General features: G+C 72.9%; 107 protein-coding genes, 4 tRNA genes and 1 riboswitch (2 of these 112 cut by a window edge). Of the genes, 43 read left to right on the top strand and 68 right to left on the bottom strand.

The window, feature by feature from the left end:
• Positions 1 to 2,335, top strand: the 3' portion of a protein-coding gene (gene adhE / locus ACFV4P_RS26100; protein ID WP_380475038.1) for a bifunctional acetaldehyde-CoA/alcohol dehydrogenase. The gene continues 224 nt to the left of window position 1, outside the view; only the last 2,335 of its 2,559 coding nucleotides appear in the window; its start codon lies beyond the left edge, outside the window; the stop codon is at positions 2,333 to 2,335.
• Positions 2,336 to 2,446: 111 nt separating this feature from the next.
• Here the strand turns inward: adhE and ACFV4P_RS26105 are convergent, their stop codons facing one another.
• From ACFV4P_RS26105 to ACFV4P_RS26115, 3 genes are all read right to left on the bottom strand, one after another.
• Complete coding sequence (locus tag ACFV4P_RS26105; protein WP_380475040.1) at positions 2,447 to 4,498, bottom strand: phosphocholine-specific phospholipase C; 2,052 nt, start codon at positions 4,496 to 4,498, stop codon at positions 2,447 to 2,449.
• Between the two features lie 166 nt (positions 4,499 to 4,664).
• A complete protein-coding gene (locus ACFV4P_RS26110; protein WP_380475042.1) occupies positions 4,665 to 5,300 on the bottom strand; it encodes a pentapeptide repeat-containing protein in 636 nt (211 codons plus the stop codon).
• An 8-nt stretch (positions 5,301 to 5,308) separates the two neighbouring features.
• On the bottom strand, positions 5,309 to 6,484 hold the full coding sequence (locus ACFV4P_RS26115; RefSeq protein ID WP_380475044.1) for a low temperature requirement protein A: 1,176 nt from the start codon (positions 6,482 to 6,484) through the stop codon (positions 5,309 to 5,311).
• Positions 6,485 to 6,982: 498 nt separating this feature from the next.
• Between ACFV4P_RS26115 and ACFV4P_RS26120 the strand changes: the two genes are divergently transcribed.
• From ACFV4P_RS26120 to ACFV4P_RS26140, 5 genes are all read left to right on the top strand, one after another.
• A complete protein-coding gene (locus ACFV4P_RS26120) occupies positions 6,983 to 7,741 on the top strand; it encodes a hypothetical protein (protein WP_380475046.1) in 759 nt (252 codons plus the stop codon).
• A gap of 79 nt (positions 7,742 to 7,820) precedes the next feature.
• Positions 7,821 to 7,894: transfer RNA gene (locus ACFV4P_RS26125), tRNA-Lys, on the top strand.
• Positions 7,895 to 8,016: 122 nt separating this feature from the next.
• Positions 8,017 to 8,090 (top strand) — tRNA-Lys (locus tag ACFV4P_RS26130).
• A 355-nt stretch (positions 8,091 to 8,445) separates the two neighbouring features.
• The gene (locus ACFV4P_RS26135) at positions 8,446 to 10,617 is read left to right on the top strand and encodes a transglycosylase domain-containing protein (protein WP_380475048.1); all 2,172 of its coding nucleotides are present in this window, start codon (positions 8,446 to 8,448) and stop codon (positions 10,615 to 10,617) included.
• Between the two features lie 67 nt (positions 10,618 to 10,684).
• Positions 10,685 to 11,650 (top strand): DMT family transporter, encoded by a 966-nt coding sequence (locus tag ACFV4P_RS26140; RefSeq protein WP_380475280.1) that lies wholly within the window; start codon positions 10,685 to 10,687, stop codon positions 11,648 to 11,650.
• 32 nt (positions 11,651 to 11,682) lie between these two features.
• Here the strand turns inward: ACFV4P_RS26140 and ACFV4P_RS26145 are convergent, their stop codons facing one another.
• Genes ACFV4P_RS26145 through ACFV4P_RS26155 form a run of 3 tightly spaced genes read right to left on the bottom strand, consistent with a single transcriptional unit; the run spans position 11,683 to position 13,902 of the window.
• Complete coding sequence (locus ACFV4P_RS26145) at positions 11,683 to 11,982, bottom strand: YciI family protein (RefSeq protein ID WP_380475050.1); 300 nt, start codon at positions 11,980 to 11,982, stop codon at positions 11,683 to 11,685.
• Between the two features lie 4 nt (positions 11,983 to 11,986).
• Complete coding sequence (locus tag ACFV4P_RS26150; RefSeq protein WP_380475052.1) at positions 11,987 to 12,667, bottom strand: response regulator; 681 nt, start codon at positions 12,665 to 12,667, stop codon at positions 11,987 to 11,989.
• Positions 12,664 to 13,902, bottom strand: coding sequence for a sensor histidine kinase (locus tag ACFV4P_RS26155; RefSeq protein WP_380475054.1), 1,239 nt, complete (start codon positions 13,900 to 13,902; stop codon positions 12,664 to 12,666). The genes ACFV4P_RS26150 and ACFV4P_RS26155 overlap by 4 nt, the downstream gene beginning before the upstream one ends.
• A gap of 266 nt (positions 13,903 to 14,168) precedes the next feature.
• Here ACFV4P_RS26155 and ACFV4P_RS26160 point away from each other — a divergent pair, with 266 nt between their 5' ends.
• Both ACFV4P_RS26160 and ACFV4P_RS26165 read left to right on the top strand, forming a co-directional pair.
• A complete protein-coding gene (locus ACFV4P_RS26160; RefSeq protein ID WP_380475056.1) occupies positions 14,169 to 14,864 on the top strand; it encodes an ABC transporter ATP-binding protein in 696 nt (231 codons plus the stop codon).
• A complete protein-coding gene (locus ACFV4P_RS26165; RefSeq protein ID WP_380475058.1) occupies positions 14,861 to 15,916 on the top strand; it encodes a hypothetical protein in 1,056 nt (351 codons plus the stop codon). The genes ACFV4P_RS26160 and ACFV4P_RS26165 overlap by 4 nt, the downstream gene beginning before the upstream one ends.
• 7 nt (positions 15,917 to 15,923) lie before the next feature.
• On the opposite strand, the gene lepB is transcribed toward ACFV4P_RS26165, so the two are convergent.
• Together lepB and ACFV4P_RS26175 are read right to left on the bottom strand one after the other, a co-directional pair.
• Complete coding sequence (lepB, locus tag ACFV4P_RS26170; protein ID WP_380475060.1) at positions 15,924 to 16,610, bottom strand: signal peptidase I; 687 nt, start codon at positions 16,608 to 16,610, stop codon at positions 15,924 to 15,926.
• Between the two features lie 133 nt (positions 16,611 to 16,743).
• Positions 16,744 to 17,085, bottom strand: coding sequence for a chorismate mutase (locus tag ACFV4P_RS26175; protein ID WP_380475062.1), 342 nt, complete (start codon positions 17,083 to 17,085; stop codon positions 16,744 to 16,746).
• A 348-nt stretch (positions 17,086 to 17,433) separates the two neighbouring features.
• Here ACFV4P_RS26175 and ACFV4P_RS26180 point away from each other — a divergent pair, with 348 nt between their 5' ends.
• Together ACFV4P_RS26180 and ACFV4P_RS26185 are read left to right on the top strand one after the other, a co-directional pair.
• Positions 17,434 to 17,859 carry an OsmC family protein gene (locus ACFV4P_RS26180; RefSeq protein ID WP_380475064.1) on the top strand — a complete coding sequence of 142 codons (426 nt, stop codon included), beginning with the start codon at positions 17,434 to 17,436 and terminating at the stop codon, positions 17,857 to 17,859.
• Positions 17,860 to 18,147: 288 nt separating this feature from the next.
• The gene (locus ACFV4P_RS26185; protein WP_380475282.1) at positions 18,148 to 20,085 is read left to right on the top strand and encodes a putative bifunctional diguanylate cyclase/phosphodiesterase; all 1,938 of its coding nucleotides are present in this window, start codon (positions 18,148 to 18,150) and stop codon (positions 20,083 to 20,085) included.
• 31 nt (positions 20,086 to 20,116) lie between these two features.
• Here the strand turns inward: ACFV4P_RS26185 and ACFV4P_RS26190 are convergent, their stop codons facing one another.
• Complete coding sequence (locus tag ACFV4P_RS26190; protein WP_380475066.1) at positions 20,117 to 21,196, bottom strand: LLM class flavin-dependent oxidoreductase; 1,080 nt, start codon at positions 21,194 to 21,196, stop codon at positions 20,117 to 20,119.
• Positions 21,197 to 21,609: 413 nt separating this feature from the next.
• Here ACFV4P_RS26190 and ACFV4P_RS26195 point away from each other — a divergent pair, with 413 nt between their 5' ends.
• The 5 genes from ACFV4P_RS26195 (at position 21,610) to ACFV4P_RS26215 (ending at position 24,504) form a co-directional block, all read left to right on the top strand.
• Positions 21,610 to 22,227 carry a DedA family protein gene (locus tag ACFV4P_RS26195; protein WP_380475067.1) on the top strand — a complete coding sequence of 206 codons (618 nt, stop codon included), beginning with the start codon at positions 21,610 to 21,612 and terminating at the stop codon, positions 22,225 to 22,227.
• Positions 22,228 to 22,473: 246 nt separating this feature from the next.
• Positions 22,474 to 23,733 (top strand): hypothetical protein, encoded by a 1,260-nt coding sequence (locus ACFV4P_RS26200; RefSeq protein ID WP_380475069.1) that lies wholly within the window; start codon positions 22,474 to 22,476, stop codon positions 23,731 to 23,733.
• Positions 23,734 to 23,768: 35 nt separating this feature from the next.
• Positions 23,769 to 23,918, top strand: a complete 150-nt coding sequence (locus ACFV4P_RS26205) for a hypothetical protein (protein ID WP_380475071.1) — start codon at positions 23,769 to 23,771, stop codon at positions 23,916 to 23,918.
• Positions 23,919 to 23,985: 67 nt separating this feature from the next.
• The gene (locus tag ACFV4P_RS26210; RefSeq protein WP_380475073.1) at positions 23,986 to 24,147 is read left to right on the top strand and encodes a hypothetical protein; all 162 of its coding nucleotides are present in this window, start codon (positions 23,986 to 23,988) and stop codon (positions 24,145 to 24,147) included.
• Between the two features lie 57 nt (positions 24,148 to 24,204).
• Positions 24,205 to 24,504, top strand: a complete 300-nt coding sequence (locus ACFV4P_RS26215) for a choice-of-anchor P family protein (RefSeq protein ID WP_380475075.1) — start codon at positions 24,205 to 24,207, stop codon at positions 24,502 to 24,504.
• A gap of 73 nt (positions 24,505 to 24,577) precedes the next feature.
• Here ACFV4P_RS26215 and ACFV4P_RS26220 read toward each other — a convergent pair whose 3' ends face one another.
• From ACFV4P_RS26220 to ACFV4P_RS26245, 6 genes are read right to left on the bottom strand one after another with little or no spacing between them, the layout of a single operon-like run.
• The gene (locus ACFV4P_RS26220) at positions 24,578 to 25,426 is read right to left on the bottom strand and encodes an alpha/beta fold hydrolase (RefSeq protein WP_380475076.1); all 849 of its coding nucleotides are present in this window, start codon (positions 25,424 to 25,426) and stop codon (positions 24,578 to 24,580) included.
• Positions 25,423 to 26,496, bottom strand: coding sequence for a branched-chain amino acid ABC transporter permease (locus ACFV4P_RS26225; protein ID WP_380475078.1), 1,074 nt, complete (start codon positions 26,494 to 26,496; stop codon positions 25,423 to 25,425). The genes ACFV4P_RS26220 and ACFV4P_RS26225 overlap by 4 nt, the downstream gene beginning before the upstream one ends.
• On the bottom strand, positions 26,493 to 27,359 hold the full coding sequence (locus ACFV4P_RS26230) for a branched-chain amino acid ABC transporter permease (RefSeq protein WP_380475080.1): 867 nt from the start codon (positions 27,357 to 27,359) through the stop codon (positions 26,493 to 26,495). Before ACFV4P_RS26230 ends, ACFV4P_RS26225 begins: the two co-directional genes overlap by 4 nt.
• Positions 27,356 to 28,093, bottom strand: coding sequence for an ABC transporter ATP-binding protein (locus tag ACFV4P_RS26235; RefSeq protein WP_380475082.1), 738 nt, complete (start codon positions 28,091 to 28,093; stop codon positions 27,356 to 27,358). Before ACFV4P_RS26235 ends, ACFV4P_RS26230 begins: the two co-directional genes overlap by 4 nt.
• The gene (locus tag ACFV4P_RS26240) at positions 28,090 to 28,848 is read right to left on the bottom strand and encodes an ABC transporter ATP-binding protein (RefSeq protein WP_380475084.1); all 759 of its coding nucleotides are present in this window, start codon (positions 28,846 to 28,848) and stop codon (positions 28,090 to 28,092) included. The genes ACFV4P_RS26235 and ACFV4P_RS26240 overlap by 4 nt, the downstream gene beginning before the upstream one ends.
• Before the next feature lie 5 nt (positions 28,849 to 28,853).
• Positions 28,854 to 30,092, bottom strand: coding sequence for a substrate-binding domain-containing protein (locus ACFV4P_RS26245; RefSeq protein ID WP_380475086.1), 1,239 nt, complete (start codon positions 30,090 to 30,092; stop codon positions 28,854 to 28,856).
• 262 nt (positions 30,093 to 30,354) lie between these two features.
• Between ACFV4P_RS26245 and ACFV4P_RS26250 the strand changes: the two genes are divergently transcribed.
• The gene (locus ACFV4P_RS26250) at positions 30,355 to 31,122 is read left to right on the top strand and encodes a CoA transferase subunit A (protein WP_380475088.1); all 768 of its coding nucleotides are present in this window, start codon (positions 30,355 to 30,357) and stop codon (positions 31,120 to 31,122) included.
• On the top strand, positions 31,122 to 31,763 hold the full coding sequence (locus tag ACFV4P_RS26255) for a 3-oxoacid CoA-transferase subunit B (RefSeq protein ID WP_380475090.1): 642 nt from the start codon (positions 31,122 to 31,124) through the stop codon (positions 31,761 to 31,763). Before ACFV4P_RS26250 ends, ACFV4P_RS26255 begins: the two co-directional genes overlap by 1 nt.
• 59 nt (positions 31,764 to 31,822) lie before the next feature.
• Here the strand turns inward: ACFV4P_RS26255 and ACFV4P_RS26260 are convergent, their stop codons facing one another.
• Both ACFV4P_RS26260 and ACFV4P_RS26265 read right to left on the bottom strand, forming a co-directional pair.
• Positions 31,823 to 32,530 (bottom strand): uracil-DNA glycosylase, encoded by a 708-nt coding sequence (locus tag ACFV4P_RS26260; protein WP_380475092.1) that lies wholly within the window; start codon positions 32,528 to 32,530, stop codon positions 31,823 to 31,825.
• A gap of 77 nt (positions 32,531 to 32,607) precedes the next feature.
• Positions 32,608 to 33,732 carry a low temperature requirement protein A gene (locus ACFV4P_RS26265; RefSeq protein ID WP_380475094.1) on the bottom strand — a complete coding sequence of 375 codons (1,125 nt, stop codon included), beginning with the start codon at positions 33,730 to 33,732 and terminating at the stop codon, positions 32,608 to 32,610.
• A gap of 184 nt (positions 33,733 to 33,916) precedes the next feature.
• Here ACFV4P_RS26265 and ACFV4P_RS26270 point away from each other — a divergent pair, with 184 nt between their 5' ends.
• The 4 genes from ACFV4P_RS26270 (at position 33,917) to ACFV4P_RS26285 (ending at position 38,651) form a co-directional block, all read left to right on the top strand.
• Positions 33,917 to 34,456 carry a hypothetical protein gene (locus ACFV4P_RS26270; protein ID WP_380475096.1) on the top strand — a complete coding sequence of 180 codons (540 nt, stop codon included), beginning with the start codon at positions 33,917 to 33,919 and terminating at the stop codon, positions 34,454 to 34,456.
• Between the two features lie 38 nt (positions 34,457 to 34,494).
• Positions 34,495 to 36,129 (top strand): WXG100 family type VII secretion target, encoded by a 1,635-nt coding sequence (locus tag ACFV4P_RS26275; protein WP_380475098.1) that lies wholly within the window; start codon positions 34,495 to 34,497, stop codon positions 36,127 to 36,129.
• A gap of 112 nt (positions 36,130 to 36,241) precedes the next feature.
• Positions 36,242 to 37,717 carry a type VII secretion-associated serine protease mycosin gene (gene mycP, locus ACFV4P_RS26280; protein ID WP_380475100.1) on the top strand — a complete coding sequence of 492 codons (1,476 nt, stop codon included), beginning with the start codon at positions 36,242 to 36,244 and terminating at the stop codon, positions 37,715 to 37,717.
• A gap of 154 nt (positions 37,718 to 37,871) precedes the next feature.
• On the top strand, positions 37,872 to 38,651 hold the full coding sequence (locus tag ACFV4P_RS26285) for an HAD-IIA family hydrolase (RefSeq protein WP_043914117.1): 780 nt from the start codon (positions 37,872 to 37,874) through the stop codon (positions 38,649 to 38,651).
• Positions 38,652 to 38,741: 90 nt separating this feature from the next.
• On the opposite strand, the gene ACFV4P_RS26290 is transcribed toward ACFV4P_RS26285, so the two are convergent.
• Complete coding sequence (locus ACFV4P_RS26290) at positions 38,742 to 39,680, bottom strand: LysR family transcriptional regulator (RefSeq protein ID WP_380475102.1); 939 nt, start codon at positions 39,678 to 39,680, stop codon at positions 38,742 to 38,744.
• 141 nt (positions 39,681 to 39,821) lie between these two features.
• On the opposite strand from ACFV4P_RS26290, the gene ACFV4P_RS26295 reads away from it, so the two are divergent.
• The 4 genes from ACFV4P_RS26295 to ACFV4P_RS26310 all read left to right on the top strand — a co-directional run bounded on the left by ACFV4P_RS26295 (position 39,822) and on the right by ACFV4P_RS26310 (position 42,702).
• The gene (locus ACFV4P_RS26295) at positions 39,822 to 40,733 is read left to right on the top strand and encodes a zinc-binding dehydrogenase (protein WP_380475104.1); all 912 of its coding nucleotides are present in this window, start codon (positions 39,822 to 39,824) and stop codon (positions 40,731 to 40,733) included.
• A 29-nt stretch (positions 40,734 to 40,762) separates the two neighbouring features.
• Entirely contained in the window at positions 40,763 to 41,212 is a 450-nt protein-coding gene (locus ACFV4P_RS26300) for a nuclear transport factor 2 family protein (protein WP_380475106.1), read from the top strand.
• Positions 41,213 to 41,361: 149 nt separating this feature from the next.
• Positions 41,362 to 41,622, top strand: a complete 261-nt coding sequence (locus ACFV4P_RS26305) for a hypothetical protein (RefSeq protein ID WP_380475108.1) — start codon at positions 41,362 to 41,364, stop codon at positions 41,620 to 41,622.
• A 9-nt stretch (positions 41,623 to 41,631) separates the two neighbouring features.
• Positions 41,632 to 42,702 (top strand): Gfo/Idh/MocA family oxidoreductase, encoded by a 1,071-nt coding sequence (locus tag ACFV4P_RS26310; RefSeq protein ID WP_380475110.1) that lies wholly within the window; start codon positions 41,632 to 41,634, stop codon positions 42,700 to 42,702.
• A 388-nt stretch (positions 42,703 to 43,090) separates the two neighbouring features.
• Here the strand turns inward: ACFV4P_RS26310 and ACFV4P_RS26315 are convergent, their stop codons facing one another.
• From ACFV4P_RS26315 to ACFV4P_RS26360, 10 genes are all read right to left on the bottom strand, one after another.
• Positions 43,091 to 44,131 (bottom strand): adenosine deaminase, encoded by a 1,041-nt coding sequence (locus ACFV4P_RS26315; RefSeq protein WP_380475112.1) that lies wholly within the window; start codon positions 44,129 to 44,131, stop codon positions 43,091 to 43,093.
• A 71-nt stretch (positions 44,132 to 44,202) separates the two neighbouring features.
• Positions 44,203 to 45,003 carry a hypothetical protein gene (locus ACFV4P_RS26320; RefSeq protein ID WP_380475114.1) on the bottom strand — a complete coding sequence of 267 codons (801 nt, stop codon included), beginning with the start codon at positions 45,001 to 45,003 and terminating at the stop codon, positions 44,203 to 44,205.
• Between the two features lie 78 nt (positions 45,004 to 45,081).
• Complete coding sequence (locus ACFV4P_RS26325; RefSeq protein WP_380475116.1) at positions 45,082 to 46,362, bottom strand: DUF445 domain-containing protein; 1,281 nt, start codon at positions 46,360 to 46,362, stop codon at positions 45,082 to 45,084.
• Between the two features lie 62 nt (positions 46,363 to 46,424).
• Positions 46,425 to 47,723: a nucleotide sugar dehydrogenase gene (locus tag ACFV4P_RS26330; RefSeq protein WP_380475284.1), complete on the bottom strand. Its 1,299-nt coding sequence runs from the start codon at positions 47,721 to 47,723 to the stop codon at positions 46,425 to 46,427.
• Between the two features lie 86 nt (positions 47,724 to 47,809).
• Positions 47,810 to 49,012, bottom strand: coding sequence for a glycosyltransferase family 2 protein (locus tag ACFV4P_RS26335; protein WP_380475118.1), 1,203 nt, complete (start codon positions 49,010 to 49,012; stop codon positions 47,810 to 47,812).
• Between the two features lie 61 nt (positions 49,013 to 49,073).
• Positions 49,074 to 50,042 carry an ATP-binding cassette domain-containing protein gene (locus tag ACFV4P_RS26340; RefSeq protein ID WP_380475120.1) on the bottom strand — a complete coding sequence of 323 codons (969 nt, stop codon included), beginning with the start codon at positions 50,040 to 50,042 and terminating at the stop codon, positions 49,074 to 49,076.
• A gap of 16 nt (positions 50,043 to 50,058) precedes the next feature.
• Entirely contained in the window at positions 50,059 to 50,892 is an 834-nt protein-coding gene (locus ACFV4P_RS26345; RefSeq protein ID WP_380475122.1) for an ABC transporter permease, read from the bottom strand.
• A complete protein-coding gene (locus ACFV4P_RS26350) occupies positions 50,885 to 51,688 on the bottom strand; it encodes an ABC transporter permease (protein WP_380475124.1) in 804 nt (267 codons plus the stop codon). The genes ACFV4P_RS26345 and ACFV4P_RS26350 overlap by 8 nt, the downstream gene beginning before the upstream one ends.
• Before the next feature lie 59 nt (positions 51,689 to 51,747).
• On the bottom strand, positions 51,748 to 52,050 hold the full coding sequence (locus tag ACFV4P_RS26355) for a GroES family chaperonin (protein WP_380475286.1): 303 nt from the start codon (positions 52,048 to 52,050) through the stop codon (positions 51,748 to 51,750).
• Between the two features lie 137 nt (positions 52,051 to 52,187).
• Positions 52,188 to 52,529 carry a DUF3618 domain-containing protein gene (locus tag ACFV4P_RS26360; protein ID WP_380475126.1) on the bottom strand — a complete coding sequence of 114 codons (342 nt, stop codon included), beginning with the start codon at positions 52,527 to 52,529 and terminating at the stop codon, positions 52,188 to 52,190.
• 165 nt (positions 52,530 to 52,694) lie between these two features.
• Between ACFV4P_RS26360 and bcp the strand changes: the two genes are divergently transcribed.
• Positions 52,695 to 53,168, top strand: a complete 474-nt coding sequence (gene bcp / locus ACFV4P_RS26365; protein ID WP_380475128.1) for a thioredoxin-dependent thiol peroxidase — start codon at positions 52,695 to 52,697, stop codon at positions 53,166 to 53,168.
• Positions 53,169 to 53,244: 76 nt separating this feature from the next.
• Here the strand turns inward: bcp and ACFV4P_RS26370 are convergent, their stop codons facing one another.
• Positions 53,245 to 55,647, bottom strand: coding sequence for a chitinase C-terminal domain-containing protein (locus ACFV4P_RS26370; RefSeq protein ID WP_380475288.1), 2,403 nt, complete (start codon positions 55,645 to 55,647; stop codon positions 53,245 to 53,247).
• 245 nt (positions 55,648 to 55,892) lie between these two features.
• Entirely contained in the window at positions 55,893 to 58,178 is a 2,286-nt protein-coding gene (locus tag ACFV4P_RS26375; protein ID WP_380475130.1) for a glycosyl hydrolase family 18 protein, read from the bottom strand.
• 204 nt (positions 58,179 to 58,382) lie between these two features.
• Between ACFV4P_RS26375 and ACFV4P_RS26380 the strand changes: the two genes are divergently transcribed.
• Positions 58,383 to 58,466: transfer RNA gene (locus ACFV4P_RS26380), tRNA-Leu, on the top strand.
• A gap of 62 nt (positions 58,467 to 58,528) precedes the next feature.
• Here the strand turns inward: ACFV4P_RS26380 and rdgB are convergent.
• The 4 genes from rdgB to ACFV4P_RS26400 form a co-directional block, all read right to left on the bottom strand.
• Positions 58,529 to 59,134: an RdgB/HAM1 family non-canonical purine NTP pyrophosphatase gene (gene rdgB / locus ACFV4P_RS26385; protein WP_380475132.1), complete on the bottom strand. Its 606-nt coding sequence runs from the start codon at positions 59,132 to 59,134 to the stop codon at positions 58,529 to 58,531.
• Positions 59,135 to 59,185: 51 nt separating this feature from the next.
• The gene (locus ACFV4P_RS26390) at positions 59,186 to 59,614 is read right to left on the bottom strand and encodes a hypothetical protein (protein WP_380475134.1); all 429 of its coding nucleotides are present in this window, start codon (positions 59,612 to 59,614) and stop codon (positions 59,186 to 59,188) included.
• A 100-nt stretch (positions 59,615 to 59,714) separates the two neighbouring features.
• Positions 59,715 to 60,440: a ribonuclease PH gene (gene rph, locus ACFV4P_RS26395; protein WP_073815306.1), complete on the bottom strand. Its 726-nt coding sequence runs from the start codon at positions 60,438 to 60,440 to the stop codon at positions 59,715 to 59,717.
• Positions 60,441 to 60,574: 134 nt separating this feature from the next.
• Positions 60,575 to 60,808: a glucose PTS transporter subunit EIIB gene (locus ACFV4P_RS26400; protein WP_019886687.1), complete on the bottom strand. Its 234-nt coding sequence runs from the start codon at positions 60,806 to 60,808 to the stop codon at positions 60,575 to 60,577.
• Between the two features lie 361 nt (positions 60,809 to 61,169).
• Between ACFV4P_RS26400 and ACFV4P_RS26405 the strand changes: the two genes are divergently transcribed.
• Together ACFV4P_RS26405 and ACFV4P_RS26410 are read left to right on the top strand one after the other, a co-directional pair.
• The gene (locus ACFV4P_RS26405; RefSeq protein WP_380475136.1) at positions 61,170 to 62,462 is read left to right on the top strand and encodes a PTS transporter subunit EIIC; all 1,293 of its coding nucleotides are present in this window, start codon (positions 61,170 to 61,172) and stop codon (positions 62,460 to 62,462) included.
• Positions 62,463 to 62,644: 182 nt separating this feature from the next.
• Positions 62,645 to 63,892, top strand: coding sequence for a PTS transporter subunit EIIC (locus ACFV4P_RS26410; protein ID WP_380475138.1), 1,248 nt, complete (start codon positions 62,645 to 62,647; stop codon positions 63,890 to 63,892).
• A 28-nt stretch (positions 63,893 to 63,920) separates the two neighbouring features.
• Here the strand turns inward: ACFV4P_RS26410 and ACFV4P_RS26415 are convergent, their stop codons facing one another.
• Positions 63,921 to 64,868 (bottom strand): LuxR C-terminal-related transcriptional regulator, encoded by a 948-nt coding sequence (locus tag ACFV4P_RS26415; protein WP_380475140.1) that lies wholly within the window; start codon positions 64,866 to 64,868, stop codon positions 63,921 to 63,923.
• 160 nt (positions 64,869 to 65,028) lie between these two features.
• Here ACFV4P_RS26415 and ACFV4P_RS26420 point away from each other — a divergent pair, with 160 nt between their 5' ends.
• Complete coding sequence (locus ACFV4P_RS26420) at positions 65,029 to 65,946, top strand: branched-chain amino acid transaminase (RefSeq protein WP_073815314.1); 918 nt, start codon at positions 65,029 to 65,031, stop codon at positions 65,944 to 65,946.
• On the opposite strand, the gene ACFV4P_RS26425 is transcribed toward ACFV4P_RS26420, so the two are convergent.
• The 9 genes from ACFV4P_RS26425 to clpS all read right to left on the bottom strand — a co-directional run bounded on the left by ACFV4P_RS26425 (position 65,934) and on the right by clpS (position 71,877).
• Positions 65,934 to 66,686: an MBL fold metallo-hydrolase gene (locus ACFV4P_RS26425; RefSeq protein ID WP_380475142.1), complete on the bottom strand. Its 753-nt coding sequence runs from the start codon at positions 66,684 to 66,686 to the stop codon at positions 65,934 to 65,936. The genes ACFV4P_RS26420 and ACFV4P_RS26425 overlap by 13 nt on opposite strands.
• Positions 66,687 to 66,844: 158 nt before the next feature.
• Positions 66,845 to 67,033, bottom strand: coding sequence for a MarR family transcriptional regulator (locus tag ACFV4P_RS26430; protein WP_073815317.1), 189 nt, complete (start codon positions 67,031 to 67,033; stop codon positions 66,845 to 66,847).
• A gap of 264 nt (positions 67,034 to 67,297) precedes the next feature.
• Positions 67,298 to 68,266 carry a PLP-dependent cysteine synthase family protein gene (locus ACFV4P_RS26435; protein ID WP_380475146.1) on the bottom strand — a complete coding sequence of 323 codons (969 nt, stop codon included), beginning with the start codon at positions 68,264 to 68,266 and terminating at the stop codon, positions 67,298 to 67,300.
• Positions 68,266 to 68,544, bottom strand: a complete 279-nt coding sequence (locus tag ACFV4P_RS26440; RefSeq protein WP_380475148.1) for a MoaD/ThiS family protein — start codon at positions 68,542 to 68,544, stop codon at positions 68,266 to 68,268. Before ACFV4P_RS26440 ends, ACFV4P_RS26435 begins: the two co-directional genes overlap by 1 nt.
• A gap of 115 nt (positions 68,545 to 68,659) precedes the next feature.
• On the bottom strand, positions 68,660 to 68,773 hold the full coding sequence (locus ACFV4P_RS26445; RefSeq protein ID WP_338015809.1) for a putative leader peptide: 114 nt from the start codon (positions 68,771 to 68,773) through the stop codon (positions 68,660 to 68,662).
• 140 nt (positions 68,774 to 68,913) lie between these two features.
• Positions 68,914 to 69,345, bottom strand: coding sequence for a Mov34/MPN/PAD-1 family protein (locus tag ACFV4P_RS26450; RefSeq protein ID WP_380475150.1), 432 nt, complete (start codon positions 69,343 to 69,345; stop codon positions 68,914 to 68,916).
• A gap of 20 nt (positions 69,346 to 69,365) precedes the next feature.
• Positions 69,366 to 70,805 (bottom strand): amino acid permease, encoded by a 1,440-nt coding sequence (locus ACFV4P_RS26455; protein WP_380475152.1) that lies wholly within the window; start codon positions 70,803 to 70,805, stop codon positions 69,366 to 69,368.
• A 160-nt stretch (positions 70,806 to 70,965) separates the two neighbouring features.
• Complete coding sequence (locus ACFV4P_RS26460) at positions 70,966 to 71,541, bottom strand: DUF2017 domain-containing protein (protein ID WP_380475154.1); 576 nt, start codon at positions 71,539 to 71,541, stop codon at positions 70,966 to 70,968.
• 42 nt (positions 71,542 to 71,583) lie between these two features.
• Entirely contained in the window at positions 71,584 to 71,877 is a 294-nt protein-coding gene (gene clpS / locus ACFV4P_RS26465; protein ID WP_073815331.1) for an ATP-dependent Clp protease adapter ClpS, read from the bottom strand.
• 143 nt (positions 71,878 to 72,020) lie between these two features.
• Here clpS and ACFV4P_RS26470 point away from each other — a divergent pair, with 143 nt between their 5' ends.
• Both ACFV4P_RS26470 and ACFV4P_RS26475 read left to right on the top strand, forming a co-directional pair.
• On the top strand, positions 72,021 to 73,334 hold the full coding sequence (locus tag ACFV4P_RS26470; protein ID WP_380475156.1) for a nicotinate phosphoribosyltransferase: 1,314 nt from the start codon (positions 72,021 to 72,023) through the stop codon (positions 73,332 to 73,334).
• Between the two features lie 121 nt (positions 73,335 to 73,455).
• Positions 73,456 to 74,046, top strand: coding sequence for an isochorismatase family protein (locus ACFV4P_RS26475; RefSeq protein WP_380475158.1), 591 nt, complete (start codon positions 73,456 to 73,458; stop codon positions 74,044 to 74,046).
• 22 nt (positions 74,047 to 74,068) lie between these two features.
• Here the strand turns inward: ACFV4P_RS26475 and ACFV4P_RS26480 are convergent, their stop codons facing one another.
• On the bottom strand, positions 74,069 to 75,094 hold the full coding sequence (locus ACFV4P_RS26480; RefSeq protein ID WP_380475160.1) for a hypothetical protein: 1,026 nt from the start codon (positions 75,092 to 75,094) through the stop codon (positions 74,069 to 74,071).
• Between the two features lie 317 nt (positions 75,095 to 75,411).
• Between ACFV4P_RS26480 and ACFV4P_RS26485 the strand changes: the two genes are divergently transcribed.
• The gene (locus ACFV4P_RS26485; RefSeq protein ID WP_380475162.1) at positions 75,412 to 76,011 is read left to right on the top strand and encodes a hypothetical protein; all 600 of its coding nucleotides are present in this window, start codon (positions 75,412 to 75,414) and stop codon (positions 76,009 to 76,011) included.
• A gap of 126 nt (positions 76,012 to 76,137) precedes the next feature.
• On the opposite strand, the gene ACFV4P_RS26490 is transcribed toward ACFV4P_RS26485, so the two are convergent.
• A complete protein-coding gene (locus tag ACFV4P_RS26490; protein ID WP_380475164.1) occupies positions 76,138 to 77,277 on the bottom strand; it encodes a cation diffusion facilitator family transporter in 1,140 nt (379 codons plus the stop codon).
• Between the two features lie 363 nt (positions 77,278 to 77,640).
• Between ACFV4P_RS26490 and ACFV4P_RS26495 the strand changes: the two genes are divergently transcribed.
• Both ACFV4P_RS26495 and ACFV4P_RS26500 read left to right on the top strand, forming a co-directional pair.
• Positions 77,641 to 78,093: a hypothetical protein gene (locus ACFV4P_RS26495; RefSeq protein ID WP_380475166.1), complete on the top strand. Its 453-nt coding sequence runs from the start codon at positions 77,641 to 77,643 to the stop codon at positions 78,091 to 78,093.
• Positions 78,094 to 78,335: 242 nt separating this feature from the next.
• Entirely contained in the window at positions 78,336 to 79,451 is a 1,116-nt protein-coding gene (locus ACFV4P_RS26500) for a DUF2332 domain-containing protein (protein WP_380475168.1), read from the top strand.
• Here ACFV4P_RS26500 and ACFV4P_RS26505 read toward each other — a convergent pair.
• From ACFV4P_RS26505 to ACFV4P_RS26530, 6 genes are all read right to left on the bottom strand, one after another.
• Positions 79,423 to 79,962, bottom strand: a complete 540-nt coding sequence (locus ACFV4P_RS26505) for a DinB family protein (protein WP_380475170.1) — start codon at positions 79,960 to 79,962, stop codon at positions 79,423 to 79,425. The genes ACFV4P_RS26500 and ACFV4P_RS26505 overlap by 29 nt on opposite strands.
• Before the next feature lie 76 nt (positions 79,963 to 80,038).
• Positions 80,039 to 80,437, bottom strand: a complete 399-nt coding sequence (locus ACFV4P_RS26510; protein WP_380475172.1) for an HIT family protein — start codon at positions 80,435 to 80,437, stop codon at positions 80,039 to 80,041.
• A 140-nt stretch (positions 80,438 to 80,577) separates the two neighbouring features.
• Positions 80,578 to 81,972 carry a S8 family serine peptidase gene (locus ACFV4P_RS26515; protein WP_380475174.1) on the bottom strand — a complete coding sequence of 465 codons (1,395 nt, stop codon included), beginning with the start codon at positions 81,970 to 81,972 and terminating at the stop codon, positions 80,578 to 80,580.
• A gap of 92 nt (positions 81,973 to 82,064) precedes the next feature.
• A complete protein-coding gene (locus ACFV4P_RS26520; RefSeq protein WP_380475176.1) occupies positions 82,065 to 83,516 on the bottom strand; it encodes a WXG100 family type VII secretion target in 1,452 nt (483 codons plus the stop codon).
• A 64-nt stretch (positions 83,517 to 83,580) separates the two neighbouring features.
• Positions 83,581 to 84,039 (bottom strand): hypothetical protein, encoded by a 459-nt coding sequence (locus ACFV4P_RS26525; protein WP_143200367.1) that lies wholly within the window; start codon positions 84,037 to 84,039, stop codon positions 83,581 to 83,583.
• 144 nt (positions 84,040 to 84,183) lie between these two features.
• Entirely contained in the window at positions 84,184 to 84,873 is a 690-nt protein-coding gene (locus tag ACFV4P_RS26530; protein WP_380475178.1) for an endonuclease V, read from the bottom strand.
• A gap of 287 nt (positions 84,874 to 85,160) precedes the next feature.
• Here ACFV4P_RS26530 and ACFV4P_RS26535 point away from each other — a divergent pair, with 287 nt between their 5' ends.
• Positions 85,161 to 85,448: a hypothetical protein gene (locus ACFV4P_RS26535; RefSeq protein WP_380475180.1), complete on the top strand. Its 288-nt coding sequence runs from the start codon at positions 85,161 to 85,163 to the stop codon at positions 85,446 to 85,448.
• 141 nt (positions 85,449 to 85,589) lie between these two features.
• Here the strand turns inward: ACFV4P_RS26535 and ACFV4P_RS26540 are convergent, their stop codons facing one another.
• Positions 85,590 to 86,270, bottom strand: coding sequence for an RDD family protein (locus ACFV4P_RS26540; RefSeq protein ID WP_380475182.1), 681 nt, complete (start codon positions 86,268 to 86,270; stop codon positions 85,590 to 85,592).
• A 152-nt stretch (positions 86,271 to 86,422) separates the two neighbouring features.
• Entirely contained in the window at positions 86,423 to 88,090 is a 1,668-nt protein-coding gene (locus tag ACFV4P_RS26545; RefSeq protein ID WP_380475184.1) for an RDD family protein, read from the bottom strand.
• 382 nt (positions 88,091 to 88,472) lie between these two features.
• On the opposite strand from ACFV4P_RS26545, the gene ACFV4P_RS26550 reads away from it, so the two are divergent.
• The gene (locus ACFV4P_RS26550) at positions 88,473 to 88,892 is read left to right on the top strand and encodes an SsgA family sporulation/cell division regulator (RefSeq protein ID WP_380475186.1); all 420 of its coding nucleotides are present in this window, start codon (positions 88,473 to 88,475) and stop codon (positions 88,890 to 88,892) included.
• A gap of 175 nt (positions 88,893 to 89,067) precedes the next feature.
• Here the strand turns inward: ACFV4P_RS26550 and ACFV4P_RS26555 are convergent, their stop codons facing one another.
• The 3 genes from ACFV4P_RS26555 to ACFV4P_RS26565 form a co-directional block, all read right to left on the bottom strand.
• Entirely contained in the window at positions 89,068 to 90,483 is a 1,416-nt protein-coding gene (locus ACFV4P_RS26555) for a glycosyltransferase 87 family protein (RefSeq protein ID WP_380475188.1), read from the bottom strand.
• A gap of 248 nt (positions 90,484 to 90,731) precedes the next feature.
• Positions 90,732 to 92,114, bottom strand: coding sequence for an ATP-binding protein (locus ACFV4P_RS26560; RefSeq protein ID WP_380475290.1), 1,383 nt, complete (start codon positions 92,112 to 92,114; stop codon positions 90,732 to 90,734).
• 17 nt (positions 92,115 to 92,131) lie between these two features.
• On the bottom strand, positions 92,132 to 92,836 hold the full coding sequence (locus ACFV4P_RS26565) for a response regulator transcription factor (RefSeq protein WP_380475190.1): 705 nt from the start codon (positions 92,834 to 92,836) through the stop codon (positions 92,132 to 92,134).
• Positions 92,837 to 93,004: 168 nt separating this feature from the next.
• Here ACFV4P_RS26565 and ACFV4P_RS26570 point away from each other — a divergent pair, with 168 nt between their 5' ends.
• The 3 genes from ACFV4P_RS26570 (at position 93,005) to ACFV4P_RS26580 (ending at position 95,118) form a co-directional block, all read left to right on the top strand.
• The gene (locus ACFV4P_RS26570; protein ID WP_380475192.1) at positions 93,005 to 93,613 is read left to right on the top strand and encodes a hypothetical protein; all 609 of its coding nucleotides are present in this window, start codon (positions 93,005 to 93,007) and stop codon (positions 93,611 to 93,613) included.
• A gap of 80 nt (positions 93,614 to 93,693) precedes the next feature.
• A complete protein-coding gene (locus tag ACFV4P_RS26575) occupies positions 93,694 to 94,188 on the top strand; it encodes an Lrp/AsnC family transcriptional regulator (RefSeq protein ID WP_380475193.1) in 495 nt (164 codons plus the stop codon).
• Between the two features lie 159 nt (positions 94,189 to 94,347).
• Positions 94,348 to 95,118 carry an IclR family transcriptional regulator gene (locus ACFV4P_RS26580; RefSeq protein ID WP_380475195.1) on the top strand — a complete coding sequence of 257 codons (771 nt, stop codon included), beginning with the start codon at positions 94,348 to 94,350 and terminating at the stop codon, positions 95,116 to 95,118.
• Positions 95,119 to 95,164: 46 nt separating this feature from the next.
• Here ACFV4P_RS26580 and ACFV4P_RS26585 read toward each other — a convergent pair whose 3' ends face one another.
• The 4 genes from ACFV4P_RS26585 to ACFV4P_RS26600 all read right to left on the bottom strand — a co-directional run bounded on the left by ACFV4P_RS26585 (position 95,165) and on the right by ACFV4P_RS26600 (position 100,227).
• Positions 95,165 to 95,998 carry a S16 family serine protease gene (locus ACFV4P_RS26585; protein WP_380475197.1) on the bottom strand — a complete coding sequence of 278 codons (834 nt, stop codon included), beginning with the start codon at positions 95,996 to 95,998 and terminating at the stop codon, positions 95,165 to 95,167.
• A gap of 68 nt (positions 95,999 to 96,066) precedes the next feature.
• Positions 96,067 to 96,717, bottom strand: coding sequence for an IclR family transcriptional regulator (locus ACFV4P_RS26590; protein WP_380475199.1), 651 nt, complete (start codon positions 96,715 to 96,717; stop codon positions 96,067 to 96,069).
• 433 nt (positions 96,718 to 97,150) lie between these two features.
• Entirely contained in the window at positions 97,151 to 98,974 is a 1,824-nt protein-coding gene (locus ACFV4P_RS26595; RefSeq protein WP_380475292.1) for a DEAD/DEAH box helicase, read from the bottom strand.
• A gap of 185 nt (positions 98,975 to 99,159) precedes the next feature.
• Positions 99,160 to 100,227 (bottom strand): sigma-70 family RNA polymerase sigma factor, encoded by a 1,068-nt coding sequence (locus tag ACFV4P_RS26600; RefSeq protein WP_380475201.1) that lies wholly within the window; start codon positions 100,225 to 100,227, stop codon positions 99,160 to 99,162.
• A gap of 256 nt (positions 100,228 to 100,483) precedes the next feature.
• On the opposite strand from ACFV4P_RS26600, the gene ACFV4P_RS26605 reads away from it, so the two are divergent.
• Entirely contained in the window at positions 100,484 to 101,002 is a 519-nt protein-coding gene (locus ACFV4P_RS26605) for an SsgA family sporulation/cell division regulator (protein WP_380475203.1), read from the top strand.
• Positions 101,003 to 101,081: 79 nt separating this feature from the next.
• Here ACFV4P_RS26605 and ACFV4P_RS26610 read toward each other — a convergent pair whose 3' ends face one another.
• Both ACFV4P_RS26610 and ACFV4P_RS26615 read right to left on the bottom strand, forming a co-directional pair.
• Entirely contained in the window at positions 101,082 to 101,699 is a 618-nt protein-coding gene (locus ACFV4P_RS26610; protein WP_073815373.1) for a class F sortase, read from the bottom strand.
• Between the two features lie 90 nt (positions 101,700 to 101,789).
• On the bottom strand, positions 101,790 to 104,324 hold the full coding sequence (locus ACFV4P_RS26615) for a phosphatidylglycerol lysyltransferase domain-containing protein (protein ID WP_380475205.1): 2,535 nt from the start codon (positions 104,322 to 104,324) through the stop codon (positions 101,790 to 101,792).
• 287 nt (positions 104,325 to 104,611) lie between these two features.
• Here ACFV4P_RS26615 and ACFV4P_RS26620 point away from each other — a divergent pair, with 287 nt between their 5' ends.
• Positions 104,612 to 105,922 carry a hypothetical protein gene (locus ACFV4P_RS26620; protein WP_380475207.1) on the top strand — a complete coding sequence of 437 codons (1,311 nt, stop codon included), beginning with the start codon at positions 104,612 to 104,614 and terminating at the stop codon, positions 105,920 to 105,922.
• A gap of 88 nt (positions 105,923 to 106,010) precedes the next feature.
• On the opposite strand, the gene ACFV4P_RS26625 is transcribed toward ACFV4P_RS26620, so the two are convergent.
• Both ACFV4P_RS26625 and ACFV4P_RS26630 read right to left on the bottom strand, forming a co-directional pair.
• A complete protein-coding gene (locus ACFV4P_RS26625) occupies positions 106,011 to 107,441 on the bottom strand; it encodes an MFS transporter (protein WP_380475209.1) in 1,431 nt (476 codons plus the stop codon).
• Positions 107,442 to 107,529: 88 nt separating this feature from the next.
• Positions 107,530 to 107,844 carry a multidrug efflux SMR transporter gene (locus tag ACFV4P_RS26630; protein WP_073815497.1) on the bottom strand — a complete coding sequence of 105 codons (315 nt, stop codon included), beginning with the start codon at positions 107,842 to 107,844 and terminating at the stop codon, positions 107,530 to 107,532.
• Between the two features lie 33 nt (positions 107,845 to 107,877).
• Positions 107,878 to 107,944, bottom strand: a riboswitch (guanidine-III (ykkC-III) riboswitch).
• Between the two features lie 288 nt (positions 107,945 to 108,232).
• Between ACFV4P_RS26630 and ACFV4P_RS26635 the strand changes: the two genes are divergently transcribed.
• A tRNA-Cys gene (locus tag ACFV4P_RS26635) sits at positions 108,233 to 108,304 on the top strand.
• A gap of 153 nt (positions 108,305 to 108,457) precedes the next feature.
• On the opposite strand, the gene ACFV4P_RS26640 is transcribed toward ACFV4P_RS26635, so the two are convergent.
• From ACFV4P_RS26640 to ACFV4P_RS26650, 3 genes are all read right to left on the bottom strand, one after another.
• Complete coding sequence (locus ACFV4P_RS26640) at positions 108,458 to 109,894, bottom strand: WXG100 family type VII secretion target (protein ID WP_380475211.1); 1,437 nt, start codon at positions 109,892 to 109,894, stop codon at positions 108,458 to 108,460.
• 124 nt (positions 109,895 to 110,018) lie between these two features.
• Positions 110,019 to 110,348 (bottom strand): hypothetical protein, encoded by a 330-nt coding sequence (locus ACFV4P_RS26645; RefSeq protein WP_380475213.1) that lies wholly within the window; start codon positions 110,346 to 110,348, stop codon positions 110,019 to 110,021.
• Between the two features lie 130 nt (positions 110,349 to 110,478).
• Positions 110,479 to 111,632: the 3' portion of a S8 family serine peptidase gene (locus ACFV4P_RS26650; RefSeq protein WP_380475215.1), read on the bottom strand. 199 nt of this gene lie beyond the right edge of the window; 1,154 of the gene's 1,353 nt are visible here — the last part of the coding sequence; the start codon falls outside the window, past its right edge; the stop codon is at positions 110,479 to 110,481.

Below are 111,632 nucleotides of genomic sequence, written 5' to 3' on the forward strand. Positions count from 1 at the left end.
CCTCGCCTGCGAGCACGTCACGCACTCGCTGGCGGGGATGCGGACGGTCGGGGTGATCGCCCGGGACGACATCGAGGGGATCGTGGAGATCGCCGAGCCGGTGGGCGTGCTGGCGGCGCTGACCCCGGCGACCGACCCGACCTCGACCACCGTCTTCAAGGCGCTGATCGCGTTGAAGACCCGCAATCCGATCGTGTTCGCGTTCCACCCGTCGGCGCAGCGCTGTTCGGCGGAGGCGGCCCGGGCCGTGCGGGACGCGGCGATCGCGGCGGGCGCCCCGGCGCACTGCGTGCAGTGGATCGACGCCCCGTCGGCGGCGGCGACGGACGCGCTGATGCGGCACGACGGGGTGGCGACGATCCTCGTCACGGGCGCGGACCGGCTGGTGCGGGCGGCGTACTCGTGCGGGAAGCCGGCCCTGGGGGCGGTCGCGGGCACGGTGCCGGCGTACCTGGAGCGGACCGCGGACCTGCGGCGCGCGGTGAACGACATCGTGCTGTCGAAGTCCTTCGACAACGGGATGGTCTGCGCCGCCGAGCAGGCGGTGATCCTGGACGAGGAGGTGTACGAGGCGGCGCTGGCGGAGTTCCGGACCTTGCGGGCGCACCTGGCGGACCCCGCCGAGACGGCCCTGCTGGAGCAGCAACTGTTCGACAGTGAAGGCGACTTGAGGGTGGAGCTGGTCGGCCGGTCGGCGGCGGAGGTGGCGCGGGCGGCGGGCTTCGAGGTACCGGAGGACACCTCGGTGCTCCTGGCGGAGGTCGACGGGGTCGGCCCGCTGACCGGGCCGAAGCCCTGCCCGGTGCTGGCGGTGCTGCGGGTCCGGTCGCGGGCGCAGGGCGTCCGTCTGGCGGCGGAGCTGGTGGAGCTGCGCGGTCCGGGGCAGTCGGCGGTGGTGCACACCGAGGACGCGGCGTTCGCGGAGGAGTTCGGCGCGGGGGTGCGGGCGGGCCGGATCGTCTGGAACGCGCCGGGTTCGCACGGCGGCATCGGCGACGTGTACAACGCCTTCCTGCCCGCGGTGTCGGGGAACGTCTCGGCGCCGCATCTGATCGGCGTGCGGCGGATCGGGCGGCGCAACACCAACATGCAGTGGTTCAAGGTCCCGCCGAAGATCTTCTTCGAGCGCGGCTCGCTCCGGTACCTGGCGGACCTGCACGGCGCCCGCCGGGTGGTGGTGGTCACCGACCGGGCGATGGTGGAGGTCGGCCACCTGGAGCGGGTCCGGGAGGTGCTGCGCCGGCGGGCGGAGCCGGTGGAGGTGCGGGTGGTGGACTCGGTGGAGCCGGAGCCGAGCGTGGCGACGGTGGAGCGGGGCGCGGAGCTGCTGCGCGAGTTCCGGCCGGACACCGTGGTGGCGCTGGGCGGCACCGGGCCGATGGACGCGGCGAAGGTGATGTGGCTGCTGTACGAGCACCCGGGGGTGGAGTTCGCGGACCTGACGGAGAAGTTCTTCGACATCCGCAAGCGCGCCTTCACCTTCCCCGACCTGGGCGAGAAGGCGCGGCTGGTGTGCGTGCCGACCACCTCGGGCTCCGGCAGCGAGGTCACCCCGTTCGCGGTGGTCACCGACCCGGAGACCGGCCGGCGGTACCCGCTGGCGGACTACGCGCTGACCCCGACGGTGGCGATCGTGGACCCGGCGCTGACCGGCGACCTGCCGGCGGCGGTGACGGCGGACTCCGGTTTCGACGCGCTGACGCACTGCGTGGAGACGTACGTGTCGGTGTACGCCAACGACTTCACCGACGGGCTGGCGCTTCAGGGCGTCCGGCTGGTCTTCGAGAACCTGCCCGCGGCGGTGCACGACGGCCCGGCCGACCCGGTGGCGCGGGAGCGGATGCACAACGCGGGGACGATCGCGGGCATGGCGTTCGGCTCGGCGTTCCTGGGCGCGGTGCACGCGATGGCGCACACCCTGGGCGCGACCTTCCACGTGCCGCACGGGCGGGCGAACGCGCTGCTGCTGCCGCACGTGATCCGCTGGAACGGCTCGGCCCCGGCCCGGGTGAGCAGCTGGCCGAAGTACCGCAGCTACGTGGCCCCGGAGCGCTACCGGCAGATCGCCCGCACCCTGGGTCTGCCCGCCGACTCCGCCGAGCAGGGCGTGGAGTCGCTGGCCCTCGCGGTGGAGGAGCTGCGCGAGCGGGTCGGCATCCCCCGCTCGTTCAAGGAGGCGGGGGTGGACGAGGCGGCGTTCCTGGCGGGCCTGGAGCAGCAGGCGATGAACGCGTTCGAGGACCAGTGCGCGCCGGCCAATCCGCGGCTGCCGATGCTGCGGGACCTGCGGCGGCTGATGACGCTGGCCTACTACGGCGACGACCGGGCGGTGTGACGGCCGGGGCCGCGTCGAACCGCCCGGGGCCTGTCCGTCCGCCGGCACCCCGGCGCCGGGCCGTGCGCGACGTCTCCGCCGCACCCGGCCCGCACGCGGGGCGCCGGGCGGTCAGCCGGAGATCGAGGCGGCGCCGGTCTCCAGGTGGCCGGTGAAGCGCTGCGACCAGGCGGCGTCGCCGCTGACCGTCACGGTGAAGTCGTACCAGCCGTTGGTGTAGGCGGCCGCGTTGAACCAGTCGCTGACGCTGCCTCCGGCGGGGACCTGGTAGCTCCAGGGGCCGTCGGTGCGGTAGTTGGTGGAGGTGATGGTGAACGTCACCGGCGCGGTGCCGGTGTTGGCGAGTTGGAACCAGATCGCGAGCCTGCCGGTGTCGGGCGCGGGCGCGTACGTCGCGGTGACGGCGGCGTTCCGGCCGGCGGCGGTGGTGTCGCCGGTGAAGCGGCGCAGGAAGCGGTTGGGGCCGATCACCGTCAGGTCGTACTTGCCGGAGCCGTAGCCGGTGCCGCAGTTGAAGAAGTCGCTGGTCGCCGCGCCCGCGTCCACGGTGTACTGCCAGGGGCCGCCGGAGCGGTAGGCGTTGGCGTAGGCCGCGAAGTGGCTGGTGGCGGTGCCCTGGTTGGACATCGCGATCCAGACCTTGGTCACGCCGCCGGAGCCGAACTCCAGGTGGTCCAGGTTCGCCACCGGCTGGTACGGCAGGGCACGCGCCGGACGGGTGCCGGCCTCCTGCGCGGGCAGCTGGTTGTTGACGGGCGCCGGGTTCGGCAGCGGGCCGCAGGCGGCCAGGCCGATGGTGCCCGAGGTGTCGGGCAGTGCGGGCATCCCGTACACCGGGTTGGCGAAGTCGAACAGTCCGGTCAGGTCGCCGCACACCTTCCGCCGCCATGCCGAGATGTTCACGCAGGTCGCGGGCTTGCCCTGGGCGGCCGTCCACTTCTCCAGGAAGCGCAGCACCGAGGTGTGGTCGAAGGTCTCCGAGGACACCCACCCGCCCCGGCTCCACGGCGAGACGGCGAGCATCGGGACGCGGAAGCCGAGGCCGATGTTGACGCCGCTGTAGAACTCCCCGGCGGTTCCGGCGGGCGCGGCCGGCGGCGGGACGTGGTCGAAGAAGCCGTCGTTCTCGTCGTAGTTGACGAACAGGATCGAGGAGTTGAAGACGTCCGGGTTCGCGTTCAGCGCGTCCATGACGTTGTGCACGAAGTGCGCGCCGTCGGCGGGCGTGGCGTACGGGTGCTCCGAGGACGCCTGGTCCGGCACGATCCACGACACCTGCGGCAGCGTGCCCGCCACCACGTCCGCGCGGATCGCCGCCACGATGTCGTCCGGCGTCCGGTTGGTGGCCTTGGGGACGGAGCCCATGCCCTTCACGGCGAGCGCGCTGCCCGCCGGGGCCGAGGAGAACTGGGTGAAGTACGCCAAGGCGTTGTCGCCGTAGTTGTCGGACGCGTTCTGGTAGACCTTCCAGCTCACCCCCGCGTTCTCCAGCGCCTCCGCGTAGGTCTGCCAGCGCAGGCCCGACTCGTCGCCGCCGTCGTAGGCCGGGCCGCCCGCCGCGCCCGACGGGTCGATCTGGCCGGACCAGTGGTAGGTGCGGTTGGGGCCGGTCGCCGACAGCACCGAGCAGTGGTAGGCGTCGCAGACCGTCCAGTTGTCGGCCAGTGCGAAGTGGAACGGGATGTCCGACCTGGTCAGGTACCCGAGCGTGCGGACGTTGCCCTTGGCCGCCACCCAGGAGTCCAACTTGCCGCTGTTCCACGCCCGGTGCTGGTCCGACCAGGCGTGCGAGAGGTCGCCGTTGCACTGCGCGAGGCGCTCCGGGTCCGCGCCGCCGGCCGGCTTGGTGGCGCTGAACTGCCACGGGTACTGGCGTCCCAGCAGGTTCGGCTGGTTGAACACGCTGTAGCCGCCGGATATCTGGATCGCCGAGCGGTCCGCGAAGCCGCGCACGCCCTTGAGCGTCCCGAAGTAGTGGTCGAAGCTCCGGTTCTCCTGCATCAGGATCACCACGTGCTTCGCGTCCGTGATCGTCCCCGTGGTGCCCGCCGGCGCCGCGACGGCCGGGGCCGCGCCGCCCCCGACCACCGACCCGGCCACCGCCGCACCGGCCGCCGCACTCGCCGACAGCGCCATGAACTTCCTGCGACTCAGCTCTGCCATTTCGACCCGCCCTGCCCTTCGGCTGCTGATGATGTTGTTCAGACACCTGGTGTCCGAACGCCGAGCATCCTCACGCAGCCGAGGGCGACATGGCCATGACCTGAACCGAACGTTGGTCGAACCGTTCACCAGATGAACGGCCGGTACGGCGCTCCGGAGTTCTCGTTCAGTCCTTCACCGAGATCCCCAGGGCCTGTGCGAACTGCGGTGCCAGGTCCAGCAGTTGGCCGGTCGAGATGATCGCGCCGCGCAGCCCCAGGTGCCCGTCCGGCAGGCCGAGCCGCGCGGCCCGGCGCAGGTCGGTGTTCTTGAGCGTCGCGCCCCGCAGCCGCACGTCCTCCAGCGTGGAGCCCGGGAACGACACGTCGGTGAGCTTGGCGTCGGCGAGGTCGACGTCGCGCAGCAGGCAGTCCTCGAACACCACGTCGCGCAGCGTCGCACTGCGCAGGTTGACCGCCTCCAGCTTGCACTGGCGGAAGACCGTGCGGCGGATCGCCGAGCTGTACGCGGAGATGCCGGCCAGCACGGTGGAGTCGATCTCGGCGTCCTGCCACTCGCTCTCGGCGAGGTCGACGCCGACCAGCCGCCCGCCGTGCAGCCACACCTCGTTGAAGCCGGCCCGGCGCAGCTTGGCGCTCTCCGCGCGGACGCCGGTGAACGCGCACTCCAGGAAGCTCGCGCCGCCGAGCTGGCCGGTCAGGTCGAGGTCGTCGAAGTGGACGGTGTCGTAGCGGGCGTCGGCCCGCAGCGGGCCGGTGTGGCGTTGCAGCAGGTGGGCGTAGGGGAGGTCTTCCAGGCGCACGGGGGTCGTCAGCTCCGTTTCGCGGTCTGTGCGGTCATGGCGATGCCGATGGTGACGGCGAGCGCCACCAGGAGGCCGGCGATCAGCACGCCGGCGTCCCCGGCCAGCGTGGCAGCCAGCACCGACAGTGCGGTGACCGGCAGGACCGGCTGGGCGGCGCCGCGCTTGTGGTGGCGCGAGTGCAGGGCCCAGACGGTGAACAGGAACAGCGCGGTGGGGACGGTGACGGCGGCGGTCGCGGCGCGGTCGGAGAGGTGGGTGGCGCCGACGGCGTGCTGGACGGCGACCTCCAGGCCCGCGCCGACGGCGGCGGCCGAGGCGAAGATCAGGAAGTGGCCGTAGCCCCAGGGCAGCGCGCGCCGGACGGAGTCCAGGTAGGGGTGGGCGTCGTCGGCGAAGTAGATCCACCAGGCGCCGAAGCAGATCAGCAGCCCGCCGCCGGCGATCGGCAGCAGTTCGGCGACGGCCTTGTGCTCGTCCAGCGCGGTCTGGATCGCGACGGTGGCGGCGGCGACGGTCTCGCCGAGCACGATGATGGTGAACAGGCCGTACCGTTCGGCGATGTGGTGCCGGTGCCACGGGGTCCGGTTGTGCAGTTCCGCCCAGACGGGGACGGCGAGTTCGGCGACCACGCCCACCGCGAACAGCGGGGCCCGGGCCTCGTGCGGGACGAACACCAGCACCACCCAGAACGCCTGGACCAGCGTGATGCCGACGGCGTAGCGCAGCGCGGCGGTGCGGGCGGGCCCGGTCTCGCCGCGGGCGGCGCGCAGCCACTGGGTGACCATGGCGAGGCGCATCAGCAGGTAGCCGGTCACGCCGAGGTCGAGGTTCTGGTTCTCGAAGAGTCGCGGCACACCGGCGGCGAGCACCAGCACGCCGGTGATCTGGACCAGCGTGGTGAGCCGGTAGGGGACGTCGTCCACGTCGTAGGCGGAGGCGAACCAGGTGAAGTTCATCCACGCCCACCAGATGGCGAAGAAGGTCATCAGGTATCCGGGCAGGGCGAGCGAGAGGTCGCCCTGGGCGAGCGCGTGGGCGAGTTCGCGGCCGGCCTGGGCGATGGCCACCACGAAGCACAGGTCGAAGAACAGCTCCAGGGGGGTGGAGACCCGGTGGGACTCGCCCCGGTCGCGGGCCAGCATCCGGCGGACCGGGCGGTAGCGGTCGTGGGCGGCGGTCATTGGCCTGCTTTCGCGGAATGGCCGCACGGCAGGAGGTGCGCGCGGCCGGGGAGTTGGACTCCGGTGATCCTGACATCCGGTCCGCGGCGGCGCACGCACCGCGTCCGGCCTGCCGATTGGCCCGGCTCCGGCCGATGTGGCCGGTCGTCAGGCTGAGTTGACGCCGCAGTGCGCGATCCGGGTGACAGCGGGGGCCGTCCGGGGCGTGTGGCGGGCAGCTTGTCCCGTCCGCCCGGTTTGGCCCGATAGATTCCTCGGCGGATGGATGGACGGACGGGCGCTTCACGGGCAACGCGGAAGGTCAAGGAGGACGGCGGGGACACTGGGGGCGGACCTTGTCGCTGCACCTCCGTGTCCGTCCCCGCCGGCCGCCTCGCGATCACCGCGCTGTCCGGCGGCGCCTGACGACCGGTCGGCCCATCCCCGTTCGCCGCCCGCGCCCGCGTGGCCCGATGACGGTATGCGTACAGGTGTCCACCGAGGTCAGTGGGGGTCGTCGTGAACTGGGTCGATGGAGCCATCCTGGTCGGCATGCTGGTGGCCACCGCGGCCTGCATGTTCCTGGTGCAGCGGTACGCCTCCGTCCCCGCCCGGGAGAACTGCAACGACGTGGCGGGGTTCATCTTCGCCGCGGTGGGCGCGTTCTACGCGGTGCTGGTGGCCTTCGTGGTGATCGTGGTCTGGGAGAACACCTCGACCGCGCGGGCGACCACCTTCGAGGAGGCGGACGAGCTCGCCGGGGTCTACTGGATGTCCCGGCAGATGCCGCTGCCGGAGGGCGCCAAGCTGGAGGGGCTGACGCTCAGCTACGCGCACGCGGTGGTGAACACCGAGTGGCAGGAGATGGCCGGGCACCGGAGCGACCCGGGGGCGACGGCGCTGATGTACCAGATCCGCGACTCCGCGCTGGCCTTCCAGCCCAGCACCAACCAGGACTCGACGATCTACCAGAACCTGGTGCAGCACGTGGACGGCCTGGCCAGCAAGCGCCGCGCCCGGCTGAACCTGATCGCGGACTGCGTGCCGCCGCTGCTGTGGGCGTCGCTGATCGCGGGCGCGGCGGTCACCATCGCGTTCACCTTCCTGTTCGGCCTCTCCAACACCTGGGTGCACCTGCTGATGGTGGTGTCGCTGGCCGGGCTGATCGGGCTGTCGCTGATCGCGATCAAGGAGATGAACTACCCGTTCGTCGGGCCGAACAAGGTGAAGTCGACCGCCTTCGAGGTGTTCCTGGCCAGGCTCCCGCCCCCGCGCTGAGCGGCGGGCACGCTGCGTGGCGGGCCTGTCACGATTCGGCGGAACGGTGCCGGACGTGTAGTGTTCTCCAGGTCAGCAGGCGCCGCTAGCTCAGTTGGTTAGAGCAGCTGACTCTTAATCAGCGGGTCCGGGGTTCGAGTCCCTGGCGGCGCACAGACAACCGAAGGCCCCTCGCGAAAGCGGGGGGCCTTCGGCGTTCCCGGAGTGCCGGCCGACCCCGGGCGGGCCGGTTTCACCGCAGGTCGGGAACCGTGTAATGTTCCCTCCGTCAGCAAGCGCCGCTAGCTCAGTTGGTTAGAGCAGCTGACTCTTAATCAGCGGGTCCGGGGTTCGAGTCCCTGGCGGCGCACAGACAACCGAAGGCCCCTCGCGAGAGCGAGGGGCCTTCGGCGTTTTCGCGTCTGTGACGTACGCCTCGATCGCGTGATCGGGCGGCCCATGTCCCCTTGCGGGGTCCGCTCGTTGAGGAAGCGGGCGACATCCCGCTAAGAGGTATTTAAAGATCGCCTTAGGAGAAATGGGACATAGGCCCCTAACATCTGACAAGTCTATCGATCAAGCTGGCGAGGTTCGTACCCTCGCCCGAGCGAGCAGCCCGTCCGGGGCCTGCGGGAAGGTCTCCGTTGCCTCGAAAGCCTCGTGAACGTACGAAACGGACCGGGTGGCGCAGGCTGATACCCACCTGGCGGACGGCGCTGATCGGCATGGCGGCCTCGGTGCTGCTGGGCGTCGGCCTGTTCGCGCTGGGGGTCGCCCTGGTCAAGGTGCCGGACGCGCACGCCGCGGCCACCGCGCAGTCCAACACCTGGCTGTACTCGGACGGCACCCTGCTGGCCCGCACCGGGCAGACCAACCGGCAGAACGTCCCGCTGGACAAGGTCTCCAAGGAGGCGCAGCACGCCGCGCTGGCCGCCGAGGACCGCAACTTCTACTCGGAGGGCGCGGTCAACTTCAAGGGCATGGCCCGCGCCGCCTTCAACACCGCTTCCGGGGGCGCCACCCAGGGCGGCTCGACGATCACCCAGCAGTACGTGAAGAACGCGTACCTGAACCAGAAGCAGACCGTCAGCCGCAAGGTGAAGGAAGTCTTCATCGCGTTCAAGGTCGACGCCACCCAGAGCAAGGACGAGATCCTCTCCTCCTACCTGAACACCTCGTACTACGGGCGCGGCGCGTACGGCATCCAGGCCGCCGCGCAGGCCTACTTCGGGGTGGACGCCAGCCAGCTGAACGCCGCCCAGGGCGCGTACCTGGCGACGCTGCTGAACGCGCCCAGCGCGTACGACGTGTCCTCGGCGACCGAGAACGGCAAGCAGAAGGCGACGGCGCGCTGGAACTACGTGCTCGACGGCATGGTCGCGAAGAAGTGGCTGAGCGCCGAGGAGCGGCAGCAGACGACCTTCCCGGAGGTGCAGGCGCCGAAGTCCGCGCCGGGCCTGTCGGGCCAGGCCGGTTACCTGGTGTCGGCCGCCACCTCGTACCTGACCGAGCACCACATCCTCAGCGACGCGCAGCTCGCGCAGGGCGGCAACACCATCACGCTGACCGTCGACTCCAAGAAGCAGCAGCAGCTGCAGGACGCGGTGCAGGCCCAGCTGACCGACAACCTGAAGCCGGACTCCCGCAAGGTCGACGCGGCCGCGCAGGCCGGCGCGGTGTCGGTCGACCCGAAGACCGGGCAGGTGCTGGCGCTGTACGGCGGCGCCGACGCCACCAAGCACTGGATCGACAACGCCACCCGCACCGACTACCAGGCCGGTTCCACCTTCAAGGCGATCGCGCTGGCCGCCGCCCTGGACTCCGGGGCGCGCACCCAGTACGGCGACCGGATCAGCGCCGACACCGTCTACGACGGCACCAACCGGCGGCCGGTGCGCGGCGCCAAGGGCGTGCCCTACGCGCCGCCGAACGAGGGTGAGCGCTCGTACGGTCAGATAAGCCTCCAGCAGGCCACCGACTGGTCCGTGAACTCGGTCTTCGCGCAGCTCGCCCAGGACACCGGTCTGGAGAAGGTCCGCGCCACCGCGGTGGCGCTCGGCCTGCCCGCCGACACCCCGCAGCTGAAGGCCATCCCGTCGATCTCGCTGGGCACCTCCAGCCCGAGCGCGCTGGAACTGGCCGGCGTGTACGCCACGCTGGACAACGACGGCCAGCAGATCACGCCGTGGCTGGTGAAGTCGCTGGAGTCCGGCGGCGAGCAGGTCTCGCTGCCCGAGCACAAGGCCACTCAGGCGATCTCCAAGGACGCCGCCCGCAGCACCACCGCGATCCTCCGCGGCGTCGTCGAGGACCAGGGCGGCACCGGCTACCGGGCCTCCTCGCTGAACCGCCCGACGGCCGGCAAGACCGGCACCACCGACGACTCCAAGTCGGTCTGGTTCGCCGGCTACACGCCCGAACTGGTCACCGTGGTCGGCCTGTTCGGTCAGGATCCGACCACCGGCAAGCAGGTCAGCCTGGACGGCGTCGGCGGCGCGGGCAGCGCGGCGGGCGGCAAGTTCCCGGCGCAGATCTGGACGGCCTACATGAAGTCCGCGCTGGCGGGTCAGCCGGTCAGCTCCTTCCCCGGCGCGAGCCGGACGCCGGCCACCACCGTCCCGTCCGTGCCGTCGGACTCCCCCTCGCCGAGCCAGACCCCGTCCGCGTCGGACGAGGTCTCCGCCACGCCGTCCCCGTCCGCCTCCGACGGCACCGGCAGCCCGAGCTCGCGGCCCACCGGCGGCACCGGGAACGGTGGCGACGGCACCCTGCCGCGGCCCAGCCGCAGCCCGTCGGCCAAGCCCAGCGGGGGCGCCACCTCGCCGGATCCGAGCACCCCGGCCGGGAACGGCGGTGCCGGCGGGCTGCTCGGCACACAGGACCAACCTGCGGGATAGCACCTTACGACGGAGGGGTCCGAGCTGGCACAATGCGGCGATGCACAGCAGCTCGGACCCCTCCGCCATGTCGCTCGACCCCCGGCAGGCACCCCCGGCGGACCGCCCCTCCGAACCCTCTCCCGCCCACCGCGCCGCCAAGCTCGGCCTGGTGCTGGCACTGGTCTCCGCGGTCGCCTTCGGCGGCTCCGGCACAGCGGCCAAGCCGCTGATCGAGGCCGGGCTCTCCCCCACCCACACGGTGTGGCTGCGGGTGGCCGGCGCGGCACTGGTCCTGCTGCCGGTCGCCTGGAAGCACCGCGACGCCGTACGCCGCCGCCCCGGACTGCTGCTCGGCTTCGGCCTGCTCGCCGTCGCCGGCGTGCAGGCCTGCTACTTCGCGGCGATCTCCCGCATCCCGGTCGGCGTCGCCCTGCTGATCGAGTACCTGGGCCCGCCGCTGCTGCTCGGCTACGTCCGGCTCGTGCAGCGCCGCCCCGTCTCCCGCCGCGCGGCGGCCGGCGCGGGCGTCGCGGTGGCGGGCCTGGCCTGCGTCGTCGAGGTCTGGCACGGCCTGTCCTTCGACGCGCTCGGCGTCCTGTTCGCCCTCGGCGCGGCCTGCTGCCAGGTCGGCTACTTCGTCCTCGCCGACGCCGGCCGCGAGGGCGACCGCCCCGTCGACCCGCTGGCGGTCTCCGCGTACGGGCTGCTGATCGGCGCGATCCTGCTCACCGCGTTCACCCGCCCGTGGGACGCCGACTGGTCACTCCTGACCCGTTCCGTCACCATGAACGGCCACCACCTGCCCGCCCTGGTCCCCGCCCTCTGGATGATCCTGGTCGCCACCGTCCTCGCCTACCTCACCGGCGTCGCCTCGGTCCAGCACCTCTCCCCGCCCGTCGCCGGCGTGGTCGCCAACCTCGAAGCCGTCGTCGCCACCGTCCTCGCCTGGATCCTCCTCGGCGAACACCTCGGCACCCCCCAGCTCCTCGGCGGCGCCCTCGTCCTCGCCGGCGCGTTCGCCGCCCAGTCGGCCGCCACCGCCAAACCCTGACCCCACCCGGGCCACGGACGTGCCAACCGCCGTCAGGCCGGCAGGCTCTCGCGGTGCGGGGCCAGTTCCGGGCCGGTGGTGGTGGGGACGAACTCGGTGATGCGGTAGGCGGTCGCGCCGGCCTGGGCGAAGGGGTCGGTGGCGGCGAGGGCCTCGATGGCGTCCCGGCTCTCCGCGACGGCGATGATGACGCCGCCGTCGCGCGGAACCTTGCGGCCGGAGGCGAGGAAGGTGCCGTTCGCGTAGTGCTGTTCCAGCCAGGCGACGTGGGCGGGCAGCAGCGCGTCGATGCGTTCCAGCGGGGCGGTGTAGGTCAGCTCAAGAATGAACACGTGATCATCGTACGACCCGGCTCCCGCCCGCCCGGATCAGCCCCGACTCGTAGGCGGCGATGACCAGTTGGGCCCGGTCCCGGGCGGCCAGCTTCTGCAGCAGCCGACCGATGTGCGTCTTCGCCGTGGACAGGCTGACGTGCAGGTGCGCAGCGATCTCCTCGTTGGACAGGCCGAGCCCGACCAGCGACAGCACCTCCCGCTCGCGTTCGGTGGTCCCGGCGAGCGAGGCGGACACGGGCACGCCCGCGGGCTCGGGCCGACGGGTGTACTCCTCGATCAGCCGGCGCGTCACCCGGGGTGCCAGCAGCGCCTGCCCGGCGGCCACCACCCGTACCGCCTCCAGGAGTTCGGCGGGTCGGGTGTCCTTGAGCAGGAACCCGGCCGCGCCCGCGCGCAGCGCCGCGAACGCGTAGTCGTCCAGGTCGAAGGTGGTCAGCACCAGCACCCGGACGTCGGCCAGCGCGGGGTCGGCGGCGAGTTCACGGGTGGCTTCGATGCCGTCCAGCCGGGGCATCCGGATGTCCATCAGGACCACGTCGGGCCGTTCCCGGCGGGCGAGTTCGAGTGCCTCGATGCCGTCCGCGGCCTCGCCGACCGCCGTCAGGTCGGGCGCGGAGTCGACCAGCAGCCGGAAGCTGCCGCGCACCAGCGCCTGGTCGTCGGCGACCAGGACCCGGATCACCGGGCCACCGCCAGCGGGAAGAGCGCCGCGACCTCGAAGCCGCGGCCCTCGCGCCGGCCGGCCCGGAGCTCGCCGCCGTGCACCGCGACCCGTTCCCGCATCCCGGCCAGCCCGTGCCCGCCACCACTCCCGTGGACGCCACCACTCCCAAGAACTCCGCCGCTCCCGTGCCCGCCACCACGCCCGGGGACGCCGGCGCTCCCGGCGCCGCCGCCCCGCCCCTCGTCGACGACGCTCAGCGCCAGCGCGTCCGCCCGGTACTCGACCCGCACCCGGCAGCGGTCGGTGCCCGCGTGCCGGACCACGTTGGTCACCGCCTCCTGCACCACCCGGTAGCCGGCCAGTTCCAGCCCCGGCGGCAACTCCCGTCGCTCACCGAGCAGTTCGAGCTCGACCCGGACACCCGCGGCCGCCGCCCGGCGGACCACCTCGTCCAGTTCGGACAGTCGCGGCGCGGGCAGCCGTTCGCCGTCCTCGCCGGTGCGCAGCACGCCCAGCAGGGCCCGCATCTCGTCCAGCGCGGTGCGGCTGGTCTCCTCGATCGAGGCCAGCGCGAGCCGCGCCTGTTCGGGCTGCTGGGCCGCGATGTGGTTGGCGACCCCGGCCTGCACCGCGATCACTCCGAGGCTGTGCGCCACCACGTCGTGCAGTTCGCGGGCGATCAGCACGCGTTCCTCGCGCAGCCGGGAGCGTTCGTCCTCGGCCCGGCGACGGCGGCGCTGGTCCGTCGCGTACCCGGCCGTCCAGCCGGTCACCAGGATCAGCACGACCGTCAACGACGCTCCGGGGCCGCCGAGTTCGGGGCGCGCCCAGGGCCAGTGCAGCACGCCCGTCCGGCACAGCGCGGCCACCGCGAGCGCCGCCGCCAGCAGTCCGCCGGCCGTCCGGGCGGGCAGCGCGCGCGGCGCGGGGTACAGCACCGCGGCCACGGCCACCCAGGGCGCGGGCGACGCCGCCGTCCCGGCGCTCAGCGCCGCGAGCACGAGCACGGCCGGTACGACGACGGCAGGGCGACGCCGGGCGAACGGCGCCGCGAGCGCGGCCACCGCGACCATCGCCCAGTCCGCCGGTCGCGGCCCGAGCCCCACCGGCGAGGCGAGCGTGACGTCCACCTGGTGCGGGCCGGACGAGGTCGCGTCCCACGCCGCCGACGCCGCCAGCCCGGCCAGCACGGCCGCCACCACGCCGTCCACCACGGCCCGTGCCCGGACGCCGAGCGGTCGGTGCAGATCCATGCGCGCCACGGTAGCGGTGCCCGCCGCCGGGGCGGATCGGACCGGAGGACGACAGGCGTCGTCGTCCCCGGGACCGACGCACCCCGCCGGGGCCCGTCGGGGCACCTGCAAAACGGCGGGCGCGAGCAGGCCCGCCGGTGCCGGGCCCCGCTCTTCGACCGCGCCGATCGTCCCCCGGTACCGGTCGCAGGTCCGGTCCGGAGCACGACGCGGCGCGCCCCCGCCGACCGGAAGGGTGTGCCGGGTCCGAAACCGGAGGAGGGCTTGTGATCGAGGCACGGGACGTAGGTAGGCGCTATCGCGGCGGTTGGGCGCTGCGGGGCTGTACGTGGGAGGTGCCGGCCGGGCGGATGGCCGGCCTGGTGGGGCCGAACGGCGCGGGCAAGAGCACCCTGTTGCAGTTGGCGGTGGGTCTGCTGCGGCCGACCGAGGGTGAGTTGCGCGTACTGGGCGGCCCACCGGCCGGACCGCGGCTGGCGCGGATCGGCTTCGTCGGCCAGGACGCCCCCGTCCACCGCTCGTTGACGGTCGCCGAGCACCTGAAGCTCGGCTCCCGGCTGAACCGGACCTGGGACCGCGCCTGGGCCCGGCGCCGGATCGACGAGCTGGGCCTCGACCCGCATCGTCGCGCGGCCCGGCTCTCCGGCGGCCAACGGGCCCAGCTCGCCCTGACCCTGGCCCTGGCCAAGCGCCCGGACCTGCTGGTGCTGGACGAGCCGGTGGCGGCGCTGGACCCGCTGGCCCGGCGGGAGTTCCTGGACTCCCTGGCGCAGGCCCGGGCCGACAGCGGGGCGACCATCCTGATGTCCTCCCATCTGGTCTCCGACCTTGCCCGGGACTGCGACCACCTGATCGTGCTCGGCCGCGGCCGGGTCCGGGCCGCCGGTCCTCTGACCGATCTGCTGGCCGGTGGCCGCGACCTGGAGGCGTACGTGCTGGAGCAGTTGGAGGAGGCCCGATGATCTGGTTGACGTGGCGCCAGTACCGCGCACAGGCCTGGACGGCGCTCGCCGCGCTGGCCGCCGCCTGCGCCGTCTACCTCCCGTCCGGCCACCGGCCGGCGGACCTCTACGCCGCCGCCGGCCTCCCGGCCTGCGCCGCCACCGCGACCGGCTGCGCGCAGGCCCAGGCCGCCTTCGCCGCTTCGCTGCGCGCCGACAGCACCGTCACCGCACTGTTCCACCTCGGCACGGCGCTGCTGCTGGTCCTGCCCGCGCTGCTCGGCATGTTCGCGGGTGTGCCGTTGGTGGCACGGGAGTTGGAGTCGGGATCGTTCCGCCTGACGTGGACCCAGGGCGTCACCCGCACCCGCTGGCTGACCGTCCGCCTCGCCCTCGTCGGCGCCTCGACCCTTCTGCTGTCCGGCCTGCTCTCCCTCCTGGTGACCCGATGGGCGGCTCCGCTGGACCGGGCGGCCGCCCTGCCCGGCGGGGACGGCGAGTCGGCCCTGCCGGGCCGCTTCGGTCCGCCGGTGTTCGCCGCGCACGGTCTCGCGCCGGTCGGCTGGGCGCTGTTCGGTCTCGCGGTGGGCGTGGCGGCGGGCCTGCTGCTGCGCCGTCAGGTCGCGGCGATGGCGGTCGTCCTGGCGGTCCTGGCCGCCGTGCAGATCGCGGTCCCGCTGCTGGTGCGCGCCCACGTCGCGGCGCCGGTACGGGCGGACCGCGCGGTGACGCTGGCCCCGGACCGGCCGGGAGTGATCCGGATCGAGGGCCGGCGGCTGTACGTCTCGGTGCCGGTGTCGGCGCCGGGTGCCTGGGTGGTGTCGGTCCGGACGCTGACCGCCGACGGCCGGCCGTTCACCGGGCCCGCCCCGGACGTGTGCGGGCCGGACGTCGGTTCGCTCGCGCAGTGCCGGGAGGCGATCGACGCACTGCACCTGACGCAGCGCGCCGAGTACCAGCCCGCCGACCGCTACTGGCCGTTCCAGTGGGCGGAGACCGCCGCGCTGGCCCTGCTCTCGGCGGCCGTCGCCGCGGCCTGCACCGTCCGCCTGCGGCGTGGCGTGTCGGCCTGACGCGGGCTCAGCGGCCGGTCCAGCCGAACCAGGTGAAGTGGTTGAGCGGCCAGACCACGGCGGTGGTCGGCCCGACCAGGTCGGCGACGGGGACGGCGCCGCCGCCGGGCTGGTCGCGGTGGTAGCGGGAGTCGGCGGAGTCGCTGCGGTGGTCGCCCTCCACCCAGACGTGGTCGGCGGGGACGGTGACGGGGCCGAAGTCCAGTCCGGAGCAGGAGTCGTCGCCGGGGTGCAGGTAGGGCTCGCTGACGGGCTGGCCGTCGACGGTGAGGGTGGTGCCGCGGCAGGCGACGGTCTGGCCGCCGGTGGCGATGACCCGCTTGACCAGGTAGTCGTCGCCGGGCGGCAGCAGGCCGATCGCGCTGAGGCCGGAGTGCAGGGTGCCGGTGAAGGCGTTGCTGTCCTTCGGGGTGGGCGGCAGCCAGCCGCCCGGGTCCTTGAACACCACCGGCTCGCCCGGCTCGGGCTTCCAACCGGTCAGCGGGGCAAGCTTGTTGACGGCGACCCGGTCGCCGACCTGGAGGGTGTTCTCCATCGAGCCGGACGGGATGGAGAACATCTGAAACAGGCAGGACTTGATCACGACCGCGACCGCCAGGCCGACGGCGATCATCACGGGCAGTTCGACGTACCAGGGCCGGCGCTTGCGCCAGCCCTGCTCCTGCGTGGTCCTCTCGGTCACCGCTACCGACACCGAAACCGCCTCCTCCGAAGGACAGCACGCTAACCCGCCCACCGGACGGCGCGAAATCCGCTCCTTACGCGGACCGGACACCCGGGCCGGACGCGCCGGCCGTGGCCCGACGCCGGCCCGGGCCGGACGCCGGTCAGCTCCCGGCGCGGCTGCTGTCCTCGGCGATCGCCTCGTGATGCCGGATCACCTCGGCGATGATGAAGTTCAGGAACTTCTCCGCGAACACCGGGTCCAGGCGGGCGCTGACGGCCAGTTCGCGCAGTCGGGCGATCTGCCGGCGCTCGCGCTCCTGGTCGGCGGGCGGCAGCCGGTGCTCGGCCTTGAGCCGGCCGACCTGCTGGGTGGCCTTGAAGCGCTCGGCGAGCATGTGGACGACGGCGGCGTCGATGTTGTCGATCGACTCGCGCAGGCGGGTCAGCTCGGCCCGCACGGCAGGGTCGATCTCCGTCGGGACGGGGGTGGGCTGGTCCGTCATGGGGGTGGCTCCGATGCGGGTTCGGTGGGCTCCGGACGCGGCGGGGCACGGCGGACCGGCCGCCCCGGGCGCGGGCGAACGGCCAATCTAACAGGGCAAACACCCCCTTCTCGCCCCGTTTGCCGACACGTTCCGGGATGTGGGACGGCCGCTGGACGACCACCGGACGACCACCGGACGACGGCCGGACGACCACCCGGCGACCACCGGACGGCGGCCTGGCGCGGCGGCGCGGCGTTCCCCTGCCGGGCGGGCGGTCAGGCCCTAGGCTGGGCGGGCCGCGGCCGCAAGTGCGGTCGCGGGTGGAGCAGTTCGACCGGCAGTTCCCCCTACAGGAGGTACCTGATCGTGGCAACGACCCGCACCGCGCACACCGAGTGGGAGGGCAACCTGCTCGACGGCAAGGGCCTGGTGACCTTCGACTCCTCCGGCATCGGCGAGTTCCCGGTGTCCTGGCCGTCCCGGGCCGAGGCCGCGAACGGGAAGACCAGCCCGGAGGAGCTGATCGCGGGCGCGCACTCGGCGTGCTTCTCGATGGCGCTGTCGCACGGCCTGACCGGCGCGGGCACCCCGCCCACCAAGCTGGAGACCAAGGCGGACGTGACGTTCCAGCCGGGCACCGGCATCACCGGCATCCACCTGACCGTGGTCGGCACCGTTCCGGGCCTGGACGAGGCGGGCTTCGTGAAGGCCGCCGAGGACGCGAAGGCGAACTGCCCGGTGAGCCAGGCGCTGACCGGCACCACCATCACCCTCTCCGCTTCCCTGGCCTGACCTGCCGCGACCCGGCCCGGAGCGACCCGCCCGCTACGGCGTGTGAGCAAGGGCGTACGCCCTCGGCGTGCACCAAATCCGGTGCGCGCCGGGGGTTTCGTGCGTCACGTCGGAAGACATCTGCGGACAATCCGCCCGAATCACCCCGGCGGCGGTCGCGCACAGTTACACCGGCGGCCTATGATCGGCGGACGTGGCCCGAGGCCGCCGACAGCTCCCCGGTCATCGGCCGGGGCCGGGCGGAACGGGACCGCAGGCCGGTCTCCGCCCGCGTGGGTGTCGGCCGTGATCAGTGGCAGCAGCGGACGGGAGCGTGCCGTGCCGGGCCGGAACGTCGGGGCCGACGCACACCATCGGGGTGGGCGGCCCGAAACGCCGCGCCCGCAGGAGGGTGCGCCGTCCCCCGGAACAGCCACCAGTGCGCCCCAGACCTGCGCCGCCTGCGGCAGTTCGCTGAGCGCCGACGCGGTGCACCTGGCGGACGCGCTGCGGGCCAGCGAGTCGCGTTTCCGGGCCGCGTTCTCGGACGCCGGCATCGGCATGGCGCTGATCGACACCGACGACTTCGTGATCGAGGGCAATCCGGCGTTCGCGGCGATGCTCGGCCGGGAGACCCGCGAACTGCCCGGCATGCACATCCATCAGATCATCGACCCGGAGGACCCGTCCCGGCGCCGCTACCGCGAGCTGGTGCGCGGCGAGCGCGACCGGATGCGCACCGAGAAGCGGCTCAAGCACCCCGGCGGGCGCGAGGTCTGGGGCCGGGTCACCGTCTCGCTGATCCGGGACGGCGCGGGGCACCCGTACTACACGCTGGTGATGGTCGAGGACATCACCGAGCAGCGGCAGCTCGGCGACCGCCTCGCCTACCAGGCGCTGCACGACCCGCTGACCAGGCTGCCGAACCGGACGCTGTTCTTCGAGCGGCTGGAGGCGGCGTTCAAGCCGGCCGGGCAGGCCGGGCCGAAGGAGCCGGAGGGCGAGCCCCGGATCGGGCTGTGCTACGTCGACCTGGACGGCTTCGCGGCCATCAACGAGACGCTCGGCCACCACATCGGCGACCAGCTGCTGGTCGCCGTCGCCGCCCGACTGGAGCACGGATTCGGCAGCGGCGAGGGCCAGTTGGTGGCCCGCCTGGGCGGCGACGAGTTCGCCGTGCTGGTCGCCGACAGCTCCGGTCACCAGCAGCTCACCCACCTCGCGACCGGGCTGATGGACGCCCTGGAGCGACCCTTCGAGGTGGCCGGGCACCGGCTGACGGTGACCGCCTCGATCGGCGTGGTGGAACGCCCGGTGCGCGGCTCCACCCCCACCGACCTGCTCCGCGACGCCGACTCCACCCTGTACTGGTCGAAGGCCGACGGCCGTGCCCGCTGGACGCTGTACGACCGCGACCGCGGCGCCGACCAGCTGACCCGCCACCTGCTGGCGACGGCGCTGCGCCCGGCCGTGGAGCGCGGCGAGTTCGTCGTCGAGTACCAGCCGCTGGTGGGTCTGGCGGACGGCGCGGTGCACGGCGCGGAGTCGCTGGTGCGCTGGCTCCACCCCCGCTACGGGCTGCTGTCGCCGGACCGTTTCATCCCGCTCGCCGAGGAGTCCGGGGCGATCGTCCCGCTCGGCAAGTGGGTGCTGGAGGAGTCCTGCCGGCAGGCCCGGCGCTGGCTGGCGGAGTTCCCGGACGCGGAGACCTTCGTCTCGGTCAACCTGGCCGCCCGTCAGATCTGGGACTCCGACGTGGTCGCGGACGTCGCCGAGGTGCTGGAGCGCACCGGGCTGCCGGCCCGGCTGCTCCAGCTGGAGATCACCGAGAGCGCGATCCTCGGCCCGAGCGGACGCCCGCTGCAGGCGTTGCAGGCGCTCGCCGACATGGGCGTGCGGATCGCCATCGACGACTTCGGCACCGGCTACTCGAACCTCGCGTACCTGTCCCGGCTGCCGGTGCACGCGCTGAAGCTGGACGGCACGTTCATCGAGGCGTTCCGGGAGAGTTCCCCCGGCGACGGCGGGCGGCGGCGCGCCGCCGACGAGCAGATCGTCGGCGCGGTCGTGCAGTTGGCGCACGCCCTCGGCCTGACCGTCACCGCCGAGGGCATCGAGAACGCCGCCCAGGCCGAGCGCCTGCGCCAGACCGGCTGCGACACCGCCCAGGGCTGGTACTTCGCCCGCCCGGGCGCCGCCGACCGGATCGCCGAGATACTGCGGGAGCGCTCCCCCGGCTCCTCGTGAGCCGACTCCTCGTGAGCCGGCTCTTCGCGCGCTAGCTCTTCGTGAGCCCGTACGCCTCGGCGATCAGGCCGTAGGAGGTGAGGCGGTTCCGGTGCCCGTGGATGTGCGAGGTGACCATCAGCTCGTCCGCGCCGGTGCGGCGGCGCAGCGCCTCCAGGCCGTCGGCGACCTCGGCGGGGGTGCCGAGCACCACGTTGGCCAGCCAGGAGTCCATGAAGTCCTCCTCGGCGAGGGTGTAGGGGTGGGCGGCGGCCTCCTCGGGGGTGGGGATCGGCCCGGGGCGGCCCTGGCGCAGCCGGAGCATGCCGAGGCCGGCCGAGCGGGCCAGCCACCGCGCCTGCTCGGTGGTCTCGGCGGCGACGGCGCTGACGCCGATCAGCGCGTACGGCTCGGCGAGCACCTCGGACGGGCGGAAGGTGTCCCGGTAGAGGTCGAGCGCGGGCACCGTGTTGGCGGCGCTGAAGTGGTGCGCGAAGGCGAACGGCAGGCCGAGCCGGGCGGAGAGCTGCGCGGAGAAGCCGGAGGAGCCGAGCAGCCAGATCGGCGGGCGGGCGGCCGAGCGCGGCACGGCTTCGAGCCGGGCGTAGGGGTGGCCGTCGGGGAAGTCGCCGTCCAGGAAGTGGGTGAGTTCGGCGAGTTGGCGGGGGAAGTCCTCGGCGCCGTCGGCCAGGCCGCGGCGCAGGGCGCGGGCGGTGGCCTGGTCGGTGCCGGGGGCGCGGCCGAGGCCGAGGTCGATCCGGCCGGGGTGCAGGGCCTCCAGCAGGCCGAACTGTTCGGCGATGGAGAGCGGGGCGTGGTTGGGGAGCATCACGCCGCCGGAGCCGAGCCGCAGGGTGCTGGTGTGCGCGCCGAGGTGGGCGAGCAGCACGGCGGGCACCGAGGAGGCGACGCCGGGCATGCCGTGGTGTTCGGCGACCCAGAACCGGTGGTAGCCCCAGCGCTCGGCGTTGCGGGCGAGTTCGGTGGTGGCGGCGAGGGCCTCGGCGGCGGTGTGGCCGGTGCCGACGGTGGCGAGGTCCAGGATGGAGAGCGGGGCGGGGGCGGCGCCGGCCGCCCGGCCGCGGATCCGGCCGTCGTCGTCGGGCTGCCGTTCGCTCGGTGCGGTGCTCATGCGGTCCCGTCCTCCTGGTGGCCCCGGCCGGATGCCCGGGCGTTCGTCGGTGCACAACCCGCGCACCGGGCGCGCTGTTCCCGCCCGCCGGGCGGTTCGCCGCGGCTGGCGACTTCCCGCGCTGGCGCGAACTCGCCAGCCGATGTGGTCGAGCGGGGCCCGGGAATGCGGCAGGCTGGTGGTCGTCGCGGTGGCCCCACCGGCCTCGCGCACCGCACGGACCGGCGGGCTCGACCAGCGCCGCCCGGTTCTCCCCGAGCCCCCGCAGCGGCACCCCGCCGGGGGCTCTCAGCATGCCCGGGCCCGTGTGCGACATCCCACACGGGGGTGCTTCAGGTGATGAAAGGTGTTCGCGCTAGCGTTGACCCCTGTTGCAGCTGCCTCTCCCCCGGGCGGTCTGGAGGGAGAGAGCCATGGACGCCAACACGGTGATCACACCGGCGTGGTACTGCGCGCTGGCGCTGGTCGCGGTGCTGGGTGACGCCTTCCTGCCGTTCCTGCCCAGCGGGACGCTGGTGATCCTGGCCGTGCTGAAGACCGGCCAGATGGGCGGCTCGCCGCTGCCGCTGGCGGCGGGCGTGGCAGTGGCGTCCTTCCTCGGCGACCTGCTGCTGCTCAACCTGGCCCGGCGCGGCGCGCCCGCGGTGAACCGCCGTCTGGAGCGCCGGCCGCAGCTGGCGGCCAGCGTGGCCCGGGTGCAGCGGGCGCTGACCGGCCGCACCACCAGCCGGACGGCGGCGACGATCGTGATCGTGGCCCGCTTCGTCCCGGCCGGGCGGACGGTGCTGGACCTGGCGGTCGGCCACTCCCCGAACCGGCCGTGGACGTTCCTGCGCTGGTCCGCGGTGGCGGCGGTGGTGTGGGCGGCGTACATCGTCAGCCTGGGCTGGCTGAACCTGCACTGGTTCGACACCGAGTGGCTGAGCCTGGTGATCTCCTCGGTCGCGGCGACGGTGATCAGCAGCCTGGTGGTCCAACTGGTGCGCCGACGCCGCCGGCTGGCCGTGCTGGTCGAGGGCGAACCAGCCTAGACACGCGGCCCAGCTGGGCTTTTCTGTCCCAGAACGGCAACAGGACGCCATCGGCGGGAGCCGTCGGAACTCGGTCCGCGTGGTGACTGGTTGAGGGTGGGCGGCGTTGGACCGTCCGTCCCGGGCATGCCATCCTTGGGTGGCGAAACCGTCAAATTGTCCGAGTTTGCCAGAAGTTGACCATCCGGAGCCGCGGGCCGGCGTCCGGATCTTCTTCTGGTCGGGCCCACTGCGGCAGGGGAGACCATGAGCACCATCTCGCGCAGGACAGTGCTGTCCGCGACGGCGGCCACCGCGGCCCTGGGGGCCGTCGCCGCCTGTTCGAGCGGGGGTGGTGCGGCCGGCCGGCCGGGTTCCGACGCGGGCACCGGCAGCGGCGGCGCCAAGCCCGCACCAGGCCGGTCCGACGCCAAAGGCACCCCGATCGGCGACGGCTCGAACGCCGACACCGGCCCGCAGCCGAACCAGCCGAAGCCGGAGAAGCTGAAGCCGGGCGAGACCCCGCCGCAGTTCGTGGTGCTCTCCTGGGACGGCGCGGGCGCCACCGACGACGGCCAGTTCGCCCGGTTCCTCAAGCTCGCCGAGGAACACAAGGCCGCCATGACGTTCTTCCTCTCCGGCATCTACACGCTGCCGAAGGAGAAGTCCTCGCTGTACCACCCGCCGAAGCACTCGCAGGGCGCCTCCGACATCCCGTTCCTGTCCGAGGGCGCCGTCCGCAACACGCTGAAGCTGGTCAGCCAGGCGTGGCTGGCCGGCCACGAGATCGGCACCCACTTCAACGGCCACTTCTGCTCGACCCGCTCCGACGGCAACGGCGTCAACAAGTGGACGCCGGAGGACTGGGAGAGCGAGATCGAGCAGGCGGTCGGCTTCGTCACCCAGTGGCGGACCAACACCGGGATCACCGACGTCGACCCGCTGCCCTTCGACTACAAGAAGGAGCTGATCGGCGGCCGCACCCCCTGCCTGGAGGGCCAGAAGGCGCTGCTGCCGACCGCCGCCAAGCTCGGCTGGAAGTACGACGCCTCCTCGCCGGGCGGGCAGCAGATCTGGCCGCAGAAGGTGCAGGACGGCAAGATCTGGGACTTCCCGCTGCAGGGCATCCCGTTCCCCGGGCACGGCTTCCAGGTGCTGTCGATGGACTACAACATCCTGGCCAACCAGTCCGCCGGCTCCACCAAGGGCGACCCGGGCAAGTACGGCCAGTGGCGCGACCAGGCCCGCGATGCCTACCTGGCGGGCTTCAACCGCGCCTACACCACCAACCGGGCGCCGTTCTTCGTCGGCAACCACTTCGAGCAGTGGAACGGCGGCATCTACATGGACGCCGTCGAGCAGACCCTCAAGGAGATCGCCGGCAAGCCGGACGTCCGGCTGGTGTCCTTCAAGCAGCTGGTCGAGTGGCTGGAGGCGCAGGATCAGTCCACGCTGCGCAAGCTGCGCACCCTGAACGTCGGCCAGTCCCCGGCGGGCGGCTGGCAGACCTTCCTCGGCACCGCCTGACGGTCCACCGGCCGGCGGTCGCGGCCGGCGGCGGAGTGCTGGCCTCCACCGGGTCGCCCGGGCTCGGCCTGGCCGCCGCCGCGGCCGCCGGTCTGCTGCTGGTCGGCGTGCTGCTGGTGCGGCGCGGACGACTGGCTGCCTCCGAACCCCGGTCCGACCGCCCGGGCCCGGACCGCCGCCCCTGACCGCCACCGGACCCGGGCGGCCCGTCCGCCGGGTCCGGCCCGTCCGCCCCTTCGCGTGGAGCCGCCCATGCCTGCCACCGCAATCGCCGGACCACCGGTCCGGTCGGCCGTCCGTTCCCGCCCCGGCCTGCTCGGCTCGGTGTGCGGTCCGCTCGCCCTCGCCCTGGCGGGCCTGCTGGTCTGCGGCGAACGCATGTACCGCAACCTGGAGTTGACCGCCGTCGCGTAGGTCGCGACCCACCTGCTGGGGCTGCGCACGCTGCTGCTGCCGAGCCCGGGCGCGCCGGTGCTGTACGCGGGCGGGTCGGATCACTTCGAGCGCACCACCATCACCATCGCCGGCCTCGGCGACCTGACCCTCAACGAGCAGTCCACCGACGCCAACGGCGTGCTCAGCGTCAACGCCCTGCACTTTGTGCTGCTGCCCGCCCTCGGCGGCGCCAATGTGATCGTCGGCCACGTCGAGTGCGGCGGCGCCCCGGCGGCCGCGACCGTTCCGATGGTCGACGCCAAGGTCGGGGTGATCGGCGGCTCGCTGGCCGCGGCGGCCGTCCTCGGCACCGTGTACTACCGGCGCCGCGCCTGACCGGGCCGGGCCCGAACGCCGGGTGCCCTCCCGCTCCGGACGCGGAGGCGGGAGGGCACCGGAACGTCCGCGCTCAGACCAGCAGTTCGGCCAGCCGGTCGGCCCAGATGATCGAGTAGTGGCTGGTGCCGGCGAGCAGCTCGGTCGGGACGGTGACCTTCGCCGCCGTCAGCCGGCCCTCGTCGTACAGCGCCTGGGGCTCGTTCAGCAGCCCGCGCTCGGCGTACAGGAAGCGGGTCGGAACGGCGAGGCGGTGGATCGCGCCGGCCGCCTCCGGGTCGAGCAGCACCTGGGCGCCGTCGGTGGTGATCGCCTCGTGGACGCAGGAGGAGACCAGCTCGGGGGCCTCGCCGACCAGGTCGCGCTGGGTGTACGCGTCCATCTCCTCGTTCCAGTCGGCGAACGCGGGGTGCGCCTGCCAGAACGCCCGGTAGGCGTCGCGGCTCTCGAAGGTCATCGACAGCCGGGCCAGCGCGGGGCCGAGCACCGCGGCCAGCGCGTCCTCCTCGCGGACGCCCTCGGGCAGCGGGAAGGTCACCGCGCCGTCGACCAGGACCAGGTCGGCGAGCAGCTCGGGGTGGCGGGCGGCGGCGACGGCGGAGACCCAGGCGCCCATCGAGTGGCCGACCAGCCGGACCGGGCCGGCGTCCAGGTGACGGATCAGTGCGGCGACGTCCTCCGCGTGCCGGCCCAGGCCCCACGGGCCCGGCAGTTCGCGGCTGGCGGCCCGGCCGCGCAGGTCGGGGGCGTACAGCGCGACCCGGCCGTCGAGCAGCCGGGCCAGCCCGGCCCAGGCCAGCGCGTTGGCGGTGATGCCGTGCACGGCGACCACCACGGGCGCGTCCGGCTCGGCGGCCGGCCAGTGCAGGACGGCGAGGTCGCCGCCCTCGACGGGGACGGTGAGGTGCTGGGGGAGAGTCATGCGGCGCCTTCCGGTACGGCGGTGACGGACACCTTGGCGGCCTTGGCGGCCCGGCCCGAACGCAGCCGGGCGGGCAGCTTGGCCAGGCCGCCGGGCAGCAGGTAGACCACGGCGACGAAGAGCGTACCGAGCAGGAACAGCGGCTGGGAGAGCGGAACCCGCAGCACCGACGGGAGTTCGGCGATGGACGCGGAGTTGGCGAGGTCGCCGAGCCGGTGCGCGGCCCAGGTGTAGAGCACGCCGCCGAGCAGCGGCCCCCACCGGGTGCCGGACCCGCCGAGCACCACCATCACCAGCAGCGCCAGCGTCGCGTCCGAGCTCGCGGCCTGCGGCGTCGCGCCGCCGGTCAGCAGCAGGCAGACCACGCCGCCCGCGCCGGCCAGGCCGCCGGACACGGTGAACGCGACCAGCTTGAAGCCGTACGGGCGCAGGCCCAGCACCTCGACGCGGCGCTCGTTCTCCCGGATGCCGGCCCAGACCCGGCCGGTCGGCGAGGAGACCGTCCAGTGCACCACGGCGAGCGTGACGACCAGGTACAGCACCGCGATCCAGTACAGGTTGGCGGTGTTCTGGATGCCGATCAGCGCGTCGGGCAGGTGCTCGGCGGGCGTCGAGCGGCCCTCCTCGCCGCCGGTCAGGCCGCCGGGGTTGCGCTGCACCAGGATCGCCCCGGCCTGCGCGAACGCCAGCGTCACCATGGAGAAGCCGATGCCGGTGACCTTCAGCGAGACCGAGCCGAGCAGCAGCGCCAGCGCGATCGAGCAGAGGATGCCGAACACCGCGGCCGGGACGAAGCCGAGGCCGAACTCCAGCATCGCCAGGTCGGTGGCGTACAGGCCGGTGGCGAAGTACAGGGCGTGGCCGAAGGAGAGCAGGCCGGTGCGGCCGAGCAGCAGGTCGTAGCCGGTGGCGAGGCCGCCGTAGACCAGGCACAGGGCGATCAGTTGGAGGCTGCCGGGGCTGCCGAGCGGGCCGTCCAGCAGGCCGGGCAGCGGCAGGGTGCTGTACGGCGCGATCACCAGGACGATCAGCAGGGCGAGCGGCCACCAGCGCTTGAGGTGAGTGGTCATGCGAGTCTCCCGGTGAGTCCGCGCGGCTTGACGAGCAGCAGCACGGCGAGCAGGACGACCACGGAGAGGTCTCCGAGGCCTGCCGCGGTGTAGTAGTTGGCGAACTGCTGGACCAGGCCGACGCCGACCGAGGCGACGGCGGCGCCGGTGACCGAGCCCATGCCGCCCATCACGACGACCACGAAGGCGAAGATCAGCAGTCCGGTGCCCTGGCCGGGGTTGAGGGAGCCGAAGTACAGGCCGGCCAGCGCCCCGCCGAGCGAGGCGGCGGCGCCGCCGATGGCGAAGACCAGGGTGAAGGCCTTGCGGACGTCGATGCCGAGCGCGGTGACCATGGCGCGGTCCTCGACGCCGGCCCGGACGATCAGGCCGTACCGGGTCTTCGCCAGGAACAGCCGCAGCAGGACCAGCACGACCAGTGCGGCGGCCATCAGCACGAAGCGGTTGACGGGGACGGTCGCGCCGAGCACGTCGACGGTGCCGGCCAGCGCAGCGGGCTGCGGGAAGGGCCGGGCGTCGGCGCCCCAGATGCCCATGATCAGGGCGGGCAGGGCGAGTCCGACGCCGACGGTGGCGAGGATCTGGTCGCGCGGCCGGGCGTACAGCGGCCGGATCAGGGCGAGTTCGAGCAGCACCGAGGCGGCCGTGCCGACCGCGGTGCCGAACGGCACGGCCAGCCAGAAGCCGAGCCCGCCGTCGGTGGCGGCCCACCAGGCGGCGTACGCGCCGATGGACAGCAGCGCGCCGTGCGCGAAGTTGAGGACGTCCATCAGGCCGAAGATCAGCGAGAGGCCGGAGGCGACCAGGAAGTACAGCGCGCCGAGCCCGAGTCCGGTGCAGGCGAGCAGGACGACGGTGTTCATCGGGGAGACACCTCGGGATCAGGAGCGGTGGGGCGGTGGCTGCCGACGCCGAGCAGGCGGCGGGCGGCGTCCTCGTCGGCGAGCAGTTCGCGGGCGTCGCCCTGGTGGGCGGTGCGGCCGTCGGCGAGGACCGCGCAGTGGCCGGCGACCCGGCGGACCAGGGCCAGGTTCTGTTCGACCAGCAGCACCGGGACGGTCTCGGCGGCCCGGGCGAGCACGTCGGCGACCTCGGTGACGATCTTCGGCGCGAGGCCCTTGGTGGGCTCGTCGGCGATGATCAGCCGGTTGCCGTTGAGCAGCGTGCGGGCGATCGCGACCATCTGCTGCTGGCCGCCCGACAGCGTGCCGGCGGCCTGCTTGTGACGCTGCTTCAGCTCCGGGAAGAGCTCGAAGACCAGGTCGTAGGCGGGAGTTCCGTCGCGTTCGGCCAGCCGAAGGTTCTCGGCGACGGTCAGGCCGGCGAAGATGCCGCGGTCCTCGGGGGCGTAGCCGATGCCCTGCCGGACCACCAGGTGGGTGGGCAGGCGGCCGATGTCGGTGCCGTCGAAGACCAGCGAGCCGGTCCGCGGGACGAGGCCCATGACGGCCTTGACGGTGGTGGTCTTCCCGGCGCCGTTGCGGCCGAGCAGTGCGGTGACGCCGGTGGCGGCGACGTCCAGGTCCACCCCGTGCAGGATGTGCAGGCCGTCGATCACCACCTTCAACTCGCGTACCGCGAGCAGGGTTTCCGTCACAACGCCTCCCCGAGGTAGGCCCCCTGGACGGTTTCGTCGGCCATCACGGCCGCGGGGGTGTCGAGTGCGAGCAGGGTGCCGTGGTGCATCACGGCGAGCCGGTCGGCGAGGCCGAGCAGCACGTCCATGTGGTGTTCGACCATCAGGACGGTGCGGCCCTGCTCCTGGTGGACCGAGCGGATCAGCTCGACCAGGGCGGGCACCTCCTCGGCGCTCACCCCGGCCATCGGCTCGTCGAGCAGGATCAGCCGGGGGTCGCCGACCAGCAGCACGGCGAGCTCCAACTTCCTTTTGCCGCCGTGCGAGAGGGAGCCGGCCAGGTCGTCGGCCTGGTCGGCGAGGCCGGTGCGCTCCAGGGTCTCCTCGACCTGCTGCCGGTAGCGGTCGGCGCGCCGCCAGATCCGGTAGGACGCGGCGGGGCCGGCGGCGGCCTGGGCGGCCAGCCGGACGTGGTCGGCGACGGTCAGGCCGGGCCACAGCGAGGAGGTCTGGAAGGTCCGGCCGAGACCCCGCCGGGCCCGGGCGGGCACCGGCAGGGCGGTGATGTCGGCGCCGTCCAGGTGGAGGGTGCCGTGGCTGGCCGGGTAGATCCCGGAGATCAGGTTGAACAGGGAGGTCTTGCCCGCCCCGTTCGGGCCGATGAAGGCGACGAACTCGCCCTCGGCGACGTCGAGGGTGACGTCCTGGACGATCGGGACGCCGCGGACCGACCAGCCGAGGCCGTTCAGCCGCAGGACCGGGGCGGGGGTGCTCATGTGGGTCAGCCCGCCATCTTGGCGACCGGCGGGGCGACCTGCTCGGCGGACAGCACCTTCTCCGCGGTGGGCTTGGCGTCGGCGCCGGTGCCCGTCAGCTTGACCTGGAACATCGGCTGGAGCAGCGCGTGGTCCTCGGCGCGGACGGTGAGCTTGCCCTTGACGCCGTCGAAGCTCCAGCCCTCCAGCGCCTTCACCAGCGCGTCGGTGTCGGCGTCGGAGCCCTTGTTGGTCTCCAGCGCGTGCACCACCATCTGCGCGGCGGTGAAGCCGTCCGGGGTGAACAGGTCGGACTTGGAGCCGTTCTTGGTGACGAAGTCGTTCATCGCCAGCTCGGCCTCGGTGCCGCCGGCCGCGCCCGAGAAGTAGTGGTTCAGGAAGTCGATCTTCTCGGCGGCGGGGCCGAACAGCGGGTAGGAGGCGGCCACGTCGAGGCCGGTGACGACCTTGGTCGCGGAGAACACGTCCTGCTGGTTGAGCGAGGTCCACAGCGCGGAGGCGGTGTCGCCGGCCCACGCGACGAACAGCAGGTCGGGCTTGGCGGCCTTGGCCTGGGTGGCGAACGGCGTCAGGTCGGTCGCGGACGGCGGGGCGAGCACCGCTTCCACGGTGGCGCCCGCGGAGCCGAGGACGTCCTTGACGGCGGCCACGTTGGCCTGGCCGAAGGCGTTGTCCTGGGCGAGGACGGTGACCTTCTTGCCCTTGGCGTCGCCGATGAACGACGCGGCGGCCTTGGTGTCCTGGTAGGACTGCCGGCCGGAGCGGAAGGTGTACTTGTTCAGGCCGGTGACCTTGTCGGCGGCGGCCGGGCCGCTGATGAACAGCACCTTGTTCTGCGCGGCGATCGGGCCGACCTGCAGGGCCACGCCGGACGCGGTGGAGCCGGCCAGGATCTTGTAGTTCTTGCCGATCAGGTCCTTCGCGGCGGAGACGGCCTTGGCCGGGTCGCCCGCGTCGTCCTGCTCGGCGATCTCCACCGGGTGGCCGTCGACGGCGTTGGTGCCCTTGGTGGCGTACGACAGGCCCGCCTTGAAGCCCTCCAGGTACTGCTTGCCGTAGGCCGCCAGCGGGCCGGTCTTGGAGTACACCAGGCCGACCTTGACCGGGCTCTTGTCGCCGCCGCCCGCCTCGGCCGTGGTGCCCGCCGTGCCCGCCTTGGCGCAAGCGGACGCGAGCAGCACGCAGGCGGCCAGCGCGGCGAGCTTGCGGACGGGTCGTCTGGGGGTGGCGTCCGTGACTGACATGGTGGCGGGCTCCTGACGTGCCTGTGCTGGTGGGATGCGGGAACCGTAGGAGCGTCGCCCCGAAGACGACATGTGACGGGAGCACGCATCGGCCGCCACCACTGTGTGGGCCGACCACATGTTCGGGCGTCGGCCGCCAAGAGGTGTGCGGCACACACATGGGTCGGCCCTGCTCCATGGCGTCGTCCGCCATGGAAAGCGCCGGGGCCTGCGGCGAGTGTGGTGCCGCAGTCAGCCCTCCCCCTTCGAGAAGGTGGCCCCCTTGGACAAGGTCCTGGACTCCCCCGCCCGCGCGGTCGGGGACATTCCCGACGGCGCGGTGCTCGCCGTCGGCGGCTTCGGCCTGTGCGGCATCCCGTCCACCCTGATCGGTGCGCTCGTCGACGCGGGCACCACCGGGTTGCGGGTGGTCTCCAACAACTGCGGGGTGGACGACTGGGGCCTGGGCCTGCTGCTCGGCGCGGGCCGGATCGCCCGGATGACCTCCAGCTACGTCGGCGAGAACAAGGAGTTCGCCCGCCAGTACCTGAACGGCGAACTGGAGGTCGAACTGACCCCGCAGGGCACCCTCGCCGAACGGCTGCGGGCCGGCGGCGCGGGCATCCCCGCGTTCTACACCCCGGCCGGCGCCGGCACCCAGGTCGAGGAGGGCGGCCTGCCCTGGCGCTACGCGCCCGGCGGCGGCGCCGTCGCGGTGGCCTCCCCGCCGAAGGAGGTCCGCGAGTTCGGCGGCCGCCGCCACCTGCTGGAGGAGGCCATCGTCGCGGACTTCGCCCTGGTCCGCGCCGAGGTCGCCGACCGGCACGGCAACTGCGTCTTCCACGCCGCCGCCCGCAACTTCAACCCGCTGTGCGCCACCGCCGGCCGGATCACGATCGTCGAGGCCGACCGGATCGTCGAACCCGGCGAGATCGAACCGGACGCCGTCCACCTGCCCGGCGTCTACGTCGACCGGGTGGTCGCCGCCGACCCCGACGACCGCCGGATCGAGCGCCGCACCGTCAGTCTTTCTGTCGCGAAGGAGTCCTGATGACCACCGCTCTCGACCCGCGCGACCTGCTCGCCGCCCGGGCCGCCCGCGAACTGCGCGACGGCCAGTACGTCAACCTCGGCATCGGCCTGCCCACGCTGATCCCCAACCACCTGCCCGCGGGCGTCCACGTGGTGCTGCACTCCGAGAACGGCATCCTCGGCGTCGGCCCCTACCCGGCGGACGACGCCGTCCACCCCGACCTGATCAACGCCGGCAAGGAGACCGTCACCGTCAACCCCGGTGCGGCGTACTTCGATTCGGCGTTCAGCTTCGGCATGGTGCGCTCCGGCCGGATCGACGTCTCGGTGCTCGGCGCGATGCAGGTCTCCGCCTCCGGCGACCTCGCCAACTGGATGATCCCGGGCAAGATGGTCAAGGGCATGGGCGGCGCGATGGACCTGGTCCACGGGGCCCGCCGCCTGATCGTGGTGATGGAGCACACCGCCAAGGACGGCACCCCGAAGATCGTCGACGAGCTGACCCTCCCCGCCACCGGCCGGGGCGTCGTCCACCGCATCGTCACCGACCTCGCCGTCCTCGACGTCACCCCGGACGGCCTCCGCCTGATCGAACTCGCCGACGGCGTCACCCTGGAGCAGCTCCGCGCGGCGACCGAGCCGGACGTGCTCGTCCCCTGAGCCAGGGACGCCGCAGGGGCGGTGCGCACCCCTCGTGCCCACCGCCCCTGCGCCGCCCGCTACTTCACGTTCGGGATGGTCCAGTCGACCGCCTTCTGCCCGAAGCCCTCCAGCGCGGCGTTGATCTGCGAGAACGGCTTCGTCCCGAGGAAGGTCTTCTGCGACAGCGGCGACGGGTGCCCGCTCTGCACCACCACGTGCTTCTCGGTGTCGATCAGCGAGAGCTTCTTCTTCGCGTACCCGCCCCACAGCACGAAGACGCACGGCTCCTCACGGGCACTGACCGCGCGGATCACCGCGTCGGTGAACTTCTCCCAGCCCTGGTTCTTGTGCGAGTTGGCCTCGTGCGCCCGCACCGTGAGCACCGCGTTGAGCAGCAGCACGCCCTGCTCGGCCCACGGCATCAGGTAGCCGTTGTCCGGCACCGGCAGGCCGAGGTCGGTGTTCAGCTCCTTGTAGATGTTGCGCAGCGACGGCGGGGTCTTCACACCCGGCAGCACGGAGAAGCTCATGCCGTGCGCCTGCCCGTTGTCGTGGTACGGGTCCTGGCCGAGCAGCAGCACCTTGACGTCCTGGTACGCCGTCGCGGCCAGCGCCGAGAACTCCTGCCCGGCGGGCGGGAACACCTCGTGCTCGGCCCGCTCGGCCGCCAGGAACTCCGACAGCTGCGCGAAGTACGGCTTGCCGGTCTCCTCGGCGAGCACCGCACGCCAGGACTCCGGCAGCTCCAGCGCGCCGCCCACGGACGTCTCGGCCAGCTCCGTCACGTTGTACCTCCCACCGGCCGCGCCGCACGGCGACCGCTCGATCGTCCGGGCCCGTGGCGGACCCGCTGCGAAGAACGCTACACAGTCGCGCCGACAGCCTGCGCCGCCCGCCGCACCCGCAGCTCCTCCCAGCAGCTCAGCCCGACCAGCACGGCCGCCAGCAGCCCCAGCACGGCCAGCGCGGGCAGCCGGTGCAGCGGGGTGAGCAGCAGCAGCGCCAGCAGCGCGGCCACCAGCAGGCCGGCCGCGCTGCGGGTCGGCGAGAGCCTCCGGAACATCATCCAGCGGGTGTAGTTGAAGCTCAGCAGGTACAGCGCGCTGCCGCCGTACAGCAGCCCGAGCGCCCCGCCGCCGAGCGCCGCCCCCGGCCGGGCCACCGTCTCGCCGAAGCCCACCGCGACGGTGATCACCCCGGCGATCAGTGCCAGGTGCCCGTACGAGAACACCCGGCGCAGCACGTCGCGGCGCGAGCTCGCGGTCTCCAGGACGTGCCGCATCGCGTCGGCGGCGTACCCGAAGTACTGCCACCACAGCGCGCAGGAGATCACGAACGCCACGGCCACCGAGACCAGTTGGCCCGGATGCAGCGGCGAGCCGGCCACCGGGGCGCCGATGCCGACGATGGACTCGCCGAGCGCGACCAGCAGGAACAGGCCGAAGCGCTCCGGCAGGTGGCCCGGGTGGTACTCGACCTTCGCCAGCCGCCGGCGGAACACCAGCGGCGCGGAGAGGTCCGCCGTCGCGGCCAGCGCCCACAGCACCTCCCGTGCGGGGGACGGCAGCAGGCCGCCGACCACCAGCAGCGGGCCGCTGAAGAACGCGCCCACCCCGTACGGGCCGAGCCAGATCCTCCGGACCCGCCGGGCCAGCAGTCCGACCAGCACCAGCCGGGCCGCCCAGTACGCGCCGCCGAACAGCATGCCGCGATCGCCGAACGCCCCCGGCAGGGCGAGCGCCAGGAACAGCCCGGCCAGACCGACGGCGAAGATCCCGACCCGGTCGCGCGGGTTGTCCACGTCCCGGACGTTGGCCTGCACCGTGGTGCCCACCCAGCACCAGTACACCGGCACGAACGCCACCAGGGCCCGCCCGCAGCCCGCCCAGTCGTGGTGGTGGTGCAGCAGCGCCGATACCTGCGTCACCGCGAACACGAACACCAGGTCGAAGTACAGCTCCGCCCAGGTGACGCGCTTCTCCCCCATCCGAACTCCCCCGTACCACAGGCCACTTGACACCCCCTCCCCGGGGGCGACCGGCACAGGGTACCCGGACCGTGATCCCCCTCCCCCTGACGGACCGTCCGTTCGTACCGCTATCTTGAACGCGGCCAATGCCATCGGCGGGCCACCACGGGGGTGGGTCCGCCAAGGGGGAGGGGGATCGGTGATGAGTGACGTCTCCGGCAACGGATGGTCGGGGTTGGTCTACAACGCGGTGTCGGCCGCGACGGCCGTACAGACGCAGGCCATGGTCGCCGCCTCGCAGGCGCGGGCCATCGTCGGCCAGGTCGGCGGCAGTGCGGTCCAGGTCGAGGTGGAGAACCTGCAGACCTTCAAGAACAAGGTCGACCAGATCCTGCGCGAACTCGACGGCTCCCCCGCGAGCCACGGCGAGGTGTCCCAGCAGCAGTTGACGGCCGGCCAGCTCGGCCAGGACTTCGGGCAGGCCGGCGACCTGATGACCGCGTACAACACCGTGCACGGCAACCTGGAGCAGCTGTCGCAGACCCTCGCCGCCCAGATCGCGGCGATGAGCGCCAGCATCGGCAAGGCCGCCGGCACCTACAGCAGCGCGGACGCCGAGCAGGAGGCCCGGTTCTCGTCGATGTCCGGGGCCCGCTCGCAGCTCCCGGCCGCCGACCCGCGGGCCGCCTACCCGGTCCGCCCGCAGGCCCCGGCCACCGGCACCCAGCAAGGCGCGTACTGACGAGGTCTCCGGCGACGGAGAAACGGGGGAGATGAGACATGACCGAGAGGCGCTTCGTCCGGGCTGTCCGCGACGGCGGTGAGATCGACGGTGCCAGCCACCAGGAACTGCTGAACATGGTCCAGCACACGGACCCGCTCGCCGTCATGCAGGTGAGCCAGCGACTGCTGCAGGCCGCCGACAAGATGGACGAGATCAGCAACGAGCTGCACGCCCACATGAGCGGCCTCGACTGGGAGGGCGGCGCGGCCGAGAGCTTCAAGACCTGGGGCGGCAAGGTCTCCGCGTCCACCATGGACCTGGCCTCGTACTCGCGGAACGCCGGCACGTACATGGCGTCCGCCGGCGAGACGCTCGCCGCCGTCAAGGCGGGCATGCCGGCCGTGCCGCACGCCGACATGGAGACCGTCGGCCGCTACGACGGCCAGCCCAACGGCGCCGTCAGCACGGGCGGCGCGATCCTGGGAGGCATGATCCCGGGCGTCGGCGGTGCGATCGGCAGCTGGGGCGCGAACAAGATCGCCGACATGGTCGACTCGGACTGGGTCACCAAGGACGAGGCGCAGGCGGCGCAGCGGCGGGTCGAGCAGGCGCACACCGAGGCGATTCAGCAGATGACCAAGCTGACGCAGGCGTACGAGCAGTCGACCACGCGGCTCAACTCGGTGCCGCCGCCGATGTTTCCGCCGTTGCCGGGAGGGAACGAGCACCGGGACGATCTTGTCGACGTCCCGGTCGGTGGCGGTGGCGGCAGCAGCGGCCGGACCCCCGGTGGCGGCAGCACCATGCCGTACCCGCCCAGGGTGGCCCCGCCGCCGTCCCCGAGGCCGCAGCCGGTGCCGACTCCGGGCCCGACGCCGAACCCGTACCCGGGGCCGACGCCTCCGGGTCCGCACCCGTACCCGGTGCCCACGCCGGGGCCGACGCCGAATCCGTTCCCGGGGCCGACGCATCCCGGTCCGGTCCAGGACCCGGGCACTCGCATCGACCACACGCCGACACAGTCGCCGCCGGCCCCCGACCCGAGGATCCCGGGCACCGGGCCGGGCACCGGTGGCGGTGGTGCCCCCGGGGGCAGCTGGGGCGACACGGCCGGCGGTCCCGGTGGCGGCGGGCGCGGTGGCAGTGGCTCGACCGGCCCGATCGGCGGCGGGCCGATCGGCGGCGGCATGGGCAGCGCCGGCGGCACCACCGGCACCGGCCGGACCGGCGGCGGCAGCGCGCCGGGAGCCGGCGGCACCGGCGCGGGCACCCGTCCCGGCGGCACCGGCGCGGCGACCACCGGCACGGGCCAGACCGGCCAGGCGGGCCGCGCGGGCGCGTCCGGCATGGGCGGCATGGGCGGCGGCGCCATGGGCGGCGGCGGTGCCCATGGCGGCGCGGCCGGCGGCGGCGCGCGCGGCAGCGGACTGGTCGGCCGGGCCGGCGGCACCATCGGCGGACAGCGCGGGCCGGGTTCGGGTGCCCGCGAGGCCACGCCGGGCGGCACCGGACTGCGCGGCCGGGCCGAGCGCGGCGCGGACGGCCGGGCAGGGCAGGGCTCGTTCGGCGGTGGCCACGGCGGTGCGAGCCGCAAGGGCAAGCCGCAGGGCAAGCGCCCCGACTACCTGACCGAGGACGAGGACACCTGGACGTCGGGTATGGGCCCGGTCAACCCGGGTGTGATCGAGTAAGGGCTGCACTCGCTGCCCGGCCGCAGGGGAATACCGCTCCTGCGGCCGGGCAGCATCGTGCGGTCGGGGGCAAGTCACTCGCCGAACACGTCGGCGTGCGAAGGAGTTTGTGATGCGGCGAACGGGCATGGCAGGGCGGGGGCTGCGGCTCGCCGCGGCGGCGGCGGTCGCCGGTGTCCTGTGTGGGTGGTCGACGGGGCCCGCGCTCGCGGCCGACTCGATCCGCGCACAGGAGTGGCACCTGGACGCGATGCACGCCGAGGAGATGTGGCGGACCAGCACGGGGACGGGTGTCACGGTGGCCGTCATCGACGGCGGCGTGCGGGGCGACGCTCCCGACCTGGCAGGCCAGTTGGTGGCCGGGACGGACCTGAGCACCCAGTCCGGCGGCGTGCTCACCGACGGGGACGGCCACGGAACGTCCATGTCGACCGTCATCGCCGGTACCGGGAAGGGCCTGAACGGCAACGGGGCGTACGGTCTCGCGCCCGGTGCCAAGATCCTCCCGATCAAGGTCGACTACATGGGCGGCGGGGGCCGCGAAAGCGCCAACCTGGACCAGATCGCCCGAGGCATCACCTACGCGGCCGATCACAACGCCAAGGTCATCAACATCTCCTCCGGCATCCCTGCCGACGCGCTGAAGCCTGCAGACCTCCAGAAGCTCAAGGCGGCCGTCGAACACGCCACGTCCCGAGGCTCCCTGGTGTTCGCCGCGGCAGGCAACAGCGGCAACACGGACAACCACGTGGAGTACCCCGCCGCCATGAGCGGCGTGGTCGGCGTGGGCGCCACCGACCAGAACGGGAAGGTCGCGGCGGTGTCGGAGTACGGCCCACAGGTGGCACTCGCCGCCCCGGGCACGGACATCTACGGGGCCTGCAACGGTCCCAGCGGCTACTGCAAGGGCTCCGGCACCTCCGGCGCCACCGCCCTGGTCTCCGCCTCCGCCGCGCTGATCTGGTCCGCGCACCCCGACTGGACGGCCAACCAGGTGCTCCGTGTGCTGATCAACACCGCCAGCAACCCGAAGGAACGCAGCGACTACCTCGGCTACGGCACCGTCCGGCCGCGCGTCGCGCTGACCGAACCCGGCGACCCGGGTGCGCCCAATGTCAGCCCGCTGCCCGCCGCGGCCGGGTCCTCGCCCACGCCCGAGAACTCCGGCAAGACCGGCGGTGCGGCGCAGCCCAGCGGCTCCGCGAGTGCGCCGGCCGACTCCGCACCGGGCCAGGGCGGGGCGGGGTCGCAGCCGTCCGCGAGTGCCGACGGCTCCTCGAAGTCGAACACCGTGCCGCTGCTGATCGGCGGCGGGGCGGCCGTCGTGGTGCTGCTGATCGTCGTGGTGATCATCGCCCGGCGGAACCGCCGGCCCTCCGCCGTGCCGGTGCCGCCGCAGGGGCCCCCGCAGGGGCCGTTCCCGGGCCAGGCGCCCCTGCCGCCCTACGGCCAGGCCCCGCAGCCGCCCTACGGCCAGGCCCCGCAGCCGCCCTACGGCCAGCCGCAGCAGCCGCAGCAACCGCCCTACGGTCAGCCTCCGTACGGCCAGCAGCCCCCGTCCAACGGCGGCAACCCCTACGCGAACTGAGGCCGGGGCCACGGCCGCCCCTGTGGTCGGCCGGCGGGGCGCACTAGGCTGAGCTGCGTTGGGGCAGCCAGTGGCGCCCGGCCGGCCAGCGGTGTCCGGTCGGAGCGATGCACATTGATCGTTCGACCGTCGCAAGACCTAGGAGAGACCCACCGTGGCAGACCGCAAGCCCATCGAGACCTGGCTGACCGACATGGACGGAGTCCTCATCCACGAGGGCGTGCCGATCCCGGGGGCCGACGCTTTCATCAAGCGGCTTCGCGAGTCCGGCAAGCCGTTCCTGGTGCTCACCAACAACTCGATCTACACCCAGCGGGACCTGCACGCCCGGCTGTCCCGGATGGGCCTGGACGTGCCGGCCGAGCACATCTGGACGTCCGCGCTGGCGACCGCGAAGTTCCTGTCCGACCAGCGTCCGAACGGCACCGCGTACGTGATCGGCGAGGCGGGTCTGACCACCGCGCTGCACGACGTCGGGTACGTGCTGACCGACACCGACCCGGACTTCGTGGTGCTGGGCGAGACCCGCACCTACTCGTTCGAGGCGATGACGAAGGCGGTGCGGCTGATCGACGCGGGCGCCCGGTTCATCGCCACCAACCCGGACGAGACCGGCCCGTCCGCCGAGGGCGCGCTGCCGGCGACGGGTGCGGTCGCGGCGCTGATCACCAAGGCGACCGGGGTGGAGCCGTACTTCGTCGGCAAGCCGAACCCGCTGATGATGCGGGCCGGTCTGAACGCGATCGGCGCGCACTCGGAGAACAGCGCGATGATCGGCGACCGGATGGACACCGACATCGTCTCCGGCATGGAGGCCGGCATGTCGACGTTCCTGGTGCTGACCGGCCTCACCCAGGCCGGCGACGTGGACCGCTTCCCGTACCGCCCGACCCAGGTGGTGGAATCCATCGCGGACCTGGTCGAGCTGATCTGATCAAGTCGTCCGCCCCGCCCGGGAGTTCGGGCGGGGCGGCCGCTACGCGCGCACCGGCCGACGCCCGGTCCGGGGCGGCCGTGAGGCGGTTCAGCCGAGGTCGCGGGCGTCGGTCTCCGGCAGCCAGTCGCGGCCGGGGCGGTACTCCAGCCAGCGGCGGTCGCGGCCGCGGTCGGCGAAGGCGCGCAGCAGGGCGGGCACGGCGGGGTGCGGGCGTTCGCGGTGCCAGACCAGCGACCAGGCGTACAGCGGGACGGGGTCGGCGAGCGGGCGGACCACCAGTCCGGGCGGGACGGCGAGCGGGAGTTCGGCGGGCAGCAGGGTGCAGCCGTCGGGGACGGCGCGGACGCGTTCCAGCAGGTGGGCGAGGCCGAGGTTGGCCTCGCCGGGGAGCAGCGGGACGTCGAAGCGTTCGGCGAACCGGGTCAGGAAGTCCAGCCGGGCGGGGTCGGCGGGCAGCACCAGGCGCAGCGCGGCGAGGTCGGCGGGTCGCAGGGTCGCGGCGCGGGCCAGCGGGTGGGCGGCGGGCAGCACCGCGTCGACGGGTTCGAGGCGGACCAGCCGGTGTGCCAACTGCCCGTCGGGGCCTGCGTGGTGGCGGCCGAATCCGGCGGCGCTCTCGCCGCGGGCGAGGGCGGCGGCCACCGTGTCGAGGTCCCGGGCCGGTCCGACCTCGACGGTCGACCCGGCTGCGGCGGCGAGGACTTCGCGCACGGTGCGGAGCGGCTCGAACAGGTGGCCCCAGACGTCCAGCCGGGCGGGTGCGGCGGGCCGGCGGACGGCGGCGAGGACGGCCTGCCCGGCGGCGAGCGCGTCCCGTGCCGGGGCCAGCAGGCGTTCGCCGGCCTCGGTGAGGCGGACGGCGGCGGGGCCTCGATCGAGCAGCCGGACGCCGAGTCCGTCCTCCAGCCGGGCGACGCGCTTCGACAGCGCCTGCTGACTGATCCCCAACTGTCGGGCGGCGCGCCCGAAGTGCTGCTGGTCGGCGACCGCGACGAAGGCGCGCAGCTGTCCGAGGTCCGGGTCCATGCGGCCATCATCGCCGACAACCGCCGGTTGTCGTCGGGGCGTTCGGGTTGTTGGACCGGGCCGCGGCGCCCGCCGTGTACTGGACGTGTTCCCGCCGGGCCCGCCCGTGAGCGGCCCGCCCCACACGTCGAAGGACATCCCATGAAGGCCCTGATTCCCGCCGCCGGCACGGTCGAGTTCGCCGAGGTGCCGCAGCCCGAGCCGCGCCCGGACGAGGTGCTGGTGAAGGTCGACGCATTCTCGGTGAACCGCGGCGAGACCTTCCTGCTGGAGGCCCCGCCGCTGGGCTGGCGGCCCGGCAAGGACGTCGCGGGGCTGGTCGTGCAGGCCGCCGGCGACGGCAGCGGGCCGGCCGTCGGGCAGCGGGTGGTGGCCCATCCGCCGGGCGCGGGCTGGGCCGAGTACGCGGCGGTGCGCACCGACGCCCTCGCGGTGCTGCCGGAGCAGTTGGACACCCGTACCGCCGCCGCCCTCCCGCTGGCGGGGCTGACCGCGCTGCGCCTGTTGCGCGCCGCGGGGGCCGTCACGGGCCGCCGGCTGCTGCTGACCGGCGCGTCCGGCGGCGTCGGCCACTACCTGACGGAACTCGCGGCGTCCGCCGGCGCGGAGCTGACGGCCGTCACCGCGAGTCCCGAACGCGGGGCGCGGCTGCGGGAGTTGGGAGCGGCCGAGGTGGTGCACGCGCTCGCCGACGCGCGCGGGCCGTTCGATCTGGTGCTGGAGTCCACCGGCGGCGCGGCGCTGCCGCAGGCGCTGGCGCTGCTGGCCCCGCGCGGCCGGCTGCTCTGGTTCGGGCAGGCCTCCCGGGAGCCGGTCCGGCTGGACTTCTTCGCGCTGCTGTCCGGCCCGACGTCCGCCACGATCGAGCACTTCTCGTACGCCGACGTGGACCACCCGGACGGCCCGGACCTGCGGACCCTGGTCCGGCTGACCTCCGAGGGCCGGCTGCACCCGGAACTCGGCCTGGTCGACGACTGGCACCGCACCGCCGACGCGATCGCCGCACTGCGCGGCCGCCGGGTCCGCGGCAACACCGTCCTCACCCTCGGCTGACCCCCCACCTGCCCCTCGAAGGAGCCCCCATGAGCACCGGCCCGCACACCGACCCGCACACCGACCTGAGCACCGACCCGCGCACCGTCGTGACCGCGTACATCGCCGCCGTCGCCCGCGGCGACCAGGACGCGATCCGCGACGCCTTCACCGAGGACGCCGTCTGGCACTACCCGGGCGACCTGCCGCTGAGCGGCGAGTGGCGCGGACGGAAGGCCGTCGTCGAGGAGTTCCTCGGTTCGATCGGCGGCCTGGTCGCCCCCGGCACCGCCGTCCACGTCGAACTGCTCGGCGCCCCGATCGCCGAGGGCGACCGGGTGGTCGCCGAGTGGGCCTCGCACTGCACCACCGTGCAGGGCCTGCGCTACGACAACCGCAACCTGGGGATCTTCACGGTCCGCGACGGACGGATCGCCGAGGTCCGCGAGTACACCGACACCCAGCGTGCCGCCACCACGCTGTTCGCCGACCGCGCGTGACCGCCCGACCCCGGCCCGTCGCGGCGGGCCGGGGTCGCCTCAACGCAGCCTTAAGCCGCGCCTAACCGATCTGACACACCGTCAATTTCCGCCCCTGGTACGGATAGCGTCCCGGACATACCCTCCGTCCGACGCAAGGAGCCCCGCCCGTGGCCTCCGTCCTCCGCACCGGCGTCCTGCTGGCCGCGATCACCATGCCCGGCGGCACCGGCGCCGTGCCCCACCCGGCAGTCGCCCTCGTCCGCGGGGACACCGCCCACGGCGTGCTGCTGTCGCTCGGCTCGGTGCTGCTGCTCGCCGGCGCGGCCGCCGCCACCGCGCGCCATTGCCGCACCCGGCCCGCCGGACCGCTCCGGCCTGGGACGACGGAGTGGGTGGCGTCCGCCGCTCCGGAGGGCGGGGATGGTTGAGTGGGGGTCATGAGCACGCCCCCTGCCCCTTTCCGCGTCGGCCTGATCGGCTACGGCCTGGCCGGCTCGGCCTTCCACGCCCCGCTGATCGCCGCCACCCCCGGACTCCGCCTGGACGCGGTGGTCACCGCCAACCCCGAACGCCGCGCCCAGCTCCACCGCGAGCACCCTGCCGCCCGCGCCCTCGACACCCCCGACCAGCTGTTCGACGAGGCCGACCGCTTCGACCTGGTGGTGATCGCCTCCCCGAACCGCACCCACGTGCCGCTCGCCCGCACCGCCCTGCTGGCCGGTCTGGCCACCGTCGTCGACAAGCCGCTCGCCGCGACCAGCGCCGAGGCCCGCGACCTGTGCGAGTTCGCCGAGAAGTCCGGCCTGCTGCTGTCGGTGTTCCAGAACCGCCGCTGGGACGGCGACTTCCTCACCGCCCGCCGCCTGATCGAGGACGGCCGGCTCGGCCGGGTGCACCGCTTCGAGTCCCGCTTCGAGCGCTTCCGTCCCAAGCCCAAGCCCGGCTGGCGGGAGCTCTCCGACCCCGCCGAGGTCGGCGGCACCCTCTACGACCTGGGCAGCCACCTGGTCGACCAGGCCCTCGCCCTGTTCGGACCGGTCGAGACGGTGTACGCCGAGATCGACGTCCGCCGGGACGGCGCGGTCGTCGACGACGACGCCTTCCTCGCCCTCACCCACGCCGGCGGCGTCCGCTCCCACCTGTGGACCAGCGCCCTCGCCCCGCTGGCCGGCCCCCGCCTGCGGGTCCTCGGCGACAGCGCCGGGTACGTCAAGTTCGGCATGGACCCGCAGGAGGCCGCCCTCCGCGCCGGCCGCCGCCCCGGGCCGGACGCCGCCCACTGGGGCGACGACGACCCCGCCGCGTACGGCCTGCTCGGCAGCGACGGCGACGCCGAGGCCGTCCGCACCGCCCCCGGCGACTACCCGGCCTTCTACGCGGGCATCGCCGCCTCGCTCGCCGACCACACCCCGCCGCCCGTCGACCCCCGGGACGCCGTCGCCACCCTGACCGTCCTGGAGGCCGCCCGCGCCTCCGCCGCGACCGCGAGCGTCGTCCGCGTGCCCTGACCCGCGACGTCACCGGCCGGGCGGCCCAACTGGCTTTCCCCGCCCGGCCGGTGACGCAGCTCGGCGGTGACATAACATCGGCTTCGGACCCGCATCGCTCCGCAGGTGGAGAAACTCAGGAAGCGCCACCGCAAGGACCGCGACCACCTGCAGGCGCCGTCCTTCTCGGTGATGTACCGCCTGTTCACCACCGCGCCCGGCAGACCCCGCTGCCCGCCGACGCTCCCGCCGGCACGAAGTTCCTGCGTTGGCCGGCCTTCGGCACCCCGGTGTTCGCGCTGCTGCTGCCGCTGGCCGGCGGCCTCTACCTGCTGACCAGCACCGCATGGACGGCGGTCGAACGCTGGTACCTCATGCGCCCGACCGCCGCCGATCTGCCTGTGGGCCCTCAGACCGTGGGCCGGCCCGCCACGTAGGCGTCGATCTCGCCGGTCAGCCGCCGCTTGCCCGCCACGTCCAGGAAGGAGGCTTCCACCGCGTTGCGGGCGAGCGCGGCGATGCCGCTCTCGTCCAGGTCGAGCAGCTTCGCGGCGACGGCGTACTCGGTGTTCAGGTCGGTGCCGAACATCGGCGGGTCGTCACTGTTGACGGTGACGAGCAGCCCGGCGTCGACCATCTGCCGGATCGGGTGGTCCTCGATCCGCTCGACCACGCGGGTGGCCAGGTTGGAGGTCGGGCAGACCTCCAGCGGGATCCGGTGCTCGCCGAGGTAGTCGAGCAGCGCCGGGTCCTTGACCGACTGGGTGCCGTGGCCGATGCGTTCCGCGCCGAGCTCCCGGATCGCGTCCCAGACCGTCTCCGGCCCGGTGGACTCGCCGGCGTGCGGCACGCTGTGCAGGCCGGCCGCGCGGGCCCGGTCGAAGTACGGCTTGAACTGCGGGCGCGGCACCCCGATCTCGGGTCCGCCGAGGCCGAACGAGACCAGCCCGGCGGGCGCCAGGTCGAGCGCGAGCCGGGCGGTCTCCTCCGCGGAGCCGAGCCCGGCCTCGCCGGGGATGTCGAAGCACCAGCGCAGCACGACGCCGAGCTCCTTCTCGGCGGCCAGCCGGGCGTCCTCGATCGCCTCCATGAAGGCGACGTCGGGGATGCCGCGGTTGACCGACGAGTACGGCGTGACGGTGAGCTCGGCGTAGCGGATGTTCTGCCGGGCCATGTCCTGTGCGACGCCGTAGGTGAGCGAGCGGACGTCCTCGGCGTCGCGGATCAGGTCGACGACGCTCAGGTACACCTCGATGAAGTGCGCGAAGTCGGTGAACGTGAAGTACTCGGCGAGCGCCTCCGGGTCCGCCGGGACCTTGGTACGGCCGGCGTGCCGGGCGGCCAACTCGGCGACCACCCGCGGCGAGGCCGAGCCGACGTGGTGCACGTGCAGCTCCGCCTTCGGCATTCCGGCGATGAACGCCTCGATCCCCTGGACTCCCTCGGCCACAGCATGCTCCCGTCTACTCACCCGGACCCGGACAGACCTCGCATGCTAACCCGCCGCGACGAACGGCGGCGTCACCACTTGGCGGTCATCTTCTTCAGCGCCTCGCGGGCCTGCGCCCGGCCTTCGAAGATCTGGCGCTGGGGGTCGACGTCGACGAGCACCGACACGTAGAGAGAGCCCTTGCGCGCGATGATGTAGGAGAAGGGGCGCGGGTCGGTCTGGCCGCCGTCGCTGGTCCGGTAGACGGCGAGGCCTTCCTCGGAGTACACCTCGTCGGCACCGGGGACCTTCGGAGATTCGATGTCGTGAACGCTCTGGTACTTGTTGCTGCCGTCGGTGTAGTCCGTGCAGCGCTTGGTGATCGCCTTCTGCTCGGCGACGTCCTTGGCCGCCGCGTCGACGGTGGTGAACTGACTCGCCACGGTGTTCGCGAACGTACTGTCCGACTCGTGGTCCTGGCGCACGTACCGGAACGTGCTGGCGACCAGGCCGTTGACGTTGGTGCCGTCGGCCTTGTAGACGCAGGACTTGTCCATCACGAAGTTGGCCACGCCGGTGTCGTCGTCGCCGTCGGAGACGAAAGCGTTGTCCCACTCCTCGGCGGTCAGCGCGAGCTTGTCCGTCTTCTTCTGCGCGGCGGCCGTGTCCCCACCGGTCGCGGTGTTGCTCGGCCGGGCGCTGGGCTTGGCCGGCTCCTTGCCCTTGCCACTGGCGCTCGCCGACGGGTGCGCCGAAGCCACCGCGCTCGGCGAGGTCTGGCCGCCGGCCGCCCCCGTGGCCACGTCGTCCTCGTTGCAGGCCGTCAGCATCAGACCGGCCGCCGCCAGTACGGCGATTCGCAGTCCGAGCGTGCGTGCGTGAACCGTCTTCACGGTCAACTCCCCCATGGAATACAAGGCCTCGACCCCCCTGGCCGTGCCGATCGGTCGATCACCCTACCGGACGGTTCGTCAACCACCCAGCGCCGTACTGACGGTGTGGATGAGCAGGCCGGCCAGTGCGCCGACCACCGTGCCGTTGATCCGGATGAACTGCAGGTCGCGGCCGACGTTGGCCTCGATCTTGCGGGAGGCGTCGTCGGCGTCCCATCCGGCGACGGTGTCGGAGATCAGCGAGGTGATCTCCTGCCGGTAGGTGGAGACCACGTACTCGGCGGCGTCCAGCAGCCAACCGTCGGTCTTGGCCTGGAGTTTGGCGTCGGTGGCGAGGCGGTTGCCGAAGGTGCGCAGGCCTTCGGTGAGGCGGCGACGCAGTTCGCTGTCCCGGTCGTCGGCGGCGTTCAGCACCAGGGTGCGCACCGCGGACCAGGAGGAGGCGATCAGGTCCTGGACCTCGGGGCGGGTCAGCAGGTCGGACTTGGCGCGTTCGACGCGGGCGATGGTCTCGGGGTCGTGCTGGAGTTCCTGCGCGAAGTCGGCGAGGAAGTTGTCGAGGGCGCCGCGGGCGGGGTGCGCGGGGTCGTCGCGGACGTCGGTGACGAAGCGCAGCAGTTCCTTGTAGACGCGTTCGCCGACCTGGTTGTCGATGAACCGGGGCGTCCAGCCGGGGGTCTTGGTGGTGACCCGGTCGACCACGTCGGTGTGGTGCTCGACCAGCCAGTCGCGGGCCCGCACCGCGACCAGGTCGACCACGCCCTTGTGTCCGCCGTCGGCGACGATCTTGCCGAGCAGGCGTCCGGCGGGTTCGGCGACCGAGGTGGCGGCGGCCCGCCGGGTGACGGCTTCGGCGACCACGGCCTGCACGTCCTCGTCGCGCAGCACGGCGAGGACGCCGCGCAGGGCGGCGGCGGCCTCGTGGGTGACGCGTTCGGCGCTGCCGGGCGCGGCCAGCCATTCGCCGAGCCGCCGGGCCACGCCGATCTTGCCGAGCCGGGCCCGGACCACCGGCGCGGACAGGAAGTTGTCGCCGACGAAGTCGCCGAGGGAGCGCCCGAACGCGTCCTTCTTGGTGGGGATGATCGCGGTGTGCGGGATCGGCAGCCCGAACGGGCGGCGGAACAGCGCGGTGACGGCGAACCAGTCGGCGAGCGCGCCGACCATGCCGGCCTCGGCGGCGGCGGCCACGTACCCAGCCCAGCTGCCCGCGCCGGCGGCGCCCGCCCAGGTGGCGAGCGCGAAGACGACCGTGGCCAGGCCGAGCAGGCCGGTGGCGATGGTCTTCATCCGCCGTACGCCGTGCCGCTTGGCCTCGTCGGCGGCGGTGAAGCTGACTCCGGTTGCCCTCTCGTCCACACTCACCCCGCCAGATTGGCACACGGGCCGCACGGAACGACCGCCGCCCCGCGAATCCGCCGCTACCGCAGGGCGTTCCCTCCTCCGAGGACGATCCGCCGCACGCCCTCCCAGCGCGCCGGGTCGGTGACCCGCCGGCCGTCCAGCAGCACCTGCACGCCGGGGAAGTCGACGGCGCCGAGGTCCCGGTACTCGGGGTGGTCGGCCTGGACGACCAGTGCGGCGGCGGGTTTGCCGTCGTCGGGCGGCAGGCCGAGCGCGGCGAGTTCCTCGGGCGTGTACAGCGGGTCGCTGACGCCGACCCGGGCGCCGGCCGCGCGGAGCGCCTCGACCAGCGGGAACACCCCGGAGATGGCGGTCTCCTTGACCCCGCCCCGGTAGGACGCGCCGAGCACGGTGACGGCGACGCCGTCCAGCGGGCCGAGCGCGCCTGCGAGCAGGCCGACGGCGTACGCGGGCACCTGCTCGTTGGCCTCCCGGGCGGCGCGCACCACGGTCGCGTCCGGGTCGTTCCACAGGTAGAGGCGCGGGTAGACCGGGATGCAGTGCCCGCCGACGGCGATGCCGGGCCGGTGCAGGTGGCTGTAGGGCTGCGAGTTGCAGGCGTCGATCACCTCGACGAGGTCGACGCCCACCCGGTCGGCGAACCGGGCGAACTGGTTGACCAGCGCGATGTTGACGTCCCGGTAGGTGGTCTCGGCGAGCTTGGAGAACTCGGCGGCCTCCGCGCCGCTGAGCGGCCACACGCCGTTGCCGCGCGGCAGGTCGGGGCGCGGGTCGAAGTCCAGCACCGCCCGGTAGAACTCGACGCCGCGCCGGGTGGAGGCCTCGTCGATGCCGCCGACCAGCTTGGGGTAGCGCCGCAGGTCGGCGAAGACCCGCCCGGTGCGGACCCGTTCGGGGCTGAACACCAGCGCGAAGTCGCGTCCGGCGGTCAGCCCGGAGCCGGCCTCCAGGCGGCGGGCGAACCGGCCGCGCACGGTGCCGACCGGCAGCGTGGTCTCGTAGCTGACCAGCGTGCCGGGGTGCAGTCCGGCGGCGACGGCGTCGGTGGCGGCGTCCAGCAGCGCGAAGTCGGGCCGACCGTCGGCGTCGGTGAGCAGCGGGACGACGATCACCACGGCGTCGGCCCCGGCGGTGGCGGCGGCGGTGTCGGTGGTGGCGTGCAGCCGTCCGGCGGCGACGGTCTCGGCGAGCAGGTCGTCGAGGCGGGCCTCGCGGGGGAACGGCGGCCGTCCGGCGGCGACGGCGGCGACCACCCCGGGGGCGATGTCGGCGCCGGTGACCCGGTGTCCCTTGCCGGCGAACTGGACGGCCAGCGGCAGGCCGATCTTGCCCAGTCCGACCACGCAGATCTGCAAGGCCGTCACTCGGTCACCTTCCGTCGTCGACCACTGCTGCTCGGGCCGCTGCTGCTCGGACCACTGCCGCTCGGACCACTGCTGCGTCACCGGGCGGCCCGCCGCGTCGCGGCCCGGCCGCGCCAGGTCTGCCTGGTGCGGCGCAGGGCGCGCCGGACCGGGGCGGGGACCAGCCGCCAGCCGCCGGTGGGGCCGGGGGCCCGGCCGGCGTCGAACAGCGTGTCGGGCAGGCCGAGGCGCCGGTCGCGGTACATGGGGTAGCGGGCGTACAGCCGGCCGCGGCGGCGCCCGACGGGGGCGGGGCCGTGCTGCCGTTCCCAGTCGATGAGTTCGCACAGGGCGGCGAGGTCGCCGCGCCGGGCGAGGGCGAGGCGCAGCCGGGCGGGCACCGGGACGGCGCCGAACACGCCGGTCGAGCAGTGCCGGTCGAGCAGTCGGCCGATCTCGCCGAGGATGCGGCGCTGCATGGCGGGCGGTTCGGTGAGGAACTGCTCCTGCAGCACCTGCGGGACGTCCCAGCCGAAGTAGCGTTCCCGGACGGCGTCGCGGACCGGCCCGGGGCGGGTGTGGCGCTCCAGCACTTCCTGGACGGCGTCCATGGCGCGCAGCCGGTCGATCGGGCCGGCGCGGTGGGTGACGTTGGAGCGGTCCTGCCGCAGCACCAGGTGGTAGTAGTCGTAGTCGGCGAGCACGGACACCTTGCGGGCGTTGAGCAGCGCGCCGAGGGTGAACGGCTGGTCGGAGCAGACCGGCAGGTCCTCGCGGCGGCGCAGGCCGTGGCTGAGCACCATCGAGCGGCGGAACATCTTGGTGTCGGCGAGCGCCCAGGCGAGCGCGGAGTCGGTGAAGTCGACCTGCTCCGCGGTGCGTTCGAAGATGCCCTGGGGGACGATCCGGCCGTTCTCGCCGACGAGTTTGGGGATCAGCACGTCGCACTGCCAGCGGTCGGCGGCCTCGACCATCCGTTCCAGCGCCTCGGGGCCGAGCCAGTCGTCGGCGCCGAGGTACATCAGGTAGCGGCCGCGGGCCAGGTCGGTGCCGCGGTTGGTGGGTTTGGCGGGTCCGCCGGACGCGGGCTGCCGCACGGTGCGCAGCAGGCCGGGGTGGGCGGCGGCGAACCGGGCGAGTTCCTCGGTGCTGCCGTCGCTCGATCCGTCGTCGACGGCGACCACTTCCATCCGGGTCGCGCCGATGGTCTGTTCGACCAGCGAGTTCAGGCAGTCGGTGAGGTACGGCATGGTGTCGTGGACGGCGATCACCACACTGACGTCCGGTTCGGGCTCGGTCACGAGTATGTGAACTCCCGTACCGGCCGTTCGGTCACCTCCCCCACTCGATCGAGTGAGCTGGTCAGCGGGCCGGTTCGGCGGCGCTGCCGGTGTAGATCCGGGCGATGACGTCCTCGATGGCGGGTTCGCGCACCGACAGGTCGACCAGCGGGTAGCGCTCGGCGACGGCGGCGACCAGCGGGGCGGCGCTCTGCCGGGCCGGGAACGCCAGCCACTGCCGTGGGCCCTCGACCTTGACGGTGCGCACCCCGGGCAGTTCGATCGGCGGGTGCGGGGCGGCCAGGTCGACCACCAGGGTGCGTTCGCTCTCGCCGGCCGCGTGCAGGTCCTCCAGCGGGCCGTCCAGCACCAGCCGGCCGTGGTCGATCACCATCACCCGGCCGCACAGCTGCTCGATGTCGGTGAGGTCGTGGGTGGTGAGCAGCACGGTGGTGCGCTGTTCGCGGTTGGTCTCGCGGAGGAACTCGCGGACCTTGGTCTTGCTGATCGTGTCGAGTCCGATGGTCGGCTCGTCGAGGTACAGCACGCTGGGGTCGTGCAGCAGGGCGGCGGCGAGGTCGCCGCGCATCCGCTGGCCGAGCGAGAGTTGCCGCACGGGGGTGTCCAACAGGTCGCCCAGGTCGAGGAGTTCGACGCACCGGTCGAGGTTGGCCCGGTAGCGGGCGTCGGGGATGCGGTAGATCCGGCGGGCCAGCTCGTAGCTGTCGCGCAGCGGCAGGTCCCACCACAGGGTGGTGCGCTGGCCGAACACCACGCCGATCCGCCGGGCCAGCGCGGCCCGCCTGGCCGCCGGGTCCACTCCGGCCACCCGCAGCCGTCCGCCGCTGGGCACCAGGATGCCGGTGAGCATCTTCACCGTCGTCGACTTGCCCGCGCCGTTCGGCCCGATGTAGCCGACGCACTCCCCTTCCTCGACCTGGAAGGTGAGCCCGTCCACGGCCCGCACCTCGCGTTTCTCCCGCCGCCAACGGCCGTTCCTGGTACGGACGGTGAACGTCCGCCGGACGTCCTCCACCTCGATCACCGCCATGGGGTCCCCTCCTCTGTCAGCTTCCGGTGGAGCGGTAGGCGCGCAGTCCCGTCCGCCAGGCCAGGCCCGCCGCCAACATGCACAGCACGGCCACGACCGGCGCGGCGAACTCGAACGCGACGGGCAGCCCGAGCGGGTCGGGCCGGTCCAGGACGTACAGCGCGGGCAGCCAGTTGACGAACGCCAGCGGCACGCCGAACACGGTGCCCGCGACGATCTCCTTGGCGAACACCGTCGGCGGGTACTGCAGCAGCGTGGCGCCGCCGTAGGTGACGGAGTTCTGCAGTTCGGCGGCGTCGCCCCACCAGAACTGCACGCAGGAGCAGCCGACCAGGACCGCGCAGAAGATCACCACCCCGCACAGCAGCAGGCCGGGCACCATCAGCACCCGGTCCCAGGTCCACCGCAGGTCCAGCGCGGTGAGCGACCAGCCGAGCACCACGAACCCCTGCACCAGTCGGCCCAGCCGGCGCAACGAGAAGCGCTCGGCGGCGAGTTGGGCCAGCGCGGGCGCGGGCCGGATCAGCATGGTGTCCAGCGTCCCGGAGCGCACCCGCTCGCCCAGCCCGCTCACCGAACCGACCAGCAGGTTGGCCCCGCCGAGCGCCACCGAACTCGTCCCGTACAGGAACCCGGTCTCGGCGAGCGTCCAGCCGGCCAGCTGCCGGGTGTGCCGGAACATCAGGATCAGCACCGCGAAGTCCAGGAACGTGATCAGCACATTCGCGGCCAGGCCCAACAGGAACGACGTCCGGTACGTCAGCATCGAACGGGCCCACATCCCGGCGATCAGCCACCACGACCGCACCGCCCAGCCCGCCCGGGCGGCGAGCGACTCGCGCTCAACCACCCTGCACCACCACCTTGCGCACAGCGAGCGCCTGCGCCACTCGACCCAACCCCAACAGGGCCACGGCCCAGGCCAGTTGGAACGCGTACAGGGTCACCAGGCTGTGCCCGGTGCGCCGTTGCAGCAGCACGTCGGCGGGCAGCTGCACCATCGCCGAGAACGGCAGCACCCGGGCCAGCTCCCCGAGCGCGCCCGGGAACAGGGCCAGCGGCAGCAGCATCCCGGAGAAGAACATCGACAGCACCGTCATCGCCGCCCGCACCCCCTCCGAGTCGTGCAGCCAGAATCCCGCCACCGAGACCAGGAACCGCACCCCGAAGCTCACCACCACCGCCAGCAGCACCGCCAGCAGGAACTCCGCCCACACCAACGGCCGCAGCGGAAGCGCCAGTTCGAACATCAGCGATCCCAGCACGAGCGGCACCGCGCCCCTGGTCAGCAACTGGAACCCCGCCCGCCCCAGGTCCGTCGCCAGCCACCACCCCTGGAAGTCCACCGGCCGGTACAGGTCGATCGCGATGTCCCCGCTCCGGAACCGCGCCTGCACATCGTCCTGGAACCCGCCGCCCCACACCGCGACCGTCATCAGCAACGCCTGACTGATCCAGACGTACGTCACCGCCTGCCGCGCGTCGTACCCGCCGAGCCCCGGCCGCGCATGCCACAACGCGAGCATCGTCGACGCCAGGATCCCCCCGAACACACTGTTCGTGACCACCCCGGCCACCGTCGCGGCCCGATACGTCGAGTACCGCCGGAACGCGCCGCGCGCGACGGCCAAGTAGACCCCGGCCATTCACCGCCTCCTCGTGAACGCAGGCGCCCCTGGTCGTGCGCTCCCTGAATTCGCACCCGCTACAGGTACAGCCCGGTCGACCCCTCAAGATCCCCGAAGCGGCCGGCGGCCACCGCGTGCAGGTCGCGTTCCCGGAGCAGCACATATGTCGCTCCGCGGACCTCCACCTCCAGCTTGTCCTCCGGGTCGTACAGCACTCGGTCGCCGGGCTCCACGGAGCGGACGCTCTGGCCGACGGCCACGGCTTCGGCCCAGGTGCAGCGGCGGGAGAGTTCGGCGGTGGCGGGGATCAGGATGCCGCCGGTGGAGCGGCGTTCGCCTTCGCTGCCCTCGGTCCTGACGAGCACCCGGTCGTGCAGCATCCGAATCGGAAGCTTCTCCCCGAGCCGGTCGTGTCTGCTCTGCGTGTCGTTCTCACTCACGCTCCGACCGTACCGGACAGCGAAAACGGCGGGGCCCCGGGCACCAAAACCCGGGATCCCGCCGTCCGCAGGAACTGTCAGCCCTTGCGGCGCTTGCGCGCCGACGCGATGAGCAGCACCACGCCGACGCCGACCAGCGCGACGGGCGCGATCCGCTCGGGCCGCGGTCGCCCGTCCTCGTCGACGAACTTCGACTTGACCTGCTCGACGGCCCCGCTCGCGGCGACGTACGCCTTGCCGGCCTTCTGCTCGACCGTCGCACGCAGCTTGGCCTTGGTCTGGGCGGCGACGGTGGCCGGGTGGACTCGCATGGCGAGTTCGTCGAGGGTCGCGGCGAGCCTGTCCCTGGTCCCGGCGATGTCCGCCTCGATCTGGGCCGTCGTGCGCGGTGCCGACGTGTCCTTGCTGCTCGCTGCCACTGGGGCCACCCCATCTCTGTTACCGCTAGGTACTTCTCTGCACCGACAGTCTGTCAGCTCCCCGTCGCGCTCGCGCAGCGCCACCCACCAACGGAGGTAGGTTGGCTGGCAGCACGACCCTCCGCACCACCACCCCGTCCCGGCTCAGAGGAGAGAAGCACCATCGTGAGCGAGCGCCTGCAGGCGGGCGACACCGCCCCTGCCTTCACCCTGTCCGACGCCGACGGCAACCGGGTGTCGCTGGCCGACCACCTGGGCCGCAAGGTGATCGTCTACTTCTACCCGGCGGCGCTGACCCCGGGCTGCACCAAGCAGGCCTGCGACTTCACGGACAACCTGGAGGTGTTCGCGGGCGCGGGCTACGACGTGATCGGCATCTCGCCGGACAAGCCGGAGAAGCTCGGGAAGTTCCGCGAGAAGGAGGACCTGAAGGTCACGCTGCTGTCCGACCCGGAGCACCGGGTGCTGGAGGCGTACGGCGCGTTCGGCGAGAAGATGAACTACGGCCGCACGTACCAGGGTGTGATCCGTTCCACGGTGATCGTGGACGAGCAGGGCAAGGTCGAGCGGGCGCTCTACAACGTCCGGGCCACCGGCCACGTCGCGAAGCTGCTGAAGGACCTGAAGGTCGGCCAGTAGCGGCGCCGGGACACCGCAGCGGTGGCGGCCGACCCCCCGACCGGGTCGACCGCCACCGCCGTTCATGGGCTCGGGATCAGCAGGCCCCGAGGTCCGTCCAGACGCCCCAGGCGCCGCTCAGCGACGGGTCCTCGCCCGTGGTCCACCACTTGTTCTGGTAGTAGTGGCCCTTCCACGACACCTTGGTGACGGTGGCGTAGGCGGTCGCGGCGCTCCAGCTCGGCGCGGCCGAGCAGGTGCCGGCCGACGCGGACGGCGAGGCCGACTGCGAGGCCGAGGCGGACGCGGACGCCGACGGCGAAGCCGACTGCGACGGAGAGGCCGAGGCGGAGGCGGAGGCCGAAGCGGAGGCCGAGGTGCTCGGCGACGGCGAACCGGTGCTCGCGGTGGTGCCGCGGGTGTAGTCGCCGGCGATGCCGTACAGGGTGCCGCCGACGTTGACGGTCCAGTTGGCGGGGGTGGAGACCGGCAGGTAGTAGACGAAGGCGACGTCCACCGAGGCGCCGGGCGCCAGCGACTGCCAGGTCGGCAGCTTCAGCGAGACGCGGTTGTAGGTGCCCTTCAGGCCGCCGATGTTGTTCCCGGTGTGGTCGGCCCGGATGACCTTGGAACCGAAGCCGGACTGGTCGGCGGCGTTGCTGGGCGCGGAGGTCGAGTAGTCGAACTGGAACTCGGTGCCGCCGGGCAGGGTGACGGTCGAGTTGTTGACGATGTGGATCTTCGGGTTGATCGGGTAGTTGTTGTCGCCCAGCGCGAAGTTGGTGAACGACACGTCGATCGGCAGGGTCTGCTGCGGCAGCGCGATGGTGGAGCGGGTCGCGCCGTACGCCGAGGCCGACTTGAACTTGTCGTACAGCAGCGAGGTCATGGTGTTGCCCTGGACGTACTCGCCCTTGCCGCCGTTGGCGGTGGCGTCCCACTTGTAGTCGCCCGCGAGCTCCCAGATCATCGCGCCGCCGACGCCCTGGTTGACCACGTAGTCGGCCTTGGCGGCGATGGACTGGTCGTCCTCGGTGGAGAGGAACACCTTCTTGTTGGCGTTCCACAGCCACGGGGAGGCCAGCGCGGAGCTGTAGTTGCGGGTGTAGGCGCCGTTCAGCGCGGTGTCCTTGACCCCGTACTTGGCCAGGTAGTCCGGCAGGACGCCGTTCTCCAGGTTCTTGGCGTGCCACATCGGGTTGGAGCCGGCCGGCGACTCCTTGCCGTTGTCGTCCAGGTCGTGCCAGATGTTGTCGATGCCGACGGCGCCGTCACCACAGGTGGTCAGGCCGGAGCCGGCCGGACAGTTGGTGGTGGAGGCGGTGCCCCACAGGCCGTTGGTGCCGCCCTGGACGTTCTGGAAGCCGCGGGTGTAGTACGGCACGCCGAGGTTGATCCGGCCGGCCGGCATCGCGCCGCGGAAGTAGTGGACGGCCCAGTCGCCGTTCAGGTAGCCGATGCCGCCGTACTGCGAGGTGCCGTACACGTTGGCGGCCGCGAGCTCGCCGTCCTTGCCGTCGTCGTACAGCGCGGCGTTCGGGCCGACGTACTTGTTCCAGGCGCCGTGCAGGTCGTACGACATGATGTTGACGTAGTCCAGGTACTGGGTGACCTGGAAGGTCTCCATGCCGCGCAGCAGGTAGCCCGAGGACGGGGCGGCGACCGACAGCAGGTAGTACTTGCCGTCGGCGGCGGAGGCCCGGTCGAGCTTCTCGCGCATGGTCTTCATCAGCGCCGCGTAGCCCTTCATCAGGGACGCGCGCTTGGCGTTGGAGAGGCTGTAGTCGAGCGGGTTGCCCGCGTCCTTCATCGAGGTCGGGTACTCGTAGTCGAGGTCGACGCCGTTGAAGCCGTACTTCTTGATGAAGTTGACGGCGGAGTCCGCGAAGGTGTTGATGCCGGCCTGGTTGACCGACCCGTCCGCATTGACGGTCATCGAGTAGAAGCCGCCGGAGTTGACCCGCTTGCCCGAGTCGTCGAAGTAGCCGCCGGTCTCGGCCCAACCGCCCACCGACACCATGGTCTTGACGTTCGGGTACTGCTTCTTGTACTTGGTCAGCAGGTTGAAGTGACCCTTGTACGGCAGCGACGGGTCCAGCTCCGCGCCGGCCACGCCCGGGAAGGTCATCCCGGTGGCGGCGTTGTCCGCGGTGTCGGAGCCCACCGAGAGGGTGTTGTCGCTGCCGACGTGCGCGAACGCGTAGTTGAGGTGGGTGACCTTGTCCCAGGGGATGTTGTTCACCAGGTAGGCCGGCGTGCCGTCCTTGCCGGTGCGCCAGCCGGTGAAGTAGCCGATGACGCGGCGCTGGTGGTCGGCGCCCATCTGCTCGCGGCCGCTGGTGTCGTAGACGTTGCAGTAGGGGACGTCGACGCCGGGCGTGGTGTACATGCCGTCGGGGCGGCAGGCCTGGTTGTCGACGGCGGCGGCTGACGGCGCGACGCCGAGCGTGCCCATCAGCAGGGCCGCGAGGCTCGCCGCCGCGGTGGCGGCGAACGCCACCTTCCGGCCGGTCTTCTGACGGTCGGCAGCGGTGGGGCGCTGCTCCGTCGCGTGTCGGATCAACACTCGGTCCTCCAGGAGAGAGTGTCGCGTGCACGCCTGTGGGAGGGCATGCACATGTGGGGGAAGTTCCGCCGAACTTAAGAGGTCTGGACCACCCACGTCAACAGGTCTGTACCAACTTGGCAAGAAAGGCCGAACCGTCCGCACTCGGACGATCCGGCCTTTCCCAGGGTGAGTTGACGCTACTTCATGCTTCCGGTCATCGCGTTGACCAGCGAACCGGACGGGTCGTCGCCCTCCAGCGAGTAGGCGAATATGCCACCCAGCCCCTTGCTCGTGGCGTACGCGCCGCGCGCCGCGATGGCCTGCGGGGTGTCACCGGTCCACAGGTTGGCGCCGTCGTAGATCCACGAGCTCTGCGTGGTCGGGTCCCAGTGCACGGTGGAGCCGGTGGTCTTGCCGGCCGCCGCCAGCTCCTTCCAGAACGCCACGCCGGCGGTCTGGCTGGTGCCCTGCGCCCCGGCCGGGCCGGTCGCGGTCTGGTACAGGCCGTGGTCGGAGCCGGCCGGGACGCCGGTCCAGCCGCGGAAGTAGAACGGCACGCCCAGCGCCAGCTTCTTGGCCGGGAACCCGCCCTTGATGCCGTACGCGGGGGCGCCGTTCAGGTAGGCGTTGACCGCGTTGTCCACGGTGTACTTCTGGGTGCCCGGGGAGACCACGTTGCTCGGGTCGTTCGGGCTGTCGTACAGCGGGTCCTGGAGGTTCGTCGGGCCGGTGGCCTCCCAGGCGCCGTGCATGTCGTAGGACATCACGTTGCCGTAGTCCAGGTACTTTCCGATCTGGTCGGTCTGCAGCAGCGCGATCTTGTCCTGGCCGCTCGGCAGCGCCGCGGTGAGCAGGTACTTCTTGCCGACGGTCTGCCCGTACGCGTCCAGCTGGTTGCGGAACTCGGCCAGCAGCGCGGTGAAGTTGGCGGTGTCGGCGGCCGTCGAGTGGTTGCCGGTGTGGCCGCCGGCGGAGGCCGGGTACTCCCAGTCGATGTCGATGCCGTCGAAGACGCCCATCGCGGCGGCGGCGCCGCCGGTGATGTCGCCCTGGATCGAGGGCAGGTTGCCCTTGATGAACATGTCGAGGCAGGAGGAGACCAGCTTCTTGCGCGAGGCGTCGGTGGCCGCCGCGTCCGAGAAGTACTTCGAGTAGGTCCAACCGCCCAGCGACATGGTGATCTTCAGGTTCGGGTACTTCGCCTTCAGCTCCCGCAGCTGGTTGAAGTTGCCCTTCAGCGGCTGGGTCCAGGCGTCGGTGGTGCCGTCCACCGAGATGTCCGAGGTGTAGCCCTTCTGGTAGTCCGCGAACGCGTCGCCCGCGCCGTCGCCGGCGTTCGGGTTGTTGTCGTTGGTGTCCGCGGCCTTGATGGTCTCGAAGCAGCTCAGCGTGGACGGGTTGATGTTGGCGAACGCGTACGTCATGGTGTTCAGCCCGCCCGCCGCGCCGGTGGCCGCCATGGTGGACGGGTAGTACTTGTTGCCGTAGATCCCCCACTGCGCGAAGTACGCGGACTTCAGCGGCCCGGTGGGCGCCGCGCCGGTGGTCACGGTGACCGGCGCCGAATAGCCGCTGCTGTGGCCGTCCTTGTCGTAGCCCTGCACGGTGAAGGTGTAGGCGGTGTTGGGCAGCAGCGAGGAGACCGTCACCGCAGTGCCCATCGAGGTGGCGGTCTGCACGCCGCCGGAGAAGATCCGATACACCGCGCTGTTGCCGTTCTGCGCGTTGTCGGCGGAGGCGTTCCACTTCAACGTCACCGCGGTGCCCGCGACGCTCGCGCTCACCCCGGTCGGCGTGGTCACCACCCCGTCCCCGCCCGGCGACCCGGTCGGCGAGGAACTGGCCGACGGCGACGGGCTGTTGCTGCTGCTCGGGGAGGCACTGGCCGACGCCGACGCCGACGCGCTCGCGCTCGCACTCGTGCTCGCCGACGGACTGGCCGAGCCCGAACCGCCGCCCGGGCCGGTGAGCGTCAGGTCGTCCGCGTAGTACGTCCCCTGGCCGTACCAGCCGTGGGTGTAGACCGTCACCGAGGTGGTGGCGGCGCCGGTGGTGAAGGTGGCGCTGCGGTTCACCCAATCCGCGCTGGAGCCCCAGGCGTTGGTGTCGGTGGTGCCGGTGCCGGTGACGCCCAGGTAGGCGTAGTTGCCCTTCAGCCAGCCGCTCAGGCTGTACGTGGTGTTCGGGCTGACCGCGACGGTCTGCGAGCACTGCGCGGTGTCGGCCGCGGAGGCCGCCGCCTGCAGCGCCTTGCCGCCGCCGTGCGGCGCGGTGGAGGTGATCGAGCCGAGGCCGCCGGAGCAGCTCCAGCCGGACAGCGTGCCGGTCTCGAAGTCTCCGTTGACCAGCAGGTTCACGGTGGCGGCCGAGGAGGCGCCGCCGATCACGGTGACCAGTCCGGCGGCTCCGGCGACCAGGGCGGTCGCGGTCGCCAGCACCGTGCCGGCCTTCAACGGACTTCTACGGGCGGGGCGTTCGGGCATGGGTCGCTCCAATGCTCGCGCCCGGCAGGGGGACCGGACGCCGTGGGGGAGGAATGACGCGGCGCGAACGTACGTGGTCTGGACCACACTGGTCAATAGGTCTGTACCAATTCTCAGCCACCCCGGTGAGCGCCCGAACGCCGCCCGAAAGGGTGGTGCACGCCGAGGTGACGGCCAAGTAGCATGACGGAGAAGTCGCTGCCTGCGGTCTTGGCGGAATTGGCAGACGCCCGGGTTTTAGGTGCCCGTGAGAGCAATCTCGTGAGGGTTCGAGTCCCTCAGGCCGCACATGTCGCGAAGGGCCCGTCCGGAACGTTCCGGACGGGCCCTTCGCATGTCGACGCGGCGTCTCAGCCGAGCAGTTCGGCCACCACCGGGGCGAGCGAGCGGAACGCCTGGCCGCGGTGGCTGATCGCGTTCTTCTCCTCGGCGCTCAGCTCCGCGCACGTCCGGCTCTCGCCGAGCGGCTGCAGGATCGGGTCGTAGCCGAAGCCGTTGGCGCCGGCCGGCTCGGTGCGCAGGGTGCCGTGCAGGCGGCCCTCGACCACCCGCTCGGTGCCGTCGGGCAGGGCGAGCGCGGCGGCGCAGGCGAAGGACGCGGCGCGGTGCTCGGGGGCGATGTCGCCGAGCTGGGCGAGCAGCAGGTCCAGGTTGGCCTTGTCGTCGCCGTGCCGGCCGGCCCAGCGGGCGGAGAAGATGCCGGGCGCGCCGCCGAGCACGTCCACGCACAGGCCCGAGTCGTCCGCGACCGCGGGGAGTCCGGTGGCGCGGGCCAGCGCGTGCGCCTTCAGCAGGGCGTTCTCGGCGAAGGTCACGCCGGTCTCCGGGACGTCCGGGATCTCGGGGAAGGCGTCCGCGCCGACCAGCTCGACGTCCAGTCCGGCCGCGCCGAGGATGTCGCGCAGCTCGGCGACCTTGTGCTGGTTACGGGTGGCGAGAACGAGGCGCTTGGTCATGCCCGCAAGCCTAGTGCCGCGGCACTGGGCAAGCCCGACCACCTGCCGCGCTCAGCCCGTGCACACCTTGCTGACCCGCCCGGCGGCGTCCCCGAGCGGCCCGAGGTCGGGCGTCTCGTGGTTGTCGATGGCCTTCTGCACCTTGTCGACCTGGGTCTGGAGGTCGCCGACGGCCTTGGCCAGGTCGGCGTCGCCGGAGTTGCGGCCGATCTTGTCCAGGTCGCCCTTGATCTTCTGCACGGCCTTCCCGGCGGCGGCCGGGTCCTTGTCCGCGTTGTTGTACGCGGTGCCGAGGTCCGCCACGTCGGTGGAGATCTGCACCGCGGTGTTGGCGCAGCTCACCGCCTTCTCCGCGGCGGAGCAGCTGACCGCGCTCAGCGGCAGGATCAGCACCAGCCCGGCGACGGCGAGCACGGTGGTGCGGTTGATGCTGAGCGGCTGCTGCATCGACGAGTCCTCCAGGAGGGTGTGCGGGCTCACAGCGAACGTTAAGGGTCTGCCCGCGTGGCTGTACAGCACACGCGGGCCGCTCCTCGGGTTCTGACGGCCGTTCGGCCCACCGCGGTTCCCTCGGGCAGGACTACAGGCCGAGCGCCTTGCGCTGGATCTCGTCGAGCTCGGCGCAGCCGAGGCTGCCCAGGTCGAGCAGCTGGTTGAGCAGGTCGCGGTCGAACGGGGCGCCCTCGGCGGTGCCCTGGACCTCGACGAAGCGCCCGTCGGAGGTGCAGACGATGTTCATGTCGGTCTCGGCCCGGACGTCCTCCTCGTAGCGGAGGTCGAGCATCGGGACGCCGTCGATGATGCCGACGCTGACGGCGCTGACGCCGCCGGTGATCGGCTGGCCCTTGGCGCGCAGCAGCTTCTTCTCGCGGGCCCAGGAGACGGCGTCGACCAGCGCCACGTACGCGCCGGTGATGGCGGCGGTGCGGGTGCCGCCGTCGGCCTGGAGGACGTCGCAGTCCAGCACGAAGGTGTTCTCGGCGAGCGCCCGGTGGTCGACCACGGCGCGCAGCGAGCGGCCGATCAGCCGGCTGATCTCGTGGGTGCGGCCGCCGATCTTGCCGCGGACCGACTCGCGGTCGCCGCGGGTGTTGGTGGCACGCGGCAGCATGGCGTACTCGGCGGTGACCCAGCCCTCGCCGCTGCCCTTGCGCCAGCGCGGGACGCCCTCGGTGACGCTGGCGGTGCACAGCACCTTGGTGTCGCCGTAGGAGACCAGGACGGAGCCTTCGGCGTGCTTGCTCCAGCCCCGCTCGATGGTGATGGGACGGAGCTGGTCGGCGGTGCGGCCGTCGATACGTGACATGCCGACGAGCGTATCCCGTCCGGCTCGCGACCCCGCCCCGTCCCCGGCCGTCCCCCACCTCGGACGCGCGACGGCCCCGGACGTGCGACGGCCCGCCGCCGGGGATCCGGGGCGGGCCGTCGGGGGCTCGGTTCTCACATCATGTCTTCGATGTCGGCGGCGATCGGGTCGGCGTCGGTGCCGATGACGACCTGGATGGCCGTTCCCATCTTCACCACGCCGTGCGCGCCGGCCGCCTTGAGCGCCGCCTCGTCGACCTTGGAGGGGTCGATGACCTCGGTGCGCAGCCGGGTGATGCAGCCCTCGACCTCTTCGATGTTGTCGATTCCGCCGAGACCGGCGACGATCTTCTCAGCCTTGCTGGCCATGGTCTTTCTCCCTCTGTCTCGGCGCTCCGGCGGTCGGTCGCCAGGGTGCCGTACTGCGTGTGCGGTGGTACCGGCCGGAAGTGACTCGGGATCAGTCTGCCGCGCTTTCCGACGGCGCGACCAGCATCACCCGATTCCGGACGATATGCCATGTTGATCCACGTTCGGACCAGCTCCGCGCGCGGCCCGCTCCGTGACCGCCCGAGGATGACGAGCGTCGGGCTCGCGAACCCGGCGGACCGCCCCCGGCCTCAGAAATGGTCTACACCAATTGTAGGTGTACTCCGACAACGCCGGACGGTCCGCCGGTGTTCCTGGCCCCACCCAGAGACCGGACGGGCACGGAAACGGAGGCCGACCAATGAGTTCAGCGGGCGCCACGGCTCATCAGAGCACCTGGTGGCACACCTTCTACGGCGGCCTGCAGAAGATGGGCCGCAGCCTCCAGCTGCCGGTCGCCGTCCTGCCTGCCGCCGGCATCCTGAACCGCTTCGGCCAGGACGACATCTTCGGCAAGAACGGCCTCGGCTGGGACCGCGTCGCCACCGCCATCGGCGCGGCCGGCGGCGCGCTCCTCAACCCGGCGCTCGGCCTGCCGCTGCTGTTCTGCATCGGCGTGGCGATCGGCATGGCCAAGAAGGCCGACGGCTCCACCGCGCTGGCCGCGGTCGCGGGCTTCCTGGTCTACTACGGCGTCCTGCAGGCCTTCCCGAAGGCCTGCCCGACGCCCTCGGTGCTCGAACAGACGGTCTGCATCGACTTCGAGGCCAAGACCGCCATCAAGGTGGACTTCCAGAATCCCGGCGTGCTCGGCGGCATCCTGATGGGCCTCTTCTCGGCCTGGCTGTGGGTGCGCTACCACCGGGTCAAGCTGGTCGACTGGCTGGGCTTCTTCAACGGCCGGCGCCTGGTCCCGATGATCACCGCCCTGGTCGGCCTGCTCTTCGGCTCGCTGATGGTGTGGATCTGGCAGCCGATCGGCACCGGCCTGACGGACTTCTCCAAGTGGCTGGCCGACCTCGGCGCCGGCGGCTCCGGCATCTTCGGCGTCGCCAACCGCGCCCTGCTGCTGGTCGGCATGCACCAGCTGCTGAACACCTTCGTCTGGTTCCAGTTCGGCACCTACACCAACCCCGAGACCGGCAAGACCGCCACCGGCGACATCGGCCGCTTCCTGGCCGGCGACCCGACCGCGGGCCAGTTCCTCTCCGGCTTCTTCCCGATCATGATGTTCGCCCTGCCCGCCGCCGCGATGGCCATCGCCGCCTCCGCCAAGCCGCACCGCCGCAAGGAAATCTACGGCCTGATGACCTCCGTCGCGCTGACCTCCTTCGTCACCGGCGTCACCGAGCCCATCGAGTACTCCTTCGCCTACGTCGCCCCGCTGCTCTACGGCATCCACGCCCTGCTCACCGGCGCCTCGATGGCGATCACCTGGGCCCTCGGCGTCCATGACGGCTTCAGCTTCTCGGCCGGCCTGCTCGACTACGTGATCAACTGGGGCCTGGCCACCAAACCCTGGCTGATCATCCCGATCGGCCTCTGTTTCGCGGCGGTCTATTACGTGCTCTTCCGATTCGTGATCGTCAAATTCGACCTGAAGACACCCGGCCGAGAGGACGAGGACGAGGTCGAGGACGTCACCAAGGCCTGACGAATTCGCCCCGCGCGCCCCCGGTGGGAGACAATTCCCCACCGGGGGCGCAGGTTTCGATTGCGCAGCGCTTGCCGGGGGCGGACCTTCGGAGGGTTACGGAGCCTCTACGGCGCGTGCTAGAAACTGGACTGGACCAGTGGTCTAGACCAGGATCGCGCTGCCGTGAGGAACCGCCCGCTATGAGCACGACCGCACCGAACTCGCAGGCGGCACCGGGGATACGGACCCTGGCCTCCCGGGTCTTCCCCGCCCTGCAGAAGGTCGGCCGCAGCCTCCAGCTCCCGATCGCCGTCCTGCCCGCCGCCGGCATCCTGCTCCGCCTCGGCCAGGACGACGTCTTCGGCACCCGCGGCCTCGGCTGGACCAAGGTCGCCGAGGTCTTCGCCGCCTCCGGCCACGCCGTCTTCGACTGGATGCCGCTGCTGTTCTGCGTCGGCATCGCGATCGGCGGCGCGAAGAAGTCCGACGGTTCCACCGCCCTCGCCGCGCTGGTCGGCTTCCTGACCTACCACCAGGTCCTCACCGCCTTCCCCAAGACCCCTTACCAGGTGCTCCCCGGCAAGGACATCGAGGCCACCTACCAGGACCCCGGCGTCCTCGGCGGAGTCGTCGTCGGGCTGCTCTCCGCCTTCCTGTGGCAGCGCCTGCACCGCACCCGCCTGGTCGACTGGCTCGGCTTCTTCAACGGCCGCCGCCTGGTCCCCATCGTGATGGCCTTCGTCGGCACCGGCCTCGGGGTCTTCTTCGGCCTCTGCTGGGGACCGATCGGCTCCGTCGTCGACTCCTTCAGCAACTGGGTGATCGGCCTCGGCGCCGTCGGCTCCGGCATCTACGGCCTGATCAACCGCGGCCTGCTCCCGTTCGGCCTCCACCAGTTCGCCAACACCTTCTTCTGGCAGCAGGCCGGCAGCTACACCGTCGGCGACCGCACCTTCCACGGCGACCAGACCCGCTTCTTCCAACTCGACCCCAGCGCCGGTCAGTTCATGTCCGGCTTCTTCCCCGTCATGATGTTCGGCCTCCCCGCCGCGGCCCTGGCCATCGCCCACTGCGCCCGCCCCGAACGCCGCCGGGCCGTCCTCGGCATGATGATCTCCCTCGCGCTGACCTCCTTCGTCACCGGCATCACCGAGCCCATCGAATTCGCCTTCGTCTTCATCGCCCCCGCCCTCTACGCCGCCCACGCCCTCCTCACCGGCCTCTCCATGGCCGTCACCTGGGCCCTCGGCGTCCACCACGGCTTCACCTTCTCCGCCGGCGTCATCGACTACGTCCTCAACTGGGGCTACGCCACCAGACCCTGGCTGATCATCCCGATCGGCCTGGTCATCGCGGCGGTCTACTACACGACCTTCCGCTTCGTCATCCTCCGCTTCGACCTCAGGACGCCGGGGAGGGAGGAGGACGAAGGCTTCGAGGACGGGTGAGCAGGGCACGCGCGGGCGACGACGGCGTTCAGATCCACCCCAGACGGGCCGCGTGCACCCCCGCCTGGAACCGCGACTGCGCCCCCAGCGCCGCCGTCAGGTCCGCCACCAGCCTCCGTACCGTCCGGTCCGAGATCTCCAGCTTCCGCCCGATCGCCTGATCCGTCAGCCCCGCCGCCAGCAGCCTCAGCACCTCCCGGTGCCGGTCGTCCGGCGCGGTCCTGCCCAGCAGCTCCGGCGGGACCCAGCTCGCCGCCCAGAAGTGCTCGAACAGCTCCCGCACCACCGACACCACCGCCGGGTCCCGCACCACCACCGCCGCGCTGCCCGGCGGCTCCCCGGGCGCGGGCAGGACGGCGAGGTGGGAGTCCACCACGATGAGCCAGAGCGGCAGCGTGTGCGCGACCCGGATGTTCGCGCCCGCGGCGGTGAGCGCCTGGACGTGCGCCAGCACCGCCGCCTGGTGCAGCGCGGCGGCGGGGTAGATGGTGCGCAGTGCGACCCGGTGCGCGAGGGCGATCCGTTCGCGGGCGAGCTTCTCGGCGAGGCCGTTCTCGGACTGGTCCTGCCCGGGCCGCAGCGACAGCGCCTCCGTCCGGGCGGCTCTCGCGGCGTCCTCCAGCAGCGCGGCGACCCGGTCGGGCCCGCGGACGAGTTCGTGCGCGGCGGCGGCGCGCAGCGGCAGGTAGTGGCGGTGCAGGTGTTCCACCTGCTCGTGGGCGTGCCGGGCCTCGCCGAGCAGCGCGGTGAAGCGGCGGTCGGAGTCGGCGAGCAGCCGGCGCACCGCGGTGTCGATCGACACCGCGGCCAGGCCGCTGGCCGTGGCGGTGGTCGTCCGGAGCAGTCCGAGCGCGTGCAGCTCCTCCAGCGCCCGTTCGAACTCCCCTCCCCCGCAGTCGAGTTCCGTCCGCAGCGCGTCCAGCGGACGGCCGGGGTCGGCGAGCAGTCGGGCGTACAGGGCGGTGCTGGTCTCCACCCTTCCGGAGCCTAGGACCGCGACCGCTGCGCGGACGTCTGCTTTTCACCATCCGAGACGGGTCCGCCATCCGAGACGGCCGCTCCGGTCGCGGCCATGGCCCGATCCGGCGGGCCCGACGCTCTTCGCCACGGCCGCCGGGCCGCCCAGGATGGCGGGCATGGCGATTCCCGAGTCTTCCGTGATCTGGTTCGACGGCGCGCTGGTGCCCTGGCACGAGGCGCGCGTCCACGTGCTCTCCCATGCGCTGCACTACGGGACGGGGGTGCTGGAGGGCACCCGGGTCTTCGGGACGGCGGACGGGCCGGCGGTGTTCCGGCTGCCCGAGCACCTGGCCCGACTGGACCGCAGCGCCCGCATGCTCCGCATCGAACTGCCGTATTCCCCGGAGGAGTTGGCCGAGGCCACGGTCGCCCTGGTGGCGGCGAACGGCCACCGCGAGTGCTACCTGCGGCACCTGGCGTTCCTGGGCTACGGCTCGATGGGCCTGGACATGCGCCACTCCCCCACGAGCGTGTCGATCGCGTCCTGGGAGTGGCCGGCCTACCTGCCGGCCGGGCGCGGACTGCGGCTGATGACCAGCAGCTGGCGGCGCACCGACCCCAACTCCGTCCCCCCGGCGGCGAAGGCGACCGGCCCGTACCTGAACTCGGCGCTGGCCCGCCGGGAGGCGACCGACGCCGGGTTCGACGAGGCACTGCTGCTGGCCCCCGACGGGACGGTCAGCGAGTGCAGTTCGGAGAACGTGTTCGTGGTGCGCGACGGCGTGCTGCGGACCACCCCGGCGAGCGCGGGGGCGCTGGAGGGGATCACCCAGGACACCGTGCTGACGCTGGCCCGCGACCTGGGCGCGGAGGTCCGGGTGGAGCCGCTGCTGCGCTCGGACCTGTACGCGGCCGACGAGGTGTTCATCTCCGGCACGGCCGCCGGCGTGGTCCCGGTCGGCTCCCTCGACAACCGTGAACTACCCTCCCACGAGGGTGAGTTGACGAAGAAGCTGGCCCAGGCGTACCGGGCCGCGGTGCACGGCGAGGACCCGCGCTACCGCCACTGGCTGACGCCGGTTCACAGCTCGTAGACGGCTCCGGCCCGCGCCAGCTCGACCGGCCCGGGGTAGACGGCCGCGGCGTCCCGCCGGTTGTGTTCGGCGTCGGTCCACGGCGGAATGTGGGTGAGCACCAGGCGCTTGGCCCCGGCCCGGGCGGCGTGCTCGCCGGCCTGGCGGCCGTTGAGGTGGATGGACTCGACGGTCTCCTTGCCGTGGGTGTAGGCCGCCTCGCACAGGAACAGGTCGGTGCCGCGGGCGAGTTCGACCAGGTCCGGGCAGATGCCGGTGTCGCCGGAGTAGACCACGCTCCGGCCGCCGTGCTCGATCCGGAAGCCGTAGGCCTCGGACTCCAGGTGGTTGACGAGGGCCGCGGTGACGGTGAGCGGGCCGAGTGCCAGCCGGGCGCCGTCGGCGAGGTCGCGGAAGTCGAAGACCTCGGTCATGCCGGGCTTCTCCGGCATGTCGTAGGCGCGGGCGAGGCGGTCCGCGGTGCCGGTCGGGCCGTAGACGGGCAGCGGGTCGGGGCAGCCCTCGACCCGGTAGTTGCGGGCCACCCAGTAGGCGCACAGGTCGATGCAGTGGTCGGCGTGCAGGTGGCTGAGCAGCACCGCGTCCACGTCGTACAGGCCGGTGTGCTTCTGCAGGTTGCCGAGGGCGCCGTTGCCGAGGTCGACGACCAGGCGGTAGCCGTCGGCCTCCACCAGGTAGCTGGAGCACGGGGAGTCCACGGACGGGAAGCTCCCCGAGCACCCCACCACGGTCAGTTTCATGCCGAGCCCTTCCCGCCCCGTCGGGCCATCGTCCGCGGCCGTCCGCGCCGCCGGGGGCGGAGCGGCTTCTTTGAGTGTCGAGGGTAAGGGCCGGGCGGCACTTTGCCCCCTCTCCCGTGCCGCGCTGTGGGCGGAATCACCAGGACGGGGCGGGCGTTTCAGCGCCGCCCGGGCCGGGCTCTGGCCCAATGCCGGATGGTCTGCGGGTACCAGCGGGGACGGCCCTCGGGGTCCAGCCGGTCGGGGTGCGGGAGCAGGCCGTGGCGCTTGTAGTTGCGGACGGTCTCGGCCTGCACGTTGATGTGGCGGGCGATCTCGACGTAGGACCAGAGCTTCCGGCCGGGCATGGACGCCCACCTCCACGGTGACGGTGAACCAAGGGTGCGCCGTCAGCCTTGGGGGGCGGTCGCGCGAAGCCGTCGCACGACGTGCCGCGGTCGCGGTTCCGTGACAGAGCGGTCACCGGGAACGGACAAATACCGGGATGTCACAGCAGTCCGACGATCCGACCGACCTACCGTACGACCGCAGCCCCGACCACCCCGGCCGCCCCGGAACGCCGACGGCGCGCCACCCGAACGAGGGTGTCGCGCCGTACAGTTGACGTTCCGTCAGGCCCAGAGCTGGCCCTGCAGGGCCTCGACCGCGGCCTCGGTGGTCTCGGCCGTGTAGATGCCGGTGGACAGGTACTTCCAGCCGCCGTCGGCGACCACGAAGACCACGTCCGCCCGCTCGCCGGCCCGGGCGGCCTTGCGGGCCACGCCGAGCGCGGCGTGCAGGATCGCGCCGGTGGAGACGCCCGCGAAGATGCCCTCCTGCTGGAGCAGTTCACGCGTGCGGGCGACCGCGTCGGCGGAGCCGACCGAGAAGCGGGTGGTGAGCACCTCGGCGTCGTACAGCTCCGGGACGAAGCCCTCGTCGAGGTTGCGCAGGCCGTACACCAGGTCGTCGTAGCGCGGCTCGGCGGCGACGATCTGCACGCCGGGGACCTTCTCGCGCAGGTACCGGCCGACGCCCATCAGGGTGCCGGTGGTGCCCAGGCCGGCCACGAAGTGGGTGACGGTGGGCAGGTCGGCGAGGATCTCCGGGCCGGTGCCGTGGTAGTGCGCGCCGGCGTTGTCCGGGTTGCCGTACTGGTAGAGCATCACCCAGTCGGGGTGCTCGGCGGCGATCTCCTTGGCGATCCGCACCGCGGTGTTGGAGCCGCCGGCGGCCGGCGAGGGGATGATCTCCGCGCCCCACATCCGCAGCAGCTCGCGGCGTTCCTCGCTGGTGTTCTCCGGCATCACGCAGACCATCCGGTAGCCCTTGAGCTTGGCCGCCATGGCGAGCGAGATGCCGGTGTTGCCGCTGGTCGGCTCCAGGACGGTGCAGCCGGGGGTGAGCCGACCGTCGGCCTCGGCACGCTCGATCATGTGCAGCGCCGGGCGGTCCTTGATGGAGCCGGTCGGGTTGCGGTCCTCCAGCTTGGCCCACAGCGTGACCAGGCCGTCCTCGTTGCCGGGCACGGCCGCGGACAGCCGCGGCAGCCGCACCAGCGGGGTGTTGCCGACGGCCTCGATCGGGCTGTCGTAACGCATTACTTCATACCGCCGGCCACGGCCGGGAGGATCGTGACGCTGTCGCCGTCGGAGAGCTCGGTGGCCACGCCGTCCAGGAAGCGGACGTCCTCGTCGTTCAGGTAGACGTTGACGAAGCGGCGCAGCTCGCCGCCGTCCAGCAGGCGGGCGGCGATGCCGGGGTGCCGGGCGTCGAGGTCGGTGAAGAGCTCCCCGAGGTTGGCGCCGTTGCCGTCGACGGCCTTGGCGCCGTCGGTGTAGGTACGGAGGATGGTCGGGATGCGGACCTCGATGGCCATGGCTGCGCTCCTGTGGAGTGACGTCGGTTGCCGGACCGGGCGGGGCACGGCAGGAAGAAGGGCCCCGGGGCAGTCGGGGCGGGAGGATCGGGAGGCTGTCGGCCGGCTCAGCCGGTCAGCGCGCGGCGGTGCCGGGACAGATCGCGCTGGCGAGCCGGCACAGGTCGACGTGCAGGCGTGCCACGAGGCGGGTGCCTGGGGCCTGAATGCTCACATCGACGGAACGCATGGACTCATCGTATAGATTCCCGCCCCCGCTTTGACATGCTTGTCTCACCATCCGGCCGGGCGTGTCCCATCCAATGAGAAAACGGGCCCGCCCGCCACGCGGAGCGCGGCTCGGGCGGGCCCATCGGTGGGCTGCCTGGCTCAGACCTGGTAGGCCTCGACCACCTCGACGTCTTCCTCCGTGATCACGCCGTCCACGATGCGGAACGAGCGGAACTGGTAGGCGTCGTCCTCGCCGTTGCCCTCGGCGGTGGAGACCAGGACGTAGTGGGCGAACGGCTCGGAGGCGTAGCTCACGTCGGTGCGGGACGGGTAGGCCTCGGTGGCGGTGTGCGAGTGGTAGATCACCACCGGTTCCTCGTCCAGGTCGTCCATCTCGCGGTACAGCTTCAGCAGGTCGCCGGAGTCGAACTCGTAGAAGGTGGGCGAGCGGGCCGCGTTGAGCATCGGGACGAACCGCTCGGGTCGGCCGGTGCCGGCCGGTCCGGCGATCACGCCGCAGGCCTCGTCCGGGTGGTCGGCGCGGGCGTGGGCGACCATCCGGTCGCGCAGTTCTCGGGTGATGGTCAGCATGCGGCCAGGATAGCGAGGGGTCATTCGCCGCTTTCGGCGTGCAGGTGGGAGTGCGGATCGCCGTGCACGGCGGCCGGGTCGCGGCGGGCCAGCAGCCGGTAGCCGACGATCAGCAGCACCGCCCAGACCGGGAACACGTACAGCGAGATCCGGGCGGTCGGGTCGAGGCCGATCAGCACCGCGACCATCACCAGGAAGGCCAGCGCCACCCAGCGGGTCCAGCTCCCGCCGGGCGCGCGGAAGGTCGGCGCGGGCAGCCGGCCGGCCCGCCAGGCGGCGTGGTAGCGGATCTGGCTGGCCAGGATCGCCCCCCAGGTCCACAGGCCGCAGACCGTGGCGACCGAGGTGATGTACTCGAACGCCCGCTCCGGGACGAGGGCGTTGAGCACCACGCCGGCGCCCATCAGCAGGCAGGAGACGGTGATCGCGGCGGCGGGGGTGCGGCTGGCGGTGAGCCGGGTGAGCCGCCCGGGGGCCTGTCGGCGCAGCGCCAGGTCGCGCAGCATCCGGCCGGTGGAGTACATCCCGGAGTTGCAGGAGGACAGCGCCGCGGTGAGCACCACGAAGTTGATGATGCCGGCCGCCGCGGGGATCCCGACCTTGCCGAAGGCGGCGACGAACGGGCTGACGCCGGGCTCGAACTCGGACCACGGCACCAGCGACAGGATGATCAGCAGCGCGCCGACGTAGAACAGCGCGATGCGGGCCGGCAGGGTGTTGATCGCCCGCGGCAGGGTCTTCTCGGGGTTCTCGCTCTCGCCCGCGGTGACGCCGACCAGCTCCACGCCCAGGTAGGCGAACATGACGATCTGCAGGGACATCACGGTGGCGCCGACGCCCTTGGGGAAGAAGCCGCCGTCCTTCCACAGGTGGGTGATCGAGGCGGTGTCGCCGGCCGCGGAGAAGCCGAAGACGAGCACGCCGATGCCGATCAGGATCATGCCGACGATCGCGGTGACCTTGACCATGGAGAACCAGAACTCGATCTCGCCGAACAGCTTCACCGAGATCAGGTTGGCGGCGTACAGCAGCAGCAGGAACACCAGCGCCGTCCCCCACTGCGGGACGCCCGGCTCCCAGAACCGCACGTAGACGGCGGCGGCGGTGGTCTCGGCCATGCCGGTGACCACCCAGAACAGCCAGTACGTCCAGCCGGTGACGAAGCCGGCGAACGGGCCGAGGAACTCGCGGGCGTACTCGGCGAAGCTGCCCGACACCGGGCGGTAGGTGAGCAGTTCGCCGAGCGCCCGCATGATCACGAAGATCACCACGCCGGCCACCGCGTAGGCGAGCAGCAGGCTCGGGCCGGCCTTGGAGATGGCGGTGCCGGCGCCGAGGAACAGGCCGGTGCCGATCGCGCCGCCGATCGCGATCATCTGGATCTGCCGGCTGCCGAGGCCCCGCTCGTAGCCCTCCTCGTCCGGGACGGGGTCGGTCGCCTCGTTCGTCTCGTGTGCCATCTGGCCGCCTCGCCCTCCCGGTCCGCGCCGACCGGTCGGCCGGCCCGCCCCGTCTTCCCTGGCTGGCAGCAGTGAATCATGGAGAAGCCCGGCAATCGTGCGATTGCCGGGCTTTCTCAGAACAATCGGACAATATGAACGAATGGCCGGGCCGAGCGGCTCAGCCCGCCATCGCCTCCAGCAGGCTCTCCTGCATCGCGCCCAGCCACAGGTAGGCGATCACCAGCGGCTTGCGCGGGTCACTCTCCGGCAGGTCGTACAGGCCGTCGTCGTCCTCCTCGGTGACCTCCAGCCGGGAGCCCAGGGTCAGCCGCAGGTCGTTCAGCGCGCCCAGCCAGCGCGGGCAGTCCCCGGCCGCCACCGCGACCACGCCGCCCTCGCCGCCCAGGCCGTCCAGCGCCCGCACCACCGCGAGGGCGTCCTCGCGCTTGCGGGCCCGCAGGTCCAGCTCGGTGTAGCGGCGGAACTCGGAGGCCATCTCGACGGCCTGCGGGTCCTCGGCCGCGCCCGGGCCGCCGTACGCGTCGGGGAACAGCCGCAGCAGCGCCGGGTCCTCGGGCGGGGTGCTGGGACCCTCGGCGAACAGCGCCGCCAACGGGTCCTCGTGCTCGCCGCCGGGCGGCGGGCCGATCAGCTCCAGCATCTGCACTTCCAGCGAGCGCAGGATGGATGCCTCGAACTCGTCCAGCGGGATCGCCGCGCCGCCGCTCGCGGCGCTCTCGAACAAACCGGCCATGTGTTTCGGATCAGTCCCTCGTGGATCGGTGGTGACGGGCCGTCAGTCGTGCTGCAGGGTGGCCCACAGACCGTAGCCGTGCATCGCCTGCACGTCGCGCTCCATCTCCTCGCGGGTGCCGCTGGAGACCACCGCCCGACCCTTGGTGTGCACGTCCATCATCAACTGGCGCGCCTTGTCCTTCGGGTAGCCGAAGTAGCTCTGGAAGACGTGCTGGACGTAGGTCATCAGGTTGACCGGGTCGTTGTGGACGATGGTCACCCAGGGAGTGTCCGGCTCCGTGACCGGAACCCCCTCCACTTCCGGGCGCTCGATCTCCACCGGCGCGACACTCACAGTCCGTCTCTCCTCGTCGACCTCGATCTTTCCCCTCGCCCCATGCTTCCATCCGAGCGACGCGGGAGCGAATCAGGGTCGCCCGACACGGGCCGGAACGGGAAATCGTCACTCTGACGCTAAGTGGTAGTAGCATCATTCCCATGGACGCCATCACCGCGCAGCGCAGCTCCGCGCTGCTCACTGACCGCTACGAGCTGACCATGCTGCAGGCCGCCCTGCGCAGCGGCGCCGCCCACCGCCGCTCGGTCTTCGAGGTGTTCACCCGCCGCCTGCCGAACGGCCGCCGCTACGGCGTCCTGGCAGGCACCGGCCGGGTGCTGGACGCCGTGGAGAACTTCCGGTTCACCACCGCGCAGCTCGACTGGCTGGCGGACCAGCGGGTGGTGGACGAGGACACCCTGCGCCACCTCGCCGACTACCGCTTCACCGGCGACATCCACGGCTACCCCGAGGGCGAGGTGTACTTCCCCGGCTCGCCGCTGCTGACCGTCGAGGGCAGCTTCGCCGAGGCGGTGATCCTGGAGACGGTGATCCTGTCGATCCTCAACTACGACTCGGCGATCGCCGCCGCGGCCTCCCGGATGACCGCCGCCGCCGGGGACCGCCCGGTGATCGAGATGGGCGCCCGCCGCGCCCACGAGCAGGCCGCCGTCTCCGCCGCCCGGGCCGCCTACCTGGCCGGCTTCTCCGCCACCTCCGACCTGGAGGCCGGCTTCACCTACGGCATCCCGACCACCGGCACCGCCGCGCACGCCTTCACCCTGCTGCACGACAGCGAGAAGGACGCCTTCACCGCACAGATCGAGTCGATGGGCCGCGCCACCACGCTGCTGGTCGACACCTACGACCTCGCCGAGGCGGTCCGCACCGCCGTCGAGGTGGCCGGCCCCCGTCTCGGCGCCGTCCGGATCGACTCCGGCGACCTCACCCTGCTCGCCCACCGGGTCCGCCGCCAGCTCGACGAACTCGGCGCCACCGACACGAAGATCATCGTCACCTCGGACCTCGACGAGTACGCCATCGCCGCGCTGGCCGCCGCGCCCGTGGACGGCTACGGCGTCGGCACCAGCCTGGTCACCGGCAGCGGCCACCCGACCTGCGCGATGGTCTACAAGCTGGTCGCCCGCGCGACCTCCGCCGACGGCGAGCTCGTCCCGGTCGCCAAGCGCTCGGCCGGCGGCAAGACCAGCGTCGGCGGCCGCAAGTGGGCGGCCCGCCGCCCCGACGCGGACGGCGTCGCCGAGGCCGAGGTGGTCGGGACCGGCCCGGTGCCCGCCGAACTGGAGCCGTACCTGCTGCACGTCCCGCTGATCTCCGGCGGCGAGGTGGTCGGCCGGGAACCGCTGGACGACGCCCGCGAACGCCACCGCCGCGCCCGCGCCACGCTGCCGCTGTCCGCCACCCAGCTGTCCCGCGGCGAGCCGGTGATCGGCACCGAGCGGCACATCGGCTGAACTCTTCCGCCGCCGCCCGGCACTCCCTAGAGTGCCAACCGCCCCACCGTCCCCACCCCGACACCCGTGCGACCGGGGCCCCGCGCCCCGGACCCCACCACCCGATGGAGAGAAGCCAGTCATGCACCGGGCCCTGATCGTCGTCGACGTGCAGAACGACTTCTGCGAGGGCGGCAGCCTCGCCGTCGCCGGCGGGGCCGAGGTCGCGGCCGCGATCACCGACCTGATCGCCGACTCCGCCCCCGGCTACGCCCACATCGTCGCCACCCGCGACCACCACATCGAACCCGGTGCGCACTTCGCCGCCGAACCGGACTACGTCCGTTCCTGGCCCGCGCACTGCGTGGCCGGCACCGAAGGCGTCGGCTTCCACCCCAACTTCGCGCCCTCGGTGACCTCCGGCGCGATCGAGGCGGTCTTCTCCAAGGGCGAGTACGCCGCCGCCTACAGCGGCTTCGAGGGCCTCGACGAGCACGGCGGCACGCTCGCCGACTGGCTGAACGAGCGCGGGGTCACCGACGTCGACGTCGTCGGCATCGCCACCGACCACTGCGTCCGCGCCACCGCCCTGGACGCCGCCCGCGAAGGCTTCGCCACCCGCGTCCTGCTCGACCTGACGGCCGGCGTCGCGCCCGCCACCACCGCCGCCGCTCTCGACGAACTGCGCGGCGCGGGCGTCGAGTTGACCGGCACGCCGGTGCTCCAGGCCTGACGGATCGTCAACTACCGGGCGTTCAGCGCTCGGTGACCACCAGCTCCACCACGTCCTCGCCGCCGAGCCGGTGGGCGGCGGCCAACTCGCCGCCGACCGCGTCCCGTTCGGCGGCGAGCCGGGACGAGCCGACGTACACCACCCGCACCCCCAGGTACTCCATCCGGTGCTGGCCGGCCCGCACCCAGGCAGCCTCGCCCTCGCTGACGCAGCGCAGCTCGGAGTCCACCTCCACCGCCACCGCCGCCTCCGGCCAGAAGAGATCCGGCACCGCGATGTACGTGCCGCCGCGCATCCGCAGCTCGGGGCCCGGCAGCGGCAGCGGCAGGCCCCGTTCCAGGGCCAGTTCCATCAGCGAGGACAGCGCCGACTCCCGTTGTGCGGCCAGCAGTTCGTCCACCGCCGCACGCACCCGCGGCTCCGCCAGCAGGTCCGCCTCGGACAGTTCCGCCAGCAGCTCGGCCGCGCCGCAGCCGCCCGGGCGCTCCAGCGCCTCGCGCAGCACCGCCCGCAGCAGCCCCGGGCCGACCCTGCCGGTCTCGAACGCGCCCTGCTCGGACCACTCGCGGATCGCGTCCGCGACCGCCCGGGCGACCGGCGCGCAGGCCAGCCCGTGCACCTCCCGGGCCTCCAACTCCCGTTCCGTGCGCCGGATCCGAACCTGCCCGGCGTCCCGCAGCCGGCGCTGCCGGGGCACCAGCACCTCCACCCCGAGCACCGCGGGCAGCCGCGGCATCGAGACGAACCCGTACAGCGCCAGCGCCGCCGCCCCGGTGATCACCGCGCGCTCCCGGCCGCCCTCGGCCCGACCGTTCTGCGCCGCGTACAGCAGCGCCGCCCACATCCGCTGCTCCGGGGTCGGCGGGCCCTCCTGCAGCAGGTACACCCGCGGCAGCAGCCGCTGCCACGGACCGCCTTGCCGGCAGTGCTCGCTCACCAGGCGGGCCGGCACGCCCCGGGCGCGCAACTGGCTGGCCGTCACCACGTTCTGCTGGCGCCGGGCGAGCTCTTCGAGGGAGGTGGGCTGCTGCGGAATCCGGTAGCTCATACCGACAACACTCCCCTTCGCCCCTGACACCCGACGCCGTACCTGACGTCCTGTTACCCAACCGTCGTCAAACCAGGACCGTCCTGCACTAAAGTCCTCATACCCTCACCCATTCGGCGGATCGGATGTTCGAACCACTGTCCGATCAGGTCGGACTTTTCGCCTACAATCCGACTTTCATTGGATCGACACAGCATTGCGATCCTGTCCGACCCGGGCTGCCGACCTGCGGGATCTGACCGAACGTGACCGATTCCACACGCAGCGGCACCACGCGCGGCGTCGGCGGGCGTTGCGAATTGCCTACCATCAGGCACATGTCCCGCGACGAGTCATCCGCCCAGCGCGCTGCCAGACTGCGCCTCGGCCGCCTGCCCGGCTACGTCCGCCAACCCGATCCCGCCCGGCGTGGCGGAGAGGACGGACGTGCGTACAAGAAGGGCTGGGAAGTCCGTTTCACGGCGCGCAGCGAAGAGGAGATAACCGAGATCCGCGAGCTGGTCACGGCCGCCGGGTTCGCCCCCGCGCGGCCGTTCTTCAAAGGTCACCAGCTGATCCAGCCGGTGTACGGGATCGCCGCCGTGCAGGCCTACCTGGCCGCCCGCGAGGCCGCCGAGGAGACCGGCCGGATCCGCCGCACCGCCGGCATTCCCGAGCAGTCACGGCGCGAGCCCGACAGCGTGGCCGCCGCCGCGCGGGCCGCCGAGACGGCGGCGGCCGAGGCCGCGGCGCAGGCGGCCGCGCAGGTCTCCGGACGGCCCTCCGCGCAGGGGGCCGGACCGGGGTCCCCGCAGGAGTCCCTGCAGGCCGAGGCGCGGGGCGATGTGCAGAGCGAGGTGCGGGGCGAACTGCGGGGCGAGGGCTCCAGGGGCGTTCTGCGGCCCGTTCGGGAGGCGGGTGGCCCCGAGGTTCGCTGACCGCCCCGAAAGGTCGCCAGGGAGCCCTTCCGGGCTCCCTGGGGCGGTTTTTGACGGTACGTCAGACCTCGGGCGCCGCAGACGGGCCCGATTCGGGGTGCGCCGGGGTTCCGTCGGCCGAGTGGTTCAGACCTCGGCCGGCGCGTGGTCGATGCGGACGGTGGCCGCCAGCAGCCGGGGGACGGCGCGGATCAGCGCCCGCTCGGCGGCCGCCGCCACCTGACGGCCGGCCACCACCGTCAGGGTGCGGTCCACCACCACCTCGGCCTCGGCCCGCAGCGCGTGCCCGATCCAGCGCATCCGCACCGCGCCCACCCCGCGCACCCCGTCCACGGCGGCCAGTTCCCGTTCCGCCACGTCCACCAGGGCCGGGTCGACGGCGTCCATCAGCCGTCGGCCCACCTCGCGCACCGTGCCGCGCAGCACCAGCAGGATCGCCGCCGTGATCAGCAGCCCGACCAGCGGGTCCGCGAGCCGCCAGCCCAGCGCGCCGCCGGCCGCGCCGAGCAGCACCGCCAGCGAGGTCAGCCCGTCGGTACGGGCGTGCAGGCCGTCCGCGACCAGCGCCGCCGAACCGATCCGCCGCCCGGTCGCGATCCGGTGCCGGGCCACCCACTCGTTGCCGACGCACCCCACGACGGCCGCGCCCGCCACCGCCCACAGGTGCGCCACCGGCTGCGGGTGCAGCAGCCGGTCCACCGCCGTCCAGCCCGCCACCAGCGAGGACGCCGCCACCGCCAGCACCACCGCGACGCCCGCCAGGTCCTCCGCCCGCCCGTACCCGTAGGTGAAGCTGCGGTTCGCGGCCCGCCGGCCGAGCAGGAAGGCGACGGCCAGCGGCACGGCGGTCAGCGCGTCGGCGGCGTTGTGCACGGTGTCGCCGAGCAGCGCGACCGAACCCGACAGCACCGCGATCACCGCATGCACGGTCGCCGTCAGGCCGAGCACCAGCAGCGAGACCCACAGCGCGCGCAGGCCCTCGGCGGAGGACTCCAGCGCCGCGTCGACCCGGTCGGCGGCGTCGTGCGAGTGCGGGCGCAGCAGGTGGGCCAGTCGGTGCCCGAGGCGGTGCCGGTGCTCGTGGTCGTGGTCGTGGTCGTGGTCGTGGCCGCTTTCGTGCCCGCGCCCGCGCCGGTGTTCGCGCCGGTGTTCGTGCCGGTGTTCGTGTGCGTGTCCGGCTTCGTGCGCCCGTTCGTGCTCCTGTGCGCGCCCGGGCCGGCGGGGGGTCGCCGGGTCGTGGTGGTCCGGGTGGTGGCCGCCGTCCACGTGCGGGTGGCGGTGTGCGTGTTCATGGCGGTGCTGTCGGTCCGATGTGTGATGGTGGTCATGCCCGTGGTCCGGGTTTCGCCCGTGAAGGTGAGCCCCGTTGCCGTGTCCGCGTTCACCCATGAGGCCTACGGTGGCACACCAACTGCCTTGCAGCCACTGCCGATCTACCGCCCTTGACCAGGTGCGATGCGCTCGCAACTGGGCACGGCCGGCGGCGGTTGCCGACGGGTCGTCGAGCGACGCCCGGAAGTGGCTCCGCCCCCGGGCATCTCAGCAGACTTGTCACCCACAGCACCCGCCCGAGGGCCTAGAGTGAGCGCTGACGCTCCCCGTCCGGACCCAGATCGAGAGGCAGCTGATGTGACCGATCGTCATATCCCGGCCGCAGGCTCGGCATTCGCTGATCGGTCCACCGAACTTCCCCGCGTCTCGGTCGAGTTCGCGGCGTTCTGCGAGCTGCACGAGCCGCGGTACCGCAGCTACGCCCGGGTCTGGTTCCAGGAGCCCGCCGCCGCCGACCAGGTGGTCCGGCTCGCCCTGTGCGAGCTGGCCGAGGTCTGGCCCGCCGTGCTGGAGAGCCCCAACCCGGCCGCCGCGGCCTGGCAGATCCTGCGCGACACCGTCACCGCGCAGCACGCGCTGGCCGGTGCGGAGGAGCTGCGTCCGGACGTCGACGCCGAGGAGGACCTGGCGATCCTGCACTACGTGGTCGGCCTGGCCACGCCCGAGATCGCCGACGTGGTGGGCGTCGACACCGCCAGGATCACCAGCCGGCTCCGGCAGACCCACCGGCAGCGCGCCACCGACCGGTGATCCGCGCCGGATCGGCGTGCGCCGGCGGCGGGCGTGCAGCGGCACCGGGCGCGTGGTGGTTGCCGCGCGCCCCGGGGTGATCCTGTCGCCCGCGTGCGACTCCGTACGCGGTCTCCCGGGTGGTGAGCGCCGGTCGCACCGGTGCCGCCCGTGATCGAGATCACCGCCGGGGCGGCTACCGGCCGGGTCGGTCGGCGGCGAAGGATGGCGTCCTGATCACCCTGCGGCGGAGGAGTTTCCGAATGTCCATCGCACACGCCGTGGCCATGTTCCGGCACCAGGCCGAGGCCTGCGCGGAGCTCGGCTCACCGCTGTCCGCCGCCCTGCTGCGGCGCGCCGCCGAGGACCTGGCCGCAGGCGGCCCCTGCGCTGCGGCGATCGCCGGCCACGAGGACGCCCCCGGGCCGTCGGCGATCGCGCTGCGCCTGCTCGGCGCCGTCCACGCCCTGGTGATCTCCGGCCGGGCGCCCGCCCTGGCCGCCCACTACCCGAGCGCCGGCGGCGCCTTCGACCCCGCCGCCCCCGACGCCCCCTGGCCGGCGTTCCGCGCCGCCGTCGCCGACCACCTGCCGTGGATCCGCGAGTGGCTCACCCGCCCGCCGCAGACCAACGAGGTCGGCCGCGCCAACCTGCTGCTCACCGGCCTCGCCTGGGCCCAGCAGCAACTCGGCCCGGCCGCCCCGCTGCCCGTCCGGCTGCACGAGCTCGGCTCCAGCGCGGGCCTCAACCTCCTTGCGGAGCAGTTCCGTTGCGCCTCCCCCGGGTTCTTGTACGGCCCGCCGGACTCGCCCGTGGTGCTCACCGACGCCTGGCGGGGCGAGCCGCCCGCCTGGCTGCGGGACGCGCCGCTCCAGCAGGTGGTGGAACGGCGCGGCTGCGACCCGACGCCGATCGACCCGCGTTCCGCCGACGGCGCCCTCGCCCTGCGCGCCTACCTGTGGGCCGACCAACTCCCGCGCCTGGAACGCCTGAACGGCGCCCTCGCCCTCGCCGACCGGCTCCCCGCCCCGGTCGCACCGATCGGCGCGGCCGAGTTCCTGCGCGACGTCCGGGTCGCCGACGGGACGCTCACCGTGGTCTGGCACTCGATCATGCGCCAGTACGTTCCCGCCGAGGAATGGCGTTCCGTGGAGGGCGAGTTGGACCGCCTCGCGGCCGCCTCCGGCCCGTCCGCCCCGTTCGTCCACCTCGCCCTGGAACCCCGCCGGGTCGGCCCCGCCCACCGCTACCTGCTCACCGCCCGCCTCGGCGCCGGGCCCACCGCCGTCCTCGCCGAGTCCGTGCCGCACGGCCTGCCCGCATGGACCCTGACGGCCGACGACCCCGCCCTCAACTCGCCTGGTGCCGCGCCCCGGTGACGTCGTAGCGGTGGTGCACCGGGTCGTGGATCAGGTACCGGGCGAAGGACTCCACCGTGAACCGCGCGCCGTCGCTGCGCAGTCCGGTGCGGCCCCGCTCGGCGTCCGTCACCGCCTCGAACGAACGCGCCAACTGCTCGGCGCCGGCCGCGAGTTCCACGGACACCGCGGCCGGGTCCTGCTCGCCGTAGCGCTCCTCGACGGCGGTCGCGTCCTGGTCCCAGTTGGCGAACAGCGGGCCGTCCTCGGCCAGCATCAGCTTCAACCGGACGTCGAACAGCCGGAACACGTCCCGCACGTGGCACGCGTACTCGAGCACCGACCACACCTCGGGCCGCGGCCGCTCCCGCAACGCCGCCGGATCACCCGCCAGCAGCCCCGTCCAGGCCGCCGCGTTCTCCCGGATCATGCCCGGGACCTGCTCGAACCCCACGGCAGGCGTGTCCAGCCCGCAATCCGCGCAGGGGCGCTCCAGCACCCACGTCCAGTCCTTGGTGTCAGGGATCATCATGCGCCCCAGCATCGTCCCCTCACCCCCCACCCCGCCAGCGGCGCCACCGCCACCGGCCGTCGAGATCCCGCCAGCCTCAGCGCACCTCGCCGAGCGCGGCAGCGACCTTCCCCCCGATCTCGTTCATCTCCTCCTCCGACACCGCCCACTCACCCGCCCGCAACAACCCGAACACCCGCGGCCCGCGCAACTCCACCGCCAACTCCCGCCCACGCGGCACCACATGGAAGTGCACGTGCCGAAACCCTTCCGCCTCCCCGAACTGCGCCACATACGCCTTCTCGCACCCCGTCACCACCTCCACCGCCCGCGCCAACCGCACCAACCACCCACCCAGCGCCGCTGCCTCGGCCCCACTCAAATCCGCCATCGACTCCACATGCCGCCGCGGCAACAACACCAACCACCCCGGCAGCGCACAGTCCACCGCATGCACCACCCGCCAGTACTCGTCCACCGCGATCCGCTCGTACAACGGCAGCCCCTCGAACCCGGCCTCCCGCCCACACGCGTAACACCCCGTCACACCCATCGCCTCCCCTGCCCCGAACGCCGAACGGCCCCCCGAGGACCGGCAGAGCCAATCCCCAGGAGGCCATCAACAACAACCCACCCTCACCGCTGGTACGGATTCCCCCCACCCGGCGGCTGCTGCGGCGGATACGGCGCCTGCTGCGGCGGGTACCCCTGCCCCTGCTGCGGCGGATACTGCGGCTGACCGTACCCCCCGGGCTGCTGCGCCGGCGGATACCCGTACCCCGGCCCCCCACCAGGCCCGCCAGGCCCGCCGGGCCCGCCACCATTGCCACCCTTGGAACGCCGGACCAGCAGCACGATCACCACGATGACGATCAGACCGACGACACCGCCGCCGACCGCAATCAGCATCCCGCTGCCGCTCTTGGAGTCACTGCTCGCCTGAGCCCCGGTCGAGTCACCACCGGCGGCCGGCGTCTTCGCCGGGTCGGACGCCGCGCCGGAGGGCTTGGCGGACGAGCCTCCGTCCGCGCCTGCACGGTGAAGCAGCGGGTTGTCCTTCGGCCCGTTGTCGACCGCCGGGTTGGCGGCCAGCGAGGCGGACGGCGACACGATTCCGTAGCCGTACTGGTTGTTCGGGAATGTCCCCTTGCCGTTGACCTTCACCGCGCTCTTGATCATCCGGTTGATGACCTGCCCCGCCGACAGATTGGGGTACTTCGCCCGCACCAGCGCCGCAGTCGCAGAGACATATGCTGCAGCATCGGACGTGCCACTGCCCGTGTTGTAGCCCTGCTTCTGATTTGCGTGATAGATGTTATCGCCAGGAGCCGCAAGCGTCACTTCGGGCCCCGTGGATGAATTCGGCCAGAGGCCTCCACTCTCCTCAACTGCCGTTACCACGACCACGCCAGGGAACGCCGCCGGCCAGGGAATCTTCAGGTCCGCGGTGTTTCCGGAGCTGGCGACGAGGACGACATCCTTCTCGATCGCATAGTTGATTGCGTCCTGGTAGCCCTCATCGAACTTGGTGCCGCCGCCGAAGGACATGTTGATGACCTTCGCGTTGTGGTCGACTGCGTAGCGAATCGCTTCCCCGAACTCCTTCTCGCTACCGGCCGGGACATTGATCCCATCACCGACGTGAATCTTCACGGGAAGGATCTTGGCCTTGGGCGCCAGGCCCATGATCCCCGCATTGTCGCCGTGCCCATGCCCGGCAATGACACTGGCCATCGCGGTTCCGTGACCATCGGTGTCACTACGCCCATTCCCGCCAGGACTCATGAAGTCAGTCCCGGACAGGACCTGACCGCTCAGGTCGGGATGGTCCGCGACGCCCGTATCGAGGACGGCGACAGTCACCCCATTGCCCTCGCTGATCGGCCAAACCTTCTCAGCCGCGCTGTAGTTCTTCAGCGCCCACTGCCCGTCGCGAATGGTGTCCGCCGCCGCAGGCCCGGTGCTGACACCCCAAACCAGGGCTCCCGCAGCAAACGCGGCCAGACCGCGCACGGATCGGCTGGTCGTCAAGCCTCGTCACCCCACTCGTTGAAGCGGCCGCCCCGCAGACCATCGGATCTGCGGGACGGCCGGTCGTGTTCGACAGTTCTACTGACCGAACGTCATTCCACCACGTTCGGGTTGACCTGATCGCCCGATGCCCAGGTTTCCTCATCTTCGACGAGGTAGTCCGGACGGTCCTTGCCGCGCTTCTTGTCCTTCTTGCCGGCCTGGCCGTGACCGCCCATGCCGCCCCCCTGCCCGGCACCGCCCTGACCCGGGCCACCGGCCTGGCCACCGGCACCGCCCTGGCCGAAGCGGTTGCGCCCGATGCCGGACCCGCCTTCAGTGAACGCCCGTCCACCGGCGTTGGCGTGGGTCGTCTCACCGATCACACCGCCGGCCTTACCGGCCAGGTTGCCACCGGAGCGCGCGCCGATGCCGGTTCCGCCACCCGCACCGCCGCTGCCCAGGCCGCCACCCGCGCGAGCCCCCATGCCGCCGGTACCGGCACCGCCACCCGGGCCACTGCTGCCGCCAAGGCCACCGGAACCGAAGGTGCCGGCCTTGGAGGCGCTGTTGCCGGTGAAGCCGACACGGCTGGTGCCGATTCCGGACCCACCACCGAGCAGGCCGCCCGCGCCACCGCCGACGCCAAGGCCGCCGCTGGCTCCGCCGGTCGTCCCGAGCCCACCACCGGACGGGCCGTGCACCCCGCCGGCTCCGCCGGTGCCACCGATCGTCCCGGTGCCCCCGCGGACACCGCCGTTCCCACCCGGCGTCCCGTCAATGCCCGTGCCCGGGCCCTTGGGCTGCGGAACAGGGTTGGCCGTTCCACCGGAAATACCCGCGTCGGTCGGACGCACCACGACAGGCTGCAGCTTCGGGGCCTGGGGCGTACGGCTGTTGACCGACTTCTGACCGGAAACACGCGACCCGGACGAGCCCGTCGCGCCAGCACCGTTCGGCCCGGAAAGACCGGCACCGACACCCATGATCAGAGCCCCGAGGGCGGAGGCACCACCGTTGTCCGGCGGCGTCAAGTCCTTGGAGTCCTCAAGGCGCGGGGGCGGCGGCTTCAGGTAGCTGGTGGTGGCACGGTAGCTGGCCGCCAGCGTCTGCATCACCGTAACCGCTTCCTGCTTCCGCGAGTCCGCGACGGCAGTGCGAGTGTCTTCGTTGTCGATGCCGACCGTCTGCTGGGCGGTGTCGCTGACCGCATCGCCCACCTTGTCCCAGAATCCGGGCTCCTCGGGCATGTCACGCTTGGCCTTGTCGATGGCCTCGGACATCATCTCCAGCGCGTTGGCCGCATCGTTCGAATAGGCCGCGACGTTGTTGACGGAGTTGGCAAGCTCAGTCATCCGCGAGTAGAACGCGTTGCTGGTGTCACCCTGCCAGGAGTCACTGGTGTCAGCAGCCGCGGTGTTCAGCGCCGTACGGATCTGCTTCAGGGTGCTGGTGGCGCGACGCCAGGGGTCGGCGGCAGCCATGACCGCGCCGGAGTCCATCGACTGGACCATGGTGCGCATCTGACCATGGCTGTAGGCGGTGAAGTTGGTCATCTCGGTCACGATCGGCTCCCCTCACGTCGAACAGCGCCTCGGCGGTCACCCAGTTTCGTTGTGTCTCCGACGATCACCACTGCGGCCTCGGCTCTCCGCTGCCCGCCGGTGACACGTTCCCGACCGGCGACGCGGCCTGCGGAGCGGCTGCTGTGGTGCGCCGAGTCGAGGTCGCAGGATTGGGAACCGCCGTGGACCAGCCGTCACTCGCCAGCTTCAGGTGGTTGCTGGCGTCGTGCTCCTGCTCCTCGTAGTTGGTCGCAGTCCGGTCCGCATTCTGCTGCGCTTCGTCGATCGCCTGCTGGATGAGATCGAGGACCCTCTTCAGGTTGTCCCGCATCTCGCCGTACTTGGCATGCAACGCCTCGGCCTCCGGGAAACTGCCGAACGCCGTAGGCGCCAGCCCCGTCTGGCCGTGGACCTTCGCGCCACCCGCGCCGTCTTCGAACTCCTTGAGCAGTCCTCGGACTTGCGACGCGAATGCGCGCAGGCTGTCCACCTCTACCTGGTAGCCCTTGCCGCCTGTGCTCATGTAACTCGTACCTCCCCCGTACCTGCTGCCCGCTGGACTGCCCGCTCGACCGCCTGGGGCCTGATGGAAAAAGTTGGCTCCAGTCCATATGTCTAACACATGGAACGGTCCGTCAAAACGCCCCCCTGGTGACCGAAGGTGGGGTCAGGGGGTGGGGACGGTGGCGGCGAGGGCCTGGCGGCAGAGGGAGTCGGCTCGGCGGGTGGTTTCGGGGAGGCGGTAGGAGGGGGTGAGCGCGAGGGTGACGGCGGTGGCCTCGGGTAGACCGATGCGGTGGCCGACGGAGACGAAGACGGGCTTGACGCCCTGCCGGGTGCGGACCGCGCGGCCGACCGTCTCGGGGCCCTCGAGGAGCGGGGACCATTCGCCGCGGTGGTCGCCGGGCGGCTGGTGGGTGAAGGTGAAGGGGGTCTTGGCGATCCCGAGGGTGGGCAGGCCGGTGTGGACGCCGAGGTGGCTGGCGAGGCCGAGGCGGCGGGGGTGGGCAAGGCCGTAGCCGTCGCAGACGATCAGGTCGGGGGTCCGGGTGAGCCGGGACAACGCGTCGAGGACGGCGGGGAGTTCGCGGAAGGCAAGCAGTCCGGGGAGGTAGGGGAAGGCCACCCGGCCGACGGCGGTGACCTGTTCGACGACGTCGAGGGTCGTGTAGTCGAGCAGGACGGCCGCGGCGGCGACCACGTCGCGTTCGTCGTCGTAGGCGACGTCGACGCCGGCGATCAGGGTGCCGGGGCGGCGCGCGGGTTCGGGGCCCTCGGGGACGACCAGGGGGCGCAGGCGTTCCTGTTCGGCGCGGGCGGCTTCCGCGGTGGTGGGCCAGTCGGTGGGGACGGTCACGGGGGCTCCGGGCGGGTCGGGAACAGGGGCGCGGGGCGGGCCACCCGCCCCGGCGTTGTCCGTGTGCACGCTATCGCTCGCGAAAGCCCGACGCGGACGGAGGACGGGATGGGGCGCGGGACCGAGGGCGGGGACGGCCGACACGGAGCGCCGGCGTGAGCCCGTGCGCCCCCTGTGCCCCCGATCAGCTCAACTCCCGCGCGTTAGGCTGAACTTACTGCTCAACGCCGAGGAGTCCGAACCGGAGCCCGACCCCGCCTCCCTGCCCGCGCGAAGGGTTGATCGCCATGACGCGCCCCACTGCCCCGCCGCCCGGCACCACCCGATCCCCCGTCGCCCGCCCGGGCCCGGTCCAGGTGGGGCTCGGCGCCCTGATCGCGACGGCCGCCGCGGTGGCCCTGCTGGCCGTGTCCGGGGAGACGGGGGTGTGGCGGGTCGCGGTGCTGGTGGCGTTCGCGGTCGCACTCGGGACGCTGTCCGCCGTCCTGCTCACCACCCGCCCCCGGGTACCGACGGCCCCGAAGGCCGCCCCGCAGACCGCCCGCCGACCCGAGTACGCCCACCAGTCCCACTGAAGTCCCACTGACGGACACGCCCGCACCGAACAGCTCCCGGGCACCGAACAACTCCCGGGTACCGAACGACTCCCGGGCCCGCGGCAGGTCGATGGCTGCCGCGGGCCCGGGGCCCAACCGGAATCGTCCTCCGAGAGACCGTCAGGCGGTGGAGACCACCACCGTCTTGGCCGCCTTGTCGTGGATGCACTGGCGGTAGGGCCGGTCGAAGACGCCGAACAGGCCGTCGACGGGCCACCAGAGGGCGCCGCAGCAGAGCATGGCGGGGACGACGAAGACAGCGGCGCGGGTCCAGGCGGCACCGGTGTTCGGGGGCGAGCCGTCGGCGAGCATCGCGACGCGGATCTTCATCAGCTTCTTGCCGAGGGTCTGGCCGTCCCGGCTGAGCATCAGGCCCTCGTAGATCAGGTAGAAGATGTAGCTGAGCCAGGCCGAGCCGACCCAGCCGTCCTGGTTGGCGAAGTTGGCGAACGGCAGCAGCACCAGGACGGCGAGCGCCTCCACCATCAGCCAGTCGACCAGGCGGGCGACGATCCGCGCGCCCCAGCCGCCGAGCGCGGGCATCCCGGGGACCGGTCCGGGGCCGGGCGTGCCGTAGGGCGAGCCGTACGGGCCGCCGGGGGGCGGGGTCTGGCCGGGCGGGGGGCCGTAGCCGGGCGGCCGGTTGTCGTAGGGGGAGCCCGATCCGGGCGGCGCACCGTACTGGCCACCGTAGCCGGGCGGCGTGTCGTACGGGCTGCCCGCCGACGGCGGCTGCTTGTCGAAGGAAGGCTTGCCGCCCTCCTCCGGCTCGGTCCCCGAGGGGTCGTCGTGGGTGCTCATGCGACGAGTAGAACACCGCGATTACTACGATGTTGGGATATTTGCGATGTTTCATTTCGTTTCAGAGGCATTCGACGGTGCCCGGCACCGCAGGCGAACAGGACCGCCGCTCCGACGCACCGTCAAGGCGACGACCCATCAGCACCGCTGCGTCAGCGCCGCGCCACCCGCACCACCCGGGTCCGGGCCACCCGGTCGTGCCAGCCGCGCCGGGCCGGACGGTCCAGCAGCGGCGCGACCAGGCCCACCAGCACGAGGGCGCCGAGCCCGCCCACCAGCCAGCGCAGCAGCGAACGCCCGAAGCCCGGCGGACGGGTGCCGCCCACGGCGACCACCCGGATCCGGGCCAGCCGCTTGCCGAAGGTCTGGCCGGTCCGCGCGACCGGCAGCACCTGGTACAGCAGCGCGAACAGCACCAGCACCCCGAGCACCACGCCCAGCCGGCCGAGCACCGTCTGGTCCAGCAGCCACACCTGGTGCTGCCGACCGGTCAACTGGGCGGCGTGCTGGGCCTGTTCGATCTTCCTCCGGACGTGCGCCGAGACCGTGGCCGCCATCGGCACCGCGACGGCCGCCCCGACCACGAGGGTCGCCGCACCGTCCACCAGCCACCCGAACGCCCGCGCCGCGAGCCCGGCCGGAACGGGCGCCTGCACGGCCGCCCGCCGCTTCTCACCGCTGCCGGCGCCGCTGCCGGTGCCACTGCCGGCGCGCACCCGCTCGGCCGTCGACGCGACCCGGGGCTCCGGCCGAGCCGCACCCTCGCGCGGCGGCCGCACCCGCTCGCTGGTGACGTGCGCCGGCCGCTGCTCCCGCACGGCCCGATCCACCGGCGACGGCGCGGCGGCCCGCTCCACCGGCGACGGCGCGACAGCCCGCTCCACCGGCGACGGCACGTCGGCCGGGGCCTCGGCGGACGGCGCGTCGACGCCCCAGGACACCCGACGCGGCGCCGCCCCGGTCTCCATCAGCCCGCGCTGCGCCCACGGATCCGCCCGCCACCCCGAACCGGCGGCAGCCCCGTCGACCCGCGCCTCCTCCGCGCTCTGCCCCCGCAGCGGCTCGTACGGCGCCGCCCGCTCGTACTCCGGCCGCGGCTCGTACAGCGACGCAGGCCCCGCCGACATCCCGACCGAACCGCCGCCACCGCCACCGCCACCCCCGTGCCAGGGCGTCCCCCCGAGCGGCTGGGCGGGCCGCGGCGCGATCTCCTCCTCGACCACCGGTTCCTCGACCACCGGCTCCGGCTGCCGGACCTCGGCCCGCACCTCCCGCACCTCCCGAGCGGCCTCCCGCCCCGCTCCGGCGCGCCGCGGTGCCACCGCCGCCGGCTCCGGCACCGACACCGGCCCCAGCCGCAGCGCGGCGGCGGTGGCCCAGGACTCGGCGGCGGGCTGGAGCCCGTTGCCGGTGACAGCCCAGGGCTCGCCCGGTGCGACGCTCTGCGGCCGGAGCTCGACGGCGGCGGGCGGCGGCTCGACCGGGTCGGGGTGGGCGGGCATGTTGAAGGCGGTGTGCGCGCCGGTCTCGTCGAGGTAGATCGGGCCGGTCTCGATCAGCGGGCCGGTGGGCGCGGCGGGGACGAGGCCGGGCGGGACGGTGTAGGGCGGCGGGCCGATGTAGCGGGCGACGAAGCGCGGGGGCTGGAGCTGTTCGCCGGGAGCGGGGGCGGCCCGGCTGGTGCCGGGGACCCAGGCGTGGCCGGCCCAGTAGCGGACGAAGCCGGGTACCGAGGGGTCGGGGTAGTAGCCGGGTGCTCCGGCGTCGGCGGGCACGGTCGTGCCGAGCATCGGTGCTGCGGTGGGGGGCCGGTCCGTCATTGCCTCTTCCTTCGTACCGGCACCGCGGCGTGCAGGTGTGCGGATGTGCGCAACAGGGCCGCGGGCGGAGAGTCGCCGGGCAGTCACAAAGGGTAGCGCCTGGAGGGGTCCGGTCCGCCTGGTTCACCGGAACTCGTGGAACCGGTGGTACGGAACGGACGCGAGTGGTAGGGCACGAATCCTGGGGGTCGGGTGGCCCGGCCGGCGGGCCGCGACCGCCCCAATGTCCCGCCCGGAACAACCGGGTCGGCGGGGAAAAGGTTCTGCGGAAAGTCCGCCGGAAAAGTTCTCGGAAACCCGTGTAAGAGTGTCCGGCCGATCCGCTCTTGTTCGGGTGTGGGGCCGGTCGGCGGCCTCACGCGGAGGCGAGAGGGTGAGCGGCATGGCCGGACAGTCGACCGGAGCGGTGGAGCAGGAACTCGAACTGGAACTGGTGCTGTCGCCGGAGCGCAGCGTCTCGGTGCCCGCCCGGTTGTCGTACGGGAGCCACGACCCGTTCGCGGTGTACGTGACCTTCCACCTGGACAGCGGAACGCCGGTCACCTGGGTGTTCGCCCGCGAGCTGCTGGTGGAGGGAACGTTCCGTCCGTGCGGTCAGGGCGACGTGCGGATCTGGCCGACCCGGGCGGGTCGGCGCAGCGTGCTGTGCATGGCGCTGAGCTCGCCGGCGGGCGACGCGCTGCTGGAGGCGCCGCTGCCCGTCGTGGCGGCGTGGCTGGAGCGGGCGCACCGGCTGGTGCCGCCGGGCGCGGAGCTGGAGGCGATGGACCTGGACGGTTCCCTCGCCGAACTCCTCGCGTGACCGGCCGCACACCGGAGGCCGCGCCCGCACCACCGACGACCGTCGGAACGCCGGAGGCCGCGCCCGCACCACCGGCGACCGTCGGAACGCCGGAGGCCGCGCCCGCACAGGCCGCTGGCCGTGCAGGACGCCGCGGCCGTGCCGGAAGCCGCAGCCGTGCCGGCGGGCCCGGCGCTCAGCGGGCCGCGGGGGCCTTCTGGGCGCCGGTGCTGCCGAGTCCGTCGGGCTCGGTGCGCGGGGCGGGCAGGCGGGCCGGCGTGGTGCCGGCGGCGCGGCGGCGGGAGGCCACGCGCAGCGCGGCGACGGCCAGGAAGCACAGGCCGAGCAGCGGGTAGACGGAGGCGGGCAGCTGGCTGGGCAGTGGCAGCCGGAGGTCCAGGTCGCCCTTGTGCGGGACGATCCACATCGCGAAGGAGAGGAATCCGAGCAGCGTCAGGCCGAACACGAGTCGCCACCGGAAGCGCCGGACGGCGGCGGGGCGGGAGCGTTCGTGGGCGGCCTCGGCGGCGAGCAGCACCAGCATCGGCACGCACCACACCCAGTGGTGGGTCCAGCTGATCGGGGAGATCAGCACGGCGGTGACGAGCGCGGCGCACACGCTCCAGGCGTCGGCGCGGGGCGACCAGCCGGCGCTGCGGTGCGCCCAGACGGCGACGGCGAGTCCGCCGACGGCGACCAGGGCGGCGAGCGCGGTGGCGGGCAGTCCGGGGTTCTCGGTGTGCAGCAGGCGGGCGACCATCCCGCTGAGCGACTGGTTGTCGACGATGACGGTCTTGCCGACCCGGGTGGAGTCGAAGAGGTACTCGGTCCAGAAGCCGCGGGTGGCGTCCGGCAGGACCAGCGCGCCGATCAGGAAGGTGCCGAGGAACGCGGCGCCGGCCGTCAGGGCGGCCCGGACCCGGCCGGTGATCAGCAGGTAGACGGCGAACAGGCCGGGGGTGAGTTTGATGCCGGCGGCGAGGCCGATGGCGAGGCCCTTGGAGCGGGCGTGGTCGGGGCGGGTGAGGTCCCAGAGGATCAGGCAGGCCAGCGCGAGGTTGATCTGTCCGTAGCGCAGGGTGGTGAAGACGGGTTCCAGCCAGACGCCCAGTCCGGTGATCAGGAGCACGCCGATCGGCCGCAGCTCGCGGCGCGGCCAGTCGACGAGTTTGAAGGACAGGTGGGCGAGCGTGGCCAGCAGCAGCAGGTTGCCGACGGTGACGGCGACGCGCAGGAACGGGATGCCGAACCAGGTGGTCGGCACGAACAGCATGGCGGCGAACGGCGGGTAGGTGGCCGGCAGGTCCCACTCGGTGACCCGGATCGCGTACAGGTCCTGGCCGTGGGCGACGGCGGCGCCCTCGGCCCGGTAGACGATCATGTCGACCATCGAGGTGCCGACGAAGTGCCGCACGGCGGCGTAGCCGAGCAGCGAGACCAGGGCGATCGCCGCGGCGGTCAGCAGCGGCCGCCAGGGGGCGGCGCGCAGGGCGGCGTTGATGTCGGCGAGCAGGCGGACGGGTGCGGTGAGGGTGCGCTGCCAGGCGGGGACGGGTGGCTGTTCGGGTCCGCCGGAGGGTGGCGTGGCGCGTTCCGCTTGCACCGTGGTCACTGTCTTGCTCCGTCCGCCGTCGACCTGCGCTGGGCCAGCAGCCGACACTACCCGACCTCCTCGTTCGCGCCACCGGTCGCGGTCGCCCCGGGTTCCGCTCCGGGGTGCCGGGCGGGCGGGCCGCGACGGCGGGCCCGGGACGGCATGAGGTGCCGCTGAGGCGGTACTAGGGAGTACTTAAGGAAGAGGAGCGACACCAGCTGTCGCCCCCGCGGTAACAGCTGCTGTGTCGGTGTCATCGGCCTGCGTCAGTCCTTGCGGATCGGTCGGCCGGGGCGGCGCCGTTGCTGGCGCGGCAGTTCGACTTGGGTGCGGGTGTTGAGGCGCACCCCGATCTCGGCGCCGCCGAGTGCGGCGGAGCGGCCGAGGGTGACGTCGCCGCCGGTGCTCTCGGCGAGCTTGCGGACGATGTCCAGGCCGAGGCCGGTGGAGCCTTCGCCGCCGTGGCCGGCGCCGCGGCGGATCGCCGGGGCCGGGTCGGCGAAGCCCGGTCCGGCGTCGCCGACCAGGACGGTCACGGCGTCCTCGGTGGCGGTCAGGTCGACGGCGAAGGCGGTGCCGACGGCGGTGTGCCGGAAGACGTTGCCGAGCAGGGCGTCGACGGCGGCGGCCAGGTCGCCGCGCTGTACGGGCACGGGCGCCGGTTCCCCGTCGCCGACCAGCTGCCAGGGCCGGCCTTCGTCCTCGGCGAGGGCGGACCAGAACGCGACGCGTTCGCGGACCACTTCGCCGGCGTCGCAGCCGAGGACCAGCTGCGGCGCGTCGACGGGGTGCCGGCGGGCGGTGCGGATGATCTGGTCGACCTCGCGTTCGAGCTGCGAGACGGCGTGCCGGGTGGCGTCGGCGGCGTCGCCCGCGCCGAGGGCGGCGGCGTTGAGCCGGAGCACGGTGAGCGGGGTGCGCAGCCGGTGCGAGAGGTCGGCGGCGAGTTCCCGTTCGGCGGCGAGCAGGTGGACGACGCGGTCGGCCATGGCGTTGAACGCGAAGGCGGCTTCGCGGAGTTCTTCGGGTGCGCCCGCCGCTTCGGGGCCGTCCACGGGGACGCGGACGGTGAGGTTGCCGGAGCCGAGCGAGCGGGCGGCGGTGGCGAGGCGGCGGGCGGAGCGGACGATGCGGGCGCCCATCCGGTCGGCGACGCCGACGGAGACGGCGACCAGGGCGAGCGCGACGCCGGAGAGCACCAGCCAGGCGGTGCCGACGCCGCGCGACAGATCGGCGTCGGGGACGAACACCTCGACCATCGCGACCCGGCCGTTGTCGACGGCGACGGGCTGGAGCAGCGCGTAGCCGCCGGCGGTGCGGACGGTGCCGCCGCGCACCCCGGCCTGGCCCTGGTCGTCGGCGGCGGCCTGTCCGGCGTCCGCCCGGGCGTGCCCGACGACGGCGCCGCCGGGCAGGTGGACGGCGAGGCGGTCCTGCGCGCCGGCGTCGGTGGAGGCCAGGGCGCGGGCGACGGCGTCCTGTTCGGTGGTGATAGCGAGCGCGGGCCCGAGGGCGGCGGCCTGTCGTTGGGCGGTGGTGAAGGCCCGGTCGCGGGCGGTGTGCTGGACGACCAGGCCGAGCGGGATGAGGAACGCCAGCGCGACCATGACGGTGCCGGCGATGGCCGCCTTGACCATCGCCCAGCGCAGCGAGCGGAGCAGGCGCTTCATGGCGCGCACCCGACCGGTTCCGAGGGCGCTTCCAGCCGGACGCCGACGCCGCGCACGGTGTGCAGGTAGCGCGGGTTGGAGGCGGTCTCGCCGAGCTTGCGGCGCAGCCAGGACAGGTGGACGTCGATGGTCTGGTCGCCGCCGTAGGTCTGCCGCCACACCTCGGCGAGGATCTCCTTGCGCGGGACGACCACGCCGGGCCGGGCGGCGAGGAAGGCCAGCAGGTCGAACTCGCGCCGGGTGAGGTCGAGCCGTTCTCCGTCGAGCAGGGCCTCGCGGCGCTGCGGGTCGATGGCGAGGCCGCCGACCCGCAGGACCTGAGGGGCCATCAGGGAGCCGCCGCCGAGTCTGCGCAGCACGGCGGCCATCCGGGCCGTGAGGTGCTCCCCGGAGAACGGTTTCACCAGGTAGTCGTCCGCGCCGTCGTTCAGCAGCCGGACGATCTCCGCCTCGTCGTCGCGGGCCGTGGAGATGATGACCGGTACGTTGGTCAGTCCGCGGATCATCTTGAGCGCCTCGCTGCCGTCCAGATCGGGCAGGCCCAGATCGAGGACCACCAGGTCGCAGCCGACCTGGGCGACTTCGCGCAGCGCCTCCAGGGCGGTGCCGACGGAGCGCACGGCGTGGCCGGATTCGGCCAGATGGCGGATCAGGGCGGAACGCACAAAGGGGTCGTCCTCGACCACAAGCACTGTTGCCATGGGGCTGCACGGTACGGCATCGGGACCAACTGGTCTGTACCTCGGGGGGTAGGGGTGGCGCGATCCCGCTGTCTGACGGGTCCTCTGGATCCGTGATCTGCAAGGTTGCTGAGGATTGACCGGGGCACTGACCTGCCCGTGACCTGAGTACGGCAGGATGGCCCGCAAATGCGGAGCGGATGGGTTCAACTGGGTGCTTGGACGGCAGCCACCGGGGCGGCGGTGGCGCTGTCCTGGCTCGGTGTGCACGCGGTGCTGGCCGACACGGAGTTCGAGGGGCCGGTGGCGCTGCCACTGCCGGCGACGGGCCCGCCGCAGCCGGGTCCGGCGGCGACCCCGCCGCCGGCCTCGACGACGGGCGACCCGCCCTCCGCCCCGGGCCCGGGCCCCACCGGCGGCCCGGGCGGCTCCGGCGCCCCGGGGTCCTCCGGCACCGCGTCGGCCCCGCACCCCGGTCCGGACCCGAGCGCGGACCCGGCGCCGAGCGCGACCCGGTCCCAGGCCGGGCCGTCGCACGGCTCGGCGTCGATCCAGTCCACGCCGAGCAGCACCACCGGGACGGTACGCAGCTACCTGATGCCGGGCGGCCGGGTGGCGCTCGACATCCGTCAGCACGACGTCCAGTTGGTGTCGGCGACCCCGGAGGCGGGCTGGACGATGCAGGTCTGGCACGGCGACCAGTGGATGCGGATCAACTTCAGCAGGGACGGCCGGGTCTCCTCGGTCTGGGTGACCTGGAACGGCTTCGAGCCGAACGTGCAGGTGGACCCGGGGTGACGCGCGCCCTCGGGGGCTGACGGGGGGCCGGTGCCGACCGCACAATGTCGGTCGACGCCCGCACCACCGAGGAGCCGCCCGTGCCCCCGCAGCCCGAAGCCATCGACGCGCTGGACGGAAGACTGATCCGGCTGCTCACCGAGGAGCCGCGGATCGGGGTGCTGGAGTGTTCGCGCCGCCTGCAGGTGGCGCGCGGCACGGTGCAGGCCCGGCTGGACCGCCTGCAGGCCCGCGGGGTGATCGGCGGGTTCGGCCCGCAGGTGGACCCGGGGGCGCTGGGCTACCCGGTGACGGCGTTCGCGACCCTGGAGATCTCGCAGGGGCAGGGCACGGTCGTCCGGGCGCACCTGGCGGCGGTGCCGGAGGTGCTGGAGCTGCACACCATCACCGGGCACGGCGACATGCTGGTGCGGATCGTGGCCCGGTCGAACGCGGACCTGCAGCGGGTGATCGACCGGGTGGTCGGCTTCGACGGCATCGTCCGGGCGTCCACCGCGATCGCCCTGGAGAATCCGGTGCCGTACCGGATCCTGCCGCTGGTGGAGCAGGCCGCGGGGGCGCCGGACGGGGGCTGACGGCGAGCCCTTGTCCAGCTTTTGGCGTGTCCACGGGTGACGGCGGCGGATTTATGGCATATGCCTATGGCTCGTGCACGCATTGAACGCAATCGCGAACCCCAGGGCAACCCTCCCCCAAGGCCCGCCGCCGACCGCTCCCGCCGCCGGGACGCCGCAATGAGGCGGGTCACCGCGGAGGCGCCCACCCTCATCGCCTCCGCCCAACGCGCCCTGCGGCTGCTGGAGGCCGCCGCCCAGCACCCGGCGGGCGCCACCGCCAAGCAGCTCGCCCGGGACACCGGGCTGGCCCTCGGCACCACGTACCACCTGCTGCGCACCCTCGTGCACGACCGGTACCTGGAGCGCCGGGAGGGCCGCTACCGCACCGGGCCGGCGGTGTCGGGGCTGAGCCCGGAGGAGCCGTTGGACGGTCCGGAGGCGGGCCGGAGTCGGCTGGACCGGGTGCTCGGCCGGATCGCGCACCAGCTGCACGCCGCCGTGCACTACGCCCGGTACAAGGACGGCGAGGTCGAGCTGGTCGCCGCCCGGGCCGCGCCGGGGGCGAACATCGTCGATCCGGAGCGCTTCCGGATCGGCGCGCACGCCCACGCCAGCGGCAAGACCCTGCTGGCGCTGATGTCGGCCGAGGAGCGCCGGGCACACCTGGCCCGCTACCCGATGGTGCCGTTCACCCCGTACACCCTGCGCGAGCCCGCCCAGCTGCCGCTGCTGCCCGGGCCGGGGCCGCAGCGGGCGGCGCCGATCACCCAGTACCAGGAGTACGAGCTCGGCCTGGTGGGGGCGGCGGTGCCGATCGTGCTGGGCAGCGACCTGGCGGCGATCGGGGTGGCGCTGCCGCTCTCGCAGGCGCACCGGTTGACGGCGGTGGCCGAGAAGCTGCGGACCCGGGTCGGCGAGGACCTGGTGACGGCGGCGTTCGGCGTGTAGGACGCGGCTCCGGTCGGGCTTAGGGGTGGGGCCCGGCCGGGCCGGTTCAGCAGTGCGGGACGGCGCCGCCCTCGCGCACCGCTTGGAGGGCGGCGATCGACTCGGACAGCGTGTCCACCGGGACCAGCCGCAGCCCGTCGGGGGTGTTGACCTTGCCCTGGGTGCACTCGCTGCGCGGCAGCAGGAACACCGTGGCGCCGGCCGCGTGGGCCGCCTGGGTCTTGAGCGGGATGCCGCCGACCTGGCCGATCCGCCCGTCGGCGTCGATGGTGCCGGTGCCCGCGATGTTCATCCCGCCGGTGAGGTCGCCGCCCTTGCCGTCGCCGGCGATCTTGTCGATGATGCCCAGCGCCAGCATCTGGCCGCCGCTCGGCCCGCCGATGGCCCCGAGCTGGATCTGCACGTTCACCTGCTCCGGCGACAGGTGCAGGTAGCTGAGCGCGGCCATGGTGGCGCTGTCCTGGGACTGCGTCATCTGCTGCTGCGTCACCTCGTTGGCCTTCTTCGGGTCGCTCTGCGGGTAGACCTCCGCAGTGGGCACCACGGCCCGCTCGGGGTCGACCCAGGCCGCCAGCGAGTCCCACAGGGTGTTGCGCCGGCCCGGCACGGTGGCCTCGATGGTCACCACCCGCAGGTTCCCGGCGGTCTGGCGCTGCGGCGCCCCGGTGACGGTGAGCACCTCGACGGTCTGTTCCGCGCCCTGGGCGTCCTTGACCCGGACCGTGCCCAGGGTGTCGGCGGTCTGGCCCGGCGACTCCAGGGTGAACGGCAGCGGCACGAACGCGGCCACCGCGAACAGCGCCAGCACCGGCAGCGCGCACAGGGCGAGGGCGCGGCTGCGCGGGGCGGTCAGGGCCGGGGGCAGGGTCTTCGAAGGCACACCCCGCATCCAAACACACCGGGGCCCCCGCCCGGGGCGGCCTCGCGGATCGGCCGGCCCCGGCCGGTTCAGCGCAGCGCGTCGGCGACCTCGGTGGCGGCCTCCACCACGCGCGGGCCGACCCGCTCGGGCACCAGGCCGTTGAGCATCACCACGCCGACGCTGCCCTCGATGCCGCTCAGGCCGATCAGTGCGGCGGCGGCCCCGCACGCGCCGGACTGCTCCTCGGCGCGGGTGATCACGAAGCCCTGGTCGGGGCGGCGCTGGCCGGGGAAGCCGCGGGCCTCCAGGATCGCCCGGCCGGCCGCGCTCTCGGTGAGCGGGTGGCGCAGTCCGGTGCGGTAGGCGACGTGGAAGTCCGTCCAGGTCGGCTCGACCACGGCGACGGCGAGCGCCTCGTTGCCGTCGACCAGGGTGAGGTGGGCGGTGGCGCCGAGGTCCTCGGCGAGCGAGCGCAGCGCGGGCAACGCGGCCTCGCGCAGCAGCGGGTGCACCCGGTGCGCCAGGCGCAGCACGCCGAGGCCGACCCGGGCGCGGCCGCCGATGTCCCGGCGGACCAGCCCGTGCTGTTCCAGGGTGGCCAGCAGGCGGTAGACCACCGTGCGGTTGACGGCCAGTCGGGCGGCCAGCTCGGTGACCGTCAGCCCGCGCTCGGAGTCGGCGAGCAGTTTCAGTACCCGGACACCCCGGTCCAGGGTCTGGGAGGTCTCAGCAGTCACGAACGCCAAATCCTTTCCGCGGCGAGTCCGACCATACGGCACAACTGCCTTGGGCAGTACCGGAATTGATCACACGTCAGACGAATGTCCGACGTGGGAGTCCGGCCTCGGCGTGGTCTGCCGGTCGCTGGGCTCCGCGGTTGCTCCGGCCGGGCTGCGGGGTGGGGCCCGGACGGGGTTGGGGAGACGCTAGTGAACGGGAGGTGCGCTGCGGAAGTGGTTGTTCAAAATCCGATCCACATCGTTGGAAAGTCGCGATGAAAAAACGGACAAGACACACAAAACTACGGGCGTAACCGATCAGGTGTTCGATATCTGACCGGTAGCCGGACAGCGGCCTTCCGCTGCGGCGGGGCGGGCGCGGACACGCGAACGGCCGGCGCCCCCGCCCACGGGTGTCCGCGGGTCGGGGGCGCCGGCCGTTCGCCCGTCGTCAGGCCCGGGTCGCCCACTCCCGGATCCGGCCGATCCGCGCCTTCAGCTGGTTGGCGGTGGCCTGCGCGGTGAGCGGCCCGCCGCACTCGCGGCGCAGCTCGTTGTGGATGCTGCCGTGCGGCTGGCTGGTGCGGTGGTGCCAGGCGGCGACCAGCGCGTTCAGCTCCTTGCGCAGCTCGCGCAGCTCCTGGTGGGTGACCACCGGGCGCTGCTCGGCGGGCAGTTCGATCAGGTCGGCCTCTTCGGCGGGGCGGGCCTTGGAGCGCTGGATCTGCCGGTGCTGACGTTTCTGCAGCAGCATCTGCACCTGGTCGGGTTCGAGCAGGCCCGGGATGCCGAGGTAGTCCTCCTCCTCCTCGCTGCCGGGGTGCGCCTGCATGCCGAACTCCATGGCGTTGTACAGCACCCGGTCGAAGACCGCGTCGCTGCCCAGCGCCTCGTAGGAGAACTCCTCGCTCCCGGTGTCCGGCCCGTCGTTGGCCTTCTCGGCCTCGGCGAGCAGCCGGTCCTCCTCGTCGAACAGGCCCTCGCCCTCCTTCTTGGGCCGGTCCAGGACGTGGTCGCGCTGCAGCTCCATCTCGTTGGCGAAGCCGAGCAGCATCGGGATGGTCGGCAGGAACACCGAGGCGGTCTCGCCGCGCTTGCGGGCGCGGACGAAGCGGCCGACGGCCTGCGCGAAGAACAGCGGGGTGGAGATCGAGGTGGCGTACACGCCGACGCACAGCCGGGGCACGTCGACGCCCTCGGACACCATGCGGACCGCGACCATCCAGCGCGAGTCGCCGGCCGCGTAGTCGGAGATCCGCTTGGACGCCTCGGTCTCGTCGGAGAGCACCAGGGCGACCTTCTCGCCGGTGATCTCGCGGAGCATCTTGGCGTACGAGCGGGCCACCGTCTGGTCGGTGGCGATCACCAGGCCGCCGGCGTCCGGGATGCCCTTGCGGACCTCGGTCAGCCGCCGGTCGGCGGCCTGCAGCACGGCCGGGATCCACTCGCCCTGCGGGGACAGCGCGGTGCGCCAGGCCTGGGCGATCAGGTCCTTGGTCATCGGCTCGCCGAGCCGGGCCTCCAGCTCGTCGCCGGACTTGGTGCGCCAGCGCATGTTGCCGGAGTAGCTGAGGAAGATCACCGGTCGGACGACGTGGTCGGCGAGGGCGTGCCCGTAGCCGTAGGTGTAGTCGGCGATCGACTTGCGGATGCCGTCGCTGCCCGCGTCGTAGGCGACGAACGGGATCGGGTTGGTGTCCGAGCGGAACGGCGTACCGGTCAGCGCGAGCCGGCGGGTGGCGGGTTCGAACGCCTCGAAGCAGGCCTCGCCCCAGGACTTGGAGTCGCCGGCGTGATGGATCTCGTCCATGATCACCAGCGTCTTGCGGGCCTCGGTGCGGTTGCGGTGCAGCATCGGGTTGACGCCGACGCCCGCGTAGGTGACCACGATGCCGTGGTAGTCCTTCGACAGCTGGCCCGAGGAGTACGCCGGGTCCAGCCGGATGCCTATCCGGGCGGCGGCCTCGGCCCACTGCTTCTTCAGGTGCTCGGTGGGCGCGACCACGGTGATCTGCTGCACCAGGTGGTTGTGCAGCAGGTAGGACGCCAGGGTCAGGGCGAAGGTGGTCTTTCCGGCGCCCGGCGTCGCAACCGCCAGGAAGTCCCGGGGCTGCTTCTCGATGTACTTGTCCAGCGCGCCCTGCTGCCAGGCGCGGAGCCTGCCCGCGGTGCCCCAGGGGGCACGGCCGGGGAAGGCCGGGGAGAGGTGCGCGGCGGCGGAGGTGCCGGTGGGGCGGGGGTGGGAGCTGTCGACGTGCGAGAACAGCGGGGCCATCGAGGAGGAGGCGGCGGTAGTCACGGTCTCCGAACGGGGTCGTCGCAGGTCAGAGCCTGTGCGAGGCCCTTGACCCGCGGTCGGCGGGCGGTCGTGGAACCCGCCCAGCCTAGCCCCTTCCGGGGGGGCGGACCGCGGCGATGGCGTGCCCCTGTGGCGCGCGTCCCACTCCGCCCGCGCGACCCTCACCACACCTTCACGCGACACGGTCGGCCGTTCACCGTGATCGCGTCGGGGACGGCGAACGGGTGCCTCGCGACGCCGGTGAAGGCGGCCTCCGCACTGGCCCCCGGCCGCAGGACGGAGCCCTCCTCCAGCAGCACCGCCCCCGCCACCTCGCTGGCCTGCCCGACGCCCGACCGGGGCACCGCCAGGTGCTCGCCGTCGGCAAGCGGCCGGCGCAGCGTCCAGCCGCCGACCGGCCGGTCGGCGGTGGTGCGGACGGTCGGCCGGGCCAGGAACCGGCCGCCCGGCTGCGCGGTGATCCGGTGGCCGACCTCGCACCCGGGTTCGCCGCCGCGCAGCCCGGCGCCGCCCGCCGGGGGCGCCACCAGCGCGGCCAGCAGCGCCATCGCGGTGCCCACCAGCCCGGCCAGGCCCAGGTTGACCCGGCGCAGCAGGGCGAGCCGGCGGCGGCAGTCCGCGCAGTGCGGCAGGTGGCGCTCCACCTGCCGCTCGGCCCGCCGTCCGGCCCGGCCGCGGGCCTGCCCGGCCAGCGTCCGCCAGTGCCCGGCGCAGGACCGGTCGCGCGGGCTGCCCGGGTAGGCCCGCAGGTACGCGAGCCGCAGGCCCTCGCGGGCGCGGTGCACCAGGACGGCGGCCGCGCCGCGCCGCACCCCGAGCCGGGCCCCGATCTCGCCGGGCGGCAGCCCCTCCACCTCGGCCAGCCACAGCGCGTGCGCCCACCGCTCGGGCAGTTGGGCGAGCAGGCGGCGCATCCGGTCGGTCTCGGCCACCGTCGCCGCCGGATCCTCGCTCTCCCCGCCGGGCACCTCGGGCCGGGTCGTCTCCCGCACCGGCACGGCGGCCAGATGGCGGACGGTGGTGGCCAGGTAGGCGCGCGGGTCCTCGATCCGCTGCCCGGCGGCCAGCCGCCGCCACACCCGCAGGTGGGCCTCGGCGACCAGGTCCTCGGCCTGCCAGCGGTCGCCGCCGGTCAGCCGGCCGGCGTAGCGCAGCAGGCCGGGGTGGTGGCTGCGGTAGAGCTCGGTGTAGCTGGCGTGCGACGGGCGACCGGCGGTCCGTACTGACAACTCGGTGATCTTGTCCTCCCCTGGCCCGGCCGGACCGGCGGCGGACCGGTCGACTCCCGCGATCCTGCCCGGGCGGCCGGGCGGCCGCACACACAACCCCCACACCAGGTGGGCGAAATGCCCGATTGACCCTCATCAATGTGGCGCAGATCACGTGAAATGGCCCCAAAACCGGTGTAATTCCTCCTACCCCTCCCGACTCTCTACATCTCGGAAGGCGACACCGGTCGCACCCCCACCTCCCGGAGGAAACGTCGTGTCCGCAGCCCCCGCGTCGATCGAACAACACACCCAGGCCCGACTGATCCTCGGCACCCACCGCTCCGTCCTGCTCCGGGTCACCCTGCGCTACCGCGCGGAGGACCCGCTGGCCGTCCGGATGGTCTTCCCCGCCGAGTACGCGCTGGACGCCGATCCGTACGACCCCCACGGCCCGCACAACCCCGACGACCCGTTCGACACCGCCGCGCCCGCCGCGCCCGCCGCGCCCGCCGCACCCGCCGACCGGTCGGTGCCGGACATCGAGTGGGTGTTCGCCCGCCAGCTGCTCTCCGCCGGCCTGGACCTGGCCGTCGGCGAGGGCGACGTCCGGGTCCGGCCCGCGTTCGGCATGCGCACCATGGTCGAGCTGCGTTCCCCGGAGGGCGTCGCGCTGCTCCAGTTCGCCCGCGCGGACCTGCGCCGCTTCGTGTGGCGCAGTCACCTGGCCGTTCCGGAGGGCCAGGAGCTGCGGCACCTGGACTGCGACCGGGCGCTCGCCCAGCTGCTGGCCTGACGCCCCGGGCGGGTCCCCACCCGGCCCGCCGAGTGCCCGCCCGGCCCGCCGAGCGCCCGTCAGGTCCGCCGGTCACTCGTCAGGCCCGCTGGGTCCGCACCAGGTGCGCGTACACCACCACGTTCCCGTCCCAGCCCCCCGCGCGGGTGTAGCCGCCGCCGCAGGTGATCAGCCGCAGCTGGGCGTCGGGGGTGGCCGCGTACACCTTGGTGTCGGGGAACTCGCGCTTCGGATAGACCTCCACGCCGTCCACCTGGAACCAGGCGGTGGCCCGGTCGGCGCGGGCCACCTCCACCTGGTCGCCCCGGCGCAGCGCGCCCAGCCGGTAGAACACCGCCGGCCCGCGCGCGGTGTCGACGTGCCCGGCCAGCACCGCCGCACCGCTCGACCCGGGGGCCGCGCCGCTGCGGTACCAGCCCGCCAGGTTGCCGTCGGCCTCGGGCGGCGGCTGCAGGCGTCCCTCGCCGTCCAGGCCCAGCGGGTCCACGGGGGCGTCCACGCCCAGCGCCGGGATCCGGATCCGCACCGGCGGCGAGGACGGCAGCGGCGGCACGGCGGGCCCGACCGGCGTCCCGTCGTACGCCTGCGCGGCGAGCGGGGCCGGCGGCAGCGCGCCCAGGCCCCCGTGCAGCAGCCACGAACCCGCCACGATCGCCCCCGCGGCCAGCGCCGCCCCGCCCCACGCCCGCTCGCCCACCGCACCCTCCGAAACCGTCCGGACCAGGCCCCAGTCAACCCATCGCCGCCCGGCCCGGCACGCCCGGTGTTCCGCCCGGGTGACCTGCCCTCAGCGGCGGCCGCGGCGCAGCCGGGGGCGGGTCAGGTAGCCCTCGGCGAGCGCGCTGGCCAGGCCGATCGCGGGCAGTTCGGAGGTCTTCTCGTACAGCACGTACCGGGGCTGCCAGTGCGGCCGGTAGCGGGCGTTGGCCCGGTACAGCTCCTCCAGCCGCCACCAGCGGGACAGGAACCGCAGTACCCCGCGCCACAGCCGCAGCACCGGCCCCGCGCCGAGCCGTTCCTCGAAGACCTCGCGGAGCATGGCGAAGTTCAACGACACCCGCCGTACCGCCGGCATCCCGTCGCGGGCCTGTTCGAGCAGCCGCGTCACGGTGTACTCGACCAGCCCGGGGTCGGACTCCCGGTCGCGCCGCATCAGGTCGAGCGACAGCCCGTCCTCGCCCCACGGGACGAAGGACAGCAGGGCGGCGGTCCGGCCGGCCTCGTCGCGGCACTCGGCGATCAGGCAGTCGCCGTCGGCGGGGTCGCCGAGCCGGCCGAGCGCCATCGAGTAGCCGCGTTCGGTGCGGCCGTGCCGCCAGGCGTCGGCGAGCCGCACCAGGTCGGCGAACTCCTCGGCGGGGATGTCGCGGTGACGGCGGACCACCACCCGGTACCCGGCCCGCTCGACCCGGGCGCAGGTCTGCCGCAGCCCGGGGTCGTCCGGGGTGAACCGGGCCGGTTCGACCACCGCCTCGTCGCCGAGGTGCAGCGCCCGCAGCCCCGCCACCCGGGCGTACACGGTGCCGCCCCGCTCGCCGGTGCCGGTGACGGCGGGGATCCAGGCGTGCGCGCGGGCCTGCCGCTGCCACTCCTCGATGGCCTGCGGCCACGCCTCCGGGTCGCCGATCGGGTCGCCGGAGGCCAGCGCGACGCCGTTGACCACCCGGTAGGCGACGGCGGCCCTGCGGCTCGCCGAGAAGCACAGCGCCTTGTCGCGGCGCAGCGCGAAGTACCCGAGCGAGTCCCGTCCGCCGTGCCGCTCCAGCAGCCGGCGCAGCTCCGCCTCCTCCTCGGGGCTCTGCCAGTCGGTGCCGAGCGGGGAGCGCAGCAGGATCCGCAGGGTGAGCAGCAGCAGGGCGGTGCCGAGCAGGTTGAGCGCGAGGTCGATCCAGCGCGGCACGTCCACCCCGGTGACCCGGACGACGCCGGAGAGGGTGACCAACCGCAGCAGGCCGTAGCGGGCGGCCTCGCCCCAGTCCGGCACGCCGTCGGTGTGCCCGACCCGGACGGCGACCGCGCCGAGGCCGGTGAGCAGCGCCCCGCCGAGCACCAGCACGGCGGCGGCCAGCGGCAGGTTGCCGCGCCCGCCGCGCACCCGGAACACCGGCCGGCTCAGCAGCAGCGCCAGCAGCACGGCGAGGGTGAGCGCGGCGGAGAACCAGTTGAACGGGTGGGCGCGGACCTCCGGGAAGGCCAGCGCGAGGGCGTACAGCCCGGCGTGCACCAGGACGACGGCCACCGCGGCGATCCAGGCGGCGCGTTTGCGGCGGCGCAGCATCACGGCGAGCAGCCCGGCCAACAGCGCGGTGGTGAACCCGGAGGTGACCAGCGCGGGCGTGAAGTACTCGCCGCGGTCGACCCGTTGGACCTGCGCGCGGAACGGGGCGACGACCGCGCCGAGCAGGTCGATCAGGGTGACGATCCGCAGGTACCACTGGGCGAACGCGGCGCAGCGCAGCCGCCAGGTCGCCGGCGGCGCGGGCGGCTCGAACGGCGCGGACGGCTCGGACGGCGCGGGCTCGACGGCGGGCGGTCGGACCGGCGCGGGCTCCGCCGCTCTCGCGGGCTCCGCGGGGTCGAGGTCGGCGTCGGGGGTGCCGGCCAGCAGGTCGTAGACGGTGGTCTTGGCGGAGACCAGGCGGCGGTGGATGCGTTCCTCGCGCCGCTCGGCGCGGGCCAGCCGGCGCGGCCGGGCCCGGTAGCGCCAGCGGGCCCACGGGCTCTGCGGCCGGGCCAGCCGGACCGCGCCGACCAGGGCGAGCGGCCAGAGCATGATGCCGAGCAGCCCCGTCCAGGTCTTGCCCTTGAGCAGGCTGACCACCACCAGGGCGAGCAGCCCGCAGGCCCCGGCCAGGGTGGGCCCGTCGGGGTGGCGGGCGAATCCGCCGAGCGGGAGTTCGCCGAGCAGCAGCAGTCCGATGGTGGCGACGGCGAGCATCACGGCGTCCACCGAGGTGCGGCCCTGGGTGGACCAGTAGACGTCCTTCAGGTGCAGCACCAGCGCGAACTCGTCCAGCACGAGTCCGCAGCCGACGCCGAACCCGAAGCCGAGCAGGTTCCACCAGGAGCCGCCGTCACCGCGCAGCGCGAACGCGGCGACGCCGCAGACCAGCAGCAGGGCCTGGCCGAACACCACGTGGTGGATGTGCAGCCCGCCGGGGGCGACGTTCCCGGGCCACCAGCGGACCTGGGCGCGGATCAGCCGGGTGCTGATCCGGATGAACAGGAACGACAGCACCAGGCCGAGCAGCAGCAGGAACAGCGGCTCCCGTCCGGTGTCGACGATCCGGTCCCGGTAGGCGTCCAGCACTGACTGCCACATCGGCGGGTGCGACCTCCGTGTCCTCGGTCCGATCCGGTCCGTGCCATCTGATGCCAGGTCAACCCCGGGACGCCGGTGCCGCTCCGACCCGGTGCGCCGAACAGGTGAGCTGTTCGGCGTGGCGTCCCCCGGTCATCCGTACCCCGGGGCGTCCTTCCCGGCGCACGGCGACACCCCGTGCGATGCTGGGGCCGACTCCCCCCGGACGACGCCTCGGTCATTCCACCCGACGGACCGTCCCTCCGGCCGGTGCCTTCTCCTTACTCCCTGGTGAACGGATGTGAGACATGGACGCCCTCTCCCGCAGGACGCTGCTGGCCGCCGGTGCGGCGACCGCCGCCACCCTCGCGGCGGGCTGCGCGAGCACCTCGGGGAGCGGGGGCGGCGGCGGACAGCCGGCCCAGGCCGACGGCCTCGCCTCGAACGGCAGCCCCAGCGCCGTCCCCAAGCCCCCGGCCACCCTGATCGGCGACGGCTCCACCTCCGACACCGGCCCCCAGCCCAACCAGCCCACCCCCGAACCGCTGGAACCCGGCCAGAAGCCCCCGCAGTTCGTGGTGTTCTCCTGGGACGGCGCGGGCGAGCTCGACGACCGCCTGTTCAGCCGGTTCCGGCAGCTCGCCAAGGACCACGACGCCACCATGACGTTCTTCCTCTCCGGCATCTACACCCTGCCCGAGTCGAAGAAGTCCATGTACCACCCGCCGCAGCACTCCGTCGGCGCCTCCGACATCGGCTACCTGAGCGACCCCCACATCCGCGCCACCATCGAGCAGATCGGCGCGGCCTGGCTGGACGGCCACGAGATCGGCACCCACTTCAACGGGCACTTCTGCGGTGCCAACGGCGGCGGCCGGTGGTCCCCCGAGGACTGGGACAGCGAGATCCAGCAGGCGATGGACTTCGTCATGAACTGGAAGACCAACACCGGCAACACCGACCTGCCCGCGCTGCCCTTCGACTACCGCAAGGAACTGATCGGCGGCCGCACCCCCTGCCTGGAGGGCCAGCGCGGCCTGCTGCCCACCGCCGTCAAGCGCGGCTGGAAGTACGACAGTTCGGGCCCCGGCGGGCTGCAGATGTGGCCGCAGAAGTTCGCCGGCGGCGCGCTGTGGGACATGCCGCTGCAGTCCATCCCGTTCCCCGGGCACACCTTCCAGGTGCTCTCGATGGACTACAACATCATGTACAACCAGTCCGGCGACAACACCAAGGGCGACCCCGCCCGCCGCTCCTTCTGGCAGACCCAGGCCCGCGACTCGTACCTGGCCGGCTTCGACCGCGCCTACCACGGCAACCGGGCGCCGTTCATCATCGGCAACCACTTCGAGGGCTGGAACGGCGGCATCTACATGAACGCCGTCGAGGACGTCCTGAAGGCCGTCGCCGGCAAGCCCGAGGTGCGGATGGTGTCGTTCCGGCAGCTGGTCGAATGGCTGGAGGTGCAGGACCCGGCCGTGCTCAAGAAGCTCCAGGCCCTCACTCCCGGCCAGAGCCCCGAGGGCGGCTGGAGCAGCTACCTCGGCGGGGCCGGCGCCCCGGCCTCCGCGCCCGCCACCACCCGGCCCTCCGTCCCGCCGGTGGCCGGCGGCAAGTGACCCCTGCTCAGCCCTCCGCCCGGCCGGATCCGTTCTCCGGCCGGGCGGTTCGGCTCTCCGGCCGGGGCTCGGAGCTCTGCGGGGCCGGTCAGCTCTTCGCCCGGCCGGCGAGCGCCGCACCGAGCAGCGCCACCACCGGCATGGTCAGGAACACCGCCGCGAACGCCCCTGCCGGCAGCGCCGCGTCCCGGGCCACCGCGCCGACCGCGCCGCCGCCGAGCGCCGCGAACAGCACGCCCGCGAGGCCGGTCAGCAGGACGTTGCCCAGCGCGTCGCTGAGCTGGAGCGCCGCCGAGTTCTCGCCGGTCTCCTCCGGCGCCGACAGCTTCATCATCAGCACGCTGATGCTGGCGATCGCCAGACCCATGCCGGCGCCGCCGACCGCCCAGGCCGCCGCCGTCACCCACACCGGCACCGACGACACCAGCACCAGCGCCGCCGCACCGATCGCCACCGCCGTCAGCACGAACCCGTACCGGATCATCGCTTCCCGGTAGCGCTCCGCGCCGGGCCGGCCCTGCAGCCACGACCCCAGCGCCCAGGACAGTCCGCCCGGCGCCAGCGTCAGACCCGCCATCGTCACCGACAGGCCGCGCTGGGTCTGCATCATCAGCGGGATGAACAGCTCGGACGCGAAGAACGCGCCCGCCGCTAGCCCGCGCAGCAGGATCACCGTCGGCAGGCCGCGGGCCGCCCGCAGCGTCCCCTTCGGCAGCAGCCGCAGCACCGCCGGGCCGATCAGCGCCACACCGGCGCCCGCCGGCAGCAGCGACCACACGTCCAGCCGCTGACCGGCGTACTGCAGCAGCGCCGCGCCGAGCGCGACCATCGCCGCGTCCCGGGTCCGCCGCCAGTCGTACGGCGCCGCCTTCAGCGGCGGCTGGCGGCGCTCCGAGCGGCGCAGCGCCGGGCCCATCACCGCGAGCGGCAGCAGCACCAGCACCGGCACCGCGAGGAACACCCAGCGCCAGCCCAGGTGCTGGGTGACCGCGCCGGAGATCACCGGGCCGAGGATCGACGGCAGCACCCAGGCCGCCGAGAACGCGGCGAACACCGCCGGACGCAGCCGCTCCGGGAACGCCCGGCCGACCACCACGTACAGCGCCACGATGACCAGGCCGCCGCCCAGGCCCTGCACCGCCCGGCCCGCGACGAACATCCACATGTTCATCGCGGTGCCGGCCGTCACCAGGCCCGCCGCGAACACCGCGATGCCGGCGAACAGCGGCGCGAGCGGCCCGCGCCGGTCGCACCACTGCCCGGACACCACCATCGCCAGCAGCGTGGTGGTGAAGTAGGCGGAGAACGCGAACGCGTACAGACCGATGCCGTCGAGCTGCTGGGCGGCGGTCGGCATCGCGGTGTTCACCGCGGTCGCCTCGAAGGCCAGCAGCAGCACCACCGAGACGATGCCCAGCGTCAGCGCCCGCCAGGGCCCGCTGAGCACTCCTCCCGTGCCGTCGTCGCCGTCGGATATCTGCTGCGGTATTGCCGTTTCGGCCGGGGAGGTGGTGGTCACCACGACATGGTAAGTGCCGTCTTTCCGTTTTGATCCTGACCTGAGGGCGGAACCGCCCTCCTCCGCGGGCCCTGGGGCCTGGCGCGACTCAGTGCAGCGCCTTCAGGCCCACCACGCCGGCCACGATCAGCACCAGGCAGGTGATCCGGGCCGCGCTCACCGAGTCCCCCATCGCCGCCATCCCGTACAGCGCCGTCCCCACCGCGCCGATGCCCACCCACACCGCGTAGCCCGTCCCCAACGGAATCGACCGCATCGCGTACGCCAGCCCGCCCATCGACAGCGCCAACGCCACCACGAACACCAGACTCGGCACCAGCCGCGAGAACCCCTTGCTGGCCTCCAGGGCCACCGCCCAGACGGTCTCCAGCACACCGGCAACGATCAGCACAACCCACGCCATGACGACGGACTCCTCGCAGTAGTCGAACCACCTACCGCGCCGTCTTGTCATACCGGGTACGACGCACCTCGTCCGGGACGGGCCACCAACACCCGACTCGCTCCCGACCGTAGCACAGCCCCGACACGCGGAATTCATGCGCGAATTACCGCTTTCCATTGACGCCGCCCCGACCCGGCCCGCTATAGTGAATTCACCGGAACGAACCGGAGCAGCACCCCGACGACAGGAGAAGGCCATGAACAGGAAGCCGGAGGCCCTCGCAGCGCCCCGCACCTGTGCCCCCTGTCCGGGTTCCTCCTGTTGCGCCTGACTCGCAACCCCTCTCGCCGCCAGGCTGGTTGACGCCTGCGCGCGCCTCTTGCACCACCCCTTTGCACCCCTTCACGACCGTGTGCCCGAGTGGTTCAGGGAACCGTCTGCAAAACGGTTTACACGGGTTCGATTCCCGTCACGGTCTCTTCCGGAATTCACCGGGCGCAATTCATGCACCGCCGCGCCCGGTGAATTCCGCTGCCTTTTTCCATTTCCCCCGCCGCAACGCAACGGGCGCCGGTGACGATCCCTGAGGACCATCGCCGGCGCCCGCCGCTCGCTTGCCTACTGCTGCCTGCTACTCGATGACCGGCGGGTTCGCCGTGCCACCGCGCCAGGTCTCCTCGTCCTCGGTCAGGTAGTCGGGACGGTGCCCCTCGGCCTTCTTCTTCCGGTTGGCGCTCCCGGAACCCGGCGCACCGTGCATGCCGGCCGCACCGCCCTGACCGGCAGCCCGGCCCTTGCCGATGCCCGAACCGCCCTCGGTGAACGCCCGGCCACCGGCACCGCCGGCCTTGGCGCCGCCGATCGTGCCGCCGGCCTTGCGCACCAGGCCGCTGCCACCCTTGGCACCGCCGCCCTTCGCGCCACCGGCACCACCCATGCCGCCACCGTGCATGCCGCCGCCCATGCCACCGGCACCCGCAGCGCCACGGCCACCCGCAGCACCCGCACCGCCGGCACCGGCCCCGGCACCGCCCGCACCGCCGGCCTTGCCCGCGCCACCGGCCCCGGCACCGCCGGCGCCGCCGACCTTGCCCGCGCCGCCGCCGCCACTGGTCCCGAGACCGCCGGTACGACCGCCGCCGGACCCGAGCCCACCGCCACGACCGCCGCCGGACCCGCCACCGGGCAGGGACCCGCCGCCGAGACCGCCACCGGGCATGTAGACACCGCCGCCGCCGATACCGCCACCGCCGGACCCGCCGCCCCCGGTCCCGGGCCCCGGCAGAGTCCCGGTCCCGCCGGGCAGACCGCCCCCGGGCCCGGTCGGAATCCCCGGCCCCGTCTCAGGCGGCGTCCACCCGTCCAGCCCGGTGGACGGCGGCTTCCACGGCTGCCCCGGGTTCAACGGCGGCACCGTGTGCGTCGGCTGCGTCGGATCCACCTGCCCCGGCGACCAGGGCACCTGCTGCCCCGGGTTCTTCGGCGGCACGTACCCGGGCGGAGGCAGGTCCTTGGGGTGCCCCTCCGGGTACTGCGGCATCGGCACGTTGGGCGGAGTGTGCCCGGGCGGGGGCGTCGTGGTCGGCTCGGGCGGGAAAGCCTCGCCCGTCTGCCGTTCGCCGGTTCGACCCGGCGGATTGTCCAGATAGCTCGCCGCCTCGAGGTACTGGGGCCCGAGGTGCTCCATGACGCCGATCGCGTACTGGTGGGCGACCTCGGTCGCCGACAACTCGTGGGCGTTCTTGTTCACCGCGTCGATGCGGTTCATCCCCGAGGCAAGGTCGCGCTTGAGGCCTTCGTCGGACGAGGCGAAGCCGTCGTTGAGGGTCTTGCCCACCCGGTCCCAGAAGCCGGGAACCTTGATCTGGCCCATCGTCGACTTGGTCTGCTGCAGCGCGGTGGCCGCATAGTCCATGGCGACCGAGGTGTTCGACGCATGCGCAGCGGTGTTGGTCAGGCTCTGCTGGATCTGACCGCCCTTCTGCGCGAAGCCCTGGGCGGCGGCGCCCTCCCAGTTGGCGGAGGCGTGCTGGACGGCCTCCTGCAGCTTTGCGGCGACGTCGTTCAACTCCTGGTGAACACTCTTCCAGTGCTCACCGACCTCGCGGATCCGGTCCGGGCTGGAGTGCCCGACCATGTCCTTGAGCGGGATGAGGGCGAAGCTGTCGAAAGAGGTCTTGTGTGACGCCATGTCAGACCGTCCTCGGAGTCATCTGGTTCATCGCCGTCTGCTTGTCGAGTTCACCATCGGTGTACCTGGCATGAGCGGTCTGGGTCTTGTCGCCGTACTCGTTGATCAGGGCGTCAAGATCCGAGATCGTCTGGGTCAGGAACGCCTGCATCTTGCCGTGCGCCTCGTACAGCGCCTGCGCCTCCACGAAGTCTCCACCGAAGGCATCCCGCGGGATGTCGGTCTTGTACTTCGTATTGGTGCCACACGTACTGATGTTCTGCTGGAGGGCCCGCAGTCGCTTGACAACTGCCTCCAGCTCATCCGGGTTTACGCGGAATCCGTCGGACACGAGGCCCTCTCCCCCTGGAGTGTCGAAACTTCCCCGTGGTAGCGCTCTGGTGGGTGGGCTGACCGTTAACTCAGAGCGTTCGATCGTATCGCGTTCGGAGGGCGTATTGACACGCCCCCGACGCGACTGATTACTGACCCTGGTAAGGGTTCTGATAGGACGTCGGCGGCTGGGGCGGGTAGCCGGGCGGCGGCTGCTGCCCGTACTGCGGAGCTCCCTGCTGCTGCCCGTACGGCTGCTGCTGGGCGGGCGGCCAACCCTGCTGCGCACCGTACGGGGCCGGAGCACCCGGCTGGCCGGGCACGCTCTGCGACCGGCTGCGCCTCCGGCTGTTCGCCACCACGATCGCGATGATCACGATCAGCAGCACCACGACCCCACCGACCCCGCCAAGGATCAGCGGCATGGTCGAGGTGCTCGATTGCTTCAGCTCCGGAGCCGCGCCAGGATCTCCCAGCCCGGACCCGGGATCGGCAGAACTTCCGCCGCCCGCGGACGCGCCTGCGCTGGCCGCAGGACTCGGATCGTCCCCAGCCGGAAGCGCCAACGGCCCATTGGCTGCCCCTGCCGGGATGTCCATGGTCAGTGCCTCGTACGGGCGGACGACTCCGTAGCCGTAGTGCTGATCCGGAAGCTTACTCACACCGGAAGGTCGCGATGCCGACTTGACCAGCCGCTCGGCAACCTGCCCGGCCGTCAGCTTCGGGAACTTCGCCCGCACCAGAGCCGCGGTGGCAGAGACGTAGGCCGCCGCGTCCGAGGTGCCGTCACCGATGCAGTACTGCCCCGAACCGCAGGAGCCTGCGGACACGATCCGCACGCCTGGCGCCGAAAGAAGCACCTCCGGGCCGTAGTTGGACTTCGGCCAGATCTTCAGATCCTTGTCGACCGCGCCGACGGCGAGGACCCCCGGTGTCCTCGCCGGATACTCGACCGGAGCATTGGAGTTACCCGAGCTTGCCACGATCAAGACATTGTGAGCAGCAGCGTAGGCAACAGCTTCAGGCAGACGCGGGTTGTCTTCCGCGCCACCCTGCGAAATGTTGATCACCTTCGCATCGTGGTCCACCGCCCACTTGACCGCCTCCGGGATCCCATCACGGTCTCCGGGGCCGCCCTTGAAAATTGGCAGTATCTTGACCCCGGGAGCCAGGCCCAACACGCCGTCGCTGTTACCGCTGCCATGGCCCTGGCCGGCGATCAGGCTCGCCATTCCGGTGCCGTGCGGATTGGAGGTTCCCACTTCGTTGCCGCCACCACTCGGGTCGAACCCGGGCAGCACGC

Source organism: Kitasatospora sp. NPDC059795 (assembly GCF_042732175.1).
GTDB lineage: Bacteria > Actinomycetota > Actinomycetes > Streptomycetales > Streptomycetaceae > Kitasatospora.

Bases quoted from the DNA above. Each gene is read 5' to 3' on its own strand.
- ACFV4P_RS26425 (WP_380475142.1), bottom strand. From the start codon at position 66,686: ATGAAACTGACCGTGGTGGGGTGCTCGGGGAGCTTCCCGTCCGTGGAC.
- ACFV4P_RS26485 (WP_380475162.1), top strand. From the start codon at position 75,412: ATGTCCCGCGACGAGTCATCCGCCCAGCGCGCTGCCAGACTGCGCCTC.
- ACFV4P_RS26630 (WP_073815497.1), bottom strand. From the start codon at position 107,844: ATGGCGTGGGTTGTGCTGATCGTTGCCGGTGTGCTGGAGACCGTCTGG.
- ACFV4P_RS26540 (WP_380475182.1), bottom strand. From the start codon at position 86,270: ATGAGCACCCACGACGACCCCTCGGGGACCGAGCCGGAGGAGGGCGGC.
- ACFV4P_RS26220 (WP_380475076.1), bottom strand. From the start codon at position 25,426: ATGACTCTCCCCCAGCACCTCACCGTCCCCGTCGAGGGCGGCGACCTC.
- ACFV4P_RS26105 (WP_380475040.1), bottom strand. From the start codon at position 4,498: ATGGCAGAGCTGAGTCGCAGGAAGTTCATGGCGCTGTCGGCGAGTGCG.
- ACFV4P_RS26470 (WP_380475156.1), top strand. From the start codon at position 72,021: ATGGACGCCATCACCGCGCAGCGCAGCTCCGCGCTGCTCACTGACCGC.
- ACFV4P_RS26295 (WP_380475104.1), top strand. From the start codon at position 39,822: ATGAAGGCCCTGATTCCCGCCGCCGGCACGGTCGAGTTCGCCGAGGTG.
- ACFV4P_RS26270 (WP_380475096.1), top strand. From the start codon at position 33,917: ATGAGTGACGTCTCCGGCAACGGATGGTCGGGGTTGGTCTACAACGCG.
- ACFV4P_RS26405 (WP_380475136.1), top strand. From the start codon at position 61,170: ATGAGTTCAGCGGGCGCCACGGCTCATCAGAGCACCTGGTGGCACACC.
- ACFV4P_RS26165 (WP_380475058.1), top strand. From the start codon at position 14,861: ATGATCTGGTTGACGTGGCGCCAGTACCGCGCACAGGCCTGGACGGCG.
- ACFV4P_RS26135 (WP_380475048.1), top strand. From the start codon at position 8,446: ATGGCGGCCTCGGTGCTGCTGGGCGTCGGCCTGTTCGCGCTGGGGGTC.
- ACFV4P_RS26620 (WP_380475207.1), top strand. From the start codon at position 104,612: ATGGACGCCCTCTCCCGCAGGACGCTGCTGGCCGCCGGTGCGGCGACC.
- ACFV4P_RS26475 (WP_380475158.1), top strand. From the start codon at position 73,456: ATGCACCGGGCCCTGATCGTCGTCGACGTGCAGAACGACTTCTGCGAG.
- ACFV4P_RS26535 (WP_380475180.1), top strand. From the start codon at position 85,161: ATGACGCGCCCCACTGCCCCGCCGCCCGGCACCACCCGATCCCCCGTC.
- ACFV4P_RS26290 (WP_380475102.1), bottom strand. From the start codon at position 39,680: ATGGACCCGGACCTCGGACAGCTGCGCGCCTTCGTCGCGGTCGCCGAC.
- ACFV4P_RS26550 (WP_380475186.1), top strand. From the start codon at position 88,473: ATGGCCGGACAGTCGACCGGAGCGGTGGAGCAGGAACTCGAACTGGAA.
- ACFV4P_RS26300 (WP_380475106.1), top strand. From the start codon at position 40,763: ATGAGCACCGGCCCGCACACCGACCCGCACACCGACCTGAGCACCGAC.
- ACFV4P_RS26440 (WP_380475148.1), bottom strand. From the start codon at position 68,544: ATGGCCATCGAGGTCCGCATCCCGACCATCCTCCGTACCTACACCGAC.
- ACFV4P_RS26435 (WP_380475146.1), bottom strand. From the start codon at position 68,266: ATGCGTTACGACAGCCCGATCGAGGCCGTCGGCAACACCCCGCTGGTG.
- ACFV4P_RS26230 (WP_380475080.1), bottom strand. From the start codon at position 27,359: ATGAACACCGTCGTCCTGCTCGCCTGCACCGGACTCGGGCTCGGCGCG.
- ACFV4P_RS26595 (WP_380475292.1), bottom strand. From the start codon at position 98,974: ATGGCCCCGCTGTTCTCGCACGTCGACAGCTCCCACCCCCGCCCCACC.
- ACFV4P_RS26400 (WP_019886687.1), bottom strand. From the start codon at position 60,808: ATGGCCAGCAAGGCTGAGAAGATCGTCGCCGGTCTCGGCGGAATCGAC.
- ACFV4P_RS26375 (WP_380475130.1), bottom strand. From the start codon at position 58,178: ATGCCCGAACGCCCCGCCCGTAGAAGTCCGTTGAAGGCCGGCACGGTG.
- ACFV4P_RS26445 (WP_338015809.1), bottom strand. From the start codon at position 68,773: ATGCGTTCCGTCGATGTGAGCATTCAGGCCCCAGGCACCCGCCTCGTG.
- ACFV4P_RS26155 (WP_380475054.1), bottom strand. From the start codon at position 13,902: ATGGATCTGCACCGACCGCTCGGCGTCCGGGCACGGGCCGTGGTGGAC.
- ACFV4P_RS26275 (WP_380475098.1), top strand. From the start codon at position 34,495: ATGACCGAGAGGCGCTTCGTCCGGGCTGTCCGCGACGGCGGTGAGATC.
- ACFV4P_RS26350 (WP_380475124.1), bottom strand. From the start codon at position 51,688: ATGGCCGGGGTCTACTTGGCCGTCGCGCGCGGCGCGTTCCGGCGGTAC.
- ACFV4P_RS26525 (WP_143200367.1), bottom strand. From the start codon at position 84,039: ATGAGCACAGGCGGCAAGGGCTACCAGGTAGAGGTGGACAGCCTGCGC.
- ACFV4P_RS26565 (WP_380475190.1), bottom strand. From the start codon at position 92,836: ATGGCAACAGTGCTTGTGGTCGAGGACGACCCCTTTGTGCGTTCCGCC.
- ACFV4P_RS26195 (WP_380475067.1), top strand. From the start codon at position 21,610: ATGGACGCCAACACGGTGATCACACCGGCGTGGTACTGCGCGCTGGCG.
- ACFV4P_RS26420 (WP_073815314.1), top strand. From the start codon at position 65,029: ATGGCGATTCCCGAGTCTTCCGTGATCTGGTTCGACGGCGCGCTGGTG.
- ACFV4P_RS26245 (WP_380475086.1), bottom strand. From the start codon at position 30,092: ATGTCAGTCACGGACGCCACCCCCAGACGACCCGTCCGCAAGCTCGCC.
- ACFV4P_RS26455 (WP_380475152.1), bottom strand. From the start codon at position 70,805: ATGGCACACGAGACGAACGAGGCGACCGACCCCGTCCCGGACGAGGAG.
- ACFV4P_RS26255 (WP_380475090.1), top strand. From the start codon at position 31,122: ATGACCACCGCTCTCGACCCGCGCGACCTGCTCGCCGCCCGGGCCGCC.
- ACFV4P_RS26265 (WP_380475094.1), bottom strand. From the start codon at position 33,732: ATGGGGGAGAAGCGCGTCACCTGGGCGGAGCTGTACTTCGACCTGGTG.
- ACFV4P_RS26175 (WP_380475062.1), bottom strand. From the start codon at position 17,085: ATGACGGACCAGCCCACCCCCGTCCCGACGGAGATCGACCCTGCCGTG.
- ACFV4P_RS26200 (WP_380475069.1), top strand. From the start codon at position 22,474: ATGAGCACCATCTCGCGCAGGACAGTGCTGTCCGCGACGGCGGCCACC.
- ACFV4P_RS26505 (WP_380475170.1), bottom strand. From the start codon at position 79,962: ATGATGATCCCTGACACCAAGGACTGGACGTGGGTGCTGGAGCGCCCC.
- ACFV4P_RS26190 (WP_380475066.1), bottom strand. From the start codon at position 21,196: ATGAGCACCGCACCGAGCGAACGGCAGCCCGACGACGACGGCCGGATC.
- ACFV4P_RS26580 (WP_380475195.1), top strand. From the start codon at position 94,348: ATGAGGCGGGTCACCGCGGAGGCGCCCACCCTCATCGCCTCCGCCCAA.
- ACFV4P_RS26615 (WP_380475205.1), bottom strand. From the start codon at position 104,324: ATGTGGCAGTCAGTGCTGGACGCCTACCGGGACCGGATCGTCGACACC.
- ACFV4P_RS26225 (WP_380475078.1), bottom strand. From the start codon at position 26,496: ATGACCACTCACCTCAAGCGCTGGTGGCCGCTCGCCCTGCTGATCGTC.
- ACFV4P_RS26545 (WP_380475184.1), bottom strand. From the start codon at position 88,090: ATGACGGACCGGCCCCCCACCGCAGCACCGATGCTCGGCACGACCGTG.
- rph (WP_073815306.1), bottom strand. From the start codon at position 60,440: ATGTCACGTATCGACGGCCGCACCGCCGACCAGCTCCGTCCCATCACC.
- mycP (WP_380475100.1), top strand. From the start codon at position 36,242: ATGCGGCGAACGGGCATGGCAGGGCGGGGGCTGCGGCTCGCCGCGGCG.
- ACFV4P_RS26450 (WP_380475150.1), bottom strand. From the start codon at position 69,345: ATGCTGACCATCACCCGAGAACTGCGCGACCGGATGGTCGCCCACGCC.
- ACFV4P_RS26340 (WP_380475120.1), bottom strand. From the start codon at position 50,042: ATGGCGGTGATCGAGGTGGAGGACGTCCGGCGGACGTTCACCGTCCGT.
- ACFV4P_RS26500 (WP_380475168.1), top strand. From the start codon at position 78,336: ATGTCCATCGCACACGCCGTGGCCATGTTCCGGCACCAGGCCGAGGCC.
- ACFV4P_RS26240 (WP_380475084.1), bottom strand. From the start codon at position 28,848: ATGAGCACCCCCGCCCCGGTCCTGCGGCTGAACGGCCTCGGCTGGTCG.
- ACFV4P_RS26410 (WP_380475138.1), top strand. From the start codon at position 62,645: ATGAGCACGACCGCACCGAACTCGCAGGCGGCACCGGGGATACGGACC.
- ACFV4P_RS26570 (WP_380475192.1), top strand. From the start codon at position 93,005: ATGCGGAGCGGATGGGTTCAACTGGGTGCTTGGACGGCAGCCACCGGG.
- ACFV4P_RS26480 (WP_380475160.1), bottom strand. From the start codon at position 75,094: ATGAGCTACCGGATTCCGCAGCAGCCCACCTCCCTCGAAGAGCTCGCC.
- ACFV4P_RS26310 (WP_380475110.1), top strand. From the start codon at position 41,632: ATGAGCACGCCCCCTGCCCCTTTCCGCGTCGGCCTGATCGGCTACGGC.
- ACFV4P_RS26430 (WP_073815317.1), bottom strand. From the start codon at position 67,033: ATGCCCGGCCGGAAGCTCTGGTCCTACGTCGAGATCGCCCGCCACATC.
- ACFV4P_RS26355 (WP_380475286.1), bottom strand. From the start codon at position 52,050: ATGCTGCACGACCGGGTGCTCGTCAGGACCGAGGGCAGCGAAGGCGAA.
- ACFV4P_RS26210 (WP_380475073.1), top strand. From the start codon at position 23,986: ATGCCTGCCACCGCAATCGCCGGACCACCGGTCCGGTCGGCCGTCCGT.
- rdgB (WP_380475132.1), bottom strand. From the start codon at position 59,134: ATGACCAAGCGCCTCGTTCTCGCCACCCGTAACCAGCACAAGGTCGCC.
- ACFV4P_RS26140 (WP_380475280.1), top strand. From the start codon at position 10,685: ATGTCGCTCGACCCCCGGCAGGCACCCCCGGCGGACCGCCCCTCCGAA.
- ACFV4P_RS26115 (WP_380475044.1), bottom strand. From the start codon at position 6,484: ATGACCGCCGCCCACGACCGCTACCGCCCGGTCCGCCGGATGCTGGCC.
- ACFV4P_RS26460 (WP_380475154.1), bottom strand. From the start codon at position 71,541: ATGGCCGGTTTGTTCGAGAGCGCCGCGAGCGGCGGCGCGGCGATCCCG.